The sequence below is a fragment of the Deinococcus aerius genome (assembly GCF_002897375.1).
Taxonomy (GTDB): Bacteria; Deinococcota; Deinococci; order Deinococcales; family Deinococcaceae; genus Deinococcus; species Deinococcus aerius.
Window position 1 is genome coordinate 503,013 of the sequence record NZ_BFAG01000001.1, and the last position, 106,212, is coordinate 609,224.

At 69.5% G+C, this 106,212-nt stretch carries 106 protein-coding genes and 4 pseudogenes (1 of these 110 cut by a window edge); 49 read left to right on the forward strand and 61 right to left on the reverse strand.

Features of this window, described 5'->3' with window-relative positions:
• The 6 genes from DAERI_RS02325 to DAERI_RS02345 form a co-directional block, all read left to right on the forward strand.
• Nucleotides 1-516, forward strand: partial view of an N-acetylmuramoyl-L-alanine amidase family protein gene (locus tag DAERI_RS02325; RefSeq protein ID WP_103127842.1) — the 3' portion only. Its footprint begins 1,326 nt before the window's first position; 516 of the gene's 1,842 nt are visible here — the last part of the coding sequence; the start codon falls outside the window, past its left edge; the stop codon is at nucleotides 514-516.
• Nucleotides 517-530: 14 nt separating this feature from the next.
• Entirely contained in the window at nucleotides 531-677 is a 147-nt protein-coding gene (locus DAERI_RS21745; protein ID WP_114149437.1) for a VOC family protein, read from the forward strand.
• Nucleotides 678-938 (forward strand): VOC family protein, encoded by a 261-nt coding sequence (locus tag DAERI_RS02330; RefSeq protein WP_103127843.1) that lies wholly within the window; start codon nucleotides 678-680, stop codon nucleotides 936-938.
• Nucleotides 939-1,024: 86 nt separating this feature from the next.
• On the forward strand, nucleotides 1,025-1,543 hold the full coding sequence (locus DAERI_RS02335; RefSeq protein WP_103127975.1) for a hypothetical protein: 519 nt from the start codon (nucleotides 1,025-1,027) through the stop codon (nucleotides 1,541-1,543).
• An 11-nt stretch (nucleotides 1,544-1,554) separates the two neighbouring features.
• On the forward strand, nucleotides 1,555-2,058 hold the full coding sequence (locus DAERI_RS02340; RefSeq protein ID WP_103127844.1) for a hypothetical protein: 504 nt from the start codon (nucleotides 1,555-1,557) through the stop codon (nucleotides 2,056-2,058).
• A gap of 64 nt (nucleotides 2,059-2,122) precedes the next feature.
• Nucleotides 2,123-3,952, forward strand: a complete 1,830-nt coding sequence (locus DAERI_RS02345; protein ID WP_103127845.1) for an arginine--tRNA ligase — start codon at nucleotides 2,123-2,125, stop codon at nucleotides 3,950-3,952.
• 201 nt (nucleotides 3,953-4,153) lie between these two features.
• Here DAERI_RS02345 and DAERI_RS02350 read toward each other — a convergent pair whose 3' ends face one another.
• The 3 genes from DAERI_RS02350 to DAERI_RS02360 form a co-directional block, all read right to left on the reverse strand.
• Nucleotides 4,154-5,008 (reverse strand): alpha/beta hydrolase family protein, encoded by an 855-nt coding sequence (locus tag DAERI_RS02350; RefSeq protein ID WP_103127846.1) that lies wholly within the window; start codon nucleotides 5,006-5,008, stop codon nucleotides 4,154-4,156.
• 51 nt (nucleotides 5,009-5,059) lie between these two features.
• Nucleotides 5,060-6,154, reverse strand: a complete 1,095-nt coding sequence (locus DAERI_RS02355) for an acyltransferase (RefSeq protein ID WP_103127847.1) — start codon at nucleotides 6,152-6,154, stop codon at nucleotides 5,060-5,062.
• Between the two features lie 161 nt (nucleotides 6,155-6,315).
• Nucleotides 6,316-7,425, reverse strand: coding sequence for a prephenate dehydrogenase (locus DAERI_RS02360; protein ID WP_103127848.1), 1,110 nt, complete (start codon nucleotides 7,423-7,425; stop codon nucleotides 6,316-6,318).
• Nucleotides 7,426-7,590: 165 nt separating this feature from the next.
• Between DAERI_RS02360 and DAERI_RS23250 the strand changes: the two are divergent.
• Nucleotides 7,591-7,782, forward strand: a pseudogene (locus DAERI_RS23250) (HIT family protein); the annotation flags it as partial.
• 141 nt (nucleotides 7,783-7,923) lie between these two features.
• On the opposite strand, the gene DAERI_RS02370 reads toward DAERI_RS23250, so the two are convergent.
• Nucleotides 7,924-8,709: an aminoglycoside adenylyltransferase domain-containing protein gene (locus DAERI_RS02370; RefSeq protein ID WP_235610191.1), complete on the reverse strand. Its 786-nt coding sequence runs from the start codon at nucleotides 8,707-8,709 to the stop codon at nucleotides 7,924-7,926.
• A 53-nt stretch (nucleotides 8,710-8,762) separates the two neighbouring features.
• Nucleotides 8,763-9,422, reverse strand: a complete 660-nt coding sequence (locus tag DAERI_RS02375; RefSeq protein WP_103127849.1) for a glycosyltransferase family 2 protein — start codon at nucleotides 9,420-9,422, stop codon at nucleotides 8,763-8,765.
• A 187-nt stretch (nucleotides 9,423-9,609) separates the two neighbouring features.
• Between DAERI_RS02375 and DAERI_RS02380 the strand changes: the two genes are divergently transcribed.
• Complete coding sequence (locus tag DAERI_RS02380; protein ID WP_103127850.1) at nucleotides 9,610-10,062, forward strand: SRPBCC family protein; 453 nt, start codon at nucleotides 9,610-9,612, stop codon at nucleotides 10,060-10,062.
• A gap of 54 nt (nucleotides 10,063-10,116) precedes the next feature.
• On the opposite strand, the gene DAERI_RS02385 is transcribed toward DAERI_RS02380, so the two are convergent.
• The 7 genes from DAERI_RS02385 to rpsB all read right to left on the reverse strand — a co-directional run bounded on the left by DAERI_RS02385 (nucleotide 10,117) and on the right by rpsB (nucleotide 16,593).
• Nucleotides 10,117-11,250, reverse strand: a complete 1,134-nt coding sequence (locus tag DAERI_RS02385; protein ID WP_103127851.1) for a M50 family metallopeptidase — start codon at nucleotides 11,248-11,250, stop codon at nucleotides 10,117-10,119.
• Nucleotides 11,247-12,410 (reverse strand): 1-deoxy-D-xylulose-5-phosphate reductoisomerase, encoded by a 1,164-nt coding sequence (dxr, locus tag DAERI_RS02390; protein WP_103127852.1) that lies wholly within the window; start codon nucleotides 12,408-12,410, stop codon nucleotides 11,247-11,249. Before dxr ends, DAERI_RS02385 begins: the two co-directional genes overlap by 4 nt.
• A 93-nt stretch (nucleotides 12,411-12,503) precedes the next feature.
• A complete protein-coding gene (locus tag DAERI_RS02395; protein ID WP_165794037.1) occupies nucleotides 12,504-13,334 on the reverse strand; it encodes a phosphatidate cytidylyltransferase in 831 nt (276 codons plus the stop codon).
• Between the two features lie 106 nt (nucleotides 13,335-13,440).
• Nucleotides 13,441-13,992, reverse strand: a complete 552-nt coding sequence (gene frr / locus DAERI_RS02400) for a ribosome recycling factor (protein WP_103127853.1) — start codon at nucleotides 13,990-13,992, stop codon at nucleotides 13,441-13,443.
• Nucleotides 13,993-14,063: 71 nt separating this feature from the next.
• A complete protein-coding gene (gene pyrH / locus DAERI_RS02405) occupies nucleotides 14,064-14,771 on the reverse strand; it encodes a UMP kinase (protein WP_103127854.1) in 708 nt (235 codons plus the stop codon).
• 130 nt (nucleotides 14,772-14,901) lie between these two features.
• Nucleotides 14,902-15,705: a translation elongation factor Ts gene (gene tsf, locus DAERI_RS02410; RefSeq protein ID WP_103127855.1), complete on the reverse strand. Its 804-nt coding sequence runs from the start codon at nucleotides 15,703-15,705 to the stop codon at nucleotides 14,902-14,904.
• Between the two features lie 93 nt (nucleotides 15,706-15,798).
• Nucleotides 15,799-16,593 carry a 30S ribosomal protein S2 gene (gene rpsB, locus DAERI_RS02415; protein ID WP_103127856.1) on the reverse strand — a complete coding sequence of 265 codons (795 nt, stop codon included), beginning with the start codon at nucleotides 16,591-16,593 and terminating at the stop codon, nucleotides 15,799-15,801.
• 245 nt (nucleotides 16,594-16,838) lie between these two features.
• Here rpsB and DAERI_RS02420 point away from each other — a divergent pair, with 245 nt between their 5' ends.
• Nucleotides 16,839-17,990 carry a hypothetical protein gene (locus tag DAERI_RS02420; protein WP_133161945.1) on the forward strand — a complete coding sequence of 384 codons (1,152 nt, stop codon included), beginning with the start codon at nucleotides 16,839-16,841 and terminating at the stop codon, nucleotides 17,988-17,990.
• A gap of 54 nt (nucleotides 17,991-18,044) precedes the next feature.
• Here DAERI_RS02420 and DAERI_RS02425 read toward each other — a convergent pair whose 3' ends face one another.
• Nucleotides 18,045-18,851, reverse strand: a complete 807-nt coding sequence (locus DAERI_RS02425; RefSeq protein WP_103127858.1) for an aminoglycoside phosphotransferase family protein — start codon at nucleotides 18,849-18,851, stop codon at nucleotides 18,045-18,047.
• 82 nt (nucleotides 18,852-18,933) lie between these two features.
• On the opposite strand from DAERI_RS02425, the gene DAERI_RS02430 reads away from it, so the two are divergent.
• Genes DAERI_RS02430 through DAERI_RS02445 form a run of 4 tightly spaced genes read left to right on the forward strand, consistent with a single transcriptional unit; the run spans nucleotide 18,934 to nucleotide 21,669 of the window.
• A complete protein-coding gene (locus tag DAERI_RS02430; RefSeq protein ID WP_103127859.1) occupies nucleotides 18,934-19,758 on the forward strand; it encodes an undecaprenyl-diphosphate phosphatase in 825 nt (274 codons plus the stop codon).
• 26 nt (nucleotides 19,759-19,784) lie between these two features.
• Nucleotides 19,785-20,795 carry a heme-dependent oxidative N-demethylase subunit alpha family protein gene (locus DAERI_RS02435; RefSeq protein ID WP_103127860.1) on the forward strand — a complete coding sequence of 337 codons (1,011 nt, stop codon included), beginning with the start codon at nucleotides 19,785-19,787 and terminating at the stop codon, nucleotides 20,793-20,795.
• Nucleotides 20,796-20,830: 35 nt separating this feature from the next.
• Nucleotides 20,831-21,274 carry a guanyl-specific ribonuclease gene (locus tag DAERI_RS02440; protein WP_103127861.1) on the forward strand — a complete coding sequence of 148 codons (444 nt, stop codon included), beginning with the start codon at nucleotides 20,831-20,833 and terminating at the stop codon, nucleotides 21,272-21,274.
• On the forward strand, nucleotides 21,274-21,669 hold the full coding sequence (locus tag DAERI_RS02445) for a barstar family protein (RefSeq protein WP_439952244.1): 396 nt from the start codon (nucleotides 21,274-21,276) through the stop codon (nucleotides 21,667-21,669). Before DAERI_RS02440 ends, DAERI_RS02445 begins: the two co-directional genes overlap by 1 nt.
• Here DAERI_RS02445 and DAERI_RS02450 read toward each other — a convergent pair whose 3' ends face one another.
• Nucleotides 21,670-22,404, reverse strand: coding sequence for a class I SAM-dependent methyltransferase (locus DAERI_RS02450; protein ID WP_103127863.1), 735 nt, complete (start codon nucleotides 22,402-22,404; stop codon nucleotides 21,670-21,672). It abuts the gene before it with no gap.
• Nucleotides 22,405-22,582: 178 nt separating this feature from the next.
• Here DAERI_RS02450 and tsaD point away from each other — a divergent pair, with 178 nt between their 5' ends.
• Entirely contained in the window at nucleotides 22,583-23,584 is a 1,002-nt protein-coding gene (gene tsaD, locus DAERI_RS02455) for a tRNA (adenosine(37)-N6)-threonylcarbamoyltransferase complex transferase subunit TsaD (RefSeq protein ID WP_103127864.1), read from the forward strand.
• Nucleotides 23,585-23,635: 51 nt separating this feature from the next.
• On the opposite strand, the pseudogene DAERI_RS23255 reads toward tsaD, so the two are convergent.
• Together DAERI_RS23255 and DAERI_RS02465 are read right to left on the reverse strand one after the other, a co-directional pair.
• Nucleotides 23,636-24,076, reverse strand: a pseudogene (locus tag DAERI_RS23255) (type II toxin-antitoxin system VapC family toxin); the annotation flags it as partial.
• Complete coding sequence (locus DAERI_RS02465) at nucleotides 24,027-24,311, reverse strand: type II toxin-antitoxin system Phd/YefM family antitoxin (protein ID WP_103127865.1); 285 nt, start codon at nucleotides 24,309-24,311, stop codon at nucleotides 24,027-24,029. The gene DAERI_RS02465 and the pseudogene DAERI_RS23255, both read right to left, overlap by 50 nt.
• Nucleotides 24,312-24,447: 136 nt before the next feature.
• On the opposite strand from DAERI_RS02465, the gene secA reads away from it, so the two are divergent.
• The 4 genes from secA to DAERI_RS02485 all read left to right on the forward strand — a co-directional run bounded on the left by secA (nucleotide 24,448) and on the right by DAERI_RS02485 (nucleotide 30,492).
• Nucleotides 24,448-27,057 (forward strand): preprotein translocase subunit SecA, encoded by a 2,610-nt coding sequence (gene secA / locus DAERI_RS02470; protein ID WP_103127866.1) that lies wholly within the window; start codon nucleotides 24,448-24,450, stop codon nucleotides 27,055-27,057.
• 274 nt (nucleotides 27,058-27,331) lie between these two features.
• Complete coding sequence (locus DAERI_RS02475) at nucleotides 27,332-28,603, forward strand: ABC transporter ATP-binding protein (protein WP_103127867.1); 1,272 nt, start codon at nucleotides 27,332-27,334, stop codon at nucleotides 28,601-28,603.
• Nucleotides 28,604-28,785: 182 nt separating this feature from the next.
• Nucleotides 28,786-29,541, forward strand: coding sequence for an ABC transporter substrate-binding protein (locus DAERI_RS02480; protein WP_103127868.1), 756 nt, complete (start codon nucleotides 28,786-28,788; stop codon nucleotides 29,539-29,541).
• A gap of 159 nt (nucleotides 29,542-29,700) precedes the next feature.
• On the forward strand, nucleotides 29,701-30,492 hold the full coding sequence (locus DAERI_RS02485) for an amino acid ABC transporter permease (protein WP_103127869.1): 792 nt from the start codon (nucleotides 29,701-29,703) through the stop codon (nucleotides 30,490-30,492).
• Between the two features lie 92 nt (nucleotides 30,493-30,584).
• On the opposite strand, the gene DAERI_RS02490 is transcribed toward DAERI_RS02485, so the two are convergent.
• The gene (locus DAERI_RS02490) at nucleotides 30,585-32,756 is read right to left on the reverse strand and encodes a TRAP transporter permease (RefSeq protein WP_201262700.1); all 2,172 of its coding nucleotides are present in this window, start codon (nucleotides 32,754-32,756) and stop codon (nucleotides 30,585-30,587) included.
• A 78-nt stretch (nucleotides 32,757-32,834) separates the two neighbouring features.
• A complete protein-coding gene (locus DAERI_RS02495) occupies nucleotides 32,835-33,791 on the reverse strand; it encodes a TAXI family TRAP transporter solute-binding subunit (protein ID WP_103127870.1) in 957 nt (318 codons plus the stop codon).
• A gap of 147 nt (nucleotides 33,792-33,938) precedes the next feature.
• On the opposite strand from DAERI_RS02495, the gene DAERI_RS02500 reads away from it, so the two are divergent.
• Nucleotides 33,939-34,481, forward strand: a complete 543-nt coding sequence (locus DAERI_RS02500) for an HIT family protein (protein ID WP_103127871.1) — start codon at nucleotides 33,939-33,941, stop codon at nucleotides 34,479-34,481.
• Between the two features lie 47 nt (nucleotides 34,482-34,528).
• Nucleotides 34,529-35,314 (forward strand): amino acid ABC transporter ATP-binding protein, encoded by a 786-nt coding sequence (locus tag DAERI_RS02505; RefSeq protein ID WP_103127872.1) that lies wholly within the window; start codon nucleotides 34,529-34,531, stop codon nucleotides 35,312-35,314.
• Nucleotides 35,315-35,538: 224 nt separating this feature from the next.
• On the opposite strand, the gene DAERI_RS02510 is transcribed toward DAERI_RS02505, so the two are convergent.
• From DAERI_RS02510 to DAERI_RS02520, 3 genes are all read right to left on the reverse strand, one after another.
• Complete coding sequence (locus tag DAERI_RS02510; protein WP_103127873.1) at nucleotides 35,539-36,777, reverse strand: MFS transporter; 1,239 nt, start codon at nucleotides 36,775-36,777, stop codon at nucleotides 35,539-35,541.
• A 67-nt stretch (nucleotides 36,778-36,844) separates the two neighbouring features.
• Entirely contained in the window at nucleotides 36,845-37,228 is a 384-nt protein-coding gene (locus DAERI_RS02515; protein WP_103127874.1) for a DUF4279 domain-containing protein, read from the reverse strand.
• A 23-nt stretch (nucleotides 37,229-37,251) separates the two neighbouring features.
• The gene (locus tag DAERI_RS02520; protein ID WP_103127875.1) at nucleotides 37,252-38,889 is read right to left on the reverse strand and encodes a chloride channel protein; all 1,638 of its coding nucleotides are present in this window, start codon (nucleotides 38,887-38,889) and stop codon (nucleotides 37,252-37,254) included.
• Nucleotides 38,890-39,195: 306 nt separating this feature from the next.
• Between DAERI_RS02520 and DAERI_RS02525 the strand changes: the two genes are divergently transcribed.
• Complete coding sequence (locus tag DAERI_RS02525; protein ID WP_103127876.1) at nucleotides 39,196-40,998, forward strand: proline--tRNA ligase; 1,803 nt, start codon at nucleotides 39,196-39,198, stop codon at nucleotides 40,996-40,998.
• A 198-nt stretch (nucleotides 40,999-41,196) separates the two neighbouring features.
• On the opposite strand, the gene DAERI_RS02530 is transcribed toward DAERI_RS02525, so the two are convergent.
• The gene (locus DAERI_RS02530; RefSeq protein WP_103127979.1) at nucleotides 41,197-42,654 is read right to left on the reverse strand and encodes an alpha-amylase family glycosyl hydrolase; all 1,458 of its coding nucleotides are present in this window, start codon (nucleotides 42,652-42,654) and stop codon (nucleotides 41,197-41,199) included.
• Between the two features lie 47 nt (nucleotides 42,655-42,701).
• The gene (locus DAERI_RS02535; protein ID WP_103127877.1) at nucleotides 42,702-43,100 is read right to left on the reverse strand and encodes a MerR family transcriptional regulator; all 399 of its coding nucleotides are present in this window, start codon (nucleotides 43,098-43,100) and stop codon (nucleotides 42,702-42,704) included.
• Nucleotides 43,101-43,155: 55 nt separating this feature from the next.
• Between DAERI_RS02535 and DAERI_RS02540 the strand changes: the two genes are divergently transcribed.
• The gene (locus DAERI_RS02540) at nucleotides 43,156-43,695 is read left to right on the forward strand and encodes a DMT family transporter (protein WP_103127878.1); all 540 of its coding nucleotides are present in this window, start codon (nucleotides 43,156-43,158) and stop codon (nucleotides 43,693-43,695) included.
• Entirely contained in the window at nucleotides 43,692-44,153 is a 462-nt protein-coding gene (locus DAERI_RS02545; protein ID WP_235610194.1) for a DMT family transporter, read from the forward strand. The genes DAERI_RS02540 and DAERI_RS02545 overlap by 4 nt, the downstream gene beginning before the upstream one ends.
• A gap of 4 nt (nucleotides 44,154-44,157) precedes the next feature.
• Here DAERI_RS02545 and DAERI_RS02550 read toward each other — a convergent pair whose 3' ends face one another.
• Together DAERI_RS02550 and DAERI_RS02555 are read right to left on the reverse strand one after the other, a co-directional pair.
• Nucleotides 44,158-46,632: a phosphoenolpyruvate carboxylase gene (locus DAERI_RS02550; RefSeq protein WP_103127880.1), complete on the reverse strand. Its 2,475-nt coding sequence runs from the start codon at nucleotides 46,630-46,632 to the stop codon at nucleotides 44,158-44,160.
• Between the two features lie 3 nt (nucleotides 46,633-46,635).
• Nucleotides 46,636-47,427: a TIGR00282 family metallophosphoesterase gene (locus DAERI_RS02555; protein WP_103127881.1), complete on the reverse strand. Its 792-nt coding sequence runs from the start codon at nucleotides 47,425-47,427 to the stop codon at nucleotides 46,636-46,638.
• 151 nt (nucleotides 47,428-47,578) lie between these two features.
• On the opposite strand from DAERI_RS02555, the gene DAERI_RS02560 reads away from it, so the two are divergent.
• Nucleotides 47,579-48,634, forward strand: coding sequence for an HD domain-containing phosphohydrolase (locus DAERI_RS02560; protein WP_103127882.1), 1,056 nt, complete (start codon nucleotides 47,579-47,581; stop codon nucleotides 48,632-48,634).
• Nucleotides 48,635-48,655: 21 nt separating this feature from the next.
• Here DAERI_RS02560 and DAERI_RS02565 read toward each other — a convergent pair whose 3' ends face one another.
• Entirely contained in the window at nucleotides 48,656-49,273 is a 618-nt protein-coding gene (locus tag DAERI_RS02565; RefSeq protein WP_103127883.1) for a hypothetical protein, read from the reverse strand.
• Nucleotides 49,274-49,404: 131 nt separating this feature from the next.
• On the opposite strand from DAERI_RS02565, the gene DAERI_RS02570 reads away from it, so the two are divergent.
• The gene (locus tag DAERI_RS02570) at nucleotides 49,405-50,505 is read left to right on the forward strand and encodes an N-acetylmuramoyl-L-alanine amidase family protein (protein WP_201262701.1); all 1,101 of its coding nucleotides are present in this window, start codon (nucleotides 49,405-49,407) and stop codon (nucleotides 50,503-50,505) included.
• Between the two features lie 134 nt (nucleotides 50,506-50,639).
• Here DAERI_RS02570 and DAERI_RS02575 read toward each other — a convergent pair whose 3' ends face one another.
• From DAERI_RS02575 to DAERI_RS02615, 9 genes are all read right to left on the reverse strand, one after another.
• Nucleotides 50,640-51,212, reverse strand: coding sequence for a cob(I)yrinic acid a,c-diamide adenosyltransferase (locus DAERI_RS02575; protein ID WP_103127885.1), 573 nt, complete (start codon nucleotides 51,210-51,212; stop codon nucleotides 50,640-50,642).
• A gap of 64 nt (nucleotides 51,213-51,276) precedes the next feature.
• A complete protein-coding gene (gene malQ / locus DAERI_RS02580; protein ID WP_103127886.1) occupies nucleotides 51,277-52,785 on the reverse strand; it encodes a 4-alpha-glucanotransferase in 1,509 nt (502 codons plus the stop codon).
• A 286-nt stretch (nucleotides 52,786-53,071) separates the two neighbouring features.
• The gene (locus tag DAERI_RS02585; protein ID WP_103127887.1) at nucleotides 53,072-53,542 is read right to left on the reverse strand and encodes a transcription elongation factor GreA; all 471 of its coding nucleotides are present in this window, start codon (nucleotides 53,540-53,542) and stop codon (nucleotides 53,072-53,074) included.
• A 61-nt stretch (nucleotides 53,543-53,603) separates the two neighbouring features.
• Nucleotides 53,604-54,680 carry a type IV pilus twitching motility protein PilT gene (locus tag DAERI_RS02590; RefSeq protein WP_103127888.1) on the reverse strand — a complete coding sequence of 359 codons (1,077 nt, stop codon included), beginning with the start codon at nucleotides 54,678-54,680 and terminating at the stop codon, nucleotides 53,604-53,606.
• Nucleotides 54,677-55,543 carry a pantoate--beta-alanine ligase gene (gene panC / locus DAERI_RS02595; RefSeq protein WP_235610196.1) on the reverse strand — a complete coding sequence of 289 codons (867 nt, stop codon included), beginning with the start codon at nucleotides 55,541-55,543 and terminating at the stop codon, nucleotides 54,677-54,679. Before panC ends, DAERI_RS02590 begins: the two co-directional genes overlap by 4 nt.
• Nucleotides 55,540-55,908, reverse strand: a complete 369-nt coding sequence (locus tag DAERI_RS02600; RefSeq protein ID WP_103127889.1) for a phage holin family protein — start codon at nucleotides 55,906-55,908, stop codon at nucleotides 55,540-55,542. Before DAERI_RS02600 ends, panC begins: the two co-directional genes overlap by 4 nt.
• A 35-nt stretch (nucleotides 55,909-55,943) precedes the next feature.
• On the reverse strand, nucleotides 55,944-57,545 hold the full coding sequence (locus DAERI_RS02605) for an alpha-amylase family glycosyl hydrolase (RefSeq protein ID WP_103127890.1): 1,602 nt from the start codon (nucleotides 57,543-57,545) through the stop codon (nucleotides 55,944-55,946).
• Nucleotides 57,546-57,631: 86 nt separating this feature from the next.
• Nucleotides 57,632-57,991, reverse strand: coding sequence for a hypothetical protein (locus tag DAERI_RS02610; RefSeq protein ID WP_103127891.1), 360 nt, complete (start codon nucleotides 57,989-57,991; stop codon nucleotides 57,632-57,634).
• 358 nt (nucleotides 57,992-58,349) lie between these two features.
• Nucleotides 58,350-58,949, reverse strand: a complete 600-nt coding sequence (locus tag DAERI_RS02615) for a septum site-determining protein MinC (protein WP_103127892.1) — start codon at nucleotides 58,947-58,949, stop codon at nucleotides 58,350-58,352.
• A 198-nt stretch (nucleotides 58,950-59,147) separates the two neighbouring features.
• Here DAERI_RS02615 and DAERI_RS02620 point away from each other — a divergent pair, with 198 nt between their 5' ends.
• The 3 genes from DAERI_RS02620 (at nucleotide 59,148) to DAERI_RS02630 (ending at nucleotide 62,680) form a co-directional block, all read left to right on the forward strand.
• Nucleotides 59,148-59,534, forward strand: a complete 387-nt coding sequence (locus tag DAERI_RS02620) for a S1 RNA-binding domain-containing protein (protein ID WP_103127893.1) — start codon at nucleotides 59,148-59,150, stop codon at nucleotides 59,532-59,534.
• Nucleotides 59,535-59,668: 134 nt separating this feature from the next.
• Entirely contained in the window at nucleotides 59,669-61,330 is a 1,662-nt protein-coding gene (locus tag DAERI_RS02625) for an FAD-binding dehydrogenase (RefSeq protein ID WP_103127894.1), read from the forward strand.
• A 57-nt stretch (nucleotides 61,331-61,387) separates the two neighbouring features.
• Nucleotides 61,388-62,680, forward strand: coding sequence for a S1C family serine protease (locus DAERI_RS02630; protein WP_103127895.1), 1,293 nt, complete (start codon nucleotides 61,388-61,390; stop codon nucleotides 62,678-62,680).
• Between the two features lie 52 nt (nucleotides 62,681-62,732).
• Here DAERI_RS02630 and DAERI_RS02635 read toward each other — a convergent pair whose 3' ends face one another.
• From DAERI_RS02635 to DAERI_RS02660, 6 genes and pseudogenes are all read right to left on the reverse strand, one after another.
• Nucleotides 62,733-63,011, reverse strand: a complete 279-nt coding sequence (locus tag DAERI_RS02635) for a hypothetical protein (RefSeq protein ID WP_103127896.1) — start codon at nucleotides 63,009-63,011, stop codon at nucleotides 62,733-62,735.
• Nucleotides 63,012-63,276: 265 nt separating this feature from the next.
• On the reverse strand, nucleotides 63,277-64,080 hold the full coding sequence (locus tag DAERI_RS02640) for a [LysW]-aminoadipate kinase (RefSeq protein WP_103127897.1): 804 nt from the start codon (nucleotides 64,078-64,080) through the stop codon (nucleotides 63,277-63,279).
• Between the two features lie 91 nt (nucleotides 64,081-64,171).
• On the reverse strand, nucleotides 64,172-65,368 hold the full coding sequence (locus DAERI_RS02645; RefSeq protein ID WP_235610198.1) for an MFS transporter: 1,197 nt from the start codon (nucleotides 65,366-65,368) through the stop codon (nucleotides 64,172-64,174).
• Between the two features lie 70 nt (nucleotides 65,369-65,438).
• Nucleotides 65,439-65,750: a GNAT family N-acetyltransferase gene (locus tag DAERI_RS02650; RefSeq protein ID WP_103127899.1), complete on the reverse strand. Its 312-nt coding sequence runs from the start codon at nucleotides 65,748-65,750 to the stop codon at nucleotides 65,439-65,441.
• A gap of 70 nt (nucleotides 65,751-65,820) precedes the next feature.
• Nucleotides 65,821-66,360, reverse strand: a pseudogene (locus tag DAERI_RS02655) (inosine/xanthosine triphosphatase); the annotation flags it as partial.
• Nucleotides 66,348-66,758 carry a DinB family protein gene (locus DAERI_RS02660; protein WP_103127900.1) on the reverse strand — a complete coding sequence of 137 codons (411 nt, stop codon included), beginning with the start codon at nucleotides 66,756-66,758 and terminating at the stop codon, nucleotides 66,348-66,350. The gene DAERI_RS02660 and the pseudogene DAERI_RS02655, both read right to left, overlap by 13 nt.
• A 128-nt stretch (nucleotides 66,759-66,886) precedes the next feature.
• Here DAERI_RS02660 and DAERI_RS02665 point away from each other — a divergent pair, with 128 nt between their 5' ends.
• A complete protein-coding gene (locus tag DAERI_RS02665; RefSeq protein WP_103127901.1) occupies nucleotides 66,887-67,333 on the forward strand; it encodes a response regulator in 447 nt (148 codons plus the stop codon).
• Nucleotides 67,334-67,466: 133 nt separating this feature from the next.
• Here DAERI_RS02665 and argC read toward each other — a convergent pair whose 3' ends face one another.
• Nucleotides 67,467-68,531 (reverse strand): N-acetyl-gamma-glutamyl-phosphate reductase, encoded by a 1,065-nt coding sequence (gene argC / locus DAERI_RS02670; protein ID WP_103127902.1) that lies wholly within the window; start codon nucleotides 68,529-68,531, stop codon nucleotides 67,467-67,469.
• 321 nt (nucleotides 68,532-68,852) lie between these two features.
• Between argC and DAERI_RS21885 the strand changes: the two genes are divergently transcribed.
• Nucleotides 68,853-69,266, forward strand: a complete 414-nt coding sequence (locus DAERI_RS21885) for a hypothetical protein (protein WP_133161946.1) — start codon at nucleotides 68,853-68,855, stop codon at nucleotides 69,264-69,266.
• A 123-nt stretch (nucleotides 69,267-69,389) separates the two neighbouring features.
• Here the strand turns inward: DAERI_RS21885 and DAERI_RS02675 are convergent, their stop codons facing one another.
• The gene (locus tag DAERI_RS02675) at nucleotides 69,390-71,303 is read right to left on the reverse strand and encodes a malectin (protein WP_235610200.1); all 1,914 of its coding nucleotides are present in this window, start codon (nucleotides 71,301-71,303) and stop codon (nucleotides 69,390-69,392) included.
• Nucleotides 71,304-71,528: 225 nt separating this feature from the next.
• On the opposite strand from DAERI_RS02675, the gene DAERI_RS02680 reads away from it, so the two are divergent.
• Complete coding sequence (locus DAERI_RS02680; RefSeq protein WP_103127904.1) at nucleotides 71,529-72,158, forward strand: LysE family translocator; 630 nt, start codon at nucleotides 71,529-71,531, stop codon at nucleotides 72,156-72,158.
• Between the two features lie 31 nt (nucleotides 72,159-72,189).
• Here the strand turns inward: DAERI_RS02680 and purB are convergent, their stop codons facing one another.
• Both purB and DAERI_RS02690 read right to left on the reverse strand, forming a co-directional pair.
• Nucleotides 72,190-73,497, reverse strand: coding sequence for an adenylosuccinate lyase (purB, locus tag DAERI_RS02685; protein WP_103127905.1), 1,308 nt, complete (start codon nucleotides 73,495-73,497; stop codon nucleotides 72,190-72,192).
• A 51-nt stretch (nucleotides 73,498-73,548) separates the two neighbouring features.
• Nucleotides 73,549-74,196 (reverse strand): hypothetical protein, encoded by a 648-nt coding sequence (locus tag DAERI_RS02690; RefSeq protein WP_103127906.1) that lies wholly within the window; start codon nucleotides 74,194-74,196, stop codon nucleotides 73,549-73,551.
• 39 nt (nucleotides 74,197-74,235) lie between these two features.
• Between DAERI_RS02690 and DAERI_RS02695 the strand changes: the two genes are divergently transcribed.
• The gene (locus tag DAERI_RS02695) at nucleotides 74,236-75,027 is read left to right on the forward strand and encodes an inositol monophosphatase family protein (protein WP_103127907.1); all 792 of its coding nucleotides are present in this window, start codon (nucleotides 74,236-74,238) and stop codon (nucleotides 75,025-75,027) included.
• Nucleotides 75,028-75,204, forward strand: coding sequence for a hypothetical protein (locus tag DAERI_RS22200; RefSeq protein ID WP_165794038.1), 177 nt, complete (start codon nucleotides 75,028-75,030; stop codon nucleotides 75,202-75,204).
• Here the strand turns inward: DAERI_RS22200 and DAERI_RS02700 are convergent.
• Entirely contained in the window at nucleotides 75,201-75,896 is a 696-nt protein-coding gene (locus tag DAERI_RS02700; protein ID WP_103127908.1) for an HAD family hydrolase, read from the reverse strand. The genes DAERI_RS22200 and DAERI_RS02700 overlap by 4 nt on opposite strands.
• A gap of 90 nt (nucleotides 75,897-75,986) precedes the next feature.
• Here DAERI_RS02700 and DAERI_RS02705 point away from each other — a divergent pair, with 90 nt between their 5' ends.
• Nucleotides 75,987-76,784: an SDR family NAD(P)-dependent oxidoreductase gene (locus tag DAERI_RS02705; protein WP_103127909.1), complete on the forward strand. Its 798-nt coding sequence runs from the start codon at nucleotides 75,987-75,989 to the stop codon at nucleotides 76,782-76,784.
• A gap of 102 nt (nucleotides 76,785-76,886) precedes the next feature.
• Here DAERI_RS02705 and DAERI_RS02710 read toward each other — a convergent pair whose 3' ends face one another.
• The 9 genes from DAERI_RS02710 to DAERI_RS02750 form a co-directional block, all read right to left on the reverse strand.
• A complete protein-coding gene (locus DAERI_RS02710; RefSeq protein ID WP_103127910.1) occupies nucleotides 76,887-77,318 on the reverse strand; it encodes a disulfide bond formation protein B in 432 nt (143 codons plus the stop codon).
• A gap of 12 nt (nucleotides 77,319-77,330) precedes the next feature.
• On the reverse strand, nucleotides 77,331-78,020 hold the full coding sequence (locus tag DAERI_RS02715) for a DsbA family protein (protein WP_103127911.1): 690 nt from the start codon (nucleotides 78,018-78,020) through the stop codon (nucleotides 77,331-77,333).
• 71 nt (nucleotides 78,021-78,091) lie between these two features.
• Nucleotides 78,092-78,823: a hypothetical protein gene (locus DAERI_RS02720; protein ID WP_235610202.1), complete on the reverse strand. Its 732-nt coding sequence runs from the start codon at nucleotides 78,821-78,823 to the stop codon at nucleotides 78,092-78,094.
• Nucleotides 78,820-81,837, reverse strand: coding sequence for an excinuclease ABC subunit UvrA (gene uvrA, locus DAERI_RS02725; protein ID WP_439952245.1), 3,018 nt, complete (start codon nucleotides 81,835-81,837; stop codon nucleotides 78,820-78,822). The genes DAERI_RS02720 and uvrA overlap by 4 nt, the downstream gene beginning before the upstream one ends.
• A 605-nt stretch (nucleotides 81,838-82,442) precedes the next feature.
• Entirely contained in the window at nucleotides 82,443-84,425 is a 1,983-nt protein-coding gene (locus DAERI_RS02730; protein WP_103127913.1) for a beta-galactosidase, read from the reverse strand.
• A gap of 25 nt (nucleotides 84,426-84,450) precedes the next feature.
• A complete protein-coding gene (locus DAERI_RS02735) occupies nucleotides 84,451-85,344 on the reverse strand; it encodes a carbohydrate ABC transporter permease (protein WP_103127914.1) in 894 nt (297 codons plus the stop codon).
• The gene (locus tag DAERI_RS02740; protein WP_103127915.1) at nucleotides 85,341-86,204 is read right to left on the reverse strand and encodes a carbohydrate ABC transporter permease; all 864 of its coding nucleotides are present in this window, start codon (nucleotides 86,202-86,204) and stop codon (nucleotides 85,341-85,343) included. The genes DAERI_RS02735 and DAERI_RS02740 overlap by 4 nt, the downstream gene beginning before the upstream one ends.
• A gap of 120 nt (nucleotides 86,205-86,324) precedes the next feature.
• Nucleotides 86,325-87,635 (reverse strand): ABC transporter substrate-binding protein, encoded by a 1,311-nt coding sequence (locus DAERI_RS02745; protein WP_103127916.1) that lies wholly within the window; start codon nucleotides 87,633-87,635, stop codon nucleotides 86,325-86,327.
• A 315-nt stretch (nucleotides 87,636-87,950) separates the two neighbouring features.
• A complete protein-coding gene (locus DAERI_RS02750; protein WP_103127917.1) occupies nucleotides 87,951-89,063 on the reverse strand; it encodes a BMP family lipoprotein in 1,113 nt (370 codons plus the stop codon).
• A gap of 230 nt (nucleotides 89,064-89,293) precedes the next feature.
• Here DAERI_RS02750 and ligA point away from each other — a divergent pair, with 230 nt between their 5' ends.
• The 7 genes from ligA (at nucleotide 89,294) to DAERI_RS02785 (ending at nucleotide 94,956) form a co-directional block, all read left to right on the forward strand.
• Nucleotides 89,294-91,330, forward strand: a complete 2,037-nt coding sequence (ligA, locus tag DAERI_RS02755; RefSeq protein ID WP_103127918.1) for an NAD-dependent DNA ligase LigA — start codon at nucleotides 89,294-89,296, stop codon at nucleotides 91,328-91,330.
• Between the two features lie 155 nt (nucleotides 91,331-91,485).
• Nucleotides 91,486-91,827: an Asp23/Gls24 family envelope stress response protein gene (locus DAERI_RS02760; RefSeq protein WP_103127919.1), complete on the forward strand. Its 342-nt coding sequence runs from the start codon at nucleotides 91,486-91,488 to the stop codon at nucleotides 91,825-91,827.
• Nucleotides 91,824-92,318 carry a transcription antitermination factor NusB gene (gene nusB, locus DAERI_RS02765; RefSeq protein WP_103127920.1) on the forward strand — a complete coding sequence of 165 codons (495 nt, stop codon included), beginning with the start codon at nucleotides 91,824-91,826 and terminating at the stop codon, nucleotides 92,316-92,318. Before DAERI_RS02760 ends, nusB begins: the two co-directional genes overlap by 4 nt.
• Entirely contained in the window at nucleotides 92,315-93,184 is an 870-nt protein-coding gene (locus tag DAERI_RS02770; protein WP_103127921.1) for a bifunctional 5,10-methylenetetrahydrofolate dehydrogenase/5,10-methenyltetrahydrofolate cyclohydrolase, read from the forward strand. The genes nusB and DAERI_RS02770 overlap by 4 nt, the downstream gene beginning before the upstream one ends.
• Before the next feature lie 13 nt (nucleotides 93,185-93,197).
• A complete protein-coding gene (locus DAERI_RS02775; protein ID WP_103127922.1) occupies nucleotides 93,198-93,659 on the forward strand; it encodes a divergent PAP2 family protein in 462 nt (153 codons plus the stop codon).
• 10 nt (nucleotides 93,660-93,669) lie between these two features.
• A complete protein-coding gene (locus tag DAERI_RS02780) occupies nucleotides 93,670-94,233 on the forward strand; it encodes a class I SAM-dependent methyltransferase (protein ID WP_103127923.1) in 564 nt (187 codons plus the stop codon).
• 60 nt (nucleotides 94,234-94,293) lie between these two features.
• The gene (locus tag DAERI_RS02785; protein WP_103127924.1) at nucleotides 94,294-94,956 is read left to right on the forward strand and encodes a TetR/AcrR family transcriptional regulator; all 663 of its coding nucleotides are present in this window, start codon (nucleotides 94,294-94,296) and stop codon (nucleotides 94,954-94,956) included.
• Between the two features lie 262 nt (nucleotides 94,957-95,218).
• On the opposite strand, the gene DAERI_RS22680 is transcribed toward DAERI_RS02785, so the two are convergent.
• Nucleotides 95,219-95,449, reverse strand: a complete 231-nt coding sequence (locus tag DAERI_RS22680; RefSeq protein ID WP_235610203.1) for a hypothetical protein — start codon at nucleotides 95,447-95,449, stop codon at nucleotides 95,219-95,221.
• 58 nt (nucleotides 95,450-95,507) lie between these two features.
• The gene (locus DAERI_RS22685; RefSeq protein WP_235610205.1) at nucleotides 95,508-95,690 is read right to left on the reverse strand and encodes a hypothetical protein; all 183 of its coding nucleotides are present in this window, start codon (nucleotides 95,688-95,690) and stop codon (nucleotides 95,508-95,510) included.
• A gap of 43 nt (nucleotides 95,691-95,733) precedes the next feature.
• Between DAERI_RS22685 and DAERI_RS22690 the strand changes: the two genes are divergently transcribed.
• A complete protein-coding gene (locus DAERI_RS22690) occupies nucleotides 95,734-95,985 on the forward strand; it encodes a hypothetical protein (RefSeq protein ID WP_235610207.1) in 252 nt (83 codons plus the stop codon).
• Nucleotides 95,986-96,053: 68 nt separating this feature from the next.
• On the opposite strand, the gene DAERI_RS02795 is transcribed toward DAERI_RS22690, so the two are convergent.
• Genes DAERI_RS02795 through DAERI_RS02805 form a run of 3 tightly spaced genes read right to left on the reverse strand, consistent with a single transcriptional unit; the run spans nucleotide 96,054 to nucleotide 98,385 of the window.
• Complete coding sequence (locus DAERI_RS02795) at nucleotides 96,054-96,431, reverse strand: NADH-quinone oxidoreductase subunit 15 (protein WP_103127925.1); 378 nt, start codon at nucleotides 96,429-96,431, stop codon at nucleotides 96,054-96,056.
• 44 nt (nucleotides 96,432-96,475) lie between these two features.
• Nucleotides 96,476-96,979: an ATP-binding protein gene (locus tag DAERI_RS02800; protein WP_103127926.1), complete on the reverse strand. Its 504-nt coding sequence runs from the start codon at nucleotides 96,977-96,979 to the stop codon at nucleotides 96,476-96,478.
• Nucleotides 96,976-98,385 (reverse strand): family 43 glycosylhydrolase, encoded by a 1,410-nt coding sequence (locus tag DAERI_RS02805; protein WP_165794039.1) that lies wholly within the window; start codon nucleotides 98,383-98,385, stop codon nucleotides 96,976-96,978. Before DAERI_RS02805 ends, DAERI_RS02800 begins: the two co-directional genes overlap by 4 nt.
• 101 nt (nucleotides 98,386-98,486) lie before the next feature.
• On the opposite strand from DAERI_RS02805, the gene DAERI_RS02810 reads away from it, so the two are divergent.
• A complete protein-coding gene (locus tag DAERI_RS02810) occupies nucleotides 98,487-99,038 on the forward strand; it encodes an AAA family ATPase (protein ID WP_103127928.1) in 552 nt (183 codons plus the stop codon).
• Here DAERI_RS02810 and DAERI_RS02815 read toward each other — a convergent pair.
• A complete protein-coding gene (locus DAERI_RS02815; RefSeq protein ID WP_103127982.1) occupies nucleotides 98,995-100,809 on the reverse strand; it encodes an alpha-amylase family glycosyl hydrolase in 1,815 nt (604 codons plus the stop codon). The genes DAERI_RS02810 and DAERI_RS02815 overlap by 44 nt on opposite strands.
• 219 nt (nucleotides 100,810-101,028) lie before the next feature.
• Between DAERI_RS02815 and DAERI_RS02820 the strand changes: the two genes are divergently transcribed.
• From DAERI_RS02820 to DAERI_RS02840, 6 genes and pseudogenes are all read left to right on the forward strand, one after another.
• On the forward strand, nucleotides 101,029-102,138 hold the full coding sequence (locus tag DAERI_RS02820) for a BMP family ABC transporter substrate-binding protein (RefSeq protein WP_103127929.1): 1,110 nt from the start codon (nucleotides 101,029-101,031) through the stop codon (nucleotides 102,136-102,138).
• Between the two features lie 187 nt (nucleotides 102,139-102,325).
• A pseudogene (locus DAERI_RS23260) lies at nucleotides 102,326-102,982 on the forward strand (WD40 repeat domain-containing protein); the annotation flags it as partial.
• A 73-nt stretch (nucleotides 102,983-103,055) separates the two neighbouring features.
• Nucleotides 103,056-103,616, forward strand: a complete 561-nt coding sequence (locus DAERI_RS22205; protein WP_103127930.1) for a hypothetical protein — start codon at nucleotides 103,056-103,058, stop codon at nucleotides 103,614-103,616.
• Between the two features lie 43 nt (nucleotides 103,617-103,659).
• Complete coding sequence (gene ispG, locus DAERI_RS02830; RefSeq protein WP_103127931.1) at nucleotides 103,660-104,886, forward strand: flavodoxin-dependent (E)-4-hydroxy-3-methylbut-2-enyl-diphosphate synthase; 1,227 nt, start codon at nucleotides 103,660-103,662, stop codon at nucleotides 104,884-104,886.
• Complete coding sequence (locus tag DAERI_RS02835; protein WP_201262702.1) at nucleotides 104,887-105,183, forward strand: DUF7710 domain-containing protein; 297 nt, start codon at nucleotides 104,887-104,889, stop codon at nucleotides 105,181-105,183.
• A 10-nt stretch (nucleotides 105,184-105,193) separates the two neighbouring features.
• Entirely contained in the window at nucleotides 105,194-105,604 is a 411-nt protein-coding gene (locus DAERI_RS02840; protein ID WP_439952246.1) for a DUF4259 domain-containing protein, read from the forward strand.
• The last annotated feature ends 608 nt before the right edge of the window (nucleotides 105,605-106,212 follow it).

Sequence of the window (106,212 nt, forward strand, 5' to 3'; positions counted from 1 at the left end):
GCGGGCGCGCTGCGGGTGCCCGAAAAGGACCTCACCCTGCCGGTCGCCCGGCGCGCCGCCGAGCTGCTGCGCTCGCGGGGGGCGCAGGTGGTCCTCACCCGGGAGGCGGACGTGACCCTGGGGCTGTACGAGCGGGGCCTGACGGCCGAGGCCGTGCGCGCGGACCTGCTCGTGTCCATCCACGCCAACGCCCTGCCCGACGGGCGGGACCCGCGCGGCATCCGCGGGCCGGAAGTGTACTTCACCCACCCGCAGGCGCAGGCTCCAGCCGCCGCCATCCTGGCCGCGCTGCGCCGCACCCTGCCCGACCTCGGCCCGGGATCGGGCCTCAAGCCGGGCGCCGACCTCGCCCTGACGCGGCCCACCACCCAGCCCAGCCTGCTCGTCGAGACGGCCTACCTGACCGACCCCGGCAACCTCCGCGTGCTGATGGACTCCGCCGGGCGCGAGCGCCTCGCACAGGCCATCGCGGCGGGCATCACCGACTTCTACGCGGGGCAGGTGGGCGGACACTGAGAGGAGGAGAAGCTATGCTCTCGGCCGGCCTCCGGCCCCTGTTCAGGAAGGTGGACTGCCTTCAGATTCCCGTGCCCAATCTGGAGGCTGGCCTGGGGTTCTACCGGGACGGTCTGGGCCATGAATTGCTCCGGCGGACAGCCACCGCCGCCGGATTGTGAATGCCGGAGACCGACACCGAACTCGTCCTCCAGACCGAACGTCCCGAGCCCGAGGTCAATCTGCTCGTCGCCTCCGCCGATGCCGCGGCAGACGCGATCCGGCAAGCCGGGGGACAGGTCGTGGAGCCGCCCTTTGACGTTCAGGTAGGCCGCTGCGCCGTCCTGCTGGACCCCTGGGGGAGCCGCCTGGTCGCGCTGGACCTGGGCAAAGGCCGCCTGGCGACCGATGCACAGAAGAACGTGACGGGGACCGAACCCTAACCCCGCGGGGATGGTGAGGACCAACCCGCAGCCCATCCCCCGGAACTGTTCAGCCTCCCGTCATGCCCGCCGGGTACGCTCACCCCATGTCCTCCCGCGTTCTGGCCCTCGTGGCCCTGCTGGCCCTGCCGTTCCCCGTCGCCGCGCAGCAAGTTCCGCCCGGCTCCCCGGCAACCACTCCGGCGCCGGGCAGCACGGCCACGCCCAGCACGCCCGCCTCACTGAGTGGCGTGACCGCCACGCTCACCGCGCCCCGCAACGTGACCGGGTCCGTGCCCCTCACCCTGACGCTGAAGAGCAGCCTGGCCGAGCCGATCACGTTCGGCGTGGGGCGTGACAATGACCAGAACTGCGCCTTCGCGCCGACGGTGCGCGTCCTGCGGGTGGGCACCCGCGAGGTGGTCTACCCGGCGCCCGGGGCGGAACCCCGCATCTGCACCCAGGAACTCCTGACCAAGACCGCCCCGGCGGGGGGCAGCGCGGTCTTTACCCGCGACCTCAACCTGCCCGCCGGGGATTACATCATCGAGGGGTGGTTCGGGGGCTTTGCTCATGACGAGCGCGTCAAGGTGCCCGCCCAGCCCGTGCGCGTCACCGTCCGGTGAGGGGCTCTGCCATGAGGCGCCTGCTGCTGGCCCTGCTGCCCGGCCTGTTGGCAGGCTGCGCGCTGCTCGGCACTTCTCCTGGCCGCAGCCCTGAGCCGTCCTCGCCGGGCCAGGCCACTCCTGCCGCAGCGGAAGCCCCCCTCGCTGCCCAGGCGGAGGCGGACGCGACCGGGCGGGGGGTGACGGTGGCCCTCACGCTGATCAACGTGGGCCGGCGGCCCCTGACCCTGCGGTACGCCGCGCAGGTCAACTGGGGGGGCTGCGGCCTGCCGCCCTACGTCGCCCTGTCGCGCGAGGGGGGTTCAGCCGTCGCTGGCCCGGCCCCCGAGGGCCGCCTGAACTGCCCGGAACTCCAGTTCACCCGCACCCTCCGCCCCGGCGAGACGCTGACGCTGCGGCGCACCCTGCCGTCCCTGCCCCCCGGCGCCTACACCCTGACCGCCTGGTTCGACGGGGAGGTCGGCGGCAAGACGGTGCGCGTCCAGGCCCCGGCGGTGTCGCTGGAGGTGCGGTAGGTCGGCCCTAAGGGGCTTGCCCCTGACCCCTACCTCTTCCCGCCCCCTGTTAGAATTGCCCGTTATGGACCTCAAGGCCGAACTCAAAGCCGCCGTCGAACGGGCCGCCGCCGACCTCGGCGCGCCGCTCGACGTGGCGATTCAGGAAACTCCGGCGAACAAGCCCGGCGACTACGGCACACCCGCCGCCTTTCAGATTGCCAAGACGCTGGGGCAAAACCCCGCGCAGGTCGCGGCCCAACTCGCCGGGAAGGTCGAGCTGCCCCGGGGCATCTCCCGCGTGGAGGCCGCCGGGCCTTTCCTGAACTTCTTCGTGGACGTGGGGACGTTCGTGCGCCAGGTCGTGGAGGAACCCGTCCTGACTCCGGCCAGGGGCGGCAAGGTCGTCATCGAGCACACCTCCGTCAACCCGAACAAGGAACTGCACGTCGGGCACCTGCGGAACGTCGTGCTGGGCGACTCCATGGCCCGCATTTTCCGAGCAGCGGGGTTTGAGGTCGAGGTGCAGAACTATATCGACGACACCGGGCGCCAGGCCGCCGAGGCCCTCTTCGCGGTACAGCATTACCACCGCGTCTGGGACGGCGTGCAGAAGTACGACCACTGGCTCGGCGAGGGCTACGTGCGCCTGAACGCCGACCCCGAGAAGCCAGCCTTGGAAGAGGGCATCAGCGCCGTCATGCACCGTCTGGAGGCCGGGGAGCTGCGGGGCGAGATCGAGAAGGTTGTGAAAGCCCACCTCGAAACCTGCTTCCGGCTGGGTGCCCGCTACGACCTGCTGAACTGGGAGTCGGACGTGGTCGGCAGCGGTTTTCTCGCGCAGGCGATGAACATTCTGGAGGAGAGCCGCTACACCCAGCACCCCACGGAAGGGAAGTACACGGGCGCCTTCGTGATGGACGTGTCCGAGTTCATGCCCGGCCTGGAGGAGCCGAACGTCGTGCTGATGCGCTCGGACGGCACGGCGATGTACGCGGCCAAGGACATCGGCTACCAGTTCTGGAAGTTCGGCCTCTTCGAGGGGATGAAATTCAAGCCCTTCATCCAGGACCCCGAGGGCAAGACGGTCTGGACGAGTGCGCCGGACGGGCAGCCCGACACCCAGAAGCGCTTCGGCCACGCGCAGGAGGTCATCAACGTGATCGACTCGCGGCAGGAACATCCCCAGAAAATTGTGAGGGCGTCGCTGGGTGTGGCGGGTCACCCGGAGGAGGAGGAGCGCAGCGTCCACCTCTCCTACGCCTTCGTGACGCTGGAGGGGCAGACCATCAGTGGGCGCAAGGGCATTGCCGTCAGCGCGGACGAGGCGATGGACGAGGCCGAGAAGCGGGCGCTGACCGTACTCGCCGAGATCAACCCTGACCTCGCCGCCCGGGAGGACGCCGGGGAGATCGCCCGCCGCATCGGCATCGGCGCCATCCGCTTCGCCATGCTCAAGGCCGAGCCGACGCGCAAGATCGACTTCCGCTGGGAGCAGGCGCTCGCGCTCAACGGGGACACGGCTCCGTATGTCCAGTACGCCGCCGTCCGCGCCGCGAACATTCTCCGCAAGGCGCAGGAGGCCGGGTACGCGACCGACGGCACGGGCGCCGACTGGTCCGCCCTCCCCGACGTGGACCTCACCCTCGCCAAGATGGTCGCCCGGCTCCCCGAGGTCGTCGAGCAGGCCGTCCGCATCCACTCGCCGCACGTGATCGCCCAGTACGCCCTCGACCTCGCCACCGCCTTCAACGCCTGGTACAACGCCAAGGACAAGGCCGGGAAGTCCGCCACCAACGTCCTCCACAGTCCCGAGGGTCTGCGCGAAGCCCGCCTCGCCCTTGTCGGCCGCCTCAGAAAGGGCTTCGAGGAGACGCTGGCGCTCATCGGGATCGGGGTCCCAAGCGCCATGTAAAGGGCGTGCAGGAGGCTAAAAGTCCTTCCACCTTGAGGGGGATGTTGGGTGGGGGCGAACGGGCACGTCCTGCGGCGCGGCCAGAATGAGAGGCAAGGCATTTTGCTAGGGTCGGCGCTGCTCGGTCGCCCCCTCACCCCGGCCCTCTCCCACGAGGGGAGAGGGAGAAATGCCCCCCGGAGCCTGCTCCTTTCCCCCGGCCTACCGCCGGGCCTGCTCCTGCGCCCGGGTCTCCAGCCGACTGAAAAAGGCGGCGAGCCCCTGGGCGACGCTGGGCGAGAAGCGGTTGCCCCCCAGGTGTGGGCCGCTGACCTTCACAAACTCGCTGACCCCGTGTTCGGCGTGGGTGAACAGGTGCTCGCCGTTGCTGTCCATGGGCACGACCTTGTCGTCGGGGCTGGCGACCACGAACAGGGGCAGGGGGGGTGCGGCCCGCAGGAGCGGCAGCGGGTTCAGGTTGGCAAGGTTGAGCCCGGGGCCGTAGGCGTCCTCGACCTCCCTGCGGCGGCCGTCCCCGGTGTTCCAGGCGCCTTGCAGGTCGGCCCAGGCGTCGATGAGCGCCACGCCGGACACGCGGTACGGGCTGCCGGGCAGGGCGCTGCGCAGAGCCAGCAAACCGCCCATGCTCAGGCCCAGCGCGTAGGTGCGGCCGTTCCAGGCGAAGTGGCTCACGGCCTCCTCGCGCAGGCCCGCGACCTGGTCGAGCGCGGCGGGGCTGCCCCAGGTGTACGGTCCCCCGTCGTTGCTGAGCAGCACCGCGAAGGGGGCGGCGAGCAGGGCGTCCACCAGCGCCCCGACCTGGGGGCTGGCGTGCAGCCGCTCGCCGCTCTGCCCGCGTGGGTGCGACACGATGACCAGGGCGCACTCGCGCTGGTAGCACTCGGGCGGCACCCGCAGGAACGACGGGCCGCTGATTCGGTCGAGCCGCACGGTGTCGGCCGCGCGGGGCAGCGGCAGCACCCAGGCGGGGGTGGCCGGAATCGAGGCGGCGGCCCGGGCGGTGACCGGCAAGGCGGCGAGCAGCGTGCAGAGCAGGGAGAGGGGGGCGAGGCGCATGGGCGGGCCGCACTCTAGCGTCTGGGCCTTGACGGCGGCCTGACTGGGGATTCAGCGCCCGAACAGCAGCAGGCCCAGCTTCTTGCCCCGCAGCCTCCGCCCGATCAGCGCGGGCACCACGAGCGCGATCAGCGCGTACAGCACCACGTTGAAGGCGAGTTCAAGCGGCTCGCCCTCCGGCGCCCGGTAACGTTCCAGCGCCTGGAGCATCGCGGGGTGCAGCAGGTAGATGGGGAGGCTGACGGTGCCCAGCGTGGCGATGACCCGTTTGAAGGTCCGGGCCTGTGCCCCGCGCTCCAGCCAGTACGCCACGCCCAGCAGGGCGAGCGCCACCAGGGCCGTGTACGTCCAGCTCAGCCCGTTGTACACCACGGGAACCACGGGCGTTCCCCGCACGTAGGCGACCGCGACGGGCAGGTAAACGGCGTACACCACCGCCAGCAGCGGCAGCAGCACCCGGCGCCGCCGTCGCCACCACGTCTGGAACTCGTCCAGCCGCGCCCCCACCGCGAGGCCCAGGCTGACCGGCAGGGCGTACCACAGCACGGTACTCGCCGGAAAGGGGAGGTGCAGCACTTGCCGGTTGAGCAGGTACAGCCCGAGCTGCACGGTCAGCCCGCCGACGAGCGCGGCGGTGATGGAGGGCCTTCGCCGCGCCAGCGGCAGCAGGAGCGGCAGCACGAAATAGACCTCCAGCGCCACCAGCAGGAAGTACAGGTGGTAGCTCGCCTTCCCGTACAGCAGCCAGTCGCGCCAGCGGTCCGGGTCGGTCAGGGTCCCCGGGTCGCGCTGCCCGGTCCACACGTACCACCCCGCGTACAGGGCGGTCCACAGCAGGTAGGGCCAGCCCCCGCGCGTGAGCCGCCGCCAGAGGTACCGTCTCGGCTCGAAGCGTTTCAGCAGGCTGCGCGTCAGCACCAGCGCCGACAGGAACACGAAGGCCGGGACCGCGAAGTGCAGCGTGCGGTTCAGGATCAGCAGCAGGTCGTGGCTGGTCGAGCCCACGTCCGCGTGCCGCAGCCCCATGCCGGTCGCGTGGTGCCCCACGACCTCCAGAATGGTGAGACCCCGGAAGGTGTCGATGGCGGTCAGCCGCGACGCGGCGGTGGGGACGGGAACGGAGGAGGGCACGGACGCTTCGGACATGCAGTGGTCAACTCTAGCCGCCCGGCGCGTGAGCTTGTTGCGGGAGGCCCGGGTCGGGGTCTAGAGCATTTGACAGCAGAAGTGTCACCTGAGCGAAGCGAAGAGTCCCTCAGTTGACGTTGTGGGCTGCTTCGCTCCGCATGGCACTGTTGCCAAAGGCTTTACCCCCGTCCCCGAACTTCGAAGCCTGCCCCGCTCAGAATCTCGCCCGCCCGGCGCACGTCCTCAGGGCTCTCCAGGCCCAGGCGAATCGCGCCGCCCTCCTCGCGGATGGCGAGGACCTCTATGTCCTTGATGTTCACCCCCGCCTCGCCCAGGGCCTGCGTGACCGCGCCGATCTGGTTGGGCTTGTCCGGCACGGCGACGACCAGATCGTGCCGGGGGGGCAGCAGGCTGCGCCGCACGACGGGCAGGCTGTCGCGCGTCCGCTTGCCCTCCTGCGCGGCGGCGAGCAGCTCGTCGGGCTGGTCGAGATCGGCCTCCAGGCGCTCCAGATGGCGCCGGAAGCGGGCCAGGGCCTCCCGCAGCGCCGCGCGGTTTTCTACCACCATGTCGCGGCTCATGCGGGGGTCGCCGCTTGCCACCCGGGTCAGGTCGCGGAAGCCCCCGGCGGCGAGCAGACTCAGTCGCTCGTCCCGCGCGACGAGGTGCGTCAGGGCCAGGCTGGCGAGGTAGGGCAGGTGGCTCACCGTCGCCACGAGTTGATCGTGCGCGTCGGGCGGCATCACGACCGGGGCGGCGCCCAGCGCCTCGACCAGCGCCCGCATCCGGCTCAGCGCGGTCAGCGGCGTGTGGTCGGTGGGCGTCAGGACCCACACCGCGTTTTCCAGCAGGGCGGCCCGCGCGTGAGTGACACCTCCGCGCTCGGAGCCCGCCATCGGGTGCCCCGGCACGAAATTCCGCACGCCCAGCGCCTCCAGCTCGGCGGCGATGCCCGCCTTCACGCTGCCCACGTCGGTAACCAGGGCTCCTGAGGAGAGGAAGGGCGCCAGCTCCCGCGCCAGGGGCGCCAGCGCCCGCATGGGGGCGGCCAGCACCACCAGGTCCGCCTCCCGCAGCCACTCGCCGGGTGCGGCCCGCACCTCGTCCACCACGCCCAGGGCCTCGGCCTCGCGCAGCACCTCCACGCTCGCGTCGTAGCCGATCACCCGCCGCGCGAGGAGCCGTTGCCGCAGCCCCAGCGCCACGCTGCCCCCGATCAAGCCGACCCCGGCGACCACGGCCAGCTCGAACGGCGGGGCGGACGTGGGGCCGGGGGCAGGCACGGTCATGGGGGCGAGGCTAGCACGCCCCGCCGCGCGGGCCGGGAGGCTGTTCGGTCATCTCCCGCCGTCCGGTGGTCGGGTGGTCCGGTGACGCCGCGGGAGCAGGAGTGCGTGTTTTGCCGCATCGTCCGGGGCCAGGCAGAGGTGAGCCGGGGGGACGAGGACGACCTCGTGGCCGCCTTCCTCGACATCAACCTGGTCACGCCCGGACACGTCCTGGTCGTGCCGCGCCGGCATGCGGCCAGCCTCACGGACCTCGCCGCCTTCAAGAGGGGGGCGGTCCGTTGTGAGGGCGTCAACCTCCTTCTCACCGACGGGGAGGCGGCTGGGCAGGGGGTCTTTCACGCGCACCTCCACGTGTTTCCCCGCTTTCCGGGCGATGGCTTCGCGCTGCATGGTGACTGGAGCCATTTCTCACCCCGCGCCGAACTGGACGCGCTCGCCGCCCGGCTGCGGGCCGCCTTGCCCTGGCGGTTGGTTGTGGCAGGGGTGGTCGCCCCTCCCTTAGCCCCGCCCGTCCTGCTCCCCCACGCCTGCAACGCGGCCCCTGACCTCCGCCACGAAGCGCACGACCTCGGGGAAGTGGTCCTCGTCGGGCGTTTGCTGCCCGCCCCCGTACCACCAGCCCACGGCCCAGTCGATCAGGGCCTCCCAGCCCGGCAGGAGGGGCCGGACCTCCCGTGCCGCCCGCCTCTTGGACACCTGTTCGCCGTGCAGGGTGGAAGACAGGGCGCGGCAGAGGGTCAGCACGGCGTAGGCCTGCCCGCCCGGGTGGCGCATCTCGGTCACCCATTCTCTCCAGGCCCTCGCGTGCTGGCGAACGGCCCCGACAAACTCCGCCCGCGTGACTTCCGGGAGGACCTGTGCCGGGGGCGGGCCGAGCAGCGCGACCCCGCGCCGCGCCGCTGACCAGTTCAGGAGGTAATGCCGGTTCGCCTCCGTCAGGTGCAACGGTTCCCCCGGGCTGATCCTCGCCATGAGGTGCGGCTGCGTCCTGAAGTCCCGCAGCGCCGCCACCGACACGTACTCGACCTCGATGCGGCCCTGCCAGGTGGGGAAGTCCTCAGCCAGTCGCGCGTGCATCCGCCGCAGCCCCTCGACCTCCCCTTCGTGCAGGTCCGCCGTCAAGGCCGCCAGCAGGTCGAGGTCGCTGCGCCCCGGCTCGAAGTCCCCGGTCACGAGCGAGCCGTGGAGGTACAGGCCGATCAGGGTGTCCCCGAGGCGCTCCCCGATGTCCCGGGTCAGGCGGCCCAGCACCTGGCCGACTTCGGCATTCGGCGGGTAGAACATGACCGGAGTGTAGGGGCAGGTCCTGCCGGGCGAAGGCCCTTCCCCAGCCCAGCTTAGGAGTCCCCCCGTTCGCCCCGCTTCCGCCGCCTGCGGTACGTCAGGAGGTCCGCGTACATCTTCGTCCGCGCCCGCGCCCCCCGCCAGAAGCCGCGCTTGGTCTCCTTAAGGACCTGACGCACCTGGCCCAGTTCCACGTAGTCCCACCGCGCGCCAGTGGTCTTGAGGTGGTGGGTGATGGGCGGCTCCGGCCAGCGTTCCTCGCCCAGATGCGGCACTCCCAGCAGCCAGTCGCGGCGGCAGGCCCGCTGCCCGCTGAGGTGCGGGGTGAGTTTGTTGCCCCAGTCGCTGGCGAAGCTGCCCCCCTCGAACACCCCGATCGCCATGTCCAGCTCGCCCGCCACCACGGGGGCCAGGAGCCGCTCCAGGTGCTCGCGCGTCAGGCCCACCAGATCGGCGTCGAGCATCACCACGTATTCGGCGTCCGTGGCCTCTAGCGCGGCCTTGAGCGCCGGGCCCTTGCCCGCGTTCTCGGTGAGCTCCACGACCCTGGCCCCGGCCTCCCGCGCGGCCCGCGCCGTGCCGTCACTGCTGCCGTCGCTCGCCACGACCACCTCGGGCGTGAGGGTTCGCGCCGCCGCGACCACGCCCCCCACCGTCTCCTCCTCGTTGAAGGCGGGGATCACGACCGCCACGCGCGCCTGTGGGCCTTGCATCGGGGCCTATGGTAAGGCTTTCGGGCTGGGGCCGTCCGTGCCCGGAGGTACGGCGCGACCTGGACCCGCTGCCCAAAGGCCGAACTGAAGTCGGCCGTTGCCGTTTCTTCACCGTCGGGGGTGCGGCGCACGTCCGCTGCCCCTGACCGCCCCGGCACCGTTCGCCCGCATTCTCCTGGAGGCGCGTATGGAGTACCAAGGCACCCGCACGATGCAGGCCAGCCCCGACGAGGTGTTCGCCTTCGTCTCGGACGTTCGCAACCTGCCCCGCTACCTGCCCACCACCCAACGCGCCGAGCCGCAGGACGGCGAGCGCGTCGAGGGCGAGGCCCAGGGGCACCACTACCAGGCGGACGGCCACTTTCACCAGGACCCGCAGAATCGCCGCCTGGAGTGGGGCAGCGACGGTGAGATCAACTACTCCGGCACCCTGGAGGTGAGACCCGGCGGCGACAGCGCCTCCGAGGTGAGGGTGCACCTGCGCTTCGAGCCCGACCCCCAGCGCGCGCCCAACCAGGACATGCCGGGGGAGGCCCCCTCCGACAACCAGATTCAGGAGGGCATCGACAAGGCCCTGGAGTCCATTCAGAACTTCGTCGAAGGCCGCGGCGGCAAGGAGGAGCCCAGCGCGGCGACGTGAACGCAAGGGTCGAGGGGTGCCGACCAGCTCGAGTGGGCACCCCTCTCCTTCCATCTAGAAAAACCGGCTCACATCCCGCACGACCACGAACACCATCAGCAGCATCACGAACGCGAAGCCCGCGACGTTGATCGCCTGCTCCTGCGCCAGCGTCAGGGGACGGCCCCGCAGGGCGCCCACCAGCGTGAGCAGGATGCGCCCGCCGTCCAGCCCCGGAATCGGGATCAGGTTGAAAAAGGCGAGCGACAGGTTGAGCAAGATGGCGACCTGCACGAGCGCCCAGGGGCTCAGCGCGGCGGCGCGGCTCACGACCTCTGCCGTGCCGATGGGACCGCTGACGTTCTGATCCTGCGAGAAGTCCAGGCTGAAAAAGCGGGTGAAGAGCCCCCCGAAGGCGCGCAGAATCTGCGGCACGGCCTCGGCGGTCGTCTGGAGGGAGGTGACGAAGGCGGCGGGAACACTCAGCCGCCGGTAGATGACCTCCGGCCCATATTGAATGCCCAGGCGCTGCTGGACGCCCGCAACCCGCGCCTGCCAGTCAAAGGTGACCTGGCGGGTTGCCCCTTCCCGTTCCACGGTGAAGGTACGCCGCCCGTCCCGGGCCAGCGCGTCCCGCAGACTTTCCCACCCGGGGCGGGTCTGTCCGTTCCGGGTGTAAGTCCTGGGAAGCGGTCGCCCATCGATAGCGGTGATAACGTCGCCCGCACGCAGCCCCAAGTCCTGGGCGCGGGTGCCCGGCAACACGTCAACGATCTGGGCACGGTCCGTGCGGGGCTCCTGGGGCACGCCCTGCGCGCTGAAGTTGACCGTCATCAGCCCTACCGCCAGGACGAGGTTCATCAGCGGCCCGGCGAGCAGCACCGCGATCTTGCCCCAGGTCGGCAGCACGGCGTAGCCGCGGGTGGGCTGGCGGTACGTGCCGCCCGGCCCCTCCTCCGGCGCCATGCCGTCGATCTCCACGTAGCCGCCGATGGGGAGGAGCGAGAGGCGCCACTCGGTCCCCCGCCAGGGCCGCCTGAGCAGCACGGGTCCCATCCCCACGCTGAAGGACTTGACCGCCACCCCCTGCCAGCGGGCCAGCGCGAAGTGCGCGAGTTCGTGCAGGAACGTCGCCACGCCGATGATGAGCAGCGTCCACAGCAGGCCCGCCGGGGTCAGGGCCGCCGCGAGGCTCTGAAAGAAGCTCACGCCCCCACCCCCGCCGTCAGTTCCCGCGCCCGCGCCCTGGCCCAGGCGTCCGTCTCGAACAGGGTCTCCCAGGTCAGCGTCCCGGCGGGCGTCTCGTCCAGCACCCGCTCGATCAGGCGTGGGATGTCGGTGAAGCCGACTCCTCCGCTGAGAAACGCCTCCACCGCCACCTCGTCCGCCGCGTTGAGCGCCGTGGGGAGCAGACCGCCCGCCTCACCCGCCCGGTACGCGAGGGCCAGGCAGGGGAAGCGGACGGGATCGGGCTCGCGGAACTCCCAGTGACCCCGCAGCGGCCAGCCCAGGTGCCCGGCGACCTCCGGCCCGCGCCGCGCGCCGCGCACGTCACCGGGATGACGCATTCCCGTCGGCGCGGCGTCGATGGCGTAGGCGATGGGGAGGCGCATGTCGGTCGGCCCGAACTGCCCCTTCAGGCTGCCGTCCCGGAAGCGCACCGCCGCGTGGACGATGCTCTGCGGGTGGATGACCACCCCGACTTGCGAGAGCGGCAGGCCGTAGAGAGAAGCGCACTCCATGACCTCCAGCCCCTTGTTCATCAGGGTGGCGGAGTCGAGCGTGACCTTGGGACCCATATTCCAGGAGGGGTGCTTGAGGGCCTGCTCGGGCGTGACCGCCGACAGGTCCGCCGGGCCGTCCCGGAAGGGGCCGCCGCTCGCCGTCAGGATGAGTTCGGCCACGTCCCCGAGGTCCTCGCCCGTCAGGCACTGGTACATGCCGGTGTGCTCGGAATCGACGGGCACGACCCGGCCCCCACCAACTGCCGCCGCCTCCCACATCAGGTGCGCGGCGGTGACCATCGCCTCCTTCGTGGCGAGGGCGACCGCGCGCCCGGCCTCCAGCGCGGCCCGGGTGGGCGGCAGACCGATCAGGCCGCTCATCGCATTCACCACCACGTCGGCGGGGAGGGCGGCGACCTCGGAGGGATTGGAGATGACTCTTACATCGGGAAAGCGGGACCGCGCCTCGGTGTACACCTCCTCCGAGACGCTCACCACCTCGGGGCGGAACTCGCGCACCTGCGCCTCCAGCACGTCCAGATTGCGTCCCGCCGCGAGCGCCGCCACCCCCCAGCCCCGCTCCCGCGCCACGCCCAGCGCCTGCGTGCCGATACTGCCCGTACTCCCCAGAACCGTCAGCTTCATTGGGAGACAGGATGGCGCAAGACGGGCGGGGGATGTGGGATGTAGGTCGGAGGTTGTGGGAAAAGAGGCCATTTCCCCCCCCGGCCCGCGGCCCTACCGGCTGAACACGCTGATATTCAGGAACAGGTACGTGGCGGGCACCGCGAACAGCAGGCTGTCCAACCGGTCGAGAAACCCGCCGTGCCCCGGCAGGCTGGTGCCGCTGTCCTTGGTCCTGAGGGCGCGCTTGAGCAGGCTCTCGGCGAGGTCACCGAGCTGCGAGGCGCTGGCGACCAGGATGGAGTACAGCAGGGCTTCGAGCGGGGACCAGATGTGGGTGAACTGCGAGAGCAGCAGCACGATCAGGAAGCTGAAGGCAAAACCCCCGATGGCCCCCTCGACGGTCTTGGCGGGGCTAATCTCCGGGGCGAGCTTGCGCCGACCGAAGAAGTAGCCCCCGAAGTACCCGCCGATGTCGGCGGCGAAGGTGGCGAGCAGCGGCAGCGCGAAGTACAGCAGGCCGTCCCCGGCGTCCGGGGTGTAGCGCAGCATCAGGAAGTAGCCCAGCAGCCACGGGACGTACAGCAGCCCGAACAGCGAGTACACGATGCGCTCGAGCGGACGCTCGCCGGGCCGCATCACCTCCATCACCAGCATGTACCCGACGGCGACCGTCAGGACCGCCTCGCGCCACGAGCCGCCCGGCCAGGGGGTCTGCGGCCACATGGGCAGGCTCGCCACGATGATCGCCGTCCCGAAGACGGCCAGGCTCACGCGCCGCACGTCGATGTCGTTGCGGTCGAGCATGCGGATGTACTCGAAAAGGCCCATCACCGACAGGACCACCAGCGCGGGCAGCAGCGTCACCCACCCGATCCACACGATCACGCTGATGATGGAAAAGCCCACCACCGAGGTGAGGACGCGGCTGCTCAGGGACTCCACGGGCGCCTCCGGCACAGGGTCGTGGATCGTGGGTTGTGGGTTGTAGGGCGGGCGCTTGTCCCGCAACCCACAACCCACAGCCCACACCCGGGGGGCGCAGCCCGCCTCACCCGAGGATTTCCTGCTCCTTCTTGTGGAAGGTCGTGTCGACGCGGGCGATGAACTCGTCGGTGAGTTTTTGCACCTCGGTCTCGCCGCGCTTGATGTCGTCGCTGCTGATGCCCTCGAGCTTCTTGACCTCGTCGAGCGCCTGCTTGCGGATATTGCGGATGGCGATGCGGGCCTCCTCGGCGTAGTTCTTCGCGTTCTTCACGAGGTCCCGTCGCCGCTCTTCCGTCAGCATGGGCAGGCTGATGAAGATGGTGTCCCCCTTGTTGTTAGGGTTCAGGCCCAGGTCGCTGTCGCGGATGGCGCGCTCGATGGGGCCCAGCGCCCCCCGGTCCCAGGGCGTGATGACCAGGGTGCGCGCGTCAGGCGTGGTGATGCTCGCCACCTGGTCGATGGGCATCGTGGAGCCGTAGTAGTCCACCATGACCTTTTTCAGGATGCCGGGGTTGGCGCGGCCCGTCCGCAGCACGCTGAGGTTGTTCTCCAACGCCTCGATGGCCTTGCCCATGCGCTCGCGCGCGTCCGCGTTGATGGCCTTCATGTCCGCCATAGGGAGTCTCCTTCACAGGGAACGAAAGTGAGCCTGATTGTAGCCCGGGACCGAAAGCGGCGGTTCTGGCCTCAACTCTCGATGAGCGTGCCCACCCGCTCACCGCCCAGCAGGCGCCGGAGGTTTCCCTCCTGGAAGAGGTCGAAGACCACCAGCGGCAGGTTCTTCTCCATGCACAGGGTGATGGCCGTCATGTCCATCACCTGGAGGCCCTTGTCGATCACGTCCCGGTGCGTGAGGTGGTCGAAGCGGGTGGCCCCCGGGTTCCTGTGCGGGTCGTCGCTGTACACGCCGTCCACCTTGTTCTTGGCGTACAGCACCACGTCGGCGCCGATCTCCAGGGCGCGCAGCGTCGCCGTGGTGTCGGTGGAGAAGAAGGGGATGCCGTTTCCGCCCCCAAAGACGACGGTGCGGCCCTTTTCCAGGTGGCGAATGGCGCGGCGGCGGATGTAGGGCTCGGCGACCGCGTGCATCTGGATGGCGCTCATGACGCGGGTGTCGCACCCGGCGCGCTCCAGGGCGTCCTGAAGCGCCATCGCGTTCATGACGGTGCCCAGCATGCCGATGTAGTCGGCGGTCGCCGGGTCCATGCCCGCGCCGTTGCGCGCCCCACGCCAGAAGTTGCCGCCACCGATCACGATGGCGAGTTCCACCCCGCTTTCCTCCCGGGCCGCCTTGAGGTCCCGCGCGAGCCGCATGGTCGCCTCGGGCGAGAGGCCGAAGCCGCCGTCACCGGACAGGAATTCGCCGGAAAGTTTGAGCAGGACACGTTTGAACATGAATGTTGACCTCGCAGGGTGGGGGAGAGGGCGGCAAAGCGCCCAGCCGACCGGGAAGGGCCGCTGGGCGCGGGGGAGGCGGGCGGCCCGTGAAAAGGGCGGCCCTTTCGCCGCCCCTTCTGTTCCTGTCTTACGCGCCGACCTCGAAACGCACGAAGCGCTTGATCGTCGCGTTCCCCAGGTACTGCCCCACGGTCACGCTGTTGTCCTTCACGAACCGCTGCTCGGGGAGAACCTTTTCCTCGTAGAACTTGCCGATCTGGCCCGAGACGATCTTGTCCACGATCTGCTGGGGCTTGCCCTCGTTGAGCGCCTTGTTCGTGAGGATCTCGCGCTCCTTCTCGATGTCCGAGGCGTTCACTTCCTCACGGGTCAGGTACTGGGGGCGCTCGGCGGCCACGTGCAGGGCCACGTCCTTCGCCTGCGCCTCGGTCCCGCCCGCGAGGTCCACCAGCACGCCGATCTTGCCGTTGGAGTGCACGTACCCGGCCACCTGCTCGCCCTCGCCCGCCTCGATGTACGCGACGCGGTTCAGGACGAGGTTCTCGCCGATCTTGCCCGCCGCCGCCGCGACCGTGTTCGCCACGGTGTCGCCGTTCACGGTGAAGTTGCGGAACTCCTCCACGTCGTTCGTTCCGGCCTGGAGCGCCGCCTGCGCGAGGCTCTCCACGAGCGCCTGAAAGTCCGAGTTGCGCGCCACGAAGTCCGTCTCGCTGTTCACCTCGACGATGGCGGCCTTGTTGCCGTTCACCACGAAGCGCACCAGGCCCTCCTTGGCCTCGCGGTCGGCCTTCTTGGCGGCCTTCACGATGCCGCGCTCGCGCAGCAGGGCGATCGCCTTGTCCTCGTCGTTGCCCGCGTCGGAGAGGGCCTTTTTCACGTCCATCATGCCCGCGCCGGTCAGCTCGCGCAGCTTCTTGATCGATTCCATCATGGTTGCATACCTCCTGGGGTGGATTGTTGGCCCGAAGAGGGGGCGGACCGAGCCTTTCGCTCCGCGCCGCCCCCGGGAAGAGGTGGTCGGGGCTTAGGAGCGGCCCTGGCTGCTCGTGAGCTGGGTGGTGTCGCCCTCTTCGCCGAGCTCCGCCGCGCCGATCTCGGCGTTGTCCGCCTCCACGCGCGTGTCGCTCACGTCCTCGCCGCCGCCGCGCGCCTCGACCACCAGGTCGCCGATGCGGTGCGTGATGAGCTGGATCGAGCGGATCGCGTCGTCGTTGCCGGGCACGATGTAGTCGATGACATCCGGGTCGGAGTCGGTGTCGGCGAGCGCGATCACGGGGATGCCCAGCTTGTTCGCCTCCTGCACGGCGATGACTTCCTTGGTGGGGTCCACCACGAAGATCGCGTCGGGCAGGCGGGTCATCTTGCGGATGCCGCCCACGAAGCGCAGCAGCCGCTCGCGCTCGGCGCCCAGGGCGATGCGCTCGGCCTTGGGCCGGTCGTTGATGCGGCCCGACTCGAACAGGTCGTCGAGTTCGTTCAGGCGGTCGATGCGGGTGCGCATGGTGCGGAAGTTGGTGAGCATCCCGCCCAGCCAGCGGCTGGTGACAAAGGGCATCCCGGTGCGGCGGGCTTCGAGCTCCACGATCTCCTGGGCCTGCTTCTTGGTGCCCACGAAGAGGATCACGCCGCCGCGCTCGGAGAGGTCCTTGATGTAGTCGAAGGAGCGGTCGATCTGCTTGAGGGTCTTTTGCAGGTCGATGATGAAGATGCCGTTGCGCTCGGCGAAGATGAAGCGCTTGAACTTGGGGTTCCAGCGCTTGGTCTCGTGCCCGAAGTGGACGCCCGCTTCGAGGAGCTGCTTCATGGAGATGTACGACACGGTGACTCCTGAACGTTGGTCGGGAAAAAGTTTGCCGTCCTCGCGCCAGCCGCACGCCCTGTGAGACGCTTCTGCGGCCAGGCCCGCGCGCGACGTTCCAGCACGCGCAGGCAGGGTCACGGGGGCACCCAAACGGGGAGTATAGCAGGTCGGAGGAAGGCGGGGACCGAGCCGCCCGGGCGGGTGAAGCAGGCCAGGCGATTCCTGCCTCATCATTGAGCCCCGGGTGAGAAGTACCTTGAAGTATGAAAAACTTCACAGAAACGGTGGCGCGGGCCGGGCGCCGCCGCTGGCTGTTGGGGGTGGTCGTCCTGGCCGGGCTGGGCGCGTGCGGGTCACCGCCGGACCCGGCGCCCGTCACGCCCTGTGAAGAGTCGGGGTGTCCGGCGCCCGAGCCGCCCCCACCCTGCACGGTGAGCGACACCTGCCCGCCACCGACGGCCGAAGACCCCCTGAAATCCGGCCCCCGGCCACCCGGGAACATCAGCAGGTTCCCGCAAAGCCTCTACCCGGCGGCGGCGGCCACCGCTCCCGCCGCCGGTCCGGCGTTGGATGAGAAGGGCGTTCTGGCCCAGCTCACCGGGTATCTGGACGTGGAATACCCGGACGACCCCCAGGGCAAGCAGGCCATGCTGGAGTTGTTCGGCGCGCCCAGGCTCCGGCAGAAGGTTGCCAATCCAACCCTCAGGGCCAGTCTCGTCGCCTACACGGCCACGGCCCGCGACCTGGGGGTGGCCGATTTCATCCTGAACGCCAAAACGGAGTCCGGCGAGGACAAGGTGCAGGCGGTCGCCTTTCTCAAATTCTCCGGGTCGGAGGATTCCGCCGCCGCGAGGGTGCGCCTGACCACCCGGGGCCAGATGTATATCGATTTCAACGATGTCCGGCGCTTCGAGCATTTCGCGCTGAGCGCCTGTAGCCTGTTCCACGAGGTTCTCCACCAGGACGCGGCGGTGGCGCTGATGGAGGAGGCAACTCTGTACCTTTCCGGGGTGGCCTGTGAGATCAAGGTGCTGGCAAGACACCCGGAGTTGGCGGCCCTCGGCACGCAGGACGCGCGGTTTCTCAATGCCAGAGTGGCCTTCCTGCTGAATAGCCGGGCTCCAGCCAGCGGAAAGATCGACATTTTCGCCGAACAGGGCAAGCAGCTTATGCCGGGAAGCACGGTCCCCAGCACTCAGTGGTGGTCCCATTTCACCCGGTACGTCTACACCATGTTCGCGCCCGAGGACCGGACACCGACACCGGGAAACGACCTGCTCCAGGCCTACTTCCCCGAGTGCGATGCCCGGCAATTCGACATGACCTTCCTCCAGTGTGTGAACGCCCACCTGCCAGTGACGCGGGAGGAGATGCTCGCGGCCATGAACGCCCTGGAACTGAACCTCGGGAAGTAGGGCGCAGGGGCCAGCTCAGCAGAATGGCGAGCGCCTGAACGAAGGCTTTCCGCCTTACCCCGGCCCCAGTTCCGCCGCCGCGATCCGGGCGACCTCCAGCGTGGGGGCGGCGAGGTCGTCCTCCCCGTCCTCCAGGTGCCAGGCCGCCGAGAGGCCCGCGTAGGCGAGGACCCATTGGAGAAGACGGTGCCGCTCAAGGCCTGCCGCCTCCGCCACGACATGAGCCTGCCGCGCGAGGCGTCCGGGCGCGTTGGCGACCTTCAGATCGGGATTGCAGAAGATGTTGGCGTAGTCAAAGCCCCGCTCGCCGATCAGCCCCTTGGGGTCAATCACCAGCCAGCCCCGCTCGCGGCTGTGCAGGACGTTGCCGTGATGGATGTCGCCGTGCAGGGGCCGCACGTCCCGGGGCTCCCGGAGGAGGCTCAGCGCCGTTTCCAGGGCGAGGGGGAGAACCCCTCCGGTCCGGGGCGCCACCTCCTGGAGAGCGGGGAACCACGTTTCCAGCGGCCTCAGGTCCGGCCAGGGCCGAGCCTGCCGTCCGTGCAGCACGGAGGCGGCGTGGCAGAGGATGCGGCTGGCCTCGTCGTCCTGCCCGACATGAACCATGTCTGCAAGGGAGAGGTCACCCTCCACCCGCTCCAGCAGGATGGCCTCCCCGTCATGCCGCAGGACGCGGGCCGCGCCCTCACCGCCCAGCCAGACCATCATCCGGTTGCCGACTCGCTCCTCGTCGCTGCGGGCAACCTTGAGCATGGCCGCCTCGCCCCGAAAGCGCACGGGGAGCAGGTCGCTGCTGTGGGTGTGGATGGGCTCGCCGTCGGGCATGAGGTTCCAGCGGCGGACATAGCTTTCAAGCCCCATGCACCCCAGTCTCCACCCTGGGGCGGTCTCCACCTTTGTCATGAGGCTCACCCTGTTCCCGAGGTGCTAGCCTCCCCCGGACATGGACTGGTTCTACGCCATCATCTACGGGATCGTCGAGGGCATCACCGAATTCCTGCCCGTCAGCTCCACCGGGCACCTGATCGTGGCCGGAAACCTGATGGGCGTGCCGTGGAGCAAGGAGATCAAGGACACCTTCGAGGTCGTCATCCAGGGCGGCGCGATCCTGGCGGTGCTGGCGTACTACTGGCGCGACTTCGTGCAGCAGGGCCGCGACATCGGGCGGGACCAGCCCACCCAGCGGCTGTGGCTGGGCGTGGTCGTGGCCTGCATCCCGGCGGTCATCCTCGGCCTGCTCTTCGGGGACACCATCAAGGCGAACCTCTTCCGGCCCAGCGTGGTCGCCTGGGCGCTCATCGTGGGCGGCGTGCTCATGTGGCTGATTGAGAGCCGCAAAAGCACGCCCACCGTTCACGACATCAAGGGCATCGGAGTGGGGCGCGCCTTCCTGATCGGCGCCGTGCAGTGCCTGGCGATCCTGTGGCCCGGCTTCTCGCGCAGCGCCAGCTCCATCCTGGGCGGCATGGTGATGGGCCTGGACCGCCCGACCGCCACGAAGTTCTCCTTCTATCTGGGCGTGCCCACCCTGGGCGGCGCGGCGCTCCTCGACTTTCTCAAGAGCCTGGACCTGCTGGGGCAGATCGGCCTCGTGAACGTGGTGCTGGGCGCCGTCGTCAGCTTCGTCGTGGCCTACCTCGCTATCGGCTGGCTGCTGAGGTTCGTGTCCACCAACAACTTCAAGGGGTTTGCGGTGTACCGCGTGGTCGTCGGCGTGCTCATCCTGGTGCTCGTGGCGACCGGTCGGCTGACGAACGGGGGGCTGTAGGCGCCGCCTTTTGACACAATAGGGCCGTGTTGACCTGCCCGCCGACCCTGTACCGCCCCTTCCTGAACGGCGTCTACAGCGTGTCGGCGGGCCTCTTCCGTCTGGGGGCACAGCGGGTGCCCTGGGCAGGAGGTGAACCGGTGGAGGCGCACACCTTCGCCCTGGACCGCGAGTACGGGCGATTCGTGGCGAGCAAGGTGGCCGCGCACCGCCGAGCCCTGCACGAGTACGCCGGAGAGGCGGGCCTGACCCCCGAACTCCGCCGGGCGGCCCTGACCTTCATCGCCCGCACCCTCGCCGCCGAGAGTAGCGGGGTGATGACCTGGGATGGCCGGACCTTCTGCAACGCGCTGCTCGGCTGGGCCGCCGACCTCGATCCCCTCTGGGGAGGCGTGGAGGGGCTGGAACGTTTCCCCGCGCCCCTCGCCCACCTCGCCCCGGACGTGACCCCCGTGAACGCGCTCGATTTCCTGGGGCTGAACGCGCCCGAGGACCTCGCGCTGGTCGCCCGTGATCCCCGGAGCGGGCGCGACTGGCTGGCTGCCGTCCACGTGCTCTCGCCCCAACATTGGGACCCGCGGGGCAAGCTGGGCCGGGATTTCGTGGCGGTACATCTCCCCGTGGCGGGGAGCGGGCCGATGAATGCCACGGCGCCCCGGCTGGTGGACGCGGTGATGACCCGCGGGCCCTTCGTCCGCTTCGCCTGGGGAGTGGCGATGAGTGACCGCCTCGACCACCACCCCGCCGCGCCCCCCGACGAGGACCGCGCGACCTCCACCCGCTTCGACCCGGACGGGGCCTTCCTGCGGGTCGAGCGTCAGACGCTGACGGGTTTCCCAGAGGCCCAGGGAGCGCTCTTCACCATCCGGCCCTACACGTACCCGCTGCGCGAGGCCGTGGCGGACCCGAACCACGCCCGCGCGCTCGCCGCCGCCCTGCGAACGATGACCCCCGAGCAGGTGACGTACAAGGGCCTGACCACCCTGTTGCCCGATCTGCTCGCCTGGCTGGACGATCGGGCCGACCGGGAAGGTTAAGGAGGAGTCAGAGGGAGCGCCGTACACTCCTGAACGTGAGCCCGCGCCGCTTCCTGTCCCGCGTCCTGTGTCCGGCCCTGCTGCTGGGCGTGCTGGCCGCCTGTGACACTCCCAGTTCGGGCGACCGGGCGGGGCAGGCGCAGACCCGGACCTCCACGACCGCCCGCGCCACCCGTGATCCCCACAGCGGCCTGCCCTTCATCGCCGCCGCCGACCTCCCCCCCGAGGGGCAGCGCACCCTGCGGCTGATCCGCGCGGGTGGCCCCTTTCCCTACCGCAAGGACGGCAGCACCTTCGGCAACCGGGAAGGCATTCTGCCCAGGCGGTCAAGCGGCGGCTACCGTGAGTACACGGTGCCCACGCCCGGCGAGGGGGACCGGGGGGCGCGGCGCATCGTCTGCGCGGCGGTCAGTCCGCCCGATGCCGAGTGCTACTACAGCGCCGACCACTACGCCTCTTTTCGGAGAATCCGCCCGTGATGAACGTCTTCAGGGAGGCTCCCCAGGGCATCCAGACCGCGCCCCACGATCCCCGCATCATCGCCGCCGGGTATCAGGTCTCGGTGCGCGAGGTTGATCTCTCCCGGGTCCGCGACAAGGAGAGCCTGATGCTCGCCTTCCTGCGCGGCCTGGGCCTGTCCGAGAACTTCGGGCGCAACTGGGACGCCCTGTACGACGTGCTCACCGACCCCGACGCGCGCCCGGCCCGCTTCGCGCTCGTGCTGTGCGACTACGAGCACTTCCGCAGGCGCCACCGCCACCTGGGGGCCGAACTGGAGCGGGTGCTTCTCGACGCCCAACGGGAGGCCGCCGCCCAGGGCCGCTCACTGTGGCTGCTCGCCGAGGAGCGCGAGAGCGACTCCCGGCACTGGTAGCTAGGCGAGTTTGACGACGGCAACGTACGTCATGCACTCGCCCAGCGGGACCTGCGGGTGAAAGATGCCCGCCTGGGGGTCGTAGCTCCCTCCCGGCCATACTTCCCCCAGGTTTAAACCTGTTCCCGTCAGCAGCAGGCGCAGATCGGCGGGGCTGTAGCAGCGCAACGACTGGGTGAAGGGCTCTTCGCCGGGCGGCGCGTAGGTGTCGAGCATCCGGCAGCCGTCCGCGTCGAAGCCGTAGGTCTGGGTGTAGCTCCCGGTGTCGCGTGTGAATTCAGCATGGCGCGCCCAGTACCAGGGTGTATACACGTCCACGTAGGCTGTTCCACCCGGCACGAGCCACCGGGCTATGCGCGAGAGCAGGAAGCGCTGGTCCTCGTCCTCCCCGACGCCGAAGCCGTCCCAGGAGCAGACGGTGTCGAAGGGACCGCCGGGGTCGGCGGTGTAGAAATTCCCGGTCAGTGCGCGGACGTTCGCCCCGTGCTGGGTGGCAAGGTGGCGTGTGTGTTCTCCCGCGCCTGGCCGGAGGTCGAGGGCCGTAACGTCATGCCCGGCGAGCGCCGCCGCGGTGGCGAACTGCCCGCCGCCCGCGCCGAGTTCCAGGAGGGAGCCGGGTCGCCCCCGGTGGGCCGTGACCCGCGCGGCCAGGGCAGTATGAAAGGGGTGGATGGGCACGCTGTAGCAGCCCGTCAAGGCGTCCTGCCGCTCGTAAAAAGAGTGCGACCAATGCATGGGGAAACCTCCAGCGTGAAAGCGTGACGCCGCGCCGTGTCTGGCGGGCGAACGGTTCTGGACTGGGGGCCTAGCGCAACCGCATGTGCAGGGGTCTCCTGGAGATGAGACCACCCTACATGCGCTTGGTGCCTTCCCGCCTCGTCCGCCTGGCCTACCCCTGCTACACTCCCCCGCGATGAGCAGTCCCCTGCGAATCCTCGGCATCGACACCTCCTGCGACGACACGGGGGTGGGCGTGGTGGAACTCGCGCCGGACGGCGGCGTGCGGGTGCTGGCGAACCGGGTGTGGTCCCAGACCGTCCATGCCCAGTACGGCGGCGTGATGCCCGAGATGGCGAGCCGCGAGCATGTGGAGCGCATCGACGCCGTCATGGGAGACGCGCTGGACGAGGCCGGATTGACGGTTTCAGACCTTGGCGCGGTCGCCGCCACCTCCGGCCCTGGCCTCGTCGGCGCCCTGCTCGTCGGCCTGATGTACGGCAAGGGGCTGGCGCAGGCACTAGGGGTGCCCTTCTACGCTGCCCACCACCTGGAGGGTCACATCTTCGCGGCGGCGAGCGAGGCGGACCTGACGGCCCCCTACCTCGCGCTCGTGGTGAGCGGCGGGCATACCCACCTCTTCGACGTGCCGCGAGAGGGCGAGTACGTCCTCGTCGGCGCCACCCGGGACGACGCGGCGGGCGAGGCGTTCGACAAGATCGCCCGGCTGGCGGGGCTGGGGTATCCCGGCGGTCCGGCGATCAGCGAGGCGGCGCTGCGAGGCGACCCGGACGCCGTGGGGTTCAAGGAGCCGCTCCAGGGGCAGAAGGGCTTCGACTTCTCCTTCAGCGGCCTGAAGACGGCGGCGCTCCTCGCCCATAAGGCTGGGGCGAAGCCGGAAGACCTGGCGGCGGGGTTCGAGCGGGCAGCCGTGCGCTTTCTGGTCAAAACGACGCTGCGGGCCGCCGAGGCGTACGGGCGGGACACCATTGTCGTCTCGGGCGGCGTGGCGGCGAACCGGGCATTACGAGAGGCTTTCGCGGCGAGTAGCGTGAGAACGGTGTTCCCCGGCAAGGGCCTGAACACCGACAACGGCGCGATGATCGCGCTGGCGGGGGCGGCGGCGATTCGGGCGGGACGTGCCCCGAGCCCTCTGAGTGAGAGCGCGGTGGCGTATGCGCCGCTGGCGAACGCCTGAGGCTCGGGCCTCCCAGGGGTTGAAAAAGGGAACGCCAAGGGCACGAAAATCGGCGGTATTGCGGGTAACGACCGTGAAGCCGTGCTGTGCAGCGGTGGCGGCGATCAGGGTATCTCCCCATTGAGGGGGAACCCCCTTTCCCTCCTGCTCATCCAGCATTCGCCCCCAGCGTCTGGCGATGGGAGGCGTGATGTCCAGAATGCGTCCTCGAAAACGTGGGAGGAGGGCGAGTGTGAGCCAGGCCGCCAGCTCCCGGCTCCGTCGGGTGCTTCCGCCCGCCCGCCGTTCCAGCTTGGCAATGCCACGCTCGATCTCTCCCAGCGAAATAACGCTGAGGAAGGCCAACTCCACTGGAGTCTCCCGCATCCAGGTCAGGGCCGCGGAGTTCGGTTCGCGGTTCATCTCTTCGCTGATGACGTTTGTATCCAGAAGGTACAAGAGACTACTCCAGGTCGTCCGGGTCGAACTCGAAGTGGTCGTTGCGCCAGGCATCGGCCTTCCGGTCAATGACCAGTTCCTCCTCGGCTGTCTCCGCTTTCGGAGCGTCTCTGAGTGCTTCCCAGATCGTCATTCCCGTTCCGTTTTGGTCGGGGGCAGTTTTGACCCCTTGAATATGGAGGCTAGGCTTGCCATCGCGCAGGATGACGATGGTTTCCCCCGCCTCTGCCTCACGCAGGAGTTGCGGCATCTGCGCCGCGAATTCCTCGAAATCGACGATCCTGGTCATGGTGCCCCTCCCCGCTCGCTTCTCTCCGGCCAGTGTACCCGCTCCAGTCCTGAGCCTCCCGGGCTCAACTTCCTTACACCAGCCTCACTGAAATTGTTAGGCGGGCGTCAGGCTGGCCGCGCTATACTCCGGTGTCATGTTCCGTGTCCTGAACAAAGTGTTCGATAACAACCAGCGCGACGTGGCGCGCATCGTGAAAACGGTGGTGCAGCCGGTGAACGCGCTGGAAGAAGAGATGATGAGAGTCGAGAACCTCGCCGAGGAGTTCATGCGGCTGCGAAAGCGGGTGCAGGAGGGCGGCGAGTCCCTCGACGACGTGCTTGTGCCCGCCTTCGCCCTGATCCGCGAGGCGGGGCGCCGCTCCATCGGCAAGCGGCACTACGACGTGCAGCTTATCGGCGGCGTGGCGCTGCACCAGGGCCGAATCGCCGAGATGCGAACCGGCGAGGGCAAGACGCTCGTGGCGACGCTCGCGCTCGCGCTCAACGCCCTGGAGGGCAAGGGGACCCACCTCGTCACCGTCAACGACTACCTCGCCCGCGTCGGCGCGGAGGAGATGGGCCTGCTCTACCGCACGCTGGGCCTGACCGTGGGCCTCGCCAGCCGTGACCTCCAGCCGCACCAGCGCCAGGCCGCCTACGCCTGCGACATCACGTACGTCACCAACTCGGAACTCGGCTTCGACTACCTGCGCGACAACATGGCGCAGAGCCGCGAACAGCTCGTGCTGCGGGCCGACACGCCGCTGAACTTCGCCATCGTGGACGAGGTCGATTCCATCCTGATCGACGAGGCGCGCACGCCGCTCATCATCTCGGGGGCCGCCGAGAAGGCCACCGACCTCTACTACGTCTACGCCAAGCTGATCCGCCGCCTGCAACGCGGCGAACCCGCCGAACCCGGCAAGCGCGCCGAGCCGACGGGCGACTACACCATCGACGAGAAGGGCAAGCAGGTTCACCTCACCGAGCAGGGGATCAGCAAGATCGAGCGGCTGCTCTCGCTCTCGGACCTCTACAGCCCCGAGAACATGGACAAGGCACACATGATCACCCAGGCGATCCGCGCCCGCGAGCTGTACCACCGCGAGAAGGACTACATCGTGAACGCCGAGGGCGAGGTCATCATCATCGACGAGTTCACGGGCCGCTCGATGCCGGGCCGCCGCTACGGCGAGGGGCTGCACCAGGCCATTGAGGCGAAGGAAGGCGTCAAGATCGAGAACGAGAACCAGACGCTCGCCACGATCACCTACCAGAACTTCTTCCGCCTGTACACCAAGTTCGCGGGCATGACCGGCACCGCCAAGACCGAGGAGAAGGAGTTCCTCGACATCTACGGCTCGGACGTGCTGGTGATTCCCACCAACCGTCCCATCATTCGCCAGGACGCCGACGACCTCGTGTACCGCACGCGGATGGGCAAGTACCAGGCCGTCGTGCAGGAAGTCAAGGAGATGCAGGCGACCGGCCGCCCAATCCTGATCGGCACGGCGAGCATCGACACCAGCGAGCAACTCAGCGCCCTGCTCACCGAGGCGGGCATCAAACACAGCGTCCTGAACGCCAAGTACGAGGCGCAGGAGGCGAGCATCATCGCGCAGGCGGGCCGCAGCGGCACCGTCACCATCGCCACCAACATGGCGGGGCGCGGCACCGACATCATGCTGGGCGGCAACGCGGAATTCATCCTGGGCGAGTCCATCGAGCAGAACTTCGGGATCAGCCGCTTCGCCCCGGAGGCCGAGGCCTTCATCAAGGCGATCAGCCGCGAGGACCCGGGGGCCGAGGCGCTGGGGATGCAGATTCCCGGCATGACCCGCGACTTCATCCATCAGGCTCAGCAGCTCCAGAAGGACATCGTCGCCGACCGCGCCCGGGTGCAGGAACTCGGCGGCCTCCACATCATCGGCACCGAGCGCCACGAGTCGCGCCGGATCGACAACCAGCTCCGGGGCCGCGCGGGCCGTCAGGGTGACCCCGGGAGCAGCCGCTTCTACGTCTCGTTCGAGGACGACCTGATGCGCCTCTTTGCCAACGAGCGCGTGGTGGCGATGATGGACCGCCTCGGAATGGACGACTCGCAGCCCATCGAGGCGAAGATGGTCACCGGGGCCATCGAGCGCGCGCAGGCCCGCGTCGAGGACCGCAACTTCGGCATCCGCAAGCAGCTCCTCGAATTCGACAACGTGATGAGCAAGCAGCGCGACACGATCTACGCCCAGCGCCGCGAGGTGCTGCTCGGCGCCGACGAGGACGTGGAGGAGTCGACCGAGGGCATGATCGCCGACTTCACCGAGATGCAGCTCGCGTACTACGCGCCCATCGACCAGGCCCCCGAGACCTGGGACCTGGAGACGCTGCGAACGAATATGCTCGACGCCATCCCCCAGCTCGAACCCTACGACTTCGAGGCCCTGCGCGGCATGAACCCCGCCGATGCCCACGCCCACCTGCTCACGGCGGTGGCCGACGCCTTCGACGCGCGCAAGGACGAACTCAGCCCCACCATGCTCAACAGCCTGTCACGCTACGTGCTGCTTCAGGTCGTGGACCAACACTGGAAGGAGCACCTGCACGGCATGGACGTGCTGCGGCAGGGCATCGGCCTGCGCGGGTACGGCCAGCGCGACCCCTTCACCGAGTACAAGTTCGAGGCGACGAACATGTTCAACGACATGATCGACAACATCAAGGGCGAGGTGACGAAGTTCATCTTCCGCATGCAGTTCGGCGCGGCGGCCTGAGCACCGAGCGGTGGGGGAGGGGCGCGGGCGTGGGGCTCGCGCCCCTTCTGCTGCCGGGAGGATGCTCGGGCCGGGGGAGGTCGTCCATCTGCCCCTCGCCCCGGCCCTGTTCAGCCCACCCGCAGGCTCACTTCTCCCGGACGTGGTAAACTTCACCCGTCAGCCAAGCGTCAGCGTACACCCCGGGTTTCTCGTTCTCGTACCCCGGTTGCCCGACCTCCCCATACAAGGGGCACATTCACGGGCAAGAGCAGGGGCGAAAGGTAGGCCACTCATGGCGGAAGTCGTTCTGGAGCACATCAACAAGCGTTACGGCACCAAGCACCACGCGGTGAAGGACTTCAACCTTCACATCGCGGACCGCGAGTTCATGGTGTTCGTCGGGCCGTCGGGCTGCGGCAAGAGCACCACGCTGCGCATGATTGCGGGGTTGGAGGACATCAGCGACGGCGTGCTGCGCATCGGCGACCGCGTCGTGAACGACGTGCCGCCCAAGGACCGCGACATCGCCATGGTTTTCCAGAACTACGCGCTGTACCCGCACATGAACGTCTACGAGAACATGGCCTTCGGCCTGAAGCTCCGCAAGACGCCCAAGGAGGAGATCGACAAGCGCGTGCGCGACGCGGCCCGCATCCTCCAGATCGAGCACCTGCTGGGCCGCAAGCCCAAGGAACTCTCCGGCGGTCAGCGCCAGCGCGTGGCGATGGGCCGCGCCATCGTGCGCGAGCCCAAGGTCTTCCTGATGGACGAGCCGCTCTCCAACCTCGACGCCAAGCTGCGCGTCGAGATGCGCGCGCAGATCTCGCAGCTTCACCGCCGACTGGGCGCCACGATCATCTACGTGACCCACGATCAGGTCGAGGCGATGACGCTCGGGAACCGGATCGTCGTGATGCGCGACGGCGTGATCATGCAGGTGGACACGCCCATGAACCTCTACGACTTCCCGCAGAACAAGTTCGTGGCGGGCTTTATCGGCAGCCCCTCCATGAACTTCCTGTCGGCGAAGGTCCAGAACGGCGAGTTCGTGGTGGGTGACAGCCGCATTGCCCCGATGGGCCGCCTGGCGCAGAGCCTGCGCGCCTACGAGGGCAAGGACGTGTACATGGGCATCCGCCCCGAGCATGTCGGCGTGATCGGCCACGGCCAGACGGACATTCCGCAGGGCAGCAACGTGCTGCGCGGCAAGGTCGTGGTCGTCGAGCCGCTCGGCGCCCAGACCGACCTGCTGATCGATGTGGCGGGTCAGACCGTGGTGGTGAAGCTCGAAGGTCAGGCCCTGCTGGAGCCGGGCGACGACGCCGAGCTGCTGATCGACCAGACCCGGCTGCACGCCTTCGACCACGCCAGCGAGGAGGCCATCGACCGCGGCACGCCGACCGGCACGCGCGGCCAGGCCGACACGCTGGGCCTGGGCTACGAGTACCCGGGCCGGGCCTCCGCCGCACAGGTCCCGCAGGCTGCGATGGGGACGACTGGTACGACCACCGCGAACGTGAACACGACCCCGGGCTCGGTCACGGTCATCTCGGCTGACGACTAAGGGCCGTTCCGCCCGCGCCGTCTCCCTCATGGGGGCGGCGCGTTCTCGTGGATGCCCCCCCGATGTCCTCATCCTCTCCTCCTTTACCGGACCTTTACGTGACGCTAGAGTGGCCCATCACCCCATCCCGCCGCCTCCACCCCCAGTCGGAGGGCCGGAAGTCCATCCCCGGAGGAACACGCATGAAAAAAACCCTGCTGACCCTGACCACCCTCGCCCTGCTCGCCAGCGTTGCCGAAGCCCGCACCTGGGCCGACATCAAGAGCAGCGGCACGATCAAGATCGCCACCGAGGGGGCCTTTCCGCCCTTCAACCTGCTCAAGGGCAAGGAGCTGACGGGCTTCGAGGTGGACCTCGCCAACGCGCTCGCCAAGGGGATGGGCCTGAAGGTGCAGTGGGTCACCCAGCCCTTCGAGAACCTCTTGATCGGGCTGAACCAGGACCGCTACGACTTCGTGATCGCCAGCCACGGCATCACGCCCGAGCGGCTGAGGGCCGTGGACTTCACCAACCCGCACTACTGCACGGGCGGGGCCATCGTCTCGCGGGTGGGCGGGCCCAAGACGGCCGCCGACCTCAAGGGCAAGACGGTCGCCGTGCAGGTCGGCACCACGTACCTCCAGAACGTGAGCAAGGTGCCCGGCGTGGGTTCGGTCAAGACCTTCCCCAAGGACACCGACGCGCAGGCCGCGCTGATGGCGGGCCGGGTGGACTCGTGGGTGGGCGACAAGTTCACGGGGCTCGACCTCGTGAAGGCGCAGAAGGGCAAGCTCGTGCAGGGTGCCCTCCTCTTCAACGAGCGCATCGGCATGGCGGTCAAGAAGGGCAACTCCAGCCTGCTCAAGGAGCTGAACTCGGCCCTCGCCAAGGCGATGCAGGACGGCACCTACGCCAAGATCAGCGGCGAGTATTTCGGCCAGGACATCCGCTGCCGCTGAGGTGGGGCCAGGGAGGGGGGAGGCGAGCGGGACCGGCCTCCCCCTCCGCCGTTTTCCCTGCCTGGACGCGGTCTATCCTCGAGGAGTCTTCTGTGCCATCATCGGCAAAATGAAAACTGAGCCTAGCTTACAGTTCAGGGTCACGTCCCGGAGGGTGGCGTGACGGTCCCGAAGGTCGCGCCGCGTCAGCCGCTGGGAGGTCTTGCCCTGCTGGGCTGGTTGGTGGGCGCCGCCGCCGCGTTCTTCCTGCTGTTCCTCCTGATCACGCTCATTCTGCGCCGGATTCCCGACCCCATCGGCCCCCGCGCGGACCTGTTCGTGCAGGGCGCGCAGATGACCCTCCAGCTCACGCTGGTGAGCGGCCTGATCGGCCTGGTCGTCGGGATCGTGGCGGGCATCATGCGGACGAGCGCCCTGTGGATCGTGCGGGCCCCGGCGGGGCTCTTCATCTGGCTGATTCGCGGCACGCCGCTGCTCGTGCAGATCCTGTTCGTGTACAACGCCCTGCCGCCCCTCCTGCAAGGAATCGGGATCAAGGCGGAGCTGAACGAGTTCTGGTCGGCGGTGATCGCCCTGGCCCTGAACGTCGGCGCCTACAACGCCGAGGTGATCCGGGCAGGCATCCTCGCCATTCCGCGCGGGCAGACCGAGGCGGCGCGCAGCCTGGGCCTGAGCGGCGGGCAGACCATGCAGACGGTCGTGCTGCCGCAGGCCCTGCGGATCGTCGTGCCGCCCCTGGTGAACAACGTGGTCGCGCTGCTCAAGGACTCCTCGCTCGCCTCCTCCATCGCCCTGCTGGAACTGACGCTCGCGGGCTCGCGCGTCTCCAGCGAAACCTTCCAGCCCATCCCCGTCCTCACGACCGTCGCCGCCGTCTACCTGGCCCTGACCACCGTGATGACCCTCTTCACCGACCAGCTTGAGCGGCGGGTGAAGATCGCCACGCGCTAAGCAGTCGGCGGTCAGCCATCGGCAAGAAGAGCCCCCCGGCTGGAGTGGACCGGGGGTTTTGCTGATCGCTGATGCCTGACCGCTGATCGCTCCTACACCGCAGGCACCGCGGGTGGTCCGCTCCGGCTCCCCGCCTTCTGCCAGAAGTACACCACGGCGATGAGGCCCAGCGCGGCGAGGTTCCAGAGGATGTGGGTGGGGATGATCAGGATGAACGACGCGACGAGCAGCAGCAGCGTTTGGAGCAGGTTGGTCCGGCGGTGCAGGAAGCGCAGGGTGGCGGCGCTGAAGGCCACCAGGCCGATAAAGGCGAAGAGGATCATCGGGACCGCCTCGGCCCAGGGCAGGCCGCCCAGCCGCCCATTGGCAATGAGCAGCAGCGACGGGTTGAAGAACATCATGTAGGCGAGCAGGGCCGTTCGCAGCTCGTACTGAAAGGCCTGCACGCCCGTTGCCACCGGGTTGCCCCCCGAGATCGCCGAGGCGGCGAAGGCGGCCAGCGCGACGGGCGGCGTGGAGTCGGCCATGATGCCGAAGTAGAAGACGAACATGTGGACCGGGAGCATCTGCGCCGGGTTGCCCGTGTCCAGACCCGCGATCTTGGCGATGATGGGCACGATCAGGGCGCTCATCAGGATGTAGTTCGCGGTGGTGGGCAGGCCCATCCCCAGGATCAGGGCGATGAGCTGGGCCATGAACAGCACGATCAGGATTCCACCGAAGGCGGCGACCGAGGCCGCGTTCACGCCGGGAAGCAGCCCCGCCAGCCCCGTCAGCAGGTCACGGAACCCATTGCTCACGATCTGCACGATGTCCGCCAGCCCGAAGCCCAGCCCGGTGATCGTCACGATGCCGACGATGATCCCGGCGGCGGCGGTGGCGATGGCAATGCCGATCATACTTCTGGCCCCGGCCTCGAACGCCTCCACCAGCATCCGCCCGCCGTCAATCAATCCGCGCCCGGTGCCCCGCCCGTCCCGGCCCGCCCGCCACGCCTCCTGCACGAACATCATCCCGATCATCAGGAAGATGGTGTTCAGCGCCACTCGCTCCGGGGTGGCGTCGGGGTGGAGGGTCAGCGTGCCAATCAGGTACCCCAGCGGGATGAGGTAGTACCAGCCCGAGAGCAGCGTCCGGCGCACACTGGGCAGTTCGCTCCGGGGCAGGCCGCGCAGCCCGAGTTTCAGCGCCTCGATATGCGTGACGACGAGCAGCGCCGAGTAGCACAGGAAGGCGGGAATCGCCGCCGCCAGGATCAGGGAGCGGTACTCGATGTTCAGGTTCTGCGCCATGATGAAGGCCGCCGCGCCCATCACCGGGGGCATCAGTTGGCCGTTGGAACTGCTCGCCACCTCGATGGCCCCGGCCTTTTCCGCCGAGTACCCCACCCGCTTCATGGTGCCGATAGTGATGTTGCCGCCCGTCACCACGTTCGACACCGCCGACCCGCTGATGATGCCGTTCAGGGCGCTGGAGAGGACGCTCGCCTTGGCGGGGCCGCCCCGGAAGGCGCCCAGCAGGCCCTGCGCCACGTTCATGAACCACTCGCCCGCGCCCAGCTTGTCGAAGATCGCCCCGAACAGCACGAACAGGAAGACGATCTGCGCGGAGACGCCGATGGCGGTGCCGAAGATGCCCTCGGTGTTGGCGAAGAGCTGCCCCACAACCTGCGGCCAGGTCTGCCCGGCATGAAGCTGGAGTTGTGGCCCCAGGTCCCCCCGGATCAGGCCGCGCGGCCCGGTGAGGGCATAGAGCATGAACACCAGCGCCACGATGGGCATCGCTATCCCGATGGTGCGCCACGCGGCCAGCAGCAGCAGCACGACCATCGCGCTCCCGACCCACACGTCCGTCTGGGTCAGCACGCCGCCCTGAACATTGGCGATGGTGGGGTACTGGGTGATGAGGTAGACCGCCGTGCCCACCGCCACGGTGCCCAGAATCCAGTCGAGCCACGGCACCCGCGTCTCGGGCTGCCCTGGCCGTTTGCGAAAGGGAAACACCAGATAGGCGAGCGCGAAGGCGAAGGCCAGGTGTGTGGCGCGCAGCAGCAGCGTGTCGATGGTGCCCACCTGCGCGGCGTACATCTGAAACAGGCACCAGGCGATGGCGATGGCGGTCACCAGCCAGCGGGGAAAGCCGGACAGCTTGCGACCCCCGGTTTCGGCCGCCTCCACCATCTCCAGGGCGCGCCGCTCGCCCTCGGTCATGCCGGTGTGGTCCAGGGCGGGGTCGCTGGAAACCGGTCTCGTCGGATCACTCATAGCTTGCTCATCCCTCCTCGAACAGAGGGGGCCAGCCGCAGGATGTGGGCGGCTGGCCCCGGCAGGCCCGTGTGGCGCTTACTTGACGTTCAGGCCCTTTTCCCGGAAGAACTTCACGGCGCCGGGGTGCAGGGGGGCGGGCAGCCCCTTGACTGCCTTGGCGTAAGTAAAGTTGCTCGCCAGGCTGGGGTGAATCGCCTTCAGCTCCGTCTCGTTGCCGAACGCGGCCTTCATCGCCTTGTAGACGGCGTCCTCGGACACACCGGTGGTCGTCACCAGGGTCGCTTGCACGGCGACGCTGGGCACGGTGGCGCCCACGCCCTTGTAGCTCCCGCCGGGGATGTTGTAGCGCACGTAGAAGGGGTACTTCTTGATCAGGCCGGAAGCCTGGTTCCCCGACACCGGGATCATCTTCACGTCCACCGTCTGGGCGATCTGCGAGATGGCGCTGGCCCCCACGCCGACCGTGTAGAACAGCGCGTCGGCGCGCTTGTCCTGCATCAGCGAGATGCCCTGGGCGGGCGAGACACGCAGCGCCTGCCCCAGGTCGTCGAAGCCCAGGCCGTAGGCCTCCAGCACCTGCCGCGCCGTCTGCTCGGTGCCCGAGCCCAGGTCGCCGATCACCACGCGCTTGCCCCTCAGGTCGGCGATGGAGTTGATCCCCGCGTCCTTGCGCGCGACCACGTGCAGCACCTCGGGGTACAGCACGGCCATCGTCCGCAGCTTGGTGTTGGCCTTGCCCTGGAAGGTCGGGAGGCCGGTGCCCTTGTAGGCGTAGTACACGATGTCGTTCTGCGCGATCGCGGCGTCGAGTTCCCCGGTGGCGAGGGCGTTGACGTTGAAGACGCTGCCCCCCGTCGAGCGGGCGTTGGCGCGGACCCCGGCTCCGGCGTCGTTGATCAGCTTCGCCATGCCCGTGGCGACCGGGAAGTACACGCCCGTGGTCGAGCCGGACCCGATGGTGAGGAAGGTCGTCCCCTGGGCGAGGGCGACGGCGGCGGTGCCGAGCAGCAAAGCGGTGGTGATTCGTTTCATGGAGGCTCCTTGCGGCGCACAGGGTCGCCGGACGAAAGGTATGCGAGGTTTGGGGAGTTTACCATAAGGCCCGTCTGGAGCCGTTTCCGCCTCCCGGGTGTGCGGGATGAACCCCGTCTTCCCTGACCGCCAGTGATACCGTCAGTCATGCGGGAGAGGCGGGCGTTCGACCTGGAGAGCTATGTGCGGCGCACGCGCACGGGGCCGTGCTTCGTCTGCGAATTTCTCCGGGGCAACCCCGACTACGCCCATCACGCCCTGTACCAGGATGACTTCGCTGCCGTTTTTCTGGCCCGCACCCCGAACAGGGAGGGCAGACAACTCGTCCAGGCGCCCGGCTACACGCTCGTCGTTCCCCGGGAGCACCGGGAACAGGTCGCGCACGACTTCACCCTCGCGGAGTACCTGCGCCTTCAGGAGGTCGTGTACCACGTCGCCGGGGCCCTGCGCCAGGAACTGCCCACCGAGCGGGTCTACGTCCTGTCGCTGGGGAGTCAGCAGGGCAACAGCCACGTCCACTGGCATGTCGTCGCCCTCCCGCCGGGCGTGCCGTACGACGAGCAGCAGTTTCACTTCCTGATGGCGGAATACGGCGTCGTCGAGTTGACCGAGGGGGAGACGGCGGATATCGCCGCGCGGCTCAGGGCCCGGCTCCAGACCGCTCTCGGGGGTGCCGGCTCCCCGGCCTGACGTTCGCCGGTCCCTTTTCGCCTTCCCGCAGCCTGTACACTCCCCCCATGACCCAGAGCAGCACGGCCCCCGTCGCCCAGAGCACCCGTGCCCAGACGGTGGACCCCATCATCGTCGCCCGGGACGTGCAGAAGCACTTCGGGAACTTCCACGCCCTGCGCGGCGTCAGCCTGACCGTCCACCCCGGACAGGTCGTCGTGATCATCGGGCCGTCGGGCAGCGGCAAGAGCACCTTCATCCGCACGATCAACGCGCTCGACCCCCACGACGGCGGCGAGATCGTGGTGGACGGCATTCCGCTCAACGGCACCCGCAACCTGGACGCGGTGCGGCGCGAGGTCGGGATGGTATTCCAGTCCTTCAACCTCTTCCCGCACCTCACCGTGCTGGAGAACATCACCCTCGCCCCCACCCGCGTCCGCAAGACGAGCAAGGCCGAGGCGGAGAGGCGGGGGCTGGAACTCCTGCGCCGCGTCGGCATCGAGGAGCAGGCGCACAAGTACCCCGCGCAGCTCTCGGGCGGCCAGCAGCAGCGCGTCGCCATCGCCCGCGCCCTGGCGATGGACCCCAAGGTGATGCTCTTCGACGAGCCCACCTCCGCCCTCGACCCCGAGATGATCAAGGAAGTGCTCGACGTGATGAAGGACCTCGCCCGGGGCGGGATGACCATGCTCGTCGTCACGCACGAGATGGGCTTCGCCCGCGAGGTCGCCGACCGCCTCCTCTTCTTCGACGCGGGCACCATCGTGGAGGACACCACGCCGGAAGCCTTTTACAACAACCCGCAGCACGAGCGGGCGAGGGCGTTCCTGAGCAAGATTCTGGGGCACTGAGGGGGAAGCGGGCAGCAAAAGCCGCGGGCCCATAGCCCGGTAAGGCTTGGTGGCTTCCTAACTCTGGGTTAGGGAGAACCGCTCTGGGAGAGAATCTTTTGCTCCTCCCCCTTGAGGGGGGAGGCTGGGTGGGGGTGAACGGCCACGCCCTCCCAGCGCCTTGGGGTTGTGATTCCCCGGGGAACGTACTGGATTGTTGCGGACATTGTGACGGCTGCCCGCTCCTACGCGTCCCGCCGCAGCCGCCCGCACTGCCACCACGCGGCGGCGAACAGGGCGATGCTGAGCCCGAAGAGCAGGCGATACCCCGCCACGTCGGCGAGGAAGCCGCCCAGGACCGGGGCGAAGAGCGCCGCGCCGACGAGCGTATTCAGCGTCCCGATGTACCGGCTGCGGGCATCCGGCGGGGCGAGGTTGAGCAGGTGGTTGGTGTGCCCCAGGTTGAAGCCCTGCGCCGCCACGCTGGAGAGGATGAAGACGAGCAGGTAAGCCGCCGCGGGCAGGTGGAGTGCTCCCACGGTGAGGGCGGCCAGGGGAGCCAACCCCGCGAAAAAGGTCGCGTAGCGGATGATGCGCCGCGAGCCCTTGCGCTCGGCCACCCGCTGCCACACGATGTTGGAGAGGGGCGCGGCCCCCGTCAGAGCCATCACGAACACGCCCAGGGTCGCTGCCGGGTAATGCAGGTCGCGCAGGGCGTACACGGCGTAGAAGGGCTCGCTCATGCTCGCGGCGGCCAGCAGCAGCCGCACGGTCAGGAAGGCGCGGAAGTGACGGTCGGCCAGCGTCGTGGGCACCGACCGCAGCTCCTCGCGGAAGTTGCCGGGGGGCAGGGGGGTGTCCGGCGGTTCCTTGACCTGCCCGAAGACGCCGTAGCCGACCGTGTAGGCGACCGTGCCCAGCAGGAAGATCAGCGCGTAATTGAGCGGAAAGTCGAGGTCGGAGGCCAGGATGGCGCGCACCCCCAGCCCCGCCCCAAAGGCGAGCAGGCCGCCGTAGAGGTTGCGGATGCCGAAAAAGCGGGCGCGGCGTCCGGGCGGCACGATCTTGCTCACGACCTCCAGGAAGGGGAGGCCCGCCACCCCCGAGGCGATGGCGTTCGTCAACATCGCCAGCACGAACAGGCTGAGGCACAGGGCCGGATGGTCCGCCAGCGTCGCCGCGACGAGGACCATCGCCAGGTAGCTCAGCATCCGCACGAGCGCCGCCGAGCGGTAGACCGGCAGCTTGTACGCCAGGGGCCGCACCCGCGCCGCCACGAGCAGTTGCGGCAGCATCCATCCGCCCCCCGCGATGGCCGGGAGCAGCCCTATCACGGCGTTCGGCGCCCCCAGCCGCGCCGCGAAGCCCGCCACGACCACCGACACGCTCAGAAAGCCGTCGCCCAGGAACACCAGCCACCCGTTGAGGATGCCGAGGCGCTCATCGCGGTTCCAGGCCGGGCGGGAGGATCGGGTCGCCGTCACCCGGGCATTATCGGCAGGGGAGACGGTGGGCGTTCAGGATGGGGGGACAGGAGGTCTAGACCCGTCCTCAAACAAAGTACAGGGAAACGTTGAAGGAAACCTTTAGCTCCTTGAGATGGGCTATTGCCATTTCAGAAAGATAGATACCTGGCGAAGGACCCTCTACGTCTAACCATAGAACGCAGCTCAGAACTCCCTCCACCTCTCTAAACTTTCGGAGTCCGTCTAGTTTCTCAGAAATACCTATCAGCTCGTCGAGAAAACCTTCTATACGTTTGTCTGTCCCCAAGTAGTCGGGGTAGATTCTGCTCAAGGTCCAAATATCCTTTGCAATCTTGTGTGACCCTGGACGGCCTTCTCGTCTCACCGCAACATCCGTCGGTGTGAGCCCGAGATGGTTCGTGACGAAATCAGGATCGAAGTCTCCCAGGAGGGTGAAGGAGAGGCGCAGCGGTTCAAGTTCACCTCAGGTCATTACGCCCCCGGCAGCCTCAGCACGCCCTCCAGCGCCGCGTAGGCGTCGGGGCGCGCGAGGAAGACGAGTTCATCCTCGGCGGTCAGGCGCAGCTCGGGGCGGGGCACCCGCACGGTGCCGTCGCGGATGACGCCCACGACCTCCACGCCGGGGGGCAGGGAGAGCACGGAGAGCCGCGCCCCCTGCCAACTGGAGGGCACGCCGCGCCGGTACAGCTCCTGCTCGGAGGTGAGGGGGGTGGGGCCACCGTCCTCTATGGGAGGAGCCGGGTCCAGCGGCGTGCCGGGCGCCCCGGTGGGCAGGCGCCGGGCCACGAAGCGCACCCCGTCGGGGAGGAGGCTGGGTCCCGTGTGAACCAGACTCGCCGCGCGGGAGCGGACCTGGGAGGGCAGGAGCCCCGACTCCCCGCTCAGCAGGTGAGCCAGCCCCGCCGTGAGGAGCGCGACGGGCAGCAGGGCGTCGCCGCCCCAGGCCACCGCGAACAGGGCCGCCGCCACCGGCACGTTGAGGGTGACGGTCAGGAAGGCGACCGCGCCGACGAGGGTGGCAATCGCCGGGTCCACCCCCAGCACCGCGCCCAGCCCCGCCCCCAGCAGGCCGCCCACACCGACCGAGGGCAGCACGCCCCCCCCGAAGGCCAGTCGTGCCCCGACGGCGAGCAGCAGCCAGCGCCAGCCCCCGGCGAGCAGCGCGTCCGGCCCCAGGAAACCCGACAGGCCCAGTTGGACCCACCCCGCCCCGTCACCCAGCACGGCCGGGGTGCCCCACAGGGCGAGCGCCGCCGTCAGCGCCCCGAACAGGGCGCCCGCCACAGGTCGCCACCGCCCGGCCGTCCAGGGCTCCGGGATCACCCGGCAGGCGAAGAGGGACACCCACCCGGCGAGCGTCACCGCCAGGGCCACCCCCAGGAGGGCCGGGAGCTGCGGCGACGCGGGCACCGGCGCAACCTCCAGGCTGAAGAGCGGCGAGAACCCGAAGGCGAGGCCGTACACCGCGTACCCGCTGACGGCGGCGAGGACGCAGGGCATCAGGACCTCGAACTCGAACTCGAAGCGGCGGTACAGCACCTCGGCGATCAGAACGGCGGCGGCGAGCGGCGCGTGCAGCACGGCCCCCAGCCCTGCCGCCGCCCCTGCCAGCGTCAGGGTGCGGGTCTCCACCGCGTCGAGCCGCGTCGCCTGGCGCAGCAGCCGGGCCCCCAGCCCGCCGAGCGCCGTGAAGGGCGCGTCCCGCCCCACGAGCAGCCCCCCGGCGTAGCCGAGCAGGGTGCCCGCCAGGGTCCGCGCCTGGACCGCGGGGCCTGGCCCCTGGCCCCTCGTGTGGTAGCCCCGCACGAGTTGGGTGAGGGGGTCCCCCGCGTCCCCCGGCACCAGCCAGGCGTAGGCGGCCCCCACCAGCGGCAGGGCGAGCAGACCCCAGGGCAGCGCGTCCCCGAAGGCCATCAGCAGCCCGCCCTCGCCCGGTGTGCCGGGGGGGGAGTACCCGATCACCCGCGAGGCGAGGTCGAGGAGCGCGTTCAGCCCCACCCGCAGCCCGGCACACACGCCGCCCACGAGCAGGCCCAGCAGCACGCTCAGCACGACCAGCCGCCCGGTCTCCAGACGGGTCAGGACGGCGCGCGGCAGCGGGGAACGCATTCGAGAGCATGGTAATGCAGGACAAGAGCGCGGGGAGGTGGAGATGAAGGACAGGCCACGGCGGGCGAACCCCGGCCGTGCGAACCGGTGGGCTGCCGCGACCCGAGGGGGCACCGGGGGCTTGACCCTGTCGTCCCCCCGCCTGTAGCCTCCCGGGCATGAGCGGGCAGACGTTCCCCCACATGCCCAGGCGTGTCGGCGCGGGCCTGCCCGTGCTCCCGCCGCCCTTCGGGGTGTGAACCGGTCTACCTTGGTGCGCGTTCCTGACGCGCTGTCCTGACGTGTTCACAACCTGGGGGAAAAGTGATGCGGGTGTCGCAGGGATTGTTCGTGACGTGGCGCGAGGCGCCGTCGGAGGCCGAGACGCGCGGAATCGCCATGCTCACGCGGGCGGGGTTTGTTCGGAAGCTGGGGAGCGGGCTGTACGCCAACCTCCCCCTGATGCAGCGGGTGCTGCACAAACTGGAGGCCGTCATCCGGCAGGAACTCGGCGGCGTGGCGCAGGAGGTCAGCTTCCCGGTCCTCCAGGCTGAAAGCCTGTGGCGCGAGTCGGGGCGCTGGGAGGCGTATACCCAGGCCGAGGGGATCATGTTCACCGTGACCGACCGCGCCGGGCGGCAACTTGCCTTGGGGCCGACGCACGAGGAGGTCGCGGTGGCGGTGGTGCGCGAGCTGGCCCGCAGCTACCGGGACCTCCCCGTGAGCGTGTACCAGATCGGGCGCAAGTTCCGCGACGAGCTGCGGCCCCGCTTCGGCCTGCTGCGCACCCGGGAGTTCACTATGAAGGACGGGTACTCCTTCCACGCCTCGCCGGACGATCTGCGGGCACACTTCGAGGCCATGAGCGGGGTGTACGCGCGCATCCTCACCCGTCTGGGCGTGCGGTGGCGCCCCGTGGAGGCTGACAGCGGGAACATCGGCGGGGCGGACAGCCGCGAGTTCATGGTGTTGACCGACGTGGGCGAGGACGAGGTGCTGTACACCGGGGACGGGCGGTACGCCGCGAACGCCGAGCGGGCCGTGTCCCGCGCCGCCGACGCGGGGCCGAGCCCCTTCCACGCCTTCGCGCGGCACCACACCCCGGGAACCCCGACGGTGGCGACCGCCTGCGCCGCCCTGGGGTGCGAGCCCGCCCACATGGTCAAGAACGTCCTGTACGACGCGGTGTTCTCGCGGGGGGAGGGAAGGCAGCTCGTCCCGGTGCTCGTCAGCGTGCGGGGGGACCACAGCGTGAATCCGGTGAAGCTCTGGAACGCGGTGCAGGCGCGGGCGGGGCAGGTGGGGAGCGGCCCGCTCCTCGCGCTGGAGGTGGCTCAGCCGGAGGTGTGGGCGGCGGGCGAACTGCCCCTGGGCTCCCTCGCGCCCGACCTTTCCGATGACGTGATCGCCCGGCGCCAAGGAATCCATCCGGCCTTCCTGTGCCTGTGCGATGAGGCGGCGACGGCATCCCGGAACTTCACGACGGGCGCGAATGAGACGGACTGGCACATGACCGGGGCGAATTGGGGCGTGCAATACCCGCTGCCCGAGGTGGTGGAGGTCCGGCAGGCCCAGGCCGGGGACGCCTCCCGGCACGATCCCGCGCAGGCGCTCCACTCCGCCCGGGGCATCGAGGTGGGGCACGTTTTCCAACTGGGGACGCGGTACGCGCGGGCGATGAATGCCGGCTTCACGGCGGCGGACGGTAGCACCCAACCCTTCCACATGGGCTGCTACGGCATCGGCGTGACCCGGCTGGCGCAGGCCGTCGCCGAGCAGCTTTCGGACGAGCGGGGGCTGGTGTGGCCCCCCGTGATCGCCCCCTACCCGGTCATCCTGACCGTGGTGGACGCTCAGGACGAGCGGCAGATGGGGGTGGCCGAAACTTTATACGCGCGACTGCGGGCGGCGGGCGTGGACGCGCTGCTGGATGACCGCCCGGAGCGCGCGGGCGTGAAGTTCGCAGATGCGGATCTGACTGGCATTCCCTACCGGGTGACGCTCGGACGGGCTCTGGAACAGGGTGAAGCGGAGGTCAGGGTGCGCCGGACGGGCGAAGTCAGACGGCTGGCCGTGGCCGAAGTCGTGCCCTATCTCCAAGGGCGGGTCACCGCTCCAGAGTTGGCTTAGAGCATTTGACGAGAGAAAAGTTGTCGGCCTGAGCGGAGCGAAGGGTCTTGTGCGAGGCAGGCGGGATGCTTCGCTCCGCTCGGCATGACAACGTTTTGTCCGCTTCTCCAGGCACGGTCGGGAACCGAGAAACACCTCTCACGCCCCCTGCCTCTCCGGGCAACCTTGCACGAATCGTGTTCGCCCTGACCCCTCCCCTTACCTCAGGCCGAACACCGCCGCGTCCTCCCCGGGCAGGCTGAGGTGCAGCCAGCCGCCGCTCACGCTCATCTTCGCGTCCTGACCGGCGAAGAGGCTGCGGGTGAGGCCCTGCCCGTCCGGGCCCAGCCCCAGGGTGCTGAGGCGGATGCTGTACGTCTTGCGGTTCTTGCCGTAGTGCCAGGCGACCAGGACACGTTCATTCCCGGCCTGCCGGGTCAGGAGCAGCAGGTCGTCCTGCAGGCTGGCGGGCACGGGCAGCAGCTTCTGATCGCCCACGCTCAGCGCCTGGCTCGCCTTGCGGACCGCGATGGCGTCCCGGGCCGTCTCGAACACCTGGCGCTCGGCGGGCGTCCACTCGTTCTCGAAGCGCATGTCGCGGCGGTTGTCGGGGTCGGCGCCACCGCGCATGGCGATCTCGGTCCCCTGCCAGATCACCGGGACGCCCTTGAGGGTCATCAGGGCCCGCAGGCCGTAGCGGGTGCGGGCCTGCCCCACGTCCTCGAACAGCGAGCCCTGGGCAAAGCGCGGCACGTCGTGGTTGTCGAGGAACAGCGCGACCTCGCCGGGCCGGGGCAGTTCGCCCTGCCGGGAGAGCACGTTTGCCACGTTGGTGAGGCTGCTGCCCCCCATCACGCTCAGGCGCATCGCCGTCTGGAGGCTGAAGAGAAACAGGCTGTCGAAGCCCGCCCGCTGCCACTCGGCGACCGTGCCGGTGTCGGCGTCGAACCACTCGCCCAGCGTCCAAGTTCCGGCGGCGCGGTCCTTGGCGAGCAGGTCGCGCAGGAAGGGCCGCTCGACATGCTTGATCGCGTCGTAGCGCAGGGCGTCCACCCCCTGCCCGCGCCAGAAGTCGTCGTTGCCCAGCAGGAGCGAGCGCACCTCGGGGTTGGACTGCTTGAGGTCCGGCAGGCCCGCCAGCGGGCAGTCCACGTCCTTGTTCGTCGTCGCGTCACATTCCTTCTGCCCGTTGAACCACGTCGGATGCTCCTTCACCGCCGCCGCCTCGTACCCGAAGTGGTTGATGACCTGATCGAGCACGACCCGCATCCCGGCCCCATGCGCCGACTTCACGAAGGCCCCGAAGTCGGCCAGCGTCCCGAAGTGCGGGTCCACGTCGCGGAAGTCGGCGGGCCAGTAGCCGTGATAGGCGGCGGTGTCGAAGGAGTTCGCGGCCTGCTGCCGGTAGACCGGCGTGAGCCACACTGCCGTCGCGCCGAGGTTCTGGATATACGGAAGTTTGGAGGTCAGGCCCGGCAGGTCGCCGCCGTGCCACGCGCGCAGGTTGGCGCGGTCCACCCCCACGTTGTTCGCCGTGTTCCCGTCGAAAAACCGGTCGGGCATGACCTGATAGATGACCTGCCCCTCCCAGGTGGGCCCAGCGGCAGGGGTCGGCGTGGAGGCTTGCGCGCCCGCCGCGGAGGCGAGCAGCGCACCCAGCAGGGCGAGGCGGCACATGGGGAACATGGTAGGGGAAAGGGAAGCTTGGCGGCTCGGGCGGGGGCTCAGCGCGGCGGCCCGGAGCTGGCATCATCACCCGCCTGCCCTGGTGGCCGCACCGCCTCCAGATAGGCGTCCAGGGCCTCGAGATTGCGCCTCAGGCAGGAGATGCGCGCGGCGACGCGGTCCCGTTCCAGCTCCAGCCGGGCCAGCATCTCCGGCTGGACCTCCTTGAGATGGATCGCCTGCGGGGTGTCGAGGCCGGGCAGCACCTCCTTGATGAGGCTGATGGGCAGCCCAGCGCCGAGCAGGCCGCGAAGCTGGAGGACATGCGCCACCACCGACTCGGGATAGTCCCGGTAGCCGTTCGCGCTCCGGCCCGCCGCGAGTACTCCCTGTTCCTCGTAGTACCGCAACAGGCGGGGGGAGACGTTCGCTCGCCGGGCCAATTCGCCAATCCGCATGGGGCCTCCTCCGGGTCTTGACCCTCACATCAGTGTGAAGGTTTCAGGATGGGGAATGCCAACCGTTCCGCCCGGAAGAACGCCGCCCCAGCCCGACCCCACCCCGGGTCCAGAAGGGCGAACCGCCACACCGAGCCCGAGGGGGACGGAAAGGAGTTTTCTCCTCCTCGTCGCCGTCCTCGCCGGGAGTCTCCTGCCCACCCAGTTCGCCACAAATGGAGCCCTGGCCGCGGCATTGGGGTCGGTGACGCTCACGGGCGCGACCTCTTACCTGGTGGGCAGCGTCCTCCTGCTCGGTCTGCTCGCAGTGTGGCGCTGGCGGCCCACCTGGGAAGCCGCGCGGCGGGCACCCGCCTGGAGCTGGCTGGGCGGGGTGGTGGGCAGCGCCTATGTGGTGGGCAGCGTCATCCTGACCCGCGAACTCGGGGCGGCCCTCGCCACCACGCTGGTGATCGCCTCGCAGATCATCACGGCGATCCTGCTCGACCACTTCGGGGTCCTCGGGTTGCCCCGGCGGCGCCTCAACCGGGCGCGGCTGCTCGCCACCGCGCTGGCCCTGGCCGCCCTCGCCCTGCGGCTGTGGGGATTGAGGTGACCCTCCTCACGCTTCTGGGAACGGTCGGCGCGGGCCTGGGTCTCGCCGCCGGGCTCGCCTTCAACCTCCGGCTGGCCGCCGCGCTCGGCCAGCCGCTGGCGGCTACACTGGTCAACTTCGTCGTCGGGGCCGCGCTCCTCCTGACCCTGTGGGGCGCCGGAGTGGACCGCGCCGTTCCCGCCAGCTTGCCGCCGCTCTGGATGCTCCTGGGTGGCGTATTCGGGGCGAGTTACGTCGCGCTCAGCCTGACGGTGGCCGCGCGGCTGGGGGCCGGGGTGAGCACGGTCGCCGTAACCCTCGGGCAGGTGCTCGGGGCCCTCGTCGTCACCGGGCTCGGCTGGCTGGGGCAGGCGCGACAGCCGGTGACTCTGCCCGCTGTCCTCAGCGCCCTGTGCCTGCTCGGCGCGGTCGTCGTCCTGGCCCGCGACCGGGAGCAGGCGAGGCCGCCCGAGGGGTAAGCCCTCACCCCGTGTTGCGCACCCCCGCCGCGATCCCCTGAATGCTCAGCAGCAGGGGCCGCTCGTACTCGTCCAGGCCGCCCTCCTGGCTCCGGGCCCGGCACAGCATCTCCACCTGAATGCGGTGGATGGGGTCAATGTACGGGTTGCGCAGTTTGATGCTCTCGCGCAGCCTCGGCTCGTTCGTCAGCAGTTCGCCGCCGACGATCTCCTGCACGAGGCGCACGGTCTCGTCGTAGGAGGCGCGCAACTGTTCGGCCAGCCGGTGTTCCCCCGAGAGGCGCAGGTACTCGGCAAAGATCAGGAAGTCGCTCTTGGCGAGGCTCATCTGCGCGTTGTCCAGAACCGTGCGGAAAAAGGGCCACTCGGCGTACATGGTGCGGGCAAGGTCCGGGCCGATCTCGCGCAGCCCCTCGCACAGACCGTACCAGCCGGGGAGGTTGGCGCGGTTCTGTGTCCAGCTCATCACCCAGGGGATCGCGCGCAGGTTGGTCAGCGTCGGGGCGCCCGGGCGGCGAACGGGCCGCGAGGCGATGTTCAGCCGGGCGATCTCGTGGATGGGGGTGACCGCCTCGAAGAAGGGGAGGAAGTCGGGGTCGTCCACCAGGGCGCGGTAAGCCTGGGCACTCGCGCGGGCGGCGCGGCTCATCGCCTCCGTCCACTCCTCGGGCGGGCTTTGCGCGGGCCGGGCGGCGGCGAGGATCATGCCGTACAGCGCCTGCTCCAGGTTGCGCCGGGCGAGGACCGGGTGGCTGTACTTGTCCGCCAGCGCCTCCCCCTGCTCGGTGATGCGGATGCCCGCGTCGATGGTCCCGGCGGGCTGCCCCAGAATGGCCCGCGAGGCCGGACCGCCCCCCCGCCCGATGGACGTGCCCCGTCCGTGGAAGAAGCGCCACGGCACCCCCGCCCGGCGGCACACGTCGCTGATCCGGCGCTGCGCCTCGTGCAGGGCCCAGTTCGCCGCCAGAAAGCCCGTGTCCTTGTTGGAGTCGGAGTAGCCCAGCATGATCTCCTGCACGTCCCCGACCAGCACGGCGCGGTACTCGGGCACGCTGAGGAGTTCCCACACGACCTGCGGCGCCCGCTGAAGGTCGTCCAGCGTCTCGAAGAGCGGCACGGGGAGCACCCGGAAGCCCACCTCTCGCGCCAGTAGCAGCGGCTCCAGCACGTCGGACACGCTCTCGCTCATGGAGATGATGTAGCGGCCAAAGGCGCGCGGGCCGCTCAGCCGGGTGGCCGCCTGCACCTCGCGGATGGGGCCGATGGCCGCCTCCAGCTCGGGCGGCAGCGCCTCCCCGGCGGGCCACAGCGGGCGGCGCGAGCGCAGTTCCCGGGTCAGGACCTCCTGCTTGGCGTGCTCGGGGAGGGCGAGGTAGTCCGGCTCCACTCCCGCCTCCGCGAGCAGCCGCGCGACCGCCGCCCCCGTCTGCCCGGAATGCTCGCGGACATCCAGGCTGACGAGGTGAATCCCGAACACCCGCGCGACCGTCAGCAGCGGCGTGAGCAGGAGGTCGGCGGTGCGGTGCTGCCCATTCGCGTGCAGCCGCTCCCGCAGCGCCTCCAGCCGGGGCAGGAGGTCCACCGGCTGGCCGCCCTGCACCGCGTCGTAAAGGGCCTGCAACTCCGCCCGGTACGCCTCCCCGCCCTCCAGGTCCTCCTGGCTGAGGTCGGCGTAGGCCTGCCGGATCGTCCCCAGCAGCAACTCCCGCGCCCGCTCGCGGTGCAGGCTCAACGTCTCGCGGGTCGCCTCCGGGGTCACGAAGGGGTTGCCATCGCGGTCTCCACCCATCCATGAGGAGAAGGAGAGGGGGAGCCGCGCGTCCGTCTCCCGCCCGTACACGTTCCGAAAGGCCCGCGCGAGGTCCCGTTGCAAGACCGGCAGCGCCTGCGCGATGGAGGAGATGTAGTTCAGCCCGCCCTTGACCTCGTCCAGAACGGTGGGTTTTAACCGGCGTAGCTCCGGCGTGCGCCACAGCGCCTCGACATGGGCGGCGACCCGCTCCTGCCCCTCGCCCTCCAGATTGGGGATGTCCCGCGCGATTTCCACGAGGTGGCTGCGCACCGTGCGGCGGCGCATCTCGGTGGGGTGGGCGGTGAAGGTGAGGCCCAGGTCCAGCCGCGACAGCAGGGCCTCGGCCTCCTCCGCGCTCACGCCCTGGGCCTTCAACTCCACGAGCGCCTGCTCCAGGCTCTGGGGCCGCACGCCCTGCGTTCCCGACAGCACCCGCACCCGCTCGTACTCCTCGGCGAGGTTCACAAGCTGGAAGTACCAGGTGAACGCCCGCGCCAGGTTCCCGGCGTCGTGGGCGGAAAGCCCGCTCAGCAGCCCCCGCAACTCGGCGTCGTCGCCCCCCGCGCGCACCTCGCGCACCAGGGCCCGCGTCCGCTCGACGAGGTCGAAGAAGTCCTCGCCCTCCTGTTCCCTCAGCACCTGTCCCAGCGTGCGGCCCAGCACGTTCACGTCCGCCTTCAGGCCCATGCGTCAGCCCTCCTCGGCGTAACGGTAACGCTCGGCGGCCAGGGCCTTCCCCCCCTCCATCTGGACAATCACCCCGTTCAGCTCCGCCGGACCCCCCGCCACCCCGAAGCGGTGCGGGCGCTCGGTCAGGAACTTCTGGATGGGGCCCTCCGGGTCCGCCCCGATGATGCTGTTCGACGGCCCCGTGAACCCCACATCGGTCTGAAAGGCCGTGCCGCCCGGCAGAATCCGCGTGTCCGCCGTCACCACGTGCGTGTGCGTCCCGATCACGGCGGCCACTCGCCCGTCCAGGTGCCACGCCAGCGCCGCCTTCTCGCTCGTTGCCTCGGCGTGCATGTCCACGAACACGTTCCCGAGCCCCTCCCGCTCCAGCAGCTCGTCCACCGCCCGGAAGGGGTTGGCGACCGCCTCCATAAAGACCCGGCCGAGCACGTTCACGACCGTCAGCCGCTCCTGGGTGCCGTCCGCCCCCCGCACCTGAAACGTCCGCCAGCCCACGCCGGGCGTGCCGGGGTCGGCATAGTTGAGCGGACGCACGATGGGGTAGCGCTCCTCGTCGAGCATTAAGGAAAAGACATCCTTGTGGTGCCAGGCATGGTTGCCCAGCGTGATACAGTCCCCTCCGGCTTTCAGGATCGCGTCGGCGGCCTCGCGGTGCAGCCCAAAGCCCCCGGCGGCGTTCTCGCCGTTCACGATCACGAAGTCGAACTGGGAGCGGATGGTCGGCAGATGCGTCGCCAGCACCCGGCGGCCCGGTTGCCCATACACGTCCCCCACGAACAGCACTCGAAGCATGCCCCACCCTAGCGTGACCCACCCGGCGGGGGGGAGCCTGTGAGGATTTCTCCTCACATCCTTATCACACGGCTGAGCTTAGTCTGTGCGGGTATGTGGCCCGGACCCTGCCAACGCGCGCGCGTGACCCCCCGGGGGCAGCGGAGGGCGCGTGTTTGAGGATCTGGACTTCTTCGATTACCCCCTCACCCCGGCCCCGGGCCGTCCCGCTCCCCGTCCCGCCGTGCCCCAGGGTGAGCGGCCCGGGCTGGCCCAAATGCTGCTGGAGGCGCAGCCCGCGGCCCTGTTCCTGCTGGACGGGGCCGGGCTGATTCTGGAGGTGGGCGGGGCCTGGGAGGCCGTGACCGGCATTCCCCCCGCCGAGGCGAGTGGGCAACCCCTGCAACGCTGGCTGCGCTACGACCGCGCCCGGCATCCCGGGGTGCTGCGCGGCGCGGGGGGCGTGCTGGAGGAGGTCACCCTGACCGCCCGCCAGGGCAGCCAGGTGGCCCGCGTTACCTGGGCCAGCCGGGGCGGGTACGTCGCCGGGTCGCTGGAGCCGCTCGCGCCCGCCGCGCAGCACGCCTTTCGCACCGCCGAGCGCCTCCAGGACGCGGAGCGCGCCCTGGACGAGGTCGTGCGGCTGCTGGGCGTCAGCCAGGACGCCTGGCAGGCCGACCACGTGCGCCGCATCGTGGATCTCGCCGAGCGCCTGGCCGTCGCCGCCGGGCTGAGCCCCGCCGAGGTCCGTGCCGTGCGCTGGGGGGCGGCGCTGCACGACGTGGGCAAGGCCCGGGTGCCGCAGGCGATCCTGCAAAAGCCCGGCCCGCTCGATCCCCTGGAGCACGCGGTCATCCGCCAGCACCCCGCCTGGGGCGTGCAGCTTCTGGCGGACCTGCTGTTCCTGCCGCTCCAGACGCTTGACGCCGTGCGCCACCACCACGAGCGCTGGGACGGCCGGGGCTACCCCATCGGCCTGAGCGGCCACCATATCCCGCTGAGCGCCCGCATCGTCAGCATCGCGGACGTGTTCGACGCCCTGCTCAGCACCCGGCCCTACAAGCGTGCCTGGAGCTATCAGGAGGCCGTCGAGCACCTCATCACCGAGGCGGGCCGCCAGTTCGACCCGCACCTCACCCGCATCTTCGTGTGCCGGGTGCTGGGCTTTACCCACCTGGAGGACCGCTTCGGCTGTGGGGACGCCCGCCCAGAAGAGTCAGAAGAGTAGGGCGGCAGGGGGCCGCTCGCCTCACTTCAGGTAGGGCGTGAAGCGGGCGAGGTTGGCCGTGTCGGGCTTGGCGGCGCGCAGCAGCCGGTTGCCGCCGAAGGTCAGCAGCAGGTGGTCGCTCGCGGCCCCCTGCGCCTGACCCAGCCGGTAGGGGCCGGAGACCAGGGCCTGCGCGGTGCGGAGGTCGAAGGCCAGGGCGGTTGCGCTGAGGGCGGGCGTCTGCGCCTTCACGCCGCCCAGGGCGCTCACGAACCCCGTCTTCAGGTGAATGACCATCTGATTTGCCGTGAGGTTGTTCAGCCGCGCGTCCCCGTAGGTCACCCCGCCCGACGCGGTGACGGTGCCGCGCCCCAGGTCGTAGGTGACGTTCGGGGCGCGCAGGGTGCCGCCCTGCCGGGTGGTGAGGGTCGCGTCCCGGGCGATCAGGCGGGCGCCGGGCTCCAGGTGCAGCCGGGCCGCCGTCAGCCGCAGCCCGGTGCGGGCGTCGGTCGCGGTGCCGCCCTGGGGGAGGTCGGTCGCGCCCGTCTCCAGGTTCAGGTTCTGGGGACCCCGGGGCGTGACGTTCAGCCCGCCGAAGTTGACGGCGCTCCCCGCCCCCAGGAAGAGCGAGGCCAGCAGCGGAAGGAGCAGGCGGTTCATGCCCCCCACCCTAACGCGGCCCCCCTGAGCGGCATGAGCGGGGGCGTCAGGTGCGCTTCAGGTGGGGCGGGCCTCCCCGGCTCATCTTCTGTCATGTCCCCGCGAGGCGGCGGGCGCTACACTTCTTCCCGGTGAAGCGTCTCCTTCTCCTCCTCCCCCTCGTGGCGGCCACCGCCCTCGCCGCGCCCCGCGTGGGCACCCACGACGGCTACACGCGGGTGGTGTTCGACCTGCCGCGCACCACCTCTGCCAGCACCAGGGTGAGCGGCCAGAGCGTGACCATCCGGCTCGGGGTCAGCCTGCCCGCCGCGCAGGGGAAGCTGAGCGCCCCCGGCCTGACGGCCTACACGGTCAAGGGCAGCACCGTGACCGTCACGCTGGCGAAGGACCACGGGAGCGCCAAGGTCAGTGTGCTGCCCCCCAGGGACGGCCAGGGCGCCCGGCTGGTGATCGACGTGCCGACGAGTGTGGCGGCCGCAAAGGTGCCGTCCACGCCCGTCCGCACGGCACCCGCCGCCGTGACCCGTCCCACCGGCACCCGGGCGCCCACCCGTCCCCGCGTGGTCCTCGATCCGGGGCACGGCGGCGTCGACCCGGGCATGCGGAGCCCCTGGGTGCAGGAACACGAGGTTACGCTCGCCGTGGCCCTGCGCGTCCGTGACGAGCTGCGGAAGCACGGGGTGGACGTGGTGATGACCCGTGACAAGAACGCCGACCTGAGCGCGGACAAGGCCACGGACCTCGACATGCGTTCCAGGCTGGCAACGACGGGCAAAACGAGCGCCTTTGTCAGCATTCATGTCAACGCCTCCACCAACCCCGCCGGGCAGGGCATCGAGACGTATTACTTCGGGCAACCGCTCGACGCCAGCCGCAGCCGCGCCATCACGGAAAACGGTGGTGGGAGCGTCGGTGCCGAGCTGACACGCCGGGCCGCGAACAGCGCCCAAAACTTGCTCGGCGATCTGCTCGCCCAGGCCAAGCTCGCCTTCTCGCGCCAGCTCGCCCAGAAGGTCCAGTCGCACCTGATCTCCGCGACGGGCGCCGTGAACCGGGGCGTGCAGACCGACGCTTTTTACGTCATCCGCAACCCCACCACGCCCGCCATCCTGATCGAGATCGGCTTCGGCTCCAGCCCGATCGAGGGTCCCCGCCTCGCCCAGCCCGCCTACCGAGACCGGGTGGCGACGGCGATTGCGCGGGCGATTCTGGATTTTTTGAACATGAAGTAGGAGCCGCGCGGGACTTGTCACCGCGCGGCTCCTTTCAGTGGCTCATGTCTGGTCACCCGCTGCAGCCACCCGGGCGACCGAAGGGCCAGGCCCTCGGGGTGACAGGACCAACGTTGTGGCCCCGGTTTGGGCTCCTACCGCCGCCCCTTCACCAGCCAGGCATGCTCGCTCACCCCTGACCGCTGGTTGACGGCGCGGGCCATCACGAACAGCAGGTCCGAGGTGCGGTTGAGGTACACGAGGACGGCCGGGTTGATCTCCTCGACCTCCGCGAGCCGGATGACCTCGCGTTCAGCGCGGCGGGCAATCGTGCGGGCGATGTGCAGGGCGGCGGCGGTCAGGGTGCCACCCGGGTGGACGAAGCCCCTGAAGACGGGCGCGACCTCCTGGTAGCGGTCGATCATCGCCTCCATGTGGGCCACGTCCTGGTCGTCCAGACGGCTGATCTTGCTCGCCGAGACGCTGCCCTGGCGGGTGGCGAGGTCGGCCCCCACGTCGAAGAGGGCGTTCTGGAGGTATTCGAGGTCGGCCTCCAACTCCTCGTCCGGCGGCCCGCCCGCCGCGTTGTGTGCCCGGGCCAGCCCCACCGCGCTGTTGAGTTCGTCCACCGTGCCGTACGCCTCGACCCGCACGTGCGTCTTGCTGACCCGCTCGGGGCCGTACAGTCCGGTGGAGCCGTCGTCGCCGGTCTTCGTATAGAGCTTCATGGGGACAGGGTAGTGGGTTGCGGGCTGGAGGGTGCAAGGGGACTTCCCACAACCCACGACCTTCTTACGCCAGGCGGCCCGTCCGCTCGGTCACTTCCCGCAGCCTCGCGGCGAGGTCGGGGCGCAACTCGCCTTCGCGGTAGCGCCAGGTCCAGTTCTGGGGGCCGGTCGTGCCGGGGAGGTTCATGCGGAACTCGCTGCCCAGGTTCAGCACGTCCTGAAGGGGCACGATGGCGAGGTCGGCGCGGCTCCCGAAGGCCAGCTCGATAAGCTGCCAGGCAAACGTCTCCTCCGTGGGGTTGTTGTGCGTGTACGTGCGGAAGTTGTGCCGCTCGGATTCGTCGGCGTTGCGCCACCAGCCGCGCGAGGTGTCGTTGTCGTGGGTGCCGGTATACACGACCTGATTGACCCGCAGGTTGTGCGGCAGGAAGGCGTTCACGCTGAAGTCGCCCCCGCCGAACGCGAATTGCAGCACGGCCATACCCGGCAACTCGAAGTCGTCGCGCAGCTTCTCCACGTCGGGGGTGATGACGCCCAGGTCCTCCGCGATGATGGGAATGCTGCCCAGCGCGTTCTGCACCGCCTCCAGCATCTCGTGGCCGAGGGCAGGAACCCACTGCCCGTGAATCGCGGTCTCGGCGGGGAAGGGAATCTCCCAGTAGCCCGCCAACCCCCGGAAGTGGTCGATACGGATGAGGTCGTACAGGTGCAGGCTGCCCCGGAAACGCTCGATCCACCATTTAAAGCCGTCCGCCTTCATCACGTCCCAGCGGTACAGCGGGTTGCCCCAGAGCTGCCCCGTCTCGCTGAAGTAGTCCGGCGGCACACCCGCCACGACGGTGGGCTGCCCCTGGTCGTCGAAGTAGAACTGCCCCCGGTTCGCCCAGGCGTCGCTGGAATCCATCGCCACGAAGATCGGGATGTCGCCGATGACCTGCACGCCCCGCTCGCGGGCGTACCCGCGCAGGGCCGTCCACTGCCGGAAGAACAGGAACTGGATGAACTTCACCCGCTCGATGTCGGAGGCGAGCCTCCCCCGCGCCGCCGCCAGCGCCCCCAGCTCGCGGTCCCGCAGCCCCGGCTCCCAGGCATTCCAGGGCAGGCCCCCCTGCTCGTCCTTGAGGGCGGCGAAGAGCGAGTAGTCGTCCAGCCAGGACGCCTCCTCGGTCTTGAAGGCCTCGAAGTCGGTTCTCAGATGTTCAGCGCTGCCGCTCAGGAAGTGCGCGTAGGCCCGCCTGAGCATCCCGCTCCGCCACACGTACTGGAGGCCGAAGTCCACACGGTCGGCATTAAATGTCGGCAGGTCCGCGAAATCCCCTTCCCCCAGCAGCCCCTCCTCCCGCAGCGTGGCGAGGTCGATCAGGTAGGGGTTCCCGGCAAAGGCGCTGAAGGCCTGGTAGGGGCTGTCCCCGTACCCGGTGGGGCCGAGCGGCATCACCTGCCAGTACGTCTGCCCGGCCTGCGACAGCCAGTCCACGAAATGCCGCGCGTGTGCCCCGAGTTCCCCGATGCCGTAAGGACCGGGAAGGCTGGTGGGATGCAGCAGCACGCCGCTGGAACGCTTGATGGTCATGAGGGAGTCCTCCGGTGGGTGGAATAGGGCTTGGAAGTGATTCCAGAAGGCGCACGCATTGTACCCATTCGGGCTGTGTGCAGGTCGGCGGGAAGGGGTGGGCGGCAGAGCGACAGGGCAGCCTCATTCAAGACCCCTCACCCAACCCTCTCCCCACGGGAGAGGGCTTTTTTCCCCCTCTACCAAGGGGAGAGGGGCCTTGCGAAGCAAGGGGGTGAGGGGTCTTCTGCGCGGCGGCAAAAAGGACGGAGTTCCCCCCCGTCCCCCTCAGTCCAAATCCGAATCTTTAGCTGTACGTGACGTCCAGCACCTCGAACTTCGCCGTGCCCTTGGGGAGCTGCACGGTCACCGTCTGGCCGGGGCGGGCGCCGCTGAGCGCCTGACCGATGGGGCTGGCGTCGCTGACCCTGCCCTTCAGGACATCCACCTCGTAGGTGCCGACGAGTTCGAAGTTGTGTTCCTTGCCCTTCTCGTCGCGCACGCGGACCCGGGCGCCCAGGCCCGCCCCGCCGGAAGCGTCCTCGGCGATGATCTGGGCGCGCTCGAGCTGGTCTTCGAGTTCGATGATGCGCGCCTCGTTCTCGCTCTGCTGCATGCGGGCCTCGTCGTAGGCGGCACTCTCGCGCAGGTCGCCGTCGGCGATGGCCGAGCCCATATACTCGCTGATCTGCTCGCGGCGCGTGGTCTTGAGGTACTGCAATGTTTCCCGCAGCTTGTCGTAGCCCCGCTGCGTCATGGGAATGCGAGTCTTGGTCATGGCGGTCCAGTATAGGTCAGGTCGTCCGTCCGGTTCAGCCCCGGTGCGGCTCGCCCCGATGTCACGACGCGTAGCCCGCCCGGGTCACCATCAGGCGCACCTCGTGGGGGCTGGTCGCGTGGTCGAGCGCCTCGTCGAGCGTGATGAGGTGGTGACGGTAGAGCTGCACGAGATGCTGGTCGAAGGTGTGCATCCCGCGGATATTGTCCTCGATCAGGGCGTCCTTGATGAGGTAGGTCTTCTCCTCGTCCTTGATGTACTCCTGCACGAGCGGGGTGTTCAGCAGCACCTCAGTGCCCAGCACCCGGCCCAGGCCGTCGGCGCGGCGCAGCAGCCGCTGGCTGATGATGCCGACGAGCGACTCCGCGAGCTGCACCCGGATCTGGTCGCGCTCGTGCGGGGCGAAGAAGTCGATGATGCGGTTGACCGTCCGCACGGCGTCCTGGGTGTGCAGGGTCGAGAGGACGAGGTGCCCGGTCTGCGCGGCGGAGAGGGCGGCCTCGACCGTCTCCTTGTCGCGCATCTCGCCGATCATGATCACGTCGGGGTCCTGGCGCAGGGCGTACTTCAGGGCGGTGCGGAAGTCGCGCGTGTCCGACCCCACCTCGCGCTGCACGACCAGGCTCCGGCGGTTGCGGTGCAGGAACTCGATGGGGTCCTCGACCGTGATGATGTTGTAGGCGCAGGTCTGGTTGATGTAGTCGATGAGCGAGGCGAGGGTGGTGCTCTTGCCGCTGCCCGTGGGGCCGGTGACCAGGACCAGGCCGCGCGAGGTCTCGGCAAAGGCCCGCATGACCTCGGCGGGGAGGCCCAGGGTCTCGAAACTGGGGATGTTGACCAGCACCGTGCGCATCACGATGCCGACCGCGCCCCGCTGGCGGAACACGTTGCAGCGGAAGCGGCCCAGCCCCGGCACGCTGTGCGCGAGGTCGAGTTCGTTGCGGTAGCCGAAATCCTCCCACTGGTCGGGCGTCAGCAGGGCCTGCGCGAGGGCGGCCGTGTCGCCGGGACCCAGCGGCTCGGTGCCGAAGGGCAGCAGGTGGCCGTCCACCCGGCCCATCGGTGGGCTGCCGACCTGGAGGTGAACGTCCGAGGCGCGGCGGCTCACCATCTCGTGCAGCAGCTCGTCGAGGGTCACGCCGGGTCTCCCTCCGGCCACAGGGGCAGGTTGTCGATCAGCCTCACGCCGAACATCCGGGCGGCCACCAGCACGCGGGTCATGGGATCATTCTCCACACGCCCTCTTTCGTGCATGTCACCGTCCACGACCGTCAGGTAGTCGAGGTCCACCTCCGGGTCCTGAGTCAGCACGTTCAGCCCCGCCTGACGGAGGCTCGCCGTGTCGCGCCCGCCCGCCGCCGCGGCCTCCTGCACCGCCCGCAACGCCCGGGAGAGGATCACCGCCCGGCCCCGCTGCTCCGGGGTCAGGTAGGCGTTGCGGCTGCTCAACGCCAGTCCTGACGCCTCGCGGACGGTAGGCACGCCGACGATCTCGACCGGAACGTTCAGGTCCCGCACCATCCGCCGCACGACCGCGAGCTGCTGCCAGTCCTTCTCGCCGAAGTAGGCCTGATGGGGTTGCACGAGGTTGAAGAGCTTGAGCACCACCGTCGCCACGCCGTCGAAGTGGCCGGGGCGCGACGTTCCCTCCAGCGGTTCCGACACGCCGCCCACCGAGACGGTCGAGGCGTAGCCGGGCGGGTACATCGTCTCCACGTCCGGGTGAAAGAGCAGGTCGGCGCCCGCCTCGCCCGCCACGTGCAGGTCGCGCTCGAGGTCGCGGGGGTAGCGGCCCAGGTCCTCGTTCGCGCCGAACTGCCGCGGGTTCACGAAGACGCTGACGACCACCGCGTCGCACTCGGCGCGGGCCCGGCGGATCAGGGCGGCGTGCCCCTCGTGCAGGTAGCCCATCGTGGGGACCAGGCCGACCCGCCCGGCTCCCGAAAGCCCCTGCCGGAGTTCGGCGGGAGTCTCCACCACACGCAGGGTCACGGAGGTCAACGCTGCCCCCCGTCCAGCCCGAGCGCGCTCACACCCGCGTCGAGAATCCAACTGATGATCGCCAGGATGATCGCCCCCACGATGGCGGCGCCGAAACCCGCCACGTTCAGGGCCGTCACGCTCGCCACCAGCCACAGCACGATTCCGTTCACCACGAGCGTGAAGAGCCCCAGGGTGAGCAGGTTGACCGGCAGGCTCAGGAGCAGCAGCACCGGGCGGATGAGCGCGTTCACGATGCCCAGCACGAGCGCGGCGATCAGGATGCTCCCCACGTCCGCCCCCGGCGCGAAGGAGACGCCCGCGTACGTCCGCGAGACAAGGTACAGCGCCAGCGCATTCACCAGCAAGCGAATCAGGAAACCCATGGGGTGAGGATACGGCCCCGGGGTGCGGAGGGGGGTTACCCGCGAACGATCCGCGCCTCGTTCGGCCGCAGCGCCGCACCCCCTGCCGGGGTGTCGTTCCGGCTGCTCAGCAGCGTCTCGCCCTGTGTGAGGTTCCCCAGGTCGCGCTCCTCGCCCCCGAAGTTCAGCAGCACGGTCAGGCGCTCCTCTCCCAGCGTGCGCTCGAAGGCGAACACGTCCACGTGACCGGCATCGAGGGAGCGGTAGTCGCCGCCGACCAGCGCCGGATGCTCACGCCGCAGCCGCGTCAGCGCCCGGAAGTAGTTCAGGTCGCTGTGCGGGTCCCCCTCCTGGGCCTGCACGTTCACCCGGTCGGCGTCGGGGGCGAGGGGCAGCCAGGGCGTGACGCCCGCCGGGGCGAAGCCCGCGCCCTCGCCGCCGTCCCACTGCATCGGGGTGCGCTCGGGGTCGCGGCTCGCGCTCGGCACGTCGGGCTGCTGGAGACCCGCCGGGTCCACCATCTTCTCGAAAGGGATCGCCACGTTCTCCATGCCGATCTCGTCGCCGTAGTAGGCGGTGGGCGTGCCGCGCAGGGTCAGGAGGAGGGTCTGCGCCACCCGGTACTGCGCCGCCCCCACCCGCGTCTTGAAGCGGGGCTGGTCGTGGTTCCCGAGGACCCAGTTGGGCCACGTCTCCGCCGCCCGGCACGCCGCGTCGTACATGTCGGCGAAGTCGCGGACCTTCCCGGCCTCCCACGGCAGCAGGATGAGGTGAAAGTTGAAGGGCAGGTGGACCATCTGCGCGTCGCGCGTGCCCGCGTAGGGGAGCAGCTTCTCGACCGGCAGGTAAATCTCGCCCACCATCATGCGGTCCTCGAACTCATCCAGCACCTGCCGCAGCTCGCGGATGTACTCGTGCGTCTCCGGCTGGTCCTGGGTGTAGATGTGCGTGAGGCTCGCGTGTTCGGGCTGGCCCGGCCCCCACTCGGGGTTCTCCGGCTCGTCCAGGAACCGCTCGTCCTCGGCGAGGAGCCAGATCACGTCCACCCGGAAGCCGTCCACCCCCCGCCGCATCCAGAAGCGCAGCACCTCGGCCATCGCCCGCCGGACCTCCGGGTTGCGCCAGTTCAGGTCGGGTTGAGAGGGCAGGAACTGGTGGAGGTAATACTGCCCGCTGCGTTCGTCCAGCGTCCAGGCCGCGCCCCCGAAAAAGGACTTCCAGTTGTTCGGCGGGCCGCCGTCCGGGGCCGGGTCGCGCCACACGTACCAGTCGCGCCTCGGGCTGTCCTTGCCCCGCCGGGCCTCCTGAAACCAGGGGTGATCCGAGGAGGTGTGGTTGGGCACGTAGTCCAGCATCACCTTCAGCCCCAGGCGGTGCGCCTCCGCCACCAGCGCGTCGAAATCCTCCAGGGTGCCGAAGAGGGGATCGATATCGCAGTAGTCCGCCACGTCGTACCCGAAGTCACGCATGGGGCTCGTGAAGATGGGGGAGAGCCACACGGCCTCCACCCCGAGGCTCGCCACGTACGGCAGCCGCGCCGTGATGCCCCGCAGGTCCCCCACCCCGTCGCCCGAGGCGTCCTGGAACGATCTCGGGTAGATCTGGTAGATGATGCCGCGCTGCCACCACTTCAGCTCGCCGGAGAGACCCTGGGTCATGGGTCAGAGCGTAGCAGGAAAGCGGGGAAGCTGAATCGATTCAGGAGGAGGTGCGGACGGGAGGAGACCGCCGGGGAGGTTGACCCTCACTCCAGCGGGTCGAGGAGGACCCCGCGCTCGCCCCGCGCCATCCAGGCCCTCAGCTCGCCCAGGCCCTCGTCGCTCAGCGTGGTGGTCGCCCGGCCGTCCGCAGAGACGGTCCAGCCGCGCCGCCCGGCCTCCGTGGGCAGCCCGCGCAGGAAATACCGGCCGGGACGCACGTTCCCCGACAGCCTCAACGAGACGAGCTGGCGGTAATACTCGCGCTCGAAGCGTTGTTGCAGCCGCTCCTCCCGGTTCCAGTCGGTGCCGGAAATGCCGAAGAACATGAAAAACGCCCCGAAGTCGGGCGTCGGCCACAGCCGCCTGCGCCTCGCGGTGAGATGGTTGACTTGCGCTGGCTCCATTCCCCGCAGGCTAGGCCGCGCGCCGCAGCCATTGGTCCCTGATCCTTCCGGGGCAGGCGCGGAGTCGGACTCCGGCAGGGATGGAAGCCGTTGACCCGCGATCAGCTTCGCCAAGCACGTGTGATGTCCCATGCGGGAAATGCCCTCCGGCACGAAGCCATGTTCTTCCCTGCGGGGCACGCCCGGAGGGTTGGGGAGGGGTTGACGAGCGCCGCTCGTCCTCGTGCGTGACCAGGAAGAGGGTCCTCCCTGCCCGACTCCGCTGCCCGGTGCTCCGGGTCAGGCGTTAAGGAAGGGAGAGCCGGGTCCGGCCTTGCGCTTCCGCGCCTGTCCTGCTCCCCCTCCCTCGTTGGATGTCCTACCGGTGCGGTTCGATCACGATCACGCCGCCCTGGAGCCGGGCGAGTTCGGCGTCACTCGGCCCCTCCAGCTTGCGCATGGTGCTCAGGCTGCTGCCCTCGGGGGCGCGGGCCACGGCGTCGCCGATGCGGATTTGGGCGCTGGCGATGGGCCTGGCCCACACGATGGCGTCGGCATTCCCGCCGTGCCCCGCATGGACCACCCCGCGCAGCGCCCCCATCACGATCACGTCGCCGCCCGCCACGATCTCGGCCCCCGGGTTCACGTCGCCCAGGATGACCACGCTGCCGCGGTACTCGCCCCGAAAGCCCGCCCGGACGCCGTGGGGCAGGATCACCGTGCGGGCACTGCCCTCCTCGCCGCCGGGGCCGGTGACCGTCACGCGGGGGGCACGCACCCGCCCCGGTGTCCCGCCCGCCGCGCGGATGGCGGAGAGGGCCGCCTCTATGGCGCCGGGATCGGTGTCGCCCTGAATTTCCAGGGTCACGCTGGCGCCGAGGAGTTCCGTGCGCGGGGCGAGGGCCTGCGAGACGCTACCCGCCGTGTCGCCCGGTTCGAGGAGGAGGTTCATGCCGCCGAGCGTGCCGCGAAGCTTCATCGGTCCCCACTCTACCCGGACGGTCTCCTGGGGAGGGCCTTCGGCGTAGGGCACACGAATGGGTCGGGGTGTCGGGCCTCTGGCTCCCCGGGCTGTGACGTCCGCCCGGCCCGGCATCCACCCCTGTCTCATCCCGGCGCGTGCAGGCAGGCCGGGCGTGCTATAGAATGTGAGTTATGCAGATTCAGGAGGGCACCCTTGGTGCAGCTTGACCCCGGCGCGGTCGTCGAGGGCCGCGTGACGCGCGTGACCGATTTCGGCGCGTTCATCCAGTTCGAGAACGGCGAGACCGGCCTCGTCCACATCTCGCAGATCGCGCACTCCTTCGTGCGGAACATCCACGACCACGTCCGCGAAGGCGAGAACGTGGAGGTCAAGGTGCTGGGCCGCGACGAGCGGGGCCGCCTCGACCTCTCCATCAAGGAGCTCTTGGAGGAACCCGAGGAAGTGCCGCGCCCCCGCGCCATCGGCCGCCAGAGCCCGCAGTTCGAGGCCAAGCTCCGCTCCTTCATGCGCGACGCCAAGGAGCGCACGGGCGGCAGCGGCGGCAAGAAAGGCCCTGCCCCCGCCAAGCGGAAGAAGTAGCCAAAGTCCAGCCCGGCATCCGGCCCCTGCCTCTCGTGGCGGGGGCTGGCTTTTGTCCTGCCCGGCCTGTCCGATCCGTGCCGCAAACGGGGGCCGGGGCGGACCTGCTGCCCTTTTCCCTGTAGTGTTTCCCCATGCCCACCCCCGATACGGACGTGATCGTCGTCGGCGCCGGACTGGCCGGACTTGTGGCCGCAGCAGAGATTGCGGACGCCGGAAAGCGCGTGCTGCTGCTCGATCAGGAGGGCGAGCAGAACCTGGGCGGGCAGGCGTACTGGTCCTTCGGCGGGCTCTTTCTGGTGGACTCGCCCGAGCAGCGCCGCCTGGGCATCCGCGACTCGCGCGAGCTGGCCTGGAGCGACTGGCTGAACAACGCGGGCTTCGACCGCCCCGAGGACCACTGGCCGAGGAGATGGGCCGAGGCCTACGTGGACTTCGCGGCGGGGGAGAAGCGGGCGTGGCTGCACCGGATGGGCGTGCGCTGGTTTCCCGCCGTCGGCTGGGCCGAGCGCGGCGGACAGGGCGCGAGTGGGCCGGGCAACAGCGTGCCGCGCTTTCACATCACCTGGGGGACGGGGCCGGGTGTGGTCGAGCCCTTCGAGCGGCGGGTGCGGGCACACGTCGCGGCGGGCCGCATCGGGTTTCGCTTCCGGCACCGCGTCCGGGGGCTGAACATGACGAATGGCGTGGTCCACGGCGTCCACGGTCAGGTGCTGGAGCCGTCGGACGAGGCGCGCGGCCAGGCCAGCTCGCGCGTGGTGGTGGACGACTTCAACCTGAACGCGGGGGCGGTCGTCGTCACCTCCGGCGGCATCGGCGGAAACCTCGACCTGGTGCGGCGCAACTGGCCCGCAGAGCGGCTGGGACCTCCTCCGGCCTTCCTGGTCGCCGGGGTGCCGAGGTACGTGGACGGCGAGCTTCAGGGCATTGTGAAGGAGGCCGGGGCGAGCCTGACGAACCCCGACCGCATGTGGCACTACACCGAGGGGTTGCGAAACTGGAACCCAGTCTGGCCGAACCACGGCATCCGCATCCTGCCCGGCCCCAGCAGCCTGTGGCTCGACCCCAGCGGGCGGCGGTTGCCCTTCCCGCACTACCCCGGCTTCGACACGCTCGCCACGTTGACGCACATCACGCGCAGCGGGTATCCCTACACCTGGTTCCTGCTCAACCGCGGGATCATCAAAAAGGAGTTCGCCCTCTCGGGCAGCGAGCAGAACCCCGACCTGACGGGGCGAAACGTGCGGCTGACCCTGCGCCGGGCGGGCGGCCGCGTGCAGGGGCCGGTGCAGGCGTTTATGGACCATGGCGAGGACTTCGTGGTGCGGGACAACCTGCGTGACCTGGTGGCGGGGATGAATGCGCTCGTCGGCAACGACCTCCTCGACCCCGCCACCGTCGAGCGGGAGGTGCGTGAGCGGGACATGCAGCTCGGGAACGACGTGGGCAAGGACACCCAGCTCGCCCTGATCCGGGGCGCGAGGGGCCTGCGCAGCGAACGGCTGTTCCGGGTGGCGAACCCCGCGCCGATCCTCGACCCGGAGGGAGGGCCGCTGATCGCCGTGCGGCTGAACATCCTGACCCGCAAGACGCTGGGCGGATTGGAGACCGACCTCCAGGGGCGCGTCCTGCGTCCGGGCGGCGAAGTCTTGCCTGGCCTCTACGCGGCGGGCGAGGTCGCGGGCTTCGGCGGGGGCGGGATGCACGGCTACCGCGCGCTGGAGGGCACCTTTCTGGGCGGCTGCCTCTTCGGCGGGCGGAACGCGGGGCGGGCGAGCGCGGCGGCGGTGGGCTGAACGGTTCGCCGGGTCCGTTTTAACCGCCGCATAACCGTGGTGCGGCAGACTCCGCCCATGAATAAAAACCTCTCCCTGCTGGCCCTCTCGGGCACCCTCGCGCTCGGCGCGTTTGCGGGCTTTGAATTGTCGGAGCGATCGAATGCCCAGGTGGCAAACACCCCACCTGCCGTGACTGCTCAGGCCGCCACCCCCTCCACCACCACGACCTCCGACTCGGGCCGTGCCCGCACCGAGTCGGAGGCCAACACCGTGCAGGTCGTCAAGGCGCGCCAGGACGGCCTGGTGTACGTCAGCGTCACCGAGAGCGCCGGGGACAGCCCCCAGGCGCAGCTTCGCAAGCAGCTTCAGGACCAGTTCGGCTTCAGCGTCCCCGGTGCCCCCGATGACGGCAGCGGCGGCGTGGAGCAGGGCACCGGCAGCGGCTTCTTCGTGAACTCGCAGGGCGACATCATCACGAACAACCACGTCGTCGAGGGCGCCAGCGAGATCACCATCCGGTTGCACGGCAACAAGCAGACCTACAAGGCGAAGGTCATTGGCCGCGCCCCCGACTTCGACCTCGCCCTGATCCGCGCCGAGGGGCTGCCGCAGGGCGCGATCAAGCCCATCCCGCTGGGCGACTCCTCGCAGCTCGACGTGGGCCTCAAGGCGATTGCGATGGGCGCCCCCTTCGGCCTGGACTTCAGCGTCTCCGAGGGCATCATCTCCAGCGTGGAGCGCACCGTGCCGGTCGGGACCAAGGAGGTCGAGCAGCCCGTCATTCAAACCGACGCGGCGATCAACCCCGGCAACTCGGGCGGCCCGCTGCTGAACAGCGCCGGTCAGGTCATCGGCGTGAACACGCAGATTCTGTCCCCGGCGGGGGCCGTCAGCGGCGTGGGTCAGAACGCGGGCGTGGGCTTCGCCATCCCCGTGAACACCGTCAAGCGCCTGCTGCCGCAGCTCCAGGCGGGCGGCGTGGTGAAGACGCCCACCCTGGGCATCCTGTTCAGTGACCTCAGCGCCCTGCCGCAGGACGAGCGCCAGAGCCTGAAGCTTCCGGCCACGGGCCTCCTCGTGCAGCAGGTGTACCCCGGCAGCCCCGCCGCGCAGGCTGGACTCAAGGGCAGCGCCCAGTCCGCCGCTCAGGGCAGCGGGCGCCAGAGCGGTCAGGACCAGATCGCCACGGGTGGGGACATCATCACCGCGGTAGACGGCCAGCCGGTCAGCGAGGGCGACGACCTGCGCCGCGCCGTGATCGACAAGAAGATCGGCGACACCCTGCGCCTCACGGTGCAGCGCAATGGGCAGGCCCGCGACGTGACGGTGCGGCTCCAGGCGTTCAACATCCCGAACAGCCAGCAGTAAAGAGCAGACCGGAAGGGGCCGGGCGCGGATGGCGTGTCCGGCCCCTCGCCTTCTAGCCGAAGAGCGGCCCCAGGTCCGTCAACAGTCCCGTTGGCTCCGGTGCCCTGAACTCGTAGCTGCCGAACAGGTCCAGAAACGTCGCGTGTGGGAGGAGCCGGGTCTGCCCGCTCGGCCCGGTCGCCTGGACTTCGCTGCCCCGAGCTGTCAGGCGGTAGACGCCGACTTCATGCACCCGTGCCTTCTTCCCCCGCCCCTGCCGCATACAGGCCGTCACCGCGAACTCACGCCCGCCCCGCTCGGCGAGGAAGGCGAGGAGGTCAGTGGGCGTCATCGGGTGGGGAGGATAGCGCGGGTTGGGGTCTTCTCCCTCTCCCCGCGTGGGAGAGGGTCGGGGTGAGGGGGCGTGTGACCAGCTTGAACGTCTGCAAGGTGGCCTGCCTCGTCTACCCGCCGCGCCGGGGGGCGAGCCTGTTCACCCCCTCTGCCAGCAGCTCTGCGAGTCCCAGCCTCCCCCTTGAGGAGGGAGGAGCAAAAGACCACGTCTAGGAAGGGCGATTCAGGACCTGGTTTCCTGCTGTGCGTCCCTCCACCCCGGCTCAGCTCACCACCGTCCCCGCTCCCGCCAGCGCCGCGCTTATGGGCTTCCCGGCGCGGGCGTCCCCGAAGATCACGCGCTTCACGCCGCCCTGGACAGCCTCGGCGGCCCCCAGCACCTTTTTCTTCATGCGGTCCTGGGCGAAGTCGAGGTAGCTCTCCACGTCGTTCGCGGGGATCTCGCGGATTAAGCTGCCCTCGTCCGGGTACTCGCGCAGCAGGCCGGGCACGTTGGAGAGCAGCAGGAGGGCGTCGGCGTTCAGCGCCACGGCCAGGGCGGCGGCGGCCCGGTCCCCGTCCACGTTGATCGCCACGCCCTCGTAGCTCGCGGCGGGGGGCGTCAGGACGGGCAGGTAGCCCGCGCCGAGGAGCAGCTTCACGAGGTCCACGTTCACCCGCTCGACGGTGCCGGTGTGGTCGCCGCGCAGGACCTTCACCTTGCCATTCTCGACGGCGCGCACGCTGTCCTTGTGTCGGCCCTCGAGGATGCGCCCGTCGAGCCCGCTGAGGCCGACCGCATTCACGCCCAGGCGTTGCAGCCGCTCGACGATGCCCTTGTTCATCTTGCCGCAGTACACCATCTCGAAGATTTCGAGCGTCTCGCGGTCGGTGAAGCGCGACGTGTACCCGCTGGGGCTGGTCACGAAGCGCGGCGGGTGGCCCAGCGCCTCCGCGATGCGGTTCGTCTCCCCGCTCCCCCCATGCACGAGGACGAACCGTTCGCCTTCCTTCCAGCGTTGGGCGAGGTCGGCGCACACCGCGTCATAGTCGATCCCGGCGCTTCCGCCCACCTTGACGACGATCATGGCCGTGAAGGTAGCACATGCAAGATTGATCTAAACAAAAGGTGGCAAGTGGGAAGTCGCTCGGGAACCTGGCCCGGTGTTCATCCCCATATCAATCCGCCACAGCCCGCCGCCGGCTCGCCAGCCTTCCCCCGAGAAACACCAGTCCCACCCCGACCAGGACTGCGAAGACCGCGCCCGCCCCGAAGGCGTGGCTCACCTCATCGCCCCGCACGAAGGGCTGCGCGAGGAGCGGCGACAGGAACTGGCCCAGGAAGATGCTGGCGGAGAGGCCGCTCATCACCCGTCCCCGGGCATGGGCGGGGGCCAGCGCGGCGAGGAAGGTGTTCAGGTTGGGTGTGACGAGCCCCGCGCCCGCCCCGCCGACTACCAGGCCCGGCACCACCCAGAGGGCTCCGGGGGCGAGGCTCACGATCGTCCACCCCGTCCCCAGCGCGAGCAGGCTCAGGCCCGCCGTGAGGGCGGGGGTGCGCGTCCCGCCCCGGCGCGAGAACCACAGCGCGGCGAGGGCGCCCGACAGGGTGCTGATGCCCATGACGAAGCCGACCCGTGCCGGGGCCACGCCCAGCCCCTCCAGCCGGTAGGGGAGCTGGGTGGGCATCAGGTAGAAGACGACCATGTACGCGAGCGCCACCGCGTAGGCGGGGCCGACGAGCCGCCAGGGGATCCGCTCGGCCTCCGAGGCTGCCACACCCAGGTGCGCGGTCTCCCCCCGGGGCAATCGTAGGGCCAGCGGCACGATCAGCAGGGCGGCCAGGTACACCGCGAAGGGGGCGCGCCACCCCACATTCGCCAGCAGCCCGCCCAGCGGGAGAAAAATTACTCCTCCTAAGCTGGTAAAGGCACTCTGGAGGCCCAGGAAGCGCGCCCGCTCCGCCCCGGCGAAGAGGTCCGCCACGAGCGCCGAGCCCGCCGTCATGGTGGCGCCGACCGCGAGGCCCAGCAGCACCCGCCCCAGCATCAGGGTCCAGAGGTTGGGGGCGTACAGGCCGCTCGACCCGGCCAGGGCATAGAGCAACATGGCGGCCACCAGGACCGGTCGCCGCCCGATCCGGTCCGTCAGGTAGCCACTGAGCGGGGCGCTGACCGCGATGGCGAGGCCGACCACCGTGACGGTCAGCCGCACGAGCACGTCGGCGTTCGGCACCCCGGCGAAATGCGCCTGCATGGCGGGGAGCGAGGGCGCGATGGTCGCCCCGCTCATGATGGTGAGGGTCGCGGTGAGCAGCAGTGTCAGCCGCGTGACCCACGGCACGGCGGGGGAGGGGGAAGAGGCGGGAGCCGTCATGTCCCCGAGCCTGCGCCTCTGCCCACCCCAGTGTCAGGAATGTAGGGCTGTTTCTCGCCCAGGAACAGGCTCAGAGCCTGAACACGCCCCGCTGTCCCGGCTGCACCAGGTCCACGTACTCGCGGTGCTCGCGGATGTAGGCGGCGACGAACTGGCACATCGGCACGACCTGGCGGCCCTGCGCCTTGACGTCGTCGAGGGCGGCCTTAATCAGTTGCGAGCCGAGGCCCTGACCCTCGTGGCCCTCCTCGACCTCGGTGTGGGTGAACATCACGGCGTCCCCCGCCGGGCGGTACTCGGCGATCCCGATCACCCGCCCGTCCTGCCGGAGTTCGTAGCGGCGTTCGGCCTCGTTGTTGCTGACCTCGGTGCCTGGCGTCATGCTCCAGGGTACAGTCCTGGCCCCGGTAGAGGCCCGCGCCGCCCGGCAGAGCGTCCCTTAAGGGAGCCGCGGCGAGCGCCACCGCCTGGCGCCACACGTCCGCGCGGGTGACCACACCCCCGGTCACCGCCCCCACGCTGCCCACGCCGCGCTTGATGTCCGTCACGCCGAGGAGTTCGTCCATCACCGCCCCGAGTTCCTCCCCGGCGCGGACCCGGCCCGTCACCGCCGGGGGCAGGCGCAGGTCGGCGGTGCGCGAGACCTCGACCCGGACCTGGCCGCCCCGGGCGTGGGCGACCGCCACGATCCCGAACAGCCGTCCCTCCGTCCCGTCCAGCCCCACGCCGCCCTCCAGCCCCACGCCCCAGCCCTCCTCGTCCCCGGCCAGGGCGACGGCGGCCCGCGCCCGGTTCACCGCGCCCTCGCGCGTCTGCGCCTCCCCCAGGGGTTGCTCGGGCACGCCGCTGGGGACGGGCACGCCCTCCACCCGCGTCCCCGGCCACCAGGCCTGGAACACCTCGCGGACGGGGACCACCTTCGCCGGATTGAGGCTGCCCACCCAGACCCGGGGTGCCGCGTCTGTCCCTTCCAGTGGCGTCACCGCGGCCACTCGCCCAGCATCCGGCGCAGCAGGGCCACCTGGCCCCAGTGGTAGGCGCTGTGGGCGGCGAGGTCGGTGAGCAGGTCGCGCGCCCGGCCCGAAGGGTCACCCGCCAGCGCGCTGGCCTCGGCCAGGCCCAGGCGCAGGTCGGTCAGGCAGGCCTCCAGTGCCCGCGCGTCGGGCAGGCCCGGCCAGAGGTCCAGCCCCTCCGGCCAGGTTTCCGTCCGGCCCGAGGCGAGGTCCAGGCTGGCCCGCTGCGTCACGGCGAGGTGCGCGAGCAGGTCGGCCAGGGTGTACGGGACGCCCGGAACGCTGCGGGTCGCCGCCCCGAAGGTCAGGCCCTCCAGCAGGGTGTCGGGGTCGGGGAAGATCGCGCCGCCTCCCAGCGCGGCTTGCAGGATGTTCACGGGGGACAGGGTAGCCCGAGAAAACGCCCAAGGGAGGCTCAAGGGACCGTTGTGGCCGGGTGAAGCGCAGTTCAGGGTTCCCGTCAAGCTCATGCGCCACACTGCCCTCAGGACGACGGGAGACACCGATGACCACGCCCACCCCCACCCCCATCGAGATCCTGCTCGTCGAGGACAGCGAACCGGACATCATCCTGACCGAGGAGGCGTTCGCCTCGGCGGGGGTCGCCAACCGGCTGCATATCGCCCGTGACGGGGTGGAGGCCCTGGAATTCCTGCACCACGAGCCCGGCTTTGAAAATGCCCCCCGCCCGGACGTGATCCTGCTCGACATCAACATGCCGCGCATGAACGGGCTGGAGGTGCTGGCCGAACTCAAGCGCGACCCGGACCTGAGGAGCATCCCCGTGATCGTCCTGACCACCAGCCAGGCCGACGAGGACATCCTGCGCTCGTACCAGACGCACGCCGCGAGCTACGTGGTCAAGCCGGTGGACTTCGAGCATTTCTACCAGGCCATTCAGGCATTCGGCCGCTACATGCTGAGCGTCGTGCGCCTGCCGCCGTCCGTCTGAGAACGGGAGTCCTCCTGCGGAAGCGGACGACCGGGGCGCGGAGGGTCGAGGGCAGAAAGCCAGGGCGCTGGTCGTCCGCCCTGGCCCTTTGCAAGAACGTGGGAGTCCGGCGACAACGGCCAGACGAGGTTCCTCAGGCCGGGTGCAGCCCCGCGAACTCCAGCCCCGCCGTCTCGTCCCACCCGTGGGCGATGTTCAGGCTCTGGAGGGCGTGCCCCGCCGTGCCCTTCACCAGATTGTCGAGGGCGCTCATCAGGACCACGCGGCCCGAGTCCATGTCCATCTCGAAGCCCAGGTCGCAGTAGTTCGTCCCGTCCAGCAGCATGGGGTCGGGGTAGCGGTGGATGCCCTTGGCGACCTTCACGATACGGATGAAGGGCTCCTGGCCGTACACCTCTCGGTAGGCGCTCCACACGTCGCGGTCGGAGTAGCCGTCGGGGATCCACGCCTGGATGGTCGTCAGGATGCCGCGCACGTTGGGCGTGCTGATCGCGGTCAGGTGTAGCGGGAAGCGGCCCGGCAACTCCTGCTGCGCCTCCGCGGTGTGGCGGTGGCCGACCGGCTTGTACACCCGCAGGCTCCCGGCCCGCTCGGGGTGATGGCTCGCCTCGGTCGCGCTCGCGCCCGCCGCGCTTGACCCGACGAGTCCCGTGGCAATGATGTCCTTCGGGAGCAGCACGCCCAGCTTGAGCAGCGGGTACAGCGGCAGGATCACGCTTGTGGCGAAGCAGCCCGCGCAGGCGATGCGGGTGGCGGTCCGCAGCTCCTCGCGGTGCAGTTCGGGATTGCCGTACACCCACTCGTTCAGGCGCTCCGGCGTGGGATGCTCCTCGCCGTAGGTCGCCCGGTAGACCTCCGGGTCCTTCAGCCGGAAGTCGGCGGACAGGTCCACGATCACCCGCGCCTTGCCCTCGAACTCGGCCATCCGCTTGGCGGCGCTCCCGTGCGGCAGGGCCAGCACCAGGATGTCCGCCTCCTCCAGCTCGGCGGCCTTGCGAAACTTCAGGTTGGTGCGCCCCCGCAGGTTCGGGTGGACGAGGCTGACGGGTTGCCCCGCGCTGCGCTCGCTCGTCACCTGGGTAACGTTCAGGTGCGGGTGCCCCAGCGCCAAGCGCAGGAACTCCCCGCCCGCGTACCCCGAGCCGCCCACGATGGCGACACTGTGCTGCCCAGAATTGGGACGGTCAGAACCACTCATGCCGCCCAGTACATCACAAACAGCAGGAGAAAAAGAAGAACAGTTATCAAACGTCAGGAAGGGGGTGTCACTGCCTGCCATACATCCGCTCGATCACCCCGACGAAATCGCCTTTGACAGGCTCGCCTGCCGCCCGTGCCAGCACTGCATTCGGCGTGAGCCCTTCCCTGCCGCGAAGTCCTGCGGGTTCAGAGCGGGAGCGCCCTCAAACAGGAGTTCGTGGACCCACAAGGGCTTCTCGCGGCGAGAGGCTGGAAGGGATGAGGGAGTGGGGAAGAGTAAAGAGGGGTGTAAGGAGACCAGCCATAGCCTGCGTGGAGGATGAAACGCCTCTTGATCGCCATGCCCCTCGCGCTGGCCGCCTGCGCGCCGACGATTTCCGGACCGACCACTCCCCTGCCACTGCGTGCAGGTCAGGTCTGGCGCTACACCATTCGGGAAAATCACAAGCCGCCCCTATCCCATGACATCCGGGTCAACTTTTCTACCGGTCAAGAATCCCCGAGCTACACAGTGAGGAGCCCCGGTGAAAAGATCACTCTGTCAATGGATGAATTTCGGGAAGGATCTCTGACATATGATTCTAAATACAGACGAATAAGCGCAGGCTGGTTCGACGGAAATGAGGTGTACTTCTGCTCCATCGGGGACGTTGTTGAATCTAAAAAGCATTTTGAGGGCACGCTGATTATTGAAGGCGTCAATGCTGGCACCTGTGCCGTAGAGCTGCGGTAATTGGTGCCCTGGCGGGAAGCATTCGTAGTCCGCCAGCCGCCGCAGACCATCACTTATCCCCACACCGTCTCATATCAAAAACCGCATCGCCTGATCCGCCGGGTTGGTCTCCAGCACCAACCCCTACCGCGTGACCTCGATGCCGGAGATGTTGGGGAAGTCCACGGTGGCCTTGAGCTGGATCGTCAGCTCCTTGTCCGTCACCTGCACGTTCGGCACGGGAACCACCAGCGCCCGGTTCTTCCCGCCCGCCTGGGCGTAGATGTCGAAGTTGTTCAGGACGGGCACGCCCTCCACGCTCACGTCGAACACCCGCTTGCCCGCCGCGTTCCAGTTGATCTCGGCGAAGTGCAGCTTGACCCCATAGCTGCCGTTGTCCAGGGGAAAGCGGAAGGTCATCACGCGCTGGGGAAGCGGTGTGTCGAGCGTGTTGTGGCGGTAGGTGCGGTAGAGCTGCGGGTTGTCCGTGTTCGCGATGGCGACCGTGGTGGGCGTATTGGGCTGCGCGATGGCATTGCTCGGCGTGTAGTAGGTGGCGAGCTTCTTGGCCCCCTTCTGGTCCGTGTAGTTGTAATTGTCAGCCACCCAGACATTGCCGTCGGGAGCGGTGAACGTCGGCCCGCCGACATTGACGAGCAGCGGCGCGGGTTTCATGTTCGAGAGCAGGTACATGTTGTCGTTGTAGTCGTAGTTCACCCCCGCGTAGTCCATGATCATCAGGTACGTGTTCGGGAGGGGCTGCCCGGCGCTGTCCCTCACCGGCCAGAAGCGCACGTGGTGCCCGCACGGCTCCGCGCAACCCGCGGCGAGGTCGGGACCGTGCCTGTTCTTCGTGGGGTCGCTCCACTCGGCGCCGTCCACGTTGAGGCCGAAGGTGCCGCCGGGCGTGAACGTCACCGTCGCCACGCCCGTCTCGCCCGAGGTCGGGAGGATCGCCTGCGCCCCGCTGCCCGCAACCGTGACGATGCGGTGGAGGTCCGACGCTCCCTTCGGGAACCAGGACAAGGTGGCGGGGTTGCCCTGGGTGTGGAAGGCGGCGAGCGGCGTGACGCTCACGGGCCGCGCCGGGTCGGCCTGCTGCCAGTAGGGGGAGATGACCTCGTCGCCATTCGGGGCGACCCGGCCCTGGTGGTCGAGGCCGGGAATCACCTGATAGTCGCCGACCGGTGCCCCGGGGTCTACGAAGCTGAACGTATAGCCGAAGGCCCGCCGAATCTGGTCCACGCTGGGCTCGACGTTGTTCTCCGGCAGGCGCTGCCAAAGGCCCGAGAGCTTCACGGACGGGTCGCCTCCGTCCGAGGTGACGGTCAGACTGCCCTCGTGCAGGTGGTTCGCCACGTTGCCCGGCCCCTCGGCCACGAACCGAACGGTGAGGTCCACCGAGCTGCCCGGAGGCACCGTCAGGGGTGACGAGGCACTTGGGCTGGGCGTCACCGTCCACGGCCCCACGACCGCCAAGTCCGTGATGTGCAGGTCCACCGCCCCAACGTTCTTCACCCGCAGGACTGCCCGGTCGTGGACGTGGTTACTCGGCGGGTTGACGAGCGGGCCGATCCGGTTGAACACCACGCGGTCACTCCCCGCCGCCGCCGTGAGGTTCTGGACCTCCACCCTGGGCGCCTCGGCTGGCCGCGTCGCGCTCACGGTGGCGGGTGGGGACACGGCGCCCGCGGTGTCCACGGCGACCACCTGGTAATACTGCGTGGCGCCCACCGGGGCGGAGGAGTCGGTCCACGTCGTCGCCTGGATGGGCTGCGGCGTCAGGAGTTGGAACGGGCCGCTCTCCGCCGCCGACCTGAACACCCTGTACCCGGCGAGGTCGTCCTCGGTGTTCGCGTTCCACTTCAGCGTGGTGCCGGATGGGCCGGGGGTGGCCGTGAGGCCCGTGGGAGCGGCGGGCGCGGAGTTTTGCGGGGGCGTTTCGGTGGGGGGAGTCTCGGTCGGCGGCGCACCGGACGTGGGGCCGGAGCAGGCCCCCAGCACCAGGCTCAGCCCCAGCAGGACGGCGGCACCCCGCCGCCGGGTCGTATTCCTCATCTGGCCCTCCGTGGGAGACGAAAACGCATAAGGGATCGCCGGACACTCCAGGATGGGGCGGGGGGCGTAAATCTTTCGTAACGGGGTCGGGGAGGTGATGGGAACACCGCATCTCCTTCCCCAAAAGTCCAGTGTCCTCCCAAATCCGCCGCTTGACACCTCCAGAAGGAGCTGCATAACTGGGCGTCAGGTATTCTTCAACGCCGAGGTCCAGGAGGCTTCCTCATGCCCGACCCGTCCACACTCGCCCTCTTTGTCGTCGCGGCGCTGGCGCTGCTGCTCGTGCCGGGGCCGTCGGTGCTGTACATCGTCGCGCGCAGCCTGCATCAGGGGCGGCGGGCCGGGCTCGTCTCCGCCCTCGGCGTGCAGACGGGCGGCCTGGTCCACGTCCTTGCGGCGACCGTCGGAGTCTCGGCGCTCGTCCTGTCGTCCGCGCTGCTGTTCAGCGCCGTGAAAGTCCTGGGAGCGGTGTATCTCGTGTACCTCGGCGTGCGGACGCTGCTGGCCCGGGAGGAGGTTCAGGGAGTTGACCTTCCCGCGCCCAAGCGGCTGAGCCGGGTGTTCTGGCAGGGGGCGCTGGTGAACGCCCTGAATCCCAAGACCGCCCTCTTCTTCCTGGCCTTTCTCCCGCAGTTCGTGAACCCGGGGCGCGGCCCGGTGGCCCTCCAGACGCTCACCCTCGGCGCGTTGTTCCTGCTGCTGGCCACCCTCAGCGACGGCACCTATGCCCTGCTGGCGGGAACCGTCGGGAAGAGGCTGCAAGGCAACCACACCTTCGCCCGTCGGCAGAAGTACGTGACGGGCGGCGTGTATATCGCGCTGGGGATCGGGACGGCGACCGCCGGGCACGGGTAACTGCGGGCCGGACCCCGTTACCTGGGGAGAGTCACAGACCGAAGCGCGCGTAGATATCGTCCACGTGCCGCAGATACCAGTTCAGGTCGAAGGCGGCGTCCAACTCCGACTCGGTCAGCGGATTCTCCGGGTCGGCGCGCAGCAGGTCGCGCAGGCCCTCGCCCGTCTCCCAACTCCTGAGGGCGCTCCGCTGCACGATCTCGTACGCCGCCTCGCGGCTCAGACCCTTCTCGTCGATCAGGCTGTGCAGGACGCGCTGGCTGAACACCAGGCCGCCCAGGTCGTTGAGGTTGCGCAGCATCCGCTCGGGAAAGACCACCAGGCCCCGCAGCACACCCGTCAGGCGCCGGGTGGCGTAGCTCGCCCCGCTCGTGGCGTCGGGCAGGATCACCCGCTCGGCGCTGGAGTGGCTGATGTCGCGCTCGTGCCACAGCGCCACGTTCTCCAGCCCGGTGACCAGAAAGCCGCGCAGCATCCGCGCAAAGCCCGTCACGTTCTCCGTCAGGATCGGGTTTTTCTTGTGCGGCATGGAGGAACTGCCCGTCTGCCCCACGCTGAAGGGCTCCATCGCCTCGCGCACCTCCGAACGCTGGAGGTGGCGGATTTCGACGGCGATCTTTTCCAGCGTGGTCCCCAGGATGGCGAGGGCGGCCAGGACCTCCGCGTGCCGATCCCGGGCGAGCGTCTGGTTGGTGACGGGCGCGGCCTGCCAGCCCCAGGCGGCGGCGACCTCCTCCTCGATGCGGGGCGAGACGTGCGCGTAGGTGCCCACCGACCCCGAGAGCATCACCACCCGCACCCGCTCGCGGGCCGCGTGCAGCCGCTGGAGGTCGCGGTCGAGCGTCGCCATCCAGTTCAGGAACTTCAGCCCGAAGGTCATGGGCTCGGCGTGGATGCCGTGGGTGCGCCCGACCGTGGGCGTGTGCTTGTGGGTGACCGCCTGAGTGCGGCAGACCTCGCGCAGCGCCCGCACGTCCGCCTCGATGAGGTGCAGCGCCTCGTCGAGCAGGAGGTTCTGCGCCGTGTCCACCACGTCGGTGCTCGTCAGGCCGTGGTGGATGAAGCGGGCCTCGTCGCCGTACCGCTCGGTGAGCGCCCGGGTAAAGGCCACGATGTCGTGCCGGGTGACCGCCTCGATCTGCGCGACCCGCTCGGCGAAGGCCTCGTCGAGGGGGTCGGCGGCGGCGCGGCCCGTCAGCGCCTCGAAGGCCTCCCGGGGCACCTCGCCGTGCCGCGACTGCGCCTCCATCGCGGCGAGTTCCACCCGCAGCCACGCGCGGTACTTGCTCGCCTCGCTCCACAGCGCCTTCATCTCGGGGGTCAGGTAACGGTCGATCACGGCGGGCAGCGTACCACCCGGTAGGGGCGGCGGGCTGTGTGCTTCCGGCCCCTATCCCCCCCGCACCCCCACCCACAACACCCGCGCGCCGGGCACCTTCAGCGCGTCCTGCGGCAGGTACAGGTTCCACAGGCCGTTGAAGGGCACCACGTCCGGCAGCCCGAGCGCGTGCTGGAGGGCGTTCTGGTAGGTCGAGCAGTCCAGCCCGACGTCCCGGTCGAGGAGCCCGGCGACCCGGTAGGGCGTGCCGCTGAGCCGCGCCGCCTCCGCTCGCAGGGCGGGCAACTGCTCCCCGCGCACGCCCACGTCGAGGACGATCACCACGTCGCGCGCCTCCAGCCGGGACGTGGGCACGGTCTGCACGCCGCCCCGCAGCAGGCCCCCGCCCGTGATCCCCGGGGCCTCCGTGAGCAGGCCGGGCGCGAGCTTGCGTGACAGGTGGGTGCACAGACCCCAGGGCCGCGAGAGCCGCCACTGCCTGCCGCAGATCACGAGCAGGCTGCCCTCCGGCGCGCGGGCCACCGCCACCTCCACGCTCACCAGGCGGTCACGCGGCACCACCCCATCGGCCAGCAGGCGGGAGGCCAGAACCTCGCCCCCCGCTGGCCCCGCCCGGAACTGCACCTCCCGCACCCCGCCCGGCACGCAGGAGGAGAGCGTCACGGCGAGGAGCAGGGAGGCAAGGGCGGGCCGGAGCATACGCCCATTGTGCCTCCTCCCCTCCACTAGACTCGCCCCATGATTGATCTCCAGCAGGCGCTGACGGTGGCGGTGGAGGCCGCCCGGAGCGCCGGGGCCATTCACCTCGCCCACCTGGGCCGGGACCTCCAGATTCGCAGCAAGACGACCTACAGTGACCTCGTGACCGAGGTGGACGGCGAGGCCGAGGCCGCCATCCGCGCGGTGATTGCCCGGGTCTACCCCGACCACGCCGTGCTGGGCGAGGAGGAGGGGCTGGGGGGCGGCGCGGCGGACGCCCCCTTCCGCTGGATCGTGGACCCCCTCGACGGCACGGTGAATTACGCGCACGGGTTTCCGGTCTTCTGTGCGAGTGTCGCCCTGGAGGCGCGCGGGGAGCGGGTGGTCGGCGCGGTGTTCGATCCCAACCGCCAGGAGCTGTTCACGGCGACACGCGGCGGCGGTGCCTTCCTCAACGGCCAGCCCATCCGCGTCAGCGACACGCCCGGCCTGACCACGCCCGCCCTCGTGTCCACCGGCTTCCCCTACGACGCGAGCGGGGGGCGTAACCTCGACCTCGTCGCCCGGCTGCTGCGGCTGGGCATTCCGATCCGCCGCCCCGGGGCCGCCGCGCTCGACCTGTGCAACGTGGCCTGCGGACGCATGGACGCCTACTGGGAGATCGGCCTGAGGCCCTGGGACAGTGCGGCGGGCAGCCTGATCGTGCAGGAGGCGGGCGGCACGGTGACGGACGCGGGCGGCAGGCCCGACCCCTACGGCGAGATGATCGTCGTCACCAACGGGAAGGTCCACGCGGAACTCCTCGCCCTGCTGACGGAAGGGGCGGCCTGAATGCTGCCCGGCCTGCTCGCCCTCCTCCTCGCGCTGCTGAACCTCGGCGGGCTGGCGTCCGTCTTCCTCCACCTCGGGCGTGGGGAGTGGCGCCCGGCCCTCGGCTCGCTGGCGGTCGTCGTTCTGCTTGACGTGGTCGGCTTCTGGCTGCTCCGGGAATTGCGGGAGAACGGTTAGGACGCCCCCTCCAGCGCCTCCAGCAACGCCTGTGGATCGTTGAGGACGAGGGCGCCCGTTCGCCCCAGCTCCTCCTCGCTGTCGCCGCCGCAGCGCAGCAGGGCGCAGGGCACGCCCGCCCCGTGCGCGGCCTCGGCGTCGAAGGGGGTGTCGCCGACCATCAGCGCGGCCCCGGCAGGCAGGCCCAGCTTGTCCAGCCCCACTTGCACGAGATCGGGCGCCGGCTTGCTGCTCCCGACCTCGCTGCTGCTCACCCGGTCGAGGTTCAGATCACCCAGGTTCGCCTGCTTGAGCAGGCTGTCCACGATCTCCGCCTCACCGCTCGTGGCGAGGACCACTTTCAAGCCACGGGAGCGCAACCCCTCAATCAATGCCCGGTTCCCGCGCGTGGGCCGCAATCCCGGAACGAGCGGCTTGAAGTGCTTCAGCCAGCCCTGCGTCAGCCGCTTGCCGACCTCGCTCTCGCCGTCCTCGCCCGTCAGCCGGGGAACGAGTTGGTCGCCGCCCATGCCGATCAGGGGCCGCACCTCCCCGAAGCTTCTTTCAAACCCCTCCTCGCGCAGCGCCTCCACCCAGGCGCGGGCGTGGGCGTCGTTCGAGTCGATCAGCGTGCCGTCCACGTCCAGCAGCACGCCGCGCAGGCGTTCGGGATTCAGGACGGTGGCCGGGTCGGTGGGCTGGGGGACGGTCATCCGCCCAGGCTACGCGCGTACCGCCACAGGGTCCTTGAGTCCGCCTTCACCCGCCGCACAGCCCGCCACGCCGGGCGGCACACTGCGGGTATGACGCGCCAACGCCAGGGCAGAAACGGGCAGCCGAACCCTTCACCCGCCGCTCCGCCGGGTGGAACGGTCGTCGTCACGGGGGCGGCGCGGGGCATCGGGCGGGCCATCGCGGAGCTGTACGTCGAGCGCGGGCACACCGTCCTCAGCGTGGACCTCAACCTGCCGCCCGCCCTGCGGGGCCAGGCCCGGGTGAAGGCTGACGTGGGCACCGCCGCAGGCCGCGAGCGCATCCTCCGGGCGGCCCGCGAACTCGGAAAGGTGGATGTCCTCGTGAACAACGCCGCCTTTCAGGACGCGCCCGGCGGCGTGCTGGAGGTCAGCGAGCGCGGCTGGAGCCGCACCCTGGTCGTGAACCTCACCGCGCCGCTGATGCTCACCCGCATCCTGATCGACCTCATCCCGCGCGGCGGGGCGGTCGTGAATGTCGCCAGCGTGCAGGGCCTCTTCGCCGAGCAGGGGAACGCCGCCTACAACGCCAGCAAGGGCGGGCTGGTCAACCTCACCCGCGCGGCGGCCCTCGACCTCGCCCCGCGCGGCATCCGCGTCAACGCCGTCGCCCCCGGGGCCATCGCCACGGAGGCCGTCCTCGGCGCCATCGCGTCCAGCGAGAACCCCGAGCAGACCCGCCGCGACTACGAGGACCTCCACGCCCTGCGCCGCCTGGGCGAACCGCGCGAGGTCGCGCAGACGGTCTATTTCCTGGGCAGCGCCGAGGCGAGCTTCCTGACGGGCGCCATCGTGCCGGTGGATGGGGGAATGACGGCGAGCTTCATGATGGCGGGGAGGCCGGTGTAGAGAGCGGTCAGCGATCAGCAAAAGAAGCAAAGGAAGGAGGCCGTCACGTGGGCGGCCCCTCTCTGGTGTTCTTTCTGATTGCTGACGGCTGACCGCTGCCCCCTACGCCCGCTTCCGCCCCCAGCTCAGCAGGCCCAGAATCAGCGTGAAGGCGATCAGGGCGAGAACCGGAATCGTCAGCACCGAATTCAGGTTGGCGAGCGGGCCGCCCCACACCGGCCAGTGGACATCGCAGGGCACGGCGTTGCGGGCGTTGCACACCCGCAGGGTCGGGATCACGCCCCAGTCCTCCAGATTCTGAATCAGGGCGATGACCCAGCCCACGGCGGCGAGCGGCAGGGCGTAGGCGCGGATGCCCAGGTCGCCGCGCAGGGCCGCTAGACCGAGCAGCAGCGCGAGCGGGTACATGGCGACGCGCTGAAACCAGCACAGCACGCACGGCACAAAGCCCCGCACCTCGCTGAACCACAGGCTGCCCAGGGTGGCGGCCAGCGCGACGACCCAGGCGAGGTACAGGCGATTGTCGCGGGTCACGTCGCTCTCGCCTCAGCTCCCCGAGGCGGCGTCGATGGCGGCCCCCACGGTCGCGGCGTCGTAGCTCTGCACCAGCTTGCCGTTCACATAGATGGAGGGGGTGCCGGTCACGCCCGCCTGTTCCGCCTGCCTCTCGTCGGCGTCCACAGCGGCGGCGGTCTCGTCGTTGTCGATGCAGGTGTTGAACTTCGTTTGGTCTAGGCCGTCCACGCTGCCCGCCAGTTCCTTGAGGCGCGACTTGGAGGCCCAGACCTCGTTCTCGGGCCCCTGCGCGCGGAAGAGGATGGCCTTCATGCGTTCGTAGGCGTCATTGCCACCCTGAACGAAGGCGCACTCGGCGGCCTGCGCGGCGAGCTTGCTGTCATCCACCGGAAGCTGGTTGTTCTGGGCGATGAAGGGGAAGTTGAGGGACACCAGCCGCGCCTTGCCGGTGTCGATGTACTTCGAGCGGATCTCGGGCAGGAACTCCTCCTCGAACCGCTTGCAGTTGGGGCACTTGAAGTCCTCGAACACGACGAGCGTGACGGGTGCGTTCGCCTTCCCCAGCACCGGCTGGCCGTCCAGGTTGAAGCTGACGCTCTTCCCGTCCCCGCTGGACTTTCCGCGCACCGCGAATAGGGCGAGGGCGATCAGCGCGGCGGCGATGAGGGTGCCGATCACCAGCACCGTGCGGTTCTGGTTGCTTCCCTGAAGTCTGGTCACGCCCCCAAGTGTACCGCCCGCCCCTGGGAAAGGGACGGGCGGATGACCCGGGGAGGCGCAGGGGCAGGGGCTCAGGCCCGCTGCCCCGGCTCGCCGGATGCCTGTTGAGCGGGCGTTGTCTCCTCGGTCACGGGGACGGCCGTGATAACCTCCGTGGTCGTCGTGGGGGCGCTTTCCACCGGAAGCGGGGCGACTCGCGCCGCCGCGAGTGCGGCAGATCGCGCAGCCCTTCTGCGCCTGCTGTACCGCACCGCCACCCCCACGAGCTGCCGCACGAAGCTGAAGGCCAGGCCCGCCACCATCGCGCTCAGGGCGGCGCGCTGGAAGGTCGCGGTGCCGGGCAGGGTCAGCCCCGGGTCGAGCTTCGTGCCGTAGCGCCCCACGGCGAGCAGCGGCAGCGCGAAGATCACGGCGGCAAAGGGCAGCACGAACGCGCCCCCCGAGTGCTTCACGAGCAGCAGCGCCAGCAACGCCCCCCCCACCAGCGGCAGGATCACCGGCCACTGGGTGCCGAGTTCGCCCGGGGCGAAGAAGGGCAGGCCCCCCAGCAGCACCCCGAAGTACCCGAACCACCCGCCGAACTCGTCGGCCAGGATGGTCAGCAGCACCCAGGCGAGCAGCCGCTCGGCCCAGCCGCCCCCCACCACCGGATTGCTGGGCGTCCACAGCAGGTACGCCAGCAGCGCGAGCATGGCCCAGCCCCCCAGGAGCCGCAGGACGGTCCAGAACGGGGATACTCGAACCGGGTCCGGCAGGGGACGCGCCCGCCGCCTTTGCCGGGTGGGGGAGGCCGTCCCCGTCACGCCCCGACCGCCTTCTTCGTCCGGGTCTTCTTCGTCGCCGCCGCGCCGACCATCTCGCGGTCCTCAGCCCCGGCGGGCACGATCCCCGGCACCCGGCGCAGGTACTCGCCCGTGTAGCTCGTGGGGTGCGCGGCAAGCTGCTCGGGCGTCCCGGTAGCGACGACCGTGCCGCCCCGCACGCCGCCCTCCGGCCCCAGGTCGATGATGTGGTCGGCGCACTTCATCACGTCGAGATTATGCTCGATCACGACGAGGGTGTTGCCGCCCTCGGCCAGGCGGTTCAGGACCTCCATCAGCTTCCGCACGTCCTCGAAGTGCAGGCCCGTCGTCGGCTCGTCGAGGATGTAGATCGTCTTGCCGGTCGCCCGCTTGGACAGTTCGGACGCGAGCTTGATCCGCTGCGCCTCGCCGCCGGAAAGGGTCGTGCTGGGCTGCCCGATCCGCATGTAGCCCAGGCCCACGTCGCACAGCAGGCTCATCTTCTTCTCGATACCGGGGATGTTCTCGAAGAAGGTGCGGGCGTCCTCCACGGTCAGGTCCAGCACCTCGCTGATGGTCTTGCCGTTGTACTTGACTTCCAGCGTCTCGCGGTTGTAGCGGGCGCCCTTGCAGACCTCGCACGGCACGTAGATGTCGGGCAGGAAGTTCATCTCGATCTTCATCACCCCGTCGCCCTTGCAGTGTTCGCAGCGCCCGCCCTTCACGTTGAAGGAGAAGCGGCCCGCCTGGTAGCCCCGCCGCCGCGCCTCGGGCGTCCGGGTGAAGAGGTCGCGGATCTCGGTGAACACGCCAGTGTACGTCGCCGGGTTGGAGCGCGGCGTGCGCCCGATGGGGCTCTGGTCGATCTCGATGACCTTGTCGAGGTATTCCATGCCCTCGATGCGGTCGTAGCGGCCCGGGTTCGTCTTCGCCCCGTTCAGCTCGCGGGCGAGGGTGGCGTGAACGATGTCGTGGATCAGGGTGGACTTGCCGCTGCCGCTCGGCCCGGTCACGACCGTCATCGTGCCCAGCGGAATCTCGATGTCCACGTCCCTCAGGTTGTGCTCGCGGGCACCGAAGACCTTGAGCTTCTTCCCGTTCCCGCGGCGACGGGTGGCGGGCACCTCGATCTTGAGGTCGCCGCGCAGGTACTTGCCGGTCAGGCTGTCCGGGTTCTCCCGCACCTCCTCCGGCGTGCCGACCGCCACGATCTCGCCGCCGTGGACGCCCGCCCCCGGCCCCATGTCCACGAGGTAGTCGGCCTCCAGCATGGTGTCCTCGTCGTGCTCGACGACGATCAGCGTGTTGCCCAGGTCGCGCAGGTTCTTCAGGGTGCCGATCAGCCGCCCGTTGTCCTTGGGGTGCAGGCCGATGGAGGGCTCGTCGAGGACGTACAGCACGCCCGTCAGCCCCGAGCCGACCTGGGTGGCGAGGCGGATGCGCTGCGCCTCCCCGCCGGAGAGCGTGTTCGCCGTGCGGTCGAGGCTGAGGTAGTCCAGCCCCACGTCCACCAGGAACTTCAACCGGGTGCGGATGGCCTTGAGGATGGGCGCTCCCACCGCCGCCCCGAACTCGTTCAGCGCGTACTCGTAGCGGCGGGGGGGAGCGGCCTTCGCGGTGCCGCCGAGGTGGCCTTCGAGGTGGGGCTCAATGGCCTCATGGTTGAGCGTCCCGTCCTGGAGGCCCCGGAAGAAGGCGTCCGACTCCAGCACGCTCATGCCGCTCGCCTGCGAGATGTTCAGGCCACCCACCCGCACCGCCAGGATCTCGGGCTTGTAGCGGGTGCCGCCGCAGGTCGGGCAGGGCCGGAGTTCCATCAGTTCCTCCAGCTTCTCGCGCATGAACTCCGACTCCGTGTCCGCGTAGCGCCGCTCCAGGTTCGGAATGACGCCCTCGAACTCGGTCATGAAGCGCATGGTTTCCTTCCCGCCCCGGCGGTAGACGACCTCGAAGGGCTCGCCCGGCCCCTCCAGAATCGCCTTCTTCGCCTTCTCCGGCAGGTCGCGCCACGGGGTCTTGAGGTCAAACTCCATATGCTCGGCGAGCGCCTTGAGCTTGTCCCAGTAGTAGACGCCGCCGCCCGTGCCCTTCTTGCTCCACGGGAGGATGGCGCCCTCGGCGATGCTGAGCTTCTCGTCCACCACGAGTTCGGGGGCAAACTCGTTCTTGTGCCCCAGACCCGCGCAGTCGCCGCAGGCCCCGTAGGGTGAGTTGAAGGAGAAGGAGCGGGGTTCCAACTCCTCCAGCACGCTCCCGTGTTCTGGGCAGGCGAACTTCTCGGAGTACAGCTCCTCGGCGCCGGTGTCGGGCATCAGGACCCGCAACAGGCCCTCGCCACGCCGCAGGCCGAGTTCCACACTCTCCGCGATGCGGCTGCGGTCGCTTTCCCTCAGGGTCACGCGGTCCACGACCACGTCCACGTCGTGCTTCTCGAACTTCTCCAGCTTGAGCTTCTCAGCTTCTTCGAGTTCGTAGAGGGTGCCGTCCACCCGCACGCGGGCGAAGCCCTCGCGGCGCAGGTCGCCCAACAGCTTGCGGTACTCGCCCTTGCGCCCGCGCACGACCGGGGCGAGCAGGATGGCGCGGGCGTCCGCGAACTGGCTCAGCAGCCGGTCGGTGATCTCGCTCGGCGACTGCTTCTCGATCTTGCGCCCGCAGATCGGGCAGTACGGAGTGCCGATGCGGGCGTACAGCAGGCGCAGGTAGTCGTGAATCTCGGTGACGGTGCCGACCGTGCTTCGCGGGTTGTGGCTCGTCGTCTTCTGGTCGATGGAGATGGCGGGGGAGAGGCCCTCGATGCTCTCCACGTCCGGCTTTTCCATCAGGCCGAGGAACTGCCGGGCGTAGGCGCTCAGGGACTCGACGTAGCGGCGCTGGCCCTCGGCATAGATCGTGTCGAAGGCCAGCGTGCTCTTGCCGCTGCCCGACACGCCCGTGATGACCACGAACTTGTCGCGCGGCAGCTCGACCGTCACGTTCTTGAGGTTGTGTTCCCGCGCCCCACGGACCACTAGGTTCTGGTTCTGCAAGCTCAAAGCTCCTTCGGGAAGCGGCGAGCGGTGGGAGCCGGGCGCCGCGAGAGGGGTTCTGCTCCGCGCAGAAGGAGGGGGTCCTCCTTCGCTCTGAAACAGGCCATTCTAACACCTCGGGCGGGGTTGGGGGTGACACAAAAGGCCTAGCCGCATGGCCCCATCAGGTCGGGTCGTTGCTCCTTCCCCTTGAGGGGGAAGGCTGGGACGGGGTGAACTGAGCGCCCACCAGCGCGGCTGAAAGGTATGAGCGTCGGTCTTTGGTGTGGGTCGGGTGGCCCCGCCCGCTCACCCCCTCCCCGACCCTCCCCCCTCAAAACGCTTGATGCGAAATGAGAAGTTGGGCGAAGTGGCCTTTTCGTCGGCCAGCACGAGGGCGAGCGGTGCTCGCCACCCCTCTCCCCGACCCTCTCCCGCAAGGGGAGAGGGAGAAAAAGACTTCGTGCCACACGGTGTTTCCCGTATTGCACATCAGGCGTTCAAAGGGGAGGGAGAAAAAACGCGCCGCTGAGCCTGGTCATGTGGGCGACTGCCGGACGGAGGGGGAGTGCAAATGAAAGGGGAAGCGGCCCGCGAAGGCTGCCCCCCCATCAAAGGAGTTGAAGTGTGTTTCAGGCCCCGGCGATCACCTCGAAGCTCACCGGAGCCAGCGTTCGGCCCTGCCACTCCACGGGCTGACCGGTCCAGTTCTGGACGAGCGTGACCCCGGCCCGGTGGCTGAGGCGCACACCTTCCGGCAGATCGGTCGTCGGCACCCCCGCCTCCTCCAGTACCCCGCGCAGCACGTCGCGGATCAGGGCCTCACTGTGGGCGCCGATCACCGTCACATTCCCGTGGCGGATCACGGCGGGCTCCCCGTCGAGCGGCCCTCCCCTGTACGTGTGGGTCGCCTGGGCGCCTTCCAGCCGGTAACTCTCCGCCCAGAACCGCGCCGAGTAGCCGCCGCTGACCGCGTCCTCCAGGCCGGGGCGCAGCGAGTCGTATTGACGCAGGTGGGCGCCGACGAGGCTACTCAATGGCCCGAATTGCCCCTCCGCCCACGTCTGGCCGCTCGGGGTGCGGAAGGCGGTGCGGGGGCCGCAGACGAGCCGGGTCCCCCCCTGAACCGCGTCCGCCCACCGCTGCGCCCTTTCCGGCGTCATCAGCGTGATCGCCGGGGCGACGACGACCGCGTACCCGCTCAGGTCCGCGTCCGCGCTCACCACGTCCACGTCCACGCCGAGAGAGCGCAGGGCCGAGTAATACGCCACCGTCTGCGCCCAGTAGCTCATGGAGGCGCTGTGGGGCTGCGCGTCGTACAGCCACAGGCTCTCGTAGTCGTGCAGCAGCGCGACGCGGGCGGGCACCGGGCCGACCGGGAACTGGCCCAGGTCCAGCGCGGCGACCTCCTCGTAGCCCCGGGTGGGCTGCTCGTCGTGGCCCAGCAGGCCCGAGTGCATGACCTCCTGCGCCATCGTGGCGGCCCGCCAGCGGAAGTAGCTCACCACGTCGGCGCCGTGAGCCCAGGCCTGCGCGGTCCACAGTTGGACTGCCCCAGGTGCGGGCTGCGCGTTGTAGGGCGCCCAGTTCACCGGCCCGCACTCCTGTTCCATCACCCAGGGGCCGTTCGGCGTGCCCGCGCCCTCGCGCCCGAGTCCATTCCTGCCCCCCAGCACTCCCCGGTAGAGGTCGTGGTTGAAGGCGATCAGGTCGGGGTGCCCGGTGCGCGCGTAGCGGGTCTTCACATCCTCACCCGTGCCGGACGGCGCGAAGAACTCCAGCATCCCGGTCGGGTAGTTGTCCCAGGTGGCGAAGTCCAGGCCCCGCGCCACCTCGTAGTGGTCGAAGCCCGACTCGAAGATCATGAAGTTGTGGGTGACGAAGCGCCCCGGCGACAGCTCCCGCAGGATCGCCACCTGCTCGGCCTGGAAGTCCCGGATCAGGTCCGACGAGAAGCGGTAGTAGTCGAGGATGTGGCTGGGGTTGGGTTCGGTGACAGTCAGGACGGGCGGGCGAATCTGACCCCAATCGCTGTACTCCATGCTCCAGAACACGTTGCCCCACGCCTCGTTCAGCGCGTCCAGGGTGCCGTACTTTTGCCTCAACCATTCCGGGAACGCCGCCGCGCTCGCCCCGCCGTAGGAACGCCCCGTGCCATGACAGGCGAACTCGTTGTCCGTCTGCCAGCCCACGACGGCGGGATGCTGGCCGTATCGCTCGGCCACCGCGCGGGTGATGCGCCGCGAATGTTCCCGGTACACCGGGGAGGCGAAGTCGTAGTGCCGCCGCGAGCCGAAGTCGCGCACGCGGCCCTGGGCGTCGTACGGCAGGATCTCCGGGTGGGCGCGGATCAGCCAGGCGGGGGGCGTGGCCGTGGGTGTACACATCACCACCCGCAGCCCCTCGGCGTGGTAGGCCTCCACCGCGCGGTCCAGCCAGGCCCAGTCGTACTCGCCGGGGCGCGGCTCCATGCGGCTCCAGGCGAACTCGGCCAGGCGCACGAAGGTCAGGCCCAGCTCGCGCTGCTGCCGGGCGTAGGTGGCCCAGCGGTCCGCGGGGACGTGTTCGGGGTAGTCGCAGGAGCCGAGTTGCAGGTGGGTGGAGCGTTCGGTCATCGAGAATCCTTGGAAAACGGCACGTTCAACCCTTTACGGCGCCCGTGGCGAGGCCGCCCTGCCAGTACCGCCCGAGCGTCAGGAAGGCGAGGAGCAGCGGCAGGATGGAGATGAGCGCCCCCAGCACGATCACGGTATACAGCGGTTCCTGCCCGCTGGAACTGCTCGTCTGGTTCCAGATGCTCAGCCCTAACGTGAGGGGGAACAGTTCGCTGCGGTTCACCACGACGAGCGGCAGGAAGAAATTGTTCCAGGCACCCACGAAGGCGAACAGGCCTACCGTAACCAGCCCGCCCCGCACCAGCGGCAGGCCGAGCTGCCGGAAGATCGTCCAGTCACCCGCCCCGTCGATGCGCGCCGCCTCCATCAGTTCTCTCGGAAAGCCCGCGTCCCAGAACAGGCGCATCAGGTACAGCCCGAACGGGTTCACGAGCGCGGGCAGGATCACCGCCCAGTACGTGTTCAGCAACGCCAGCTTCTGCATCATCAGGAAGAGGGGCAGCACGAGCGCGGTGCCCGGCACCATGATCGTGGCGAGGATCAGGGCGAAGAGGGCGTTCTTGCCCCGGAAGTCGTAGGCGCTGAAGGCGTACCCCGCCGCCGCGCTGACGAACATGCTGCCGATGGCCGACGCCCCCGCGTACAGGACGCTGTTCAGCAGCCAGCGCACGAAGATGCCGTCCTGGCGGGTGACGAGCGTGTGCCAGTTCTCGGCGAGGTGCCCCGGCGCCGCGAACCACAGCCCGAAGGTGGAGAACAGTTGCCCGTTGTCCTTGGAGATCGTCACGAGCACCCACCACAGCGGCAGCAGCGAGTACACGGCAAAGAGGCCCAGCGCGAGCAGTTGCAGCGCCGTGAAGCGCGGCGGGCGCAGGCGGCGGGACTGGGGCCTGGCTTGCGTGGTCTGGGAGATCGTCACAGCTCACCTCCCCGGCGGGTGAAGCGCAGGAACACGGCGCTCAGCAGGAACGTGAACACCGCGAGCAGGATGGCGAGCGTCGCCGCGTAGCTGAAGTTCCCGTCGCGGCTCGCCACGAGGTACAGGTACGTGTTCGGGGTGATGTTGTCGGGCACATACCCCAGGGGCCGCAGCACGAAGGGCTCCGCGAAAATCTGCATCGTCCCGATAATGGAGAAGATCAGGACGAGGAGCAGGCTGGGCTTGAGCAGCGGCAGCTTGATGTAGCGGGTCAGCGTCCAGCTCGACGCGCCGTCGATGCGCGCGGCCTCGTACAGGTCGCCGGGGATGTTCTGGAGGGCGGCGTAGAGCGTAATCATGTTGTAGCCCGTCCACGTCCACGTGACGATGTTGGCGATGCTCCACAGCACCACGCTGCTCGACAGGAAGTCCGTCTGGAGCCCGGTGATCTGGTTGAACGGCGAGAGGTTCTTGGAGTAGAGGTAGCCCCACAGCAGGCCCGCGATCACGCTGGGGATGGTGTAGGGCAGGTAAAAGGCGGTGCGGAAAAAGCCCTGCGCGCGGCCCTTCACCCCGTCGAGGATCAGGGCGAGCGCCGTGGCGAGCACGATCATCAGCGGGACCTGAACCAGGCCGAACTTGAGGATGTTCACCAGGCTGGCGAGGAAGTCGGTGTCCTGAAACGCCCGGACGTAGTTGGCGAGGCCGCCGAACACGTCGCGGGCCGGGCCGAACGCGCCGCGCTTCTTGATGAAGAGGCTGAGGTACCCGGCGTACACGACCGGGGCCACGTAGAACGCGGTGAAGAGCAGCAGAAAGGGGGCCAGGAACAGCCACGGGACGATGCGCGGCGCCTTCACGGGGCACCTCCTGAAACTGGGCGCATAGGGATCAACCTCGGGTGGGGAAAGAAGAAAAGGAGGAGCCGGACGCACGCGCCTCCGGCCCTCCTCTGTGGTGCTGGCGCGGGGCCTTGGCGCTCAGCGGACGGTGTACCCCTGCTTCTTGGCCTCGGCGAGGCTCTCGCGTTGCCAGGCGTCGAGGGCCTGATCGGGCGTGAGCCTGCCCCTCAGCATCAGGTCCATCTGCTTGTTGAAGTTGTCGTTCACGAAGGGGAACCACGGCGCCCACTGGAAGTTCACGTTCACGCCGCGGCTGGCGCGCGCATACACCGAGGAGATGTCCTGCCCGCCGAAGAACTTGGAGGGGTTCTTCGTCTTGTCGTGCAGCACGGGGAGGTCGAGCCCCGCCTCGCTCGCCGGGAACAGGCCGCCGTTGGTCCAGTTGTTCGAGATCGCGCTCTGCGAGAGGTTCAGCCACAGGGCGAAGAGGGTCGCGGCCTCCTTGTTCTTGCTCTGGGTGGTCACCACGTTCGAGCTGCCGCCCCAGTTGCCGCTGCGGATGGTGCCCCCCGCCGTCCACTGGGGCAGGTTCGCCGCCCGCCACTGCCCGGCGCTCTTGTCCTTCAGGCTGCCCGCGTAGCCGCCGGGACCCCAGGCCGCCTCCATGTTCGTGGCGACCTGCCCGGCCCCCGCCGCGTTCCAGTAGTCGGCGGTAAAGGCTTGCAGGGTGCCCACGTCACCCTTCTTGATCAGGCGGTACCAGTAGTTCAGCACCTTCTTGGCGCTGGGGTTGTTCAGCGTCTGCACCCAGCCGTCGCCCTCGCGGCGGAAGAACTGCCCGCCGTCCGCCCAGGCGAGCGCCATGAACCACGGGGCGAAGGTGGAGTAGAAGTTGCCGAACTTGACCTTGCCGCCGCTCTTCTGGCGAACGGTGTCGGCGGCCTTCTCGTACTCGGCCCAGGTCTTCGGCACGGCGACGCCGTACTTCTGGAGCAGGTCGGTGCGGTACACCATGGCGAAGGGGCCGGTGTCCTGCGGGATGGCGAACACGGCCTTGCCGTCGGGGCTGACCTGGCCCCAGGTCCAGGGCACGAAGTACTTCTTGTAGTTGTTCGCCCCGTACTTGCTGAGGTCCTCCAGGCCGCCCAGGTCCACGAAGGCGGGCAGGAAGCCGTACTCGATCTGCGCCACGTCGGGGGCGCCGCTGCCCGCCTGGAGCGCGGTGCGCAGCTTGGTATACGTCTGCGGCCCGCCGCCCAGGTTGGTGACCTTGACGTCGATGTTGGGGTAGGCCTTTTCGAAAGCCTGCACGGTCTTGTCCAGGCCCGGCACCCACGACCAGACTTCCAGCGTCACCTTGCCGCTGGGCGCCTTGGGAAAGGGCGGGTCGGCGGCCAGGGCGCCGGAGGCGAGGGCCAGGGTGGTCAGGGCGAGCAGCGTTTTCTTCATGGTTCCTCCGTCAGAGGTGGAGCGGGTGGCGCGTCTTGGGGTGAGGGGGTCAGCCAGGAAGCGGAGCGGCGAGCCGCGCCCGGCAGGGCCTGGGGTTCACCCGGGGGTGACGGGCAGAAACGTTCCGAGTGCCGCCCTGCCCCTCTCGCCCCGCGGGACGCCGTCCCCCTGTCCTGGCTGTCTGACTCCCGGAGTTTAACTGGCCTTTATTTGAACGGTCAATACGCGCGGGGGAGGGTGCGGGGTGGGGCGGGCAAAGCCGGGAAAAAGAGGGAAGGCGACCCGTGGGGGCCGCCTCCCGAGGGGTTGCCGGCTTTACTTGGTGGGCACCTTGATCTTGCCCGCGATGATCTGGGCCTTGGCGGCCTCGACCTTGGCGACCTGGCTGCTGGGGATCAGGGCGCGGTTGTACTGGTCAACCGCGTAGCCCACGCCGCCCTCCTTCAGGCCGAAGCGGCGCTCGCCACCCTTGAACTTGCCCTCCTTCACGTCCTTGATCAGGGCGTACACCGCGTTGTCCACCCGCTTGAGCATGGAGGTCAGGCCGTGGTTCAGCGTGGCGGGGTTCTTATCGAAGTCGCCCAGGTAGTTCTGGTTGGAGTCCACCCCGATGAAGAACATCGGGCGGGTGTTGCCCGCGCAGGCCCGCTGGTAGCTGGCGCTCTTGGTCACCTTGGCGAAGTTGTTGGAGGAGAACTTCACGCCCGACGGCAGGTTGGCGGCCTTGAGACACTGGGTTTGCTTGACGTAGTCGATCACGCCGTTGCCGCTCGCGCCCGCCGCCGCGAAGATGATGTCGGTGCCGCGCGCGCGCATGGAGGCGGCGATCTCCTTGGCCCGGCCGGGGTTGTTCCAGGCCTCGGGCGTGGTGCCCACGTACTGGGCGATCACGCGCGCCTTGGGGTTGGCGGCCTTCACGCCCGCCGTGTAGCCCGCCTCGAACTTGTGGATGAGGGGAATGTCCATGCCGCCCACGAAGCCCACCACGCCCGTGCTGGTGTTCAGGCCCGCCAGGTAGCCCACCAGGTAGCTGCCCTGCTCCTCGTTGAAGACCAGGCTGGCGACGTTCTTGGCCGGTGACACGTCGTCCACCAGGCCGAAGTACAGGTCGGGGTTCTCCTTGGCGACCTGGGTGATCGAGGCGTTGTTGGCAAAGCCCACCCCGATGGTCAGGTCAAAGCCCTCGTTGGCGAAGGAGCGGATGCCCTGCACCGTCTGGCTGGGGTCGCTGGGCTCGAAGTCCTTGGTCTGCACGCCCAGGGTCCGCTTGGCCCGCTGGCTGCCCTCGTAGGCGCTCTGGTTGAAGCTCTTGTCGAACTTGCCGCCCGCGTCAAAGGCCATGCCGACGCGAATGGTGCCCTGCGCGGCGGCGAGGGTGGCGGCGGCGGTCACGGCAGTGGCGAGGGCGAACGTCAGGAATTTCTGCATGTGTCTTCCTCCGGTGGAGTGGTGTTCTGAAGGGGGGGGCACGAAAACCCAGAACAGAGTATACGGAAATCCGCCCGTGTCTAGACCCGGTCCAACATGACGGGGCGCTGACGTGGATGAGAAGGGTCCCCATCAGGCGCCCGGCCTTTCTTCATCCATTCTTGTCCCCTGGTCGGCCTTCGTCGGATGTCCGCCCGTCCCGCCGGAAAGGCCGATGCTACGCTGCCGCCATGAGTCAGCCCGCCCCCGAGGTTCAGGTTACCCTCGACCGGTACCAGGCCCTGCGCGCCGAGGTCGAGTACCACGCCCGCGCCTACCACGAGCGGGACGCGCCGGAAATCCCCGACGACGTGTACGACCGGATGGTGCGCGACCTGCGGGCCATCGAGGAGGCGCACCCGGAGTGGGTGGGGGAGGACACGCCCACCCAGGCGGTCGGCGGCGCCCCCAGTTCCACCTTCCAGCCCGTGAACCATCCCACCCCCATGACCAGCCTCGACAACGTGTTCGACGACGAGGAACTGGCGGGGTGGCAGGAGAAGCTGGCCCGCGCGCTGAACCTCCCCCCCGACTACGACGGCTTCACGTACACGGGGGAACTCAAGATCGACGGCCTGAGCGTCAACCTGTACTACGTGGACGGGGTGCTCCAGTGGGCCGCCACGCGCGGCAATGGCGTGACCGGTGAGATGGTGACCGAGCAGGTTTTGACTGTTCCCGGCATTCCCCGCGAGTTGCCGGGGCTCACGGGCGAGCTGGAGGTGCGCGGCGAGGTGTACATGAGCCGGGCGGAATTCGCCGCCTACAACGCCCGCGCCGAGGAACTGGGCCTGCCGCTGCTGAAAAACCCCCGCAACGGCGCTGCGGGGGCGCTGCGCCAGAAGGACCCGGAGGTGACCCGGACGCGCAACCTGAGGGCCCTCTTCTATGCCCTGGGCAAGCGGGAAGGCGTTCCCGTCCGCTCCCAGGCCGAGGTGCTGGCGTGGCTGGAGGGACAGGGCTTCCCCGTCAGCCGCTACAGCGAGAAGGTGACCGGGCTGGAGGCCGCCGCCGACTACCACCGCCGCATGACCGCTCAGCGCGCCAGCTTCGAGTTCGACGCGGACGGGACGGTCCTCAAGCTCGACCCCCTGAACCTCCAGGCCGAGGCGGGCTTCACCAGCCGCGCCCCCCGCTGGGCCATCGCCTACAAGTTCCCGGTGGAGGAGGTCGAGACGGTGCTGGAGAGCATCACGATCAACGTGGGCCGCACCGGGAAACTCGCGCCGCTCGCGCACCTCTCGCCCCGGCTGATCGAGGGGAGCACGGTCAGCAAGGCCACCCTGCACAACGAGGATTACATCCGGGACATGGACCTGCGGATCGGGGACACGGTGGTGGTCCGCAAGTCGGGCGGCGTGATTCCCCAGATTATGCGCGTGGTGCTGGAGAAGCGGCCCGAGGGTGCCCAGCCCTACGCCTTCCCCACCCACTGCCCCGAGTGCGGCCACGAGGCGGTGCGGGCGGAGGGGGACGCGAACACCTACTGCCCCAACCCGGCCTGCCCCGCCCAGAGTTTCGAGCGCCTGCGTTACTTCGTTTCGCGCGGCGCGATGGATGTGCGCGGCATCGGGGAGAAGCTGATCGAGCAGCTCCTCGCCGTGGGCCTCGTGAAGGACGCCGCCGACCTCTACATCCTGAACGCGGAACAACTCGCGGCCCTGGAGCGCAGCGGTGAGAAGAAGGCGTCGAACATCCTCGCGCAATTGGAGGCGAGCAAGACGCGGCCCCTGTGGAGACTCATCAACGCGCTGGGGATCAGCCATGTCGGGGAACGGAATGCCCAGGCGCTCGCCCGCGCCTTCGGCACCCTCGACGCCCTGCTCGCCGCTACCCCCGAGCAGATCGAGGATGTGCCCGGGATGGGCGGCATTCTGGCCCAGAGCGTGACCGCCGCCCTGGCCGATGAGAACATGCGTGACCTGATCCGCCGCCTGCGCGAGTACGGCCTGAACCCGGTGGAGGAGACGGCCCCGCGCGGCGACGCCCTCGCCGGGCTGAGCTTCGTCCTGACTGGCTCCCTCTCCCGCCCCCGCGAGGAGGTCAAGGCGCAGCTCGAGGCGGCTGGAGGTCGAGTCACCGGCAGCGTGACCAAAAAGACCAGCTACCTCGTGGCGGGCGAGGAGGCGGGCAGCAAGCTCGACCGTGCCCGCGAATTGGGGATCGCGGTGCTGGACGAGGCGGGGCTCGCGGCGCTCCTGGCAGAGCGGGGAGTGGTGGGTGGGTAGTGGTGAGTGGGGGCGTCGGCCCCGGCCCTTCGCTTCGGCTGCGCCTTTTCCACTTCCTACTGACCACTGACCACTCACGGCGAAGCCCCACCCCGCTACACTGTGCGCGACTGCCGGGCCGCCATTCAGAGCGGCCCGCCCGGAGGCGAACAGCAATGGACGTAGAGATCAGCAAGAGTGTCCTGACGGACATCGCCGCCACGACGCTGGAGGGCATTGAGGGCATCGAGGTCGCGCACGCGGCGCTCAAGGTCGGTGAGGTGCTGCGCCAGCAGGGCGGCGCCCGCCGCCCCCGCGCCCTGAGGGTCACGCGCGAGGGCCAGACCGTCAGCATCGACGTGGGCCTGAACGTGGAGTATGGGCGCAACCTCGTCGGTCTGGCCCACCAGGCGCAGCGCTCGGTGTGCGAGAACGTGGAACTCATGACCGGCCTGAAGGTGAAGGCCGTGAACGTGACCGTGCTGGGCGTGACCCTGCCCAAGGGGGCCTCCGCTTGACCCGCAGGAGAGAACGGGGCCAGCAGCCCGTCGGCACCCGCCGCGCCGCCCGCGAGTTCGCCTTTCGCGTCCTGTTCGAAGCCGAACGGGGCGCCCTGCCCCTGGACGCCGTGTTCACCCGCGCCGAGGGGGCCATGCGCGAGGGCGACGACACCTTTCCGCCGCTGAACGAGGAGGCGCTGGCCTTCGCCCGCCAGCTTGTGGACGGCTTGAGCCAGCATCGCCCCGACGTGGACGCGACCCTGAAGCGCACCATCCGGGGCTGGGACTTCGAGCAGATGGCCCAGACCGACCTGAACGTGCTGCGCCTCGCCACCTTTGAACTGATGTATACGCCCGAGCCCCACCCCCCGGTCATCGAGAGCGCCGTGCGCATCGCCCGCAAGTTCGGCGGCGAGGAGTCGGGCCGCTTCGTGAACGGCGTGCTGGGCGGGCTGAGCCGCAGCCTGGGCAAGGACACCCGCGCCGCCGAGGACAGGGCCGGGGAGTGACCGCCCGCCCCCTCCCCGGCGCCCCCGCCGCCGAGGCGCTGCTCGCCGAAACCGCCGCCCGCGCCGCCCGCCTCCCCAACCCGCCGCATCTGGTGATGGTCCGGCTGGGCGAGGACCCCGCCAGCGTGAGCTACGTGCGCGGCAAGGACCGCAAGGCGCGCGAGGTCGGGCTGAGCAGCACCGTCCACGCCCTGCCTGAGACGACCAGCCAGGCGGAACTGCTGGACCTCATCGCCCGGTTAAATGCCGACGACGCGGTGAACGGCATCCTCGTCCAGCTTCCCCTCCCCGCCCACGTGAGTGAGCAGGCGGTGCTGCACGCCATCGACCCGCGCAAGGACGTGGACGGCTTTCACCCCCTGAATGTGGGAGAGCTGTGGGCTGGGCGCCCCGCCCTGAGACCCTGCACGCCCGCCGGAATCCTGTACCTGCTGGACCATTACGGCCTTGCTATCGCCGGGCAGCGGGCGGTCGTCGTGGGCCGCAGCCATATTGTGGGGCGGCCCCTGGCGGCGCTTCTGCTGGAGCGCGACGCGACGGTGACCATCGCCCACAGCCGCACCCGCGACCTGGGGGCCGTGACGCGCGAGGCTGACCTCCTGCTCGTCGCGGTGGGGCGAGCCCACCTGATCACGCCCGAGATGGTGAAGCCCGGCGCGACCGTGATCGACGTGGGCATCAACCGCGTGCCCGGTGAGGGGGGCGGCAAGGCGCACCTGACGGGGGATGTTCACCCGGACGTGGCGGAGGTCGCGGGAGCGCTGACTCCCGTGCCGGGTGGCGTCGGCCCCATGACCATCGCGCAGCTTCTCGCCAACACCGCCTCGGCGGCCGAGATGCAGGCGAGCCGTCTCCTCTCGCGCTAGACTCCCCGCCAGCGTGACGACCCCCCTCGAAGACCTTCTCGGGAACCGCTGGCTGTGGACGGCCATCCTGGCCTCGACCGGCGCGCAGGTGCTCAAAGTCCTGCTGATCCTGCTGCTCGAACGCCGCTGGCGCCCCGCCGCCTTCATGGAGACGGGCGGGATGCCCAGCAGCCACTCGGCGATGGTGGCCGCCCTGACCACCGGCGTGGCGCTGGAGTTCGGCCTGGGCAGCCCCCTCTTCGCCGCCAGCGCCGTCTTCACCCTCATCGTGATGTACGACGCGACGGGCGTGCGCCACTCCAGCGGCATGCAGGCCCGGCTCCTGAACGAACTCGTCGAGGAGCTGCGCGCCGTCGTCCGCGAGGGCTTCGCGCCCCTGCCCCTCCGGGTGCTGCTGGGCCACACCTACCTGGAGGTGTTGGTGGGCACCCTGATCGGCATCGGAATGGCGTTCGTGGCCTTCCGGGTGCTGTGAGGGCCGGGCGATGACTGCCGAGCCGCTGCGCGTGATTATTGGCGCCGGGGAGCAACGCTGGGAGGGCTGGGTTCCTACTGGGCGCGGGGACCTCGACCTCCTGGATCGCGCGACCTGGGTGAGATGGTTCGGTGACCGCCGGGCCGACGCCCTGCTGTGCGAGCATGTGTGGGAACACCTGACCGAGGAGGAAGGCCGCGCCGCCGCCCGCCTGTGCTTCGAGTTCCTGAAGCCCGGCGGCTTCCTGCGCTGCGCCGTTCCCGACGCCAACTTCCCCGACCCCGAGTACCAGCGCACGGTGCGGGTGGGCGGCCCCGGCGCGGCGGATCATCCCGCCGCCGACCACAAGATTGTTTACGATCACCGCCGGTTTTCAGCCGTGTTCACAAGCGCGGGCTTCGAGGTCGAACTCCTCGAATACTGCGACGACAGCGGCAGATTTCACTCCCACGGGTGGGACGTGGCGACGGGTCCCATCTACCGTTCCCTCCTCCTCGACCACCGCAACAGGGGCGGGCGCCTCGGCTTCGTCTCCCTGATTCTCGACGCGAGAAAGCCCATCAGCGCGGGTTGATTCAAAACCCACACGCCAGCCCCCTTGACTCGCTTAACAGTGTTAAGTAACAATACACCCATGGGCGAAACGAAGGCCGACATACCGGTGGGGGGTACCCGCCAGCAACGCCTCCGTCAGGCCAGCGCCGAGCGGCGAACCCGGCAGAAGCTCGACCTGCGCCGCACCATTCTGGATGCCGCCACGGATCTCTTCGAGAAAGAGGGGTACGAACGCTTCTCGCTGCGGCAGGTGGCGGAGGCCATCGGGTACTCGCCCACCACGATCTACCTGTACTTCACCGACAAGGACGACCTGCTGCACCACGTCGCGCTGGAGGGCTTCCGCTCCTTCGGCGAGGACTTGCAGCGGGCCTTTGACAGCGCGGAGGGGGCGCTCGACCGCGTTCAGGCGATGGGTCTGGCCTACCTGCGCTTCGGCATCACCCACCCCCTGCACTACCGCCTGATGTTCATGGTGCGCGGCGAGTTTCTGGAGCGGCCTAACCCGCCGGGCTACGAGTCCATCATCGATTCCTTCGGCGTGCTGCAACGGGCCGTCGAGGAAGGCCTCGCGCGGGGTGAACTGCGGCCCCAGCCCCCAGAGGTCTACACCTCCCATCTCTGGTCCCACGTCCACGGCCTGGTGTCGCTCCACCTGGCGACGCCGTTTCTGCCCCGCGAGAGTCTGGAAGGGCTGTTCCTGGCCCACATGGAGGTGTTCCGGCGCGGCGCCCACCCGTAATCTTTCGGCCACTTGGTTAACACCGTTAAGCTGGAGAACACCGCACAGAAGGAGGCACCCGCATGTCCCCGACACTCCCCAGATTCTCCCCAGTCCACCACCTCCGCGCCCTGTGGGAGACCCACCCGCCCCTGCTGCTCTCGGCCATCGTGACGGCGGGGATGGGCGTCTTTTTCCTGGCCGGAATCTTCCTCGACCCGCGCTACGTGACGGGCGCCCCGGTGTGGCTCAAGCCGCTGAAGTTCGCGGTCTCGGTCAGCGTCTACAGCGTGACGCTCGTGTGGATGCTGGGCTTCGTCCGGGGTCGGGCGCGGCTCGTCAGCGCGCTCGCCTGGACGGTGCTCATCACCCTCGCGCTGGAGTGGCTGGTGATCATCACGCAGGCGGCGCGCGGCACGACCTCGCACTTCAACGTGACGACGCCGTTGGATTCGGCGATGTGGAGTCTGATGGGCGGCTCCATCGCGGTGCTGTGGCTGGCGCATCTGGGCATCGCCCTCCTGGTGCTGCGTCAGCCCTTCGCCTCGCCCGTGCTGGCCTGGTCCCTGCGCCTAGGCCTCTTCCTCACGCTGGTGGGCATGGCCGAGGGGGTCCTGATGACCCTGCCGACCGCGCAGCAACTGGCAAGCTTCCAGGGCATCGCGGGCGCTCATACGGTCGGCCTCCCCGACGGTGGCCCCGGGCTCCCGGTGCTGGGCTGGAGCACGGCGGGCGGTGACCTGCGGGTCGGGCATTTCGTGGGGCTGCACGCCCTGCAAGTGCTGCCGCTGCTGTGCCTTGCTGCTGCGCCTGCCCCGGCTGAACGACCGTCAGCGGCTGCGGCTGCTGGGGATCGGCGCGGGCCTGTATCTGGGGCTGATCGGGCTCGTGACCTGGCAGGCGCTGCGGGGCCAGCCGCTCCTCGCCCCCGACGGCCTGACGCTGGCCGCTCTCGCCGGGCTGCTGGGGTTGGCGGGCTTGAGCGCGGCCTCCATTCTGTTCGCGGGCAGTCGGCGCGGACGGATCGCCCGGGTTGGGCCCATCCCGTAGCCGCGGATTCGGACAACGTCAGGGGCTCCGGTTCTTCGTCGGAGCCCCTCTACTCAGGTGGGAATCGCCTACGCCACGCCCTTCACCGCTCCGTCCAGCAACGTCGCCAACCGCTCGCGGGTGAAGGGCCGCTTGCCCTCCAGCAACCCGCGCTCGCCCGCGTGGAGGTGCCAGTGTTTGCTCCCGCCCATCAGGCGCAGCGAGACGCCCTTGAGGTCCACATGCCGGGGGCTGACCGCCGCCACGAGGAGGGGTTGCCCGCCCGTCGTGAGCGCCACGCTCATGACCGTGGTGGGCAGGTCGTAGGGGCGCTCCATGCGGTAGATGTAGTCGGGGAAGTCAGCGACCTTTTCAAAGCCCAGACCGCGCGCGGCGGCCTCGGCCTGAAGCCAGCCGAGGAGTTCCACCCACTGTGCGTACAGCAGCCCATCCTGTGCGTGTGCCATGTGTGATGAGTGTAACAAGCGGGAGGGGAGGAGGGGCAGGCAGTTCAGCTTTGTTCTTCCGGTCTCCTGGGCGCGACCTCGAACCCACCCGCAGGCGTGAGCCGGACGGCGAAGAGGGTGTCGAAGCCCTCCTCGGGGCTGGGAGGTTGCAGCCGTTTTGCCGCCGCATAGATCGCCACGTCGGGGACGCGGGCTTTCCCCTCACGGCGCCGGTTGCGTTCCAGCGCCGCCGCCAGGTCCGTCACGAACACGTACCCGGTGACCGTCGCCCCATGCTCACGGGCGAGGGTCATGGCCCCGGCCCGGTCCTCCCGCGTGGGGTTGGTGTTGTCGACCACCACGCTGCGTCCGCTCACCAACGCTTCCGCGATCAGTTGGCGCTGCCGCCTCGCCTTGTTGCGGTTGTTCGGGAACAGATCCTTGCTGACGTGGACGTGGGTGCCGGAGAACCGCTGCCGGTAAAAGGAGGTCTTGCCGCTGCCCTGCACGCCCACGAACAGCACGAGTTCGGGCGGGCTGCCGAAAGGCCCCGGCAACGGGTCACTCATGGGGACGCGACGGCACCCGGCGTGACCGTGACTGCGTCGAGCTGCACCGCGCCCGCCTCCTGCATGAAGCGCACGTCGTTCTCACCCGCGCGCAGGCGAACGGACACGGGCCGGGTGCCGAAGTTCGACCAGCCGCTCGGGGGATAGGTCACATCGGTGGAGGTGCCGTTCACGGTCACGCTCTGGCGAGCCACTTTCCCGGAGCCGTTGGAGTACCGCACCCGCAGCGTGTACGTCCCGTCGCGGGGGGCGCGCACCCGCGCGAAGTTCACGCTGTCCCCCGGCCCGTCCAGCCGAGCGGCCCGGCCCCCCGAGGCCAGCGGCTCCTCCTGCACCTGCACGCCGTTCAATCGCGCCTGCTCGGCCTCGTACTCGCCGGAGGGCAGGGGCAGCGCCGTGTCGAAAGAGGCGGGCCGCCCGAAGTTCGGGGTGCCGTCCGCCTTCCAGGTGAACTCCTGCGCGCGGATGCTGCGCCCACCCCAGCTCGCCCCCTGAACCTCGATGGCGTGGTACAGGTGCCAGTCCTCGGTGCCGTCCGCCGATTTCACGAAGCCGCCATGCCCGGGCGCATACACGCTGGCCGCGTCGTTGCGGGCGAAGACGCAGCCGTTCGATTTCTTCCAGGCGGCGGGGTCGAGGACATTCTTGCCCGTCAGGCTCAGCAGGCCCAGGCAGTAGTCGTCGGTCCAACTGCCGCTCGCGGAGTACACGATGAAGGTCCGCCCGCCGCGCACCAGCACCTCCGGCCCCTCGTTGATGTAGGGCTGCCCGATGCGTTCCCAGGGCTGGTCGGGCTCGGAAATCTTGACCCGCTCGCCCGCCAGCGTCCAGGCATTTTTCATGGGGGCGACGTAGAGGTTTTGCTGCACGTTCTCGGTGCCCTCCCAGCCGGACCACACGAAGTACCGCCGCCCGTCCGGCCCCTGGAAGACGGTGCCGTCGATGGCCCAGCGGTTCGTGGGGTCGGTGATCTGGCCCCGGAAGGTGTAGGGACCCGTCACCCGGTCGCTTTCCAGCACGTACATGCGGTGGTTCTCGTTGCGGCCGTCGTCCGCCGCATAGTAGATGTACCACTTGCCGTCCATCCGCACGAGTTCCGGTGCCCACAGCTCGCAGCAGGGTGAATCCGATTGCCCGCCGCGCCAGACCACCACCTTTTTCACGTCGCCCAGCCCCGTCAGGGTCGGGGAGGTGCGGATGCCGATACCGTCCTCATCCGACTGCACGAGGTGGTAGAGGGCGCCGTCGAACACCACCGAGGGGTCCTGTCCGGCGGGCAGGATGGGGTTGCGAAAGGTCTGCCCGGTGGGGTCGGGCGGCAAGGGCTGGGCGGACGTGGTGAGGGTTCCGAGGGCCAGGCCGAGCAGGGCGAGCGCCGCCAGCCGGAGGCGTGAACGTGGGGGCATGGCCCGATGCTGCCTCATCGGCGAGGTCCCGTGGTGTGGAGCCTATGGCCTCCGCCACCCTGCCGATGTTCTCCCCTCGCCCGTCATGCTCTCCTGCCCCCATGCGGCGCATCCTGGTCGTCGGAACGACCGGCAGTGGCAAAACGACCCTGGCCCGGGCCATCGCCGCGCAGCTGGGCCTGCCCCACGGCGAGCAGGACGCCTGGAACCACCTTCCCGGCTGGCGGGAGGCGCCGCTGGACCAGTTCCGCGCCCGGGTGGACGCCTTCACCGCGCAGCCCGCCTGGGTGATGGACGGCAACTACGGCAAGGCCCGCGACCTGGGCTGGACGCGGGCCGACACGCTGGTCTGGCTGGATTACCCGGGACAGGTCGTGTTCTGGAGGCTGCTGCGGCGAACGCTGCGGCGCGTTCTGACCCGGGAGGAACTCTGGAACGGGAACCGGGAGCGGTTGTGGGAACAGCTCACGGGCGGCGGCATCTTCGCCTGGTTCTTCCGCACCCACTGGCGGCGCAGGCGGGAGACGCCGGAGCTGCTCGCACAGTTCCCGCACCTCCGGGTCGTGCGGCTGCGTTCTCCCCGCGAGGCCGAACGCTGGCTCGCCTCCCTCAGCCCTGAAGCAGCACCCGACCTCCCGCCGCGTTCAGCGTGACCTCGCCTCCCTGGAAAAGTTCCCCGCTCAGCCCGTCGCGCCACTCGCCCGCCGGTAGGGTGAGGGTGACCTCGTGCGGCTGGGCTCGGCGGCTGGCGACCACGACCGCCCGCTCCATCCGTCCGCCTTCGTGGGTGTACTCGCGCAGGAAGGCGAGGGCGTCCGGCTCGGCGTGCAGGAAGCGCAGGTTGCCCTCGTGCAGGACGTGTGTTTCCCGCCGGAGGTGGATGAGCGCCCTGACCTTCGCCCGCAACTCCAGGTCCCACTCCCCCTCGTCCCAGGGCATGGACTCGCGGCACCAGGGCATCTGGCCGCGCGTGTGCTGGCTGAGCCCGATCTCCGAGCCGTAGTAGGTGCAGGGCACGCCCGCGTAGCCCATGAGGAGGGTGAAGGCGGCCAGGAAGCGGGTGCGGTCGTCGTCCACCCTTTTGAGTGCCCGCGAGATGTCGTGCGACTCGATCAGGTTGAACATGCTCAGGGCGACCTGCGGGGGCAGGGCGTGGTAGGCGTCCCACAGGATGTCGGCGAGTTCGGTGCCGTCCATCCGGCTAGGTTCCCCCAGGTGCGTCTCGCCGCTCAGCCACTGCATCACCGGAAGGCCGAAGCCGTGGTAGTTCATGGCGCCGTCCTCGCCCCGCCCGTCGAGCGCGTGTTCCGGGTCGTAGAAGCGCTCGCCGAAGACGTAGGCGTCGGGCTTCTCCCCCCGCGCCGCCGCTTTCAGGTCGCGGTGCAGCGGCAGGTTGTCCTCATCGGTGCCGCCCGACCCGATCATGTGTGCCACGTCCAGCCGCCAGCCCGCCGCGCCGCGCCGCAGCCAGTGCCGCACCACGCTCTCCTCGCCGCTGAAGAACTCCTCGACCGCAAAGGCGTTGCGGTAGTCGATCTTGGGCAGCGTCGGCACGTCGAAAAAGGCATGGTACGGCGGCTTGCCCGGCTCGTCCCGCCAGGTGAAGAGCGCCCGCTCGGGGGCGTCCTCCCGCTCAAGCGCGGCCCGGAACAGCACGTTCTCGTTCCCCATATGGTTGAAGACGCCGTCGAGGACAATGCGGACCCCCGCCTTCTCCGCCTCGTGCGACAATTCCTCCCACGCCGCGTCGCCCCCGAGATGTGGGTCCACATGCCGGTAGTCGCTGATGTCGTAGCGGTGGTTCGACGGGCTGACGAAGATCGGGGTGAGCCACAGCGCGTTCACGCCGAGGTCCGTCAGGTACGGGAGCGCCTGCGTGACCCCCTGGAGGTCGCCGCCGTAGTGCGCGTGAACGTCGCCCTTCTTTGTGATCGGGGTGCCCCACTCGGCATGTTCGACCGGGCGCCCGCCGTACAGGTACTCGCCCGTCCGCACGTCGTTCGCCGGGTCCCCGTTGCGGAAGCGGTCGGGGAAGATCTGGTAGAAGACGCTGCGCCACGCCCACTCGGGCGCCACATGTCCCGCGAGGTATTGGAACCAGTTCCGAAAGCCCCGCCGCGCGTGGTGCAGCCCCAGCGCCGTGAGGTTGAGGTGGTCGTCGGGGAACAGCAGCAGCCAGCCGTAGCGCACCCGCGCCTCGTGGACCGGCAGCTCGGCCTCGAACCAGCGCCCCTCGGTGCCCGGGACCTGTACCTCCCGCGCCGGAAGCAACTCGATCTCGCCCACCCGCACGAGCTTGAGTTTCACCCCGGTCACGGGCAGCGTCACCCGCACCCGGATTCGCACCGTCTCACCAACACCCGCGCCCAGGCGCTCGGTGTAGCCCGGCGTGTGGTCGTGTTGCGCCTCTCCCGCCCAGTTCATCGCCATAGCCATTCCCCCCAACGGCCCGCCCGGCACGGTTCCCCCACAAGCTGGTGTGGAGGTCGTGCCGGGCGGGCAAGCGTTGCCTTCAGGTTGTGTGGGCCGCGTGGCCCCGTCGCCAAGTGTGCGGGCCGGGGCGGCGGGAGGTCAAGGGGGAGCCCCCGGGTCCCGGAGGGCGAAAGGTTCTTGACAGAGGGGCCTTCCTACAGTAGGGGCGTCATGAAACCGACGATCCGTTCCGCCCGGGTCCCGTCCCTCCTCGCCCTCCTCGCCCTGTCCGGCGCCGCCGCCGCCCCCTCCCTGAACATCACCCTGGTGTTCGACCCCGCCGGGCCGTGGGACAAGGCCACCAACGAGGCGGCGGGCAGCGGGCTGGAGCGGGCGGTGCGCGACCACGGGATGCCCTTCAGCACGGTGACGGCCACCGACACGGCCGACATCCTGCGTCAGGTCCGCGCCGCCGCCCGCACGGGCAGCACCCTGGTGATCGCCTCGGGCAGGGACAGTGCGGCGCCGCTGACCGCCGCTGCCCGGGAGTTCCCGTCGGTACGCTTCGTGGGGGTGGACGCCCTGCCCGGCGGCCCCAACACGGCCGGCCTGCGCTTCCGCGAGCAGGAGGGCGCCTTCCTGGCGGGCTTCCTCGCGGCGGCGGCCACGAGCACGCGGGTCCTGGGCGTGATCGCCACCGAGGGCGACGTGGTGGCGCGCAAGTACCAGGCAGGCTTTCAGGCGGGCGTGGCCTTCGCGTGCCCGAATTGCCGTGTCCTGAGCGCCGCGCTGCCGCGCAAGGGGGACATGGTGGCCGCCTCCACCCTGGCCCGCAAGCAGTTCGCGCAGGGGGCCGACATCGTCCTGGCGGCGGTGGGGGCGAACAACCGCGGGGTGGTCACCGCCGCGACCGCCGTTCAATGCCTGCGGGCGGGGAGTCTGCCCGCCGGGGTGAGGTTCCAGGCCAACCCCTACGCCAAGGTGCCCCGCGGCGAGCCCTACCGGGCCGAGTGCAGGGGCGAGACCCGCCCCGTGTTCGCCATCGTCACCGAGAGCAATCTCGACAGCGAGGGCGACTCGGACGTGGACCGCAAGACCCTGAACCACACCCTCACGAGCGTGGTGAAGCGCGCGGACAACGCGGTGTACACGCTGGTGAGCGAGGTCGCCAAGGGCAAGTCCTGGCGGGCCGGGGAACGCGCCTTCGGGCTGGAGAACGCCGGGATGGAACTCAGCCTGGGCGACTTCAACCAGGCCCTGATCCCGGGGGACATAAAGGTCAAGCTGCAGAAAGTCCAGAAGATGATCGTCACTGGGCTGGTGAAGGTGCCGACCCAGTAGCCGGACCAAGACTGGGGTGCCTGTCCTGGCCGCCCTGACGCTGCGGGCCAGCCCGAAGAAGGTCGGGGGCCGAGGGTCTCCAGCGGTAGGCCGAACAAGGCCCCACGCCGCCCGGATAAGCTGGATCATGCGTGTCCTGCTTTGCCTGGCCCTCCTTCTGTGGCCGGGCCTGGCCCGCGCCCGGGCGATGGGGGTGGCCCTGCCGGGCGGGGGCTGGCTGGGCTGGCTCCTCCCCGAGCCCGGAGGCGCGCAGGGCGCCTGGCTCGTGCGCCTGGACAAGGACGGGAAGGTGGACGCGCGGGCGGAGGAGCCGGAGGTGGGGACCTGGTCGGGGAGCCTCGCCCTCTCCCCGGATGGCGGCACCGTCTTCAGTGCCGGGGAGAACCTCGCCGCGCTGGACAGCCGGACGCTCCGGGCACACTGGTCACGGGCGAGCGGCGTCCCCAGCCCCCCCCTGGCGGTCTCTCCTGATGGGCGGTGGTTGGCCCTCCCCGCCGGTGAGCCCGCGGATACGGCGCTGCTGGACGCGCGGGTGGGCAGGAGGCTGCGCGTCCTGAAGCACCCCGGTCCGGCCCTGAGCGGTGAGTACGCCTGGAACGTGTGGTACCGGGCGGTGACCGGGCTCGCCTTCTCCCCGGACGGGCGGACCCTCGCCATCGGCTCCAGGGGCGGCGGCGTGCGGCTGCGCGACCTCGCCTCCGGGCACGAGGTCAGGTTGATCTCCACTGGCCGATCCTGCCCGAACACGACGACCCAGCGGCCCACCGCACATGCCGGAGGCGTGCATACCCTGCGCTGGTTGGATGCCCACACGCTGCTCACCGCGGCCAACGACGGCACCCTGCGTCGCTGGAATACGGAGGCGCGCTCACTCACCGGCTGCCTCACCGTGCCCAGCGGACCGCAGACCGCAGGCCGTGTACGACCTCCCCGGCGGGGTCCTCGGGGTGGTCGCCGGGCCGTTCGTCCGGGTGCTGGACGCCCAGACCTTCCGTTTCACCGTCGCTCTGGGTCCGCACGCCGGATGGGTCCAGACGCTCCGGGCCTTTGGGGGACGCCTCCAGACGACCGATGCCGTCAGCACGCGGACCTGGAACCCCCTTACCGGGGTGCAGGAGGCGGTGACGGGGGCGGACCTCGCCACAGTGGAGGCAGGCGACGTGAGGGTGCATGTTCGGGCCGACATGCGGGTGCAGGTCATGCGGGCGGAGTCCACAGTTGACCTGACTCCCTTGGCAATTCCGGCGAGGAACGCGGAGGATGGGGGTTGGCGGTCCTGGAAGGCCCAACTGGTCGGCGATCTCCTGACCGTCACCGCGACCCACAACCTTAGCGTCGTGACGATGGAGAGACGTGACTTCTCCAACGTCTACACCTGGAATCTGGGGACCCAGCGCCTCGTCGCCTGCCTCAGCAGTGATGAACTCGGGGACAAGCTGATCCGGTCCGCACCCCATCCGCTCTGCCCCGCCCCGTGACCCCTTCCCCAACGTCCCGCCCCCGCCCCCCTACACTGGGGGCATGACCGCCCGCCGCCAGACCGTGACCGCCTGGGTGGGGAACGTGCCCATCGGGAGTGCCCACCCCATCGTCGTGCAGTCCATGACGAACACCGACACCGCCGACGCGGAGGCCACCGCCATCCAGGTCGCCCAGCTCGCCCGCGCCGGGTCCGAGGTCGTGCGGGTGACCGTGAACACCCGCGAGGCCGCCGCCGCCCTCCCCGAGATCGTCGCCCGACTGCATGAGGTCGGCATCGACGTGCCCATCGTGGGTGACTTCCACTACAACGGCCACATCCTGCTGCGCGAGTTTCCCGAGACGGCCCGCCTCCTCGCCAAGTACCGCATCAACCCCGGCAATGTGGGCGCCGGGCAGCACCACGACGCCAACTTCGCCACGATGATCGAGGTGGCCAAGGACTACGGCAAGCCCGTCCGCGTCGGCGTGAACTGGGGCTCGCTCGACCAGCAGGTGCTTGCCCGGTTGATGGACCTCAACGCCCGGCAGGGGAGCCCCAAAAGCGGCACTGACGTGATGATCGACGCGATGGTGACCTCGGCCCTGGAGAGCGCCGCCTACGCCGAGAAGTTGGGCCTGCCCCACGACCGGATCATCATCTCCGTCAAGGTCAGCTCCGCCCCCGAGTTGTGGAAGGTGTACCGCCAGCTCGCCGCGCTCTGCGACTACCCCCTGCACCTCGGCCTCACCGAGGCGGGCATGGGCATGAAGGGCATGGTCGCCTCCAGCGTGGCCCTTGCGCCCCTCCTCGTGGACGGCATCGGCGACACCATCCGCGTCTCGCTGACGCCCGAGCCCGGCGCCCCCCGCAAGCTGGAGGTCGAGGTCGCGCAGCAGATCCTCCAGAGCCTTGGCCTGCGCCAGTTCCTCCCCCAGGTGACCTCCTGCCCGGGGTGCGGGCGCACCACCTCCACCTTCTTCCAGCACCTCGCCCAGCAGATTCAGGACCATATCCGGGACGCGATGCCCGAGTGGAAGGCGAAGTACCCCGGTGTGGAGGAGATGCAGGTCGCCGTCATGGGCTGCATCGTGAACGGCCCCGGCGAGAGCAAGCACGCCAACATCGGGATTTCCCTCCCCGGCACCGGCGAGGACCCCCGCGCCCCCGTCTACCAGGACGGCAAGCTCCTCACGACGCTGAAGGGCCCGCGCATCGTCGAGGACTTCAAGGAGCTGCTGGAGCGGTACGTGGAGGAGCGGTACGGGCGGGAGCGGGCGGGGGTCTAGGTGCCTGAGGATATGCCGGGGGTCTGGGTTTTTATGGGTCTGCGGGCACAGCACCCAGCGGCGGTTTTCACCACTCTGGAGAAAGGGGAAGCCTGGGTGCGCAAGCACGGCCTTGAGGGCATGCTCACCTGGTATCCGCTTGACGTGAGCGTTTTCGATTGGGTGGTCGCGAAAGGCAAGTTCAGGCCCAAGCTCCATCAGCAGACGCCGGAGTTTCTGGCGCAGTTCTCCTCGGCCTCCCAGCCCCACCGTCATTACGAGAACCCGGAGCCTCCCCTGACCTCGGACGAACATTGATTCTGTAATCATGTCCCCCATGAACATCTGGGGCACCGGTCCATTCGAGAACGAGGTCGGCGCGGCTTTCGCGCAGGAGGTCGTGCAGGACGGCGCCTTCGCCCTCGCCGAGGCGTTTGACGTGGCGCTCGACCCCGATACGGATTTCCTCGCCGCCGAGGAGGGCTGGAGGACGCTGGCCGCCGCCGAGGTGCTGGTCGCGGTCCTGACGGGGGAGACGGCGGGCATGACGGACGCCGCGCTGCGCGCCTGGGTGGCGGAGGCGGACCCGGTCAGGCTGGAATTGCTGCGTGAGACGGCCCGTGAAGCCGTCGCCCGTGTCCTCGCCCCCGACAGCGAACTCCCCGACCTGTGGGCCGAGGGCGAGGACGCAGAGGCGTGGCGGGCGGACGTGCGGCGGTTGCTGGACGCGCTGGAGTAGGGCCTCGCGCGCGAACTCCCCGTGACGGGCGCAAGTAGGGGAAGTTCGCGCAAGCCGGAAAGCCCGCCCAGCACGCGCCGCGTGTTCAGCGCCAGAGTTCCGTGCGTACGAAACTGGACGGCGGGTGCCGGGTTCGCGCAGAATGCGAAGCGGAACGTGCGCTGGATAGGCTCTGGCGTTCGCACCGTTGCAGCCTGCCTTCGGGTGGGCTGAGGATTGAAACAACCTCTCCGATCTCACTGCACAGCTCGCGGCGGAGTTGCAGCCTGCCTTCGGGTGGGCTGAGGATTGAAACGTAGCACCGCCGAACTCATCGTCTCCATCACCGGTTGCAGCCTGCCTTCGGGTGGGCTGAGGATTGAAACATCAGCGGCCAGATCATGCGGGCCGAGTACACGCGTTGCAGCCTGCCTTCGGGTGGGCTGAGGATTGAAACATGCGGAGGCCGGACGATTTCACCCACGAATCGGTGTTGCAGCCTGCCTTCGGGTGGGCTGAGGATTGAAACATCAGCGGCCAGATCATGCGGGCCGAGTACACGCGTTGCAGCCTGCCTTCGGGTGGGCTGAGGATTGAAACACGAACGCCATCTGCTCCTCCTCGGTCAT

Bases quoted from the DNA above. Each gene is read 5' to 3' on its own strand.
- DAERI_RS02360 (WP_103127848.1), bottom strand. From the start codon at position 7,425: ATGACCGTGCCTGCCCCCGGCCCCACGTCCGCCCCGCCGTTCGAGCTG.
- ispG (WP_103127931.1), top strand. From the start codon at position 103,660: ATGACCGCCCGCCGCCAGACCGTGACCGCCTGGGTGGGGAACGTGCCC.
- DAERI_RS02480 (WP_103127868.1), top strand. From the start codon at position 28,786: ATGAAAAAAACCCTGCTGACCCTGACCACCCTCGCCCTGCTCGCCAGC.
- secA (WP_103127866.1), top strand. From the start codon at position 24,448: ATGTTCCGTGTCCTGAACAAAGTGTTCGATAACAACCAGCGCGACGTG.
- DAERI_RS02615 (WP_103127892.1), bottom strand. From the start codon at position 58,949: ATGAAGCTTCGCGGCACGCTCGGCGGCATGAACCTCCTCCTCGAACCG.
- DAERI_RS02800 (WP_103127926.1), bottom strand. From the start codon at position 96,979: ATGAGTGACCCGTTGCCGGGGCCTTTCGGCAGCCCGCCCGAACTCGTG.
- DAERI_RS02700 (WP_103127908.1), bottom strand. From the start codon at position 75,896: ATGACCGTCCCCCAGCCCACCGACCCGGCCACCGTCCTGAATCCCGAA.
- DAERI_RS02780 (WP_103127923.1), top strand. From the start codon at position 93,670: ATGACTGCCGAGCCGCTGCGCGTGATTATTGGCGCCGGGGAGCAACGC.
- DAERI_RS02785 (WP_103127924.1), top strand. From the start codon at position 94,294: ATGGGCGAAACGAAGGCCGACATACCGGTGGGGGGTACCCGCCAGCAA.
- DAERI_RS02490 (WP_201262700.1), bottom strand. From the start codon at position 32,756: ATGAGTGATCCGACGAGACCGGTTTCCAGCGACCCCGCCCTGGACCAC.
- DAERI_RS02675 (WP_235610200.1), bottom strand. From the start codon at position 71,303: ATGAGGAATACGACCCGGCGGCGGGGTGCCGCCGTCCTGCTGGGGCTG.
- DAERI_RS22685 (WP_235610205.1), bottom strand. From the start codon at position 95,690: ATGCCCGACCCGCAGGTCACCGCCCGCCGTGCTCCAGCCCAGCACCGG.
- DAERI_RS02690 (WP_103127906.1), bottom strand. From the start codon at position 74,196: ATGCTCCGGCCCGCCCTTGCCTCCCTGCTCCTCGCCGTGACGCTCTCC.
- DAERI_RS02625 (WP_103127894.1), top strand. From the start codon at position 59,669: ATGCCCACCCCCGATACGGACGTGATCGTCGTCGGCGCCGGACTGGCC.
- DAERI_RS02630 (WP_103127895.1), top strand. From the start codon at position 61,388: ATGAATAAAAACCTCTCCCTGCTGGCCCTCTCGGGCACCCTCGCGCTC.
- DAERI_RS02430 (WP_103127859.1), top strand. From the start codon at position 18,934: ATGGACTGGTTCTACGCCATCATCTACGGGATCGTCGAGGGCATCACC.
- DAERI_RS02450 (WP_103127863.1), bottom strand. From the start codon at position 22,404: ATGCATTGGTCGCACTCTTTTTACGAGCGGCAGGACGCCTTGACGGGC.
- DAERI_RS02475 (WP_103127867.1), top strand. From the start codon at position 27,332: ATGGCGGAAGTCGTTCTGGAGCACATCAACAAGCGTTACGGCACCAAG.
- DAERI_RS02375 (WP_103127849.1), bottom strand. From the start codon at position 9,422: ATGCAAGGCCCACAGGCGCGCGTGGCGGTCGTGATCCCCGCCTTCAAC.
- frr (WP_103127853.1), bottom strand. From the start codon at position 13,992: ATGGCGGACATGAAGGCCATCAACGCGGACGCGCGCGAGCGCATGGGC.
- DAERI_RS02340 (WP_103127844.1), top strand. From the start codon at position 1,555: ATGAGGCGCCTGCTGCTGGCCCTGCTGCCCGGCCTGTTGGCAGGCTGC.
- DAERI_RS02540 (WP_103127878.1), top strand. From the start codon at position 43,156: ATGCCAACCGTTCCGCCCGGAAGAACGCCGCCCCAGCCCGACCCCACC.
- DAERI_RS02820 (WP_103127929.1), top strand. From the start codon at position 101,029: ATGAAACCGACGATCCGTTCCGCCCGGGTCCCGTCCCTCCTCGCCCTC.
- DAERI_RS02500 (WP_103127871.1), top strand. From the start codon at position 33,939: ATGCGGGAGAGGCGGGCGTTCGACCTGGAGAGCTATGTGCGGCGCACG.
- DAERI_RS02565 (WP_103127883.1), bottom strand. From the start codon at position 49,273: ATGAACCGCCTGCTCCTTCCGCTGCTGGCCTCGCTCTTCCTGGGGGCG.
- DAERI_RS02695 (WP_103127907.1), top strand. From the start codon at position 74,236: ATGATTGATCTCCAGCAGGCGCTGACGGTGGCGGTGGAGGCCGCCCGG.
- DAERI_RS02465 (WP_103127865.1), bottom strand. From the start codon at position 24,311: ATGACCAGGATCGTCGATTTCGAGGAATTCGCGGCGCAGATGCCGCAA.
- DAERI_RS02335 (WP_103127975.1), top strand. From the start codon at position 1,025: ATGTCCTCCCGCGTTCTGGCCCTCGTGGCCCTGCTGGCCCTGCCGTTC.
- DAERI_RS02805 (WP_165794039.1), bottom strand. From the start codon at position 98,385: ATGCCCCCACGTTCACGCCTCCGGCTGGCGGCGCTCGCCCTGCTCGGC.
- tsf (WP_103127855.1), bottom strand. From the start codon at position 15,705: ATGATGGAATCGATCAAGAAGCTGCGCGAGCTGACCGGCGCGGGCATG.
- DAERI_RS02750 (WP_103127917.1), bottom strand. From the start codon at position 89,063: ATGCAGAAATTCCTGACGTTCGCCCTCGCCACTGCCGTGACCGCCGCC.
- DAERI_RS02525 (WP_103127876.1), top strand. From the start codon at position 39,196: ATGCGGGTGTCGCAGGGATTGTTCGTGACGTGGCGCGAGGCGCCGTCG.
- DAERI_RS02530 (WP_103127979.1), bottom strand. From the start codon at position 42,654: ATGTGCCGCCTCGCCCTGCTGGGTGCGCTGCTCGCCTCCGCGGCGGGC.
- DAERI_RS22680 (WP_235610203.1), bottom strand. From the start codon at position 95,449: ATGCCCAGATGCGCCAGCCACAGCACCGCGATGGAGCCGCCCATCAGA.
- DAERI_RS02575 (WP_103127885.1), bottom strand. From the start codon at position 51,212: ATGAAGCTCTATACGAAGACCGGCGACGACGGCTCCACCGGACTGTAC.
- DAERI_RS02520 (WP_103127875.1), bottom strand. From the start codon at position 38,889: ATGCGTTCCCCGCTGCCGCGCGCCGTCCTGACCCGTCTGGAGACCGGG.
- dxr (WP_103127852.1), bottom strand. From the start codon at position 12,410: ATGAAGCTGACGGTTCTGGGGAGTACGGGCAGTATCGGCACGCAGGCG.
- DAERI_RS02730 (WP_103127913.1), bottom strand. From the start codon at position 84,425: ATGACCGAACGCTCCACCCACCTGCAACTCGGCTCCTGCGACTACCCC.
- DAERI_RS02665 (WP_103127901.1), top strand. From the start codon at position 66,887: ATGACCACGCCCACCCCCACCCCCATCGAGATCCTGCTCGTCGAGGAC.
- DAERI_RS02680 (WP_103127904.1), top strand. From the start codon at position 71,529: ATGCCCGACCCGTCCACACTCGCCCTCTTTGTCGTCGCGGCGCTGGCG.
- DAERI_RS02795 (WP_103127925.1), bottom strand. From the start codon at position 96,431: ATGGCACACGCACAGGATGGGCTGCTGTACGCACAGTGGGTGGAACTC.
- DAERI_RS22200 (WP_165794038.1), top strand. From the start codon at position 75,028: ATGCTGCCCGGCCTGCTCGCCCTCCTCCTCGCGCTGCTGAACCTCGGC.
- DAERI_RS02550 (WP_103127880.1), bottom strand. From the start codon at position 46,632: ATGGGCCTGAAGGCGGACGTGAACGTGCTGGGCCGCACGCTGGGACAG.
- DAERI_RS02840 (WP_439952246.1), top strand. From the start codon at position 105,194: ATGTCCCCCATGAACATCTGGGGCACCGGTCCATTCGAGAACGAGGTC.
- pyrH (WP_103127854.1), bottom strand. From the start codon at position 14,771: ATGTTCAAACGTGTCCTGCTCAAACTTTCCGGCGAATTCCTGTCCGGT.
- DAERI_RS02635 (WP_103127896.1), bottom strand. From the start codon at position 63,011: ATGACGCCCACTGACCTCCTCGCCTTCCTCGCCGAGCGGGGCGGGCGT.
- DAERI_RS02345 (WP_103127845.1), top strand. From the start codon at position 2,123: ATGGACCTCAAGGCCGAACTCAAAGCCGCCGTCGAACGGGCCGCCGCC.
- DAERI_RS02380 (WP_103127850.1), top strand. From the start codon at position 9,610: ATGGAGTACCAAGGCACCCGCACGATGCAGGCCAGCCCCGACGAGGTG.
- DAERI_RS02810 (WP_103127928.1), top strand. From the start codon at position 98,487: ATGCGGCGCATCCTGGTCGTCGGAACGACCGGCAGTGGCAAAACGACC.
- DAERI_RS02330 (WP_103127843.1), top strand. From the start codon at position 678: ATGCCGGAGACCGACACCGAACTCGTCCTCCAGACCGAACGTCCCGAG.
- DAERI_RS21745 (WP_114149437.1), top strand. From the start codon at position 531: ATGCTCTCGGCCGGCCTCCGGCCCCTGTTCAGGAAGGTGGACTGCCTT.
- DAERI_RS02605 (WP_103127890.1), bottom strand. From the start codon at position 57,545: ATGACCCAGGGTCTCTCCGGCGAGCTGAAGTGGTGGCAGCGCGGCATC.
- malQ (WP_103127886.1), bottom strand. From the start codon at position 52,785: ATGACCATCAAGCGTTCCAGCGGCGTGCTGCTGCATCCCACCAGCCTT.
- DAERI_RS02650 (WP_103127899.1), bottom strand. From the start codon at position 65,750: ATGACGCCAGGCACCGAGGTCAGCAACAACGAGGCCGAACGCCGCTAC.
- DAERI_RS02745 (WP_103127916.1), bottom strand. From the start codon at position 87,635: ATGAAGAAAACGCTGCTCGCCCTGACCACCCTGGCCCTCGCCTCCGGC.
- DAERI_RS02610 (WP_103127891.1), bottom strand. From the start codon at position 57,991: ATGGAGCCAGCGCAAGTCAACCATCTCACCGCGAGGCGCAGGCGGCTG.
- DAERI_RS02645 (WP_235610198.1), bottom strand. From the start codon at position 65,368: ATGACGGCTCCCGCCTCTTCCCCCTCCCCCGCCGTGCCGTGGGTCACG.
- DAERI_RS02760 (WP_103127919.1), top strand. From the start codon at position 91,486: ATGGACGTAGAGATCAGCAAGAGTGTCCTGACGGACATCGCCGCCACG.
- DAERI_RS02370 (WP_235610191.1), bottom strand. From the start codon at position 8,709: ATGTTCTACCCGCCGAATGCCGAAGTCGGCCAGGTGCTGGGCCGCCTG.
- ligA (WP_103127918.1), top strand. From the start codon at position 89,294: ATGAGTCAGCCCGCCCCCGAGGTTCAGGTTACCCTCGACCGGTACCAG.
- DAERI_RS21885 (WP_133161946.1), top strand. From the start codon at position 68,853: ATGAAACGCCTCTTGATCGCCATGCCCCTCGCGCTGGCCGCCTGCGCG.
- DAERI_RS02600 (WP_103127889.1), bottom strand. From the start codon at position 55,908: ATGGGTTTCCTGATTCGCTTGCTGGTGAATGCGCTGGCGCTGTACCTT.
- DAERI_RS02555 (WP_103127881.1), bottom strand. From the start codon at position 47,427: ATGCTTCGAGTGCTGTTCGTGGGGGACGTGTATGGGCAACCGGGCCGC.
- DAERI_RS02815 (WP_103127982.1), bottom strand. From the start codon at position 100,809: ATGAACTGGGCGGGAGAGGCGCAACACGACCACACGCCGGGCTACACC.
- DAERI_RS02705 (WP_103127909.1), top strand. From the start codon at position 75,987: ATGACGCGCCAACGCCAGGGCAGAAACGGGCAGCCGAACCCTTCACCC.
- DAERI_RS02355 (WP_103127847.1), bottom strand. From the start codon at position 6,154: ATGTCCGAAGCGTCCGTGCCCTCCTCCGTTCCCGTCCCCACCGCCGCG.
- DAERI_RS02495 (WP_103127870.1), bottom strand. From the start codon at position 33,791: ATGAAACGAATCACCACCGCTTTGCTGCTCGGCACCGCCGCCGTCGCC.
- DAERI_RS02350 (WP_103127846.1), bottom strand. From the start codon at position 5,008: ATGCGCCTCGCCCCCCTCTCCCTGCTCTGCACGCTGCTCGCCGCCTTG.
- DAERI_RS02425 (WP_103127858.1), bottom strand. From the start codon at position 18,851: ATGGGGCTTGAAAGCTATGTCCGCCGCTGGAACCTCATGCCCGACGGC.
- DAERI_RS02535 (WP_103127877.1), bottom strand. From the start codon at position 43,100: ATGCGGATTGGCGAATTGGCCCGGCGAGCGAACGTCTCCCCCCGCCTG.
- argC (WP_103127902.1), bottom strand. From the start codon at position 68,531: ATGAGTGGTTCTGACCGTCCCAATTCTGGGCAGCACAGTGTCGCCATC.
- DAERI_RS02445 (WP_439952244.1), top strand. From the start codon at position 21,274: ATGAACGTCTTCAGGGAGGCTCCCCAGGGCATCCAGACCGCGCCCCAC.
- DAERI_RS02640 (WP_103127897.1), bottom strand. From the start codon at position 64,080: ATGATCGTCGTCAAGGTGGGCGGAAGCGCCGGGATCGACTATGACGCG.
- tsaD (WP_103127864.1), top strand. From the start codon at position 22,583: ATGAGCAGTCCCCTGCGAATCCTCGGCATCGACACCTCCTGCGACGAC.
- DAERI_RS02585 (WP_103127887.1), bottom strand. From the start codon at position 53,542: ATGACCAAGACTCGCATTCCCATGACGCAGCGGGGCTACGACAAGCTG.
- DAERI_RS02420 (WP_133161945.1), top strand. From the start codon at position 16,839: ATGAAAAACTTCACAGAAACGGTGGCGCGGGCCGGGCGCCGCCGCTGG.
- DAERI_RS02505 (WP_103127872.1), top strand. From the start codon at position 34,529: ATGACCCAGAGCAGCACGGCCCCCGTCGCCCAGAGCACCCGTGCCCAG.